Origin of the sequence: Streptomyces sclerotialus, assembly GCF_040907265.1 — a bacterium.
Lineage (GTDB): Bacteria > Actinomycetota > Actinomycetes > Streptomycetales > Streptomycetaceae > Streptomyces > Streptomyces sclerotialus.
Genome location: NZ_JBFOHP010000002.1, coordinates 1,206,382 through 1,321,724, shown reverse-complemented (window position 1 = coordinate 1,321,724; position 115,343 = coordinate 1,206,382). Strand labels below are relative to the sequence as shown.

Genomic DNA, 115,343 nt, shown 5'->3' with positions numbered 1-115,343 from the left:
GCGTGCTTAACACATGCAAGTCGAACGATGAAGCCGCTTCGGTGGTGGATTAGTGGCGAACGGGTGAGTAACACGTGGGCAATCTGCCCTGCACTCTGGGACAAGCCCTGGAAACGGGGTCTAATACCGGATACGACACGGGATCGCATGGTCTCCGTGTGGAAAGCTCCGGCGGTGCAGGATGAGCCCGCGGCCTATCAGCTTGTTGGTGGGGTAATGGCCTACCAAGGCGACGACGGGTAGCCGGCCTGAGAGGGCGACCGGCCACACTGGGACTGAGACACGGCCCAGACTCCTACGGGAGGCAGCAGTGGGGAATATTGCACAATGGGCGCAAGCCTGATGCAGCGACGCCGCGTGAGGGATGACGGCCTTCGGGTTGTAAACCTCTTTCAGCAGGGAAGAAGCGCAAGTGACGGTACCTGCAGAAGAAGCGCCGGCTAACTACGTGCCAGCAGCCGCGGTAATACGTAGGGCGCAAGCGTTGTCCGGAATTATTGGGCGTAAAGAGCTCGTAGGCGGCTTGTCGCGTCGGATGTGAAAGCCCGGGGCTTAACCCCGGGTCTGCATTCGATACGGGCAGGCTAGAGTTCGGTAGGGGAGATCGGAATTCCTGGTGTAGCGGTGAAATGCGCAGATATCAGGAGGAACACCGGTGGCGAAGGCGGATCTCTGGGCCGATACTGACGCTGAGGAGCGAAAGCGTGGGGAGCGAACAGGATTAGATACCCTGGTAGTCCACGCCGTAAACGTTGGGAACTAGGTGTGGGCGACATTCCACGTCGTCCGTGCCGCAGCTAACGCATTAAGTTCCCCGCCTGGGGAGTACGGCCGCAAGGCTAAAACTCAAAGGAATTGACGGGGGCCCGCACAAGCGGCGGAGCATGTGGCTTAATTCGACGCAACGCGAAGAACCTTACCAAGGCTTGACATACACCGGAAACGTCTGGAGACAGGCGCCCCCTTGTGGTCGGTGTACAGGTGGTGCATGGCTGTCGTCAGCTCGTGTCGTGAGATGTTGGGTTAAGTCCCGCAACGAGCGCAACCCTTGTTCTGTGTTGCCAGCATGCCCTTCGGGGTGATGGGGACTCACAGGAGACTGCCGGGGTCAACTCGGAGGAAGGTGGGGACGACGTCAAGTCATCATGCCCCTTATGTCTTGGGCTGCACACGTGCTACAATGGCCGGTACAATGAGCTGCGATACCGCGAGGTGGAGCGAATCTCAAAAAGCCGGTCTCAGTTCGGATTGGGGTCTGCAACTCGACCCCATGAAGTCGGAGTCGCTAGTAATCGCAGATCAGCATCGCTGCGGTGAATACGTTCCCGGGCCTTGTACACACCGCCCGTCACGTCACGAAAGTCGGTAACACCCGAAGCCGGTGGCCCAACCCCTTGTGGGAGGGAATCGTCGAAGGTGGGACTGGCGATTGGGACGAAGTCGTAACAAGGTAGCCGTACCGGAAGGTGCGGCTGGATCACCTCCTTTCTAAGGAGCATCTAGGTCCCGTAAGGGATCCAGAGCCACTACGTCGGCGAATGTTCGACGGTGGTTAGCTCATGGGTGGAACGTTGACTACTCGGCACACTCGGTCTGGTGACCGTCAGTACTGCTCTTCGGAGCGTGGAACGCAGTCGTCGGCTGGATGTGTCGGGCACGCTGTTGGGTGTCTGAGGGCACGGACGAGAGTTCGTTCCTTCGAAGACGCCGGCCCCAGTGAACTCGACCGGTAGCGGTTGGGGTGGTGGGTGGCTGGTCGTTGCTTGAGAACTGCACAGTGGACGCGAGCATCTGTGGCCAAGTTTTTAAGGGCGCACGGTGGATGCCTTGGCACCAGGAACCGATGAAGGACGTGGGAGGCCGCGATAGTCCCCGGGGAGTCGTCAACCAGGCTTTGATCCGGGGGTTTCCGAATGGGGAAACCCGGCAGTCGTCATGGGCTGTCACCCGCTGCTGAACACATAGGCAGTGTGGAGGGAACGCGGGGAAGTGAAACATCTCAGTACCCGCAGGAAGAGAAAACAACAGTGATTCCGGGAGTAGTGGCGAGCGAAACCGGATGAGGCCAAACCGTATTGGTGTGATACCCGGCAGGGGTTGCCAGTGCGGGGTTGTGGGATCTCTTGTCTGCAGTCTGCCGGCTGTGGGACGAGTCAGAAACCGTTGATGTAGGCGAAGGACATGCGAAAGGTCCGGCGTAGAGGGTAAGACCCCCGTAGCCGAAACATTGACGGCTCGTTGGAGAGACACCCAAGTAGCACGGGGCCCGAGAAATCCCGTGTGAATCTGGCGGGACCACCCGTTAAGCCTAAATATTCCCTGGTGACCGATAGCGGATAGTACCGTGAGGGAATGGTGAAAAGTACCGCGGGAGCGGAGTGAAATAGTACCTGAAACCGTGTGCCTACAAGCCGTGGGAGCGTCGCATACAGCTTGCTGTATGTCGTGACTGCGTGCCTTTTGAAGAATGAGCCTGCGAGTTTGCGGTATGTTGCGAGGTTAACCCGTGTGGGGAAGCCGTAGCGAAAGCGAGTCCGAAGAGGGCGATTCAGTAGCATGCTCAAGACCCGAAGCGGAGTGATCTAGCCATGGGCAGGTTGAAGCGGAGGTAAGACTTCGTGGAGGACCGAACCCACCAGGGTTGAAAACCTGGGGGATGACCTGTGGTTAGGGGTGAAAGGCCAATCAAACTCCGTGATAGCTGGTTCTCCCCGAAATGCATTTAGGTGCAGCGTCGTGTGTTTCTTGCCGGAGGTAGAGCACTGGATAGGCGATGGGCCCTACCGGGTTACTGACCTTAGCCAAACTCCGAATGCCGGTAAGTGAGAGCGCGGCAGTGAGACTGTGGGGGATAAGCTCCATGGTCGAGAGGGAAACAGCCCAGAGCATCGACTAAGGCCCCTAAGCGTGTGCTAAGTGGGAAAGGATGTGGAGTCGCAGAGACAACCAGGAGGTTGGCTTAGAAGCAGCCACCCTTGAAAGAGTGCGTAATAGCTCACTGGTCAAGTGATTCCGCGCCGACAATGTAGCGGGGCTCAAGCACACCGCCGAAGTCGTGTCATTGCAGTAATACTCCTAACGGAGGCTGTGATGGGTAGGGGAGCGTCGTGTGCCGGGTGAAGCAGCCGTGGAAACGAGTTGTGGACGGTTCACGAGTGAGAATGCAGGCATGAGTAGCGATTCACACGTGAGAAACGTGTGCGCCGATTGACTAAGGGTTCCTGGGTCAAGCTGATCTGCCCAGGGTAAGTCGGGACCTAAGGCGAGGCCGACAGGCGTAGTCGATGGACAACCGGTTGATATTCCGGTACCCGCTTTGAAGCGCCAAACATCGAATCAGGCGATGCTAAGTCCGTGAAGCCGCCCTGAGCTCTTCGGAGCGTAGGGGAGTGGTGGAGCCGACGAACCAGACTTGTAGTAGGTGAGTGATGGGGTGACGCAGGAAGGTAGTCCAGCCCGGGCGGTGGTTGTCCCGGGGTAAGGGTGTAGCCCGTGCGGTAGGCAAATCCGTCGCACGTTGAAGGGTGAGACCTGATGCCGAGCCGATTGTGGTGAAGTGGATGATCCTATGCTGTCGAGAAAAGCCTCTAGCGAGTTTCATGGCGGCCCGTACCCTAAACCGACTCAGGTGGTCAGGTAGAGAATACCGAGGCGTTCGGGTGAACTATGGTTAAGGAACTCGGCAAAATGCCCCCGTAACTTCGGGAGAAGGGGGGCCATTGCTGGTGATGAGGTTTTCCCTCTGAGCTGGTGGTGGCCGCAGAGACCAGCGAGAAGCGACTGTTTACTAAAAACACAGGTCCGTGCGAAGCCGTAAGGCGATGTATACGGACTGACGCCTGCCCGGTGCTGGAACGTTAAGGGGACCGGTTAGCTTGGTTTCGACCAGGCGAAGCTGAGAACTTAAGCGCCAGTAAACGGCGGTGGTAACTATAACCATCCTAAGGTAGCGAAATTCCTTGTCGGGTAAGTTCCGACCTGCACGAATGGCGTAACGACTTCTCGACTGTCTCAACCATAGGCCCGGTGAAATTGCACTACGAGTAAAGATGCTCGTTTCGCGCAGCAGGACGGAAAGACCCCGGGACCTTTACTATAGCTTGATATTGGTGTTCGGTTCGGCTTGTGTAGGATAGGTGGGAGACTGTGAAGCCGTGACGCCAGTCATGGTGGAGTCATTGTTGAAATACCACTCTGGTCGTGCTGGATGTCTAACCTGGGTCCGTGATCCGGATCAGGGACAGTGTCTGGTGGGTAGTTTAACTGGGGCGGTTGCCTCCCAAAGGGTAACGGAGGCGCCCAAAGGTTCCCTCAGCCTGGTTGGCAATCAGGTGTTGAGTGTAAGTGCACAAGGGAGCTTGACTGTGAGACTGACGGGTCGAGCAGGGACGAAAGTCGGGACTAGTGATCCGGCGGTGGCTTGTGGAAGCGCCGTCGCTCAACGGATAAAAGGTACCCCGGGGATAACAGGCTGATCTTCCCCAAGAGTCCATATCGACGGGATGGTTTGGCACCTCGATGTCGGCTCGTCGCATCCTGGGGCTGGAGTCGGTCCCAAGGGTTGGGCTGTTCGCCCATTAAAGCGGTACGCGAGCTGGGTTTAGAACGTCGTGAGACAGTTCGGTCCCTATCCGCTGTGCGCGTAGGAGTATTGAGAAGGGCTGTCCCTAGTACGAGAGGACCGGGACGGACGAACCTCTGGTGTGCCAGTTGTCCTGCCAAGGGCATGGCTGGTTGGCTACGTTCGGGAGGGATAACCGCTGAAAGCATCTAAGCGGGAAGCCTGCTTCGAGATGAGTGCTCCCACCTCCTTGAGAGGGTAAGGCTCCCAGTAGACGACTGGGTTGATAGGCCAGATATGGAAGCCCGGTAACGGGTGGAGTTGACTGGTACTAATAGGCCGAGGGCTTGTCCTCAGTTGCTCGCGTCCACTGTGTTTGTTCTGAAGTAACGAACTCGCCTTTGTCGGCTGGAGTTGTTATCTTCATAGTGTTTCGGTGGTCATAGCGTTAGGGAAACGCCCGGTTACATTTCGAACCCGGAAGCTAAGCCTTTCAGCGCCGATGGTACTGCAGGGGGGATCCTGTGGGAGAGTAGGACGCCGCCGAACAATTCTTCAGCTCCGGTCCTTGAACCTTGTGGTTCAGGGACCGGAGCTTTTTTGTTTTCCCATGCTTCCCACTGCCGGCGCCGGCCGTTTGTTTTCGGACACGGCAGGTGTGCCTGTCCGGCCTGCTGGTGGCCGATACGGGGCCCGCGGTACAGGGGGACGAACCGGGCAGGTAAAGTCATGGGGCATCATCGCTACGTTTCCACAGGAGGCCCACGGGTGGAGGTTCAGGAGACGCGGATCCAGACCGATCGCGTCCTCACCATCCCCAACATTCTGAGCATGGCTCGCCTGATCGGCGTACCCGTGTTCCTGTGGCTGATCCTGTGGCCGGAATTCGGCGGTCCGAAGGCCGACGGCTGGGCGCTGCTCGTCCTGGCGCTGAGCGGCGTCAGCGACTATCTGGACGGTAAGCTCGCCCGCCGCTGGAACCAGATCAGCAGCCTGGGCCGGATCCTCGACCCGGCGGCCGACCGGCTGTACATACTGTCCACGCTGGTGGGGCTGACCTGGCGGGAGATCCTTCCGCTCTGGATGACCATCGCGCTGCTCGCCCGCGAGCTGATGCTGCTGGTGGCGGTGGTGTGGCTGAGCCGGCACCGGTACGGGCCGCCGCAGGTGAACTTCTTGGGCAAGGCGGCCACGTTCAACCTGATGTATGCGTTCCCGTTGCTGCTTCTCAGTGACGGAAGTGGCTGGCTACATACACTCGCTGCTATTTTCGGATGGGCGTTCGCCGGATGGGGTACAACGCTCTACTGGTGGGCAGGAATCCTCTACGTGGTTCAGGTCCGTCGCATCATCAAGGCGGACACCACAGCCGACTGAGCTCGCCTTAACCGCCAGACGTGTGAGGGCCGGGCGCCCAACTCAAGGTAAGTGGGCTATCCGGAAGGGTGAAGTCGGCAAGATCGTCGTCTCTTAGAGGAGGACGCTTCCGACATGAAGGCCGTTGTGATGGCGGGCGGCGAAGGCACGCGCCTTCGGCCCATGACTTCGAGCATGCCCAAGCCGCTGCTCCCGGTGGCAAACAGGCCGATCATGGAGCACGTGCTGCGGCTGTTGAAACGGCATGGCCTCAGTGAGACCGTAGTGACGGTGCAATTCCTGGCCTCGCTGGTGCGCAACTACTTCGGCGACGGTGAAGAGCTCGGGATGGAGCTCACCTATGCCAATGAGGAAAAGCCGCTCGGTACCGCGGGCAGCGTCAAGAACGCCGAGGAGGCGCTCAAGGACGATGCTTTCCTGGTGATCTCCGGTGACGCTCTCACCGACTTCGACCTCACCGACCTGATCCGTTTTCACAAGGAGAAGGGCGCCCTCGTCACCGTCTGCCTGACGCGGGTCCCCAACCCTCTTGAGTTCGGTATCACGATTGTCGACGAGGACGGTCAGGTCGAGCGGTTCCTGGAAAAGCCGACCTGGGGCCAGGTTTTCTCCGACACCGTGAACACGGGCATCTACGTGATGGAGCCCGAGGTCTTCGACTACGTCGAACCCGACGTTCCGGTGGACTGGTCCGGCGATGTCTTCCCCCAGCTCATGAAGGAAGGCAAGCCCATCTACGGCTACGTCGCCGAGGGCTACTGGGAGGACGTCGGTACGCACGAAAGTTATGTGAAGGCGCAGGCGGACGTCCTCGAAGGAAAAGTCGATGTCGATATCGACGGCTTCGAGATGTCGCCGGGTGTGTGGGTCGCGGAGGGCGCCGAGGTTCACCCGGACGCCGTATTGCGGGGCCCGCTCTACATCGGCGACTACGCGAAGGTCGAAGCCGGCGTGGAACTGCGTGAGCACACCGTCGTCGGCTCGAATGTCGTCGTGAAGAGTGGCGCCTTCCTGCACAAGGCCGTGGTGCACGACAACGTGTACATCGGGGAGCAGTGCAATCTCCGTGGCTGCGTCATCGGGAAGAACACCGATGTGATGCGGGCGGCCCGGATCGAGGACGGCGCCGTCATCGGCGACGAGTGCCTCATCGGTGAGGAATCGATTGTTCAGGGCAACGTCCGCGTCTATCCCTTCAAGACGATCGAAGCGGGCGCGTTCGTCAACACCTCGGTGATCTGGGAGTCCCGCGGTCAGGCGCATCTCTTCGGCGCCCGTGGCGTTTCCGGAATTCTGAACGTGGAGATCACGCCTGAGCTGGCGGTACGGCTCGCGGGTGCGTACGCGACGACTCTGAAGAAGGGTTCGTCCGTCACCACGGCACGCGATCATTCACGTGGTGCGCGGGCGCTGAAGCGTGCGGTGATCTCGGCCCTGCAGGCGAGCGCCATCGACGTACGCGACCTCGAGAACGTGCCGCTGCCGGTGGCCCGTCAGCAGACGGCCAGGGGCAGCGCCGGCGGAATCATGGTCCGTACGACGCCGGGCGTGCCGGACTCCGTGGACATCATGTTCTTCGACGAGCGGGGCGCGGACCTCTCGCAGGCCGGGCAGCGCAAGCTCGACCGCGTGTACGCCCGTCAGGAGTACCGTCGCGCGTTCCCCGGTGAGATCGGTGACCTGCACTTCCCGTCCAGCGTCTTCGACTCGTACACCGGCTCGCTGTTGCGGTCCGTGGACACCACGGGGATCGCGGAAGCCGGTCTCAAGGTGGTCGTGGACGCTTCGAACGGCAGCGCGGGTCTGGTGCTGCCGAGTCTGCTGGGCCGGCTCGGAGTGGACTCGCTGACCATCAATCCGGGACTCGACGAGTCGCGGCCCACCGAGACCGAGGACGCACGGCGTTCCGGCCTCGTACGGCTGGGCGAGATCGTGGCGTCGGCGAGGGCGGCCTTCGGGGTGCGTTTCGACCCGGTGGGTGAGCGGCTGTCCCTCGTCGACGAGCAGGGGCGGATCATCGAGGACGACCGCGCGCTGCTGGTCATGCTGGACCTGGTGGCGGCCGAGCGGCGCAGTGGCCGGGTGGCCCTGCCCGTGACCACCACCCGTATCGCCGAGCAGGTGGCGGCGTACCACGGCACGCAGGTGGAGTGGACGACGACCTCACCCGACGACCTCACCCGGGTGGGCAGGGCGGACGACACCATCTTCGGCGGCGACGGGCGGGGTGGTTTCATCGTCCCCGAGTTCGCCAGCGTGTTCGATGGTTCGGCCGCGTTCGTCCGGCTCATCGGCCTGGTCGCCCGTACGCAGCTCACGCTGAGCCAGATTGACGCGCGTATCCCGCGTGCCCACGTGCTCAAGCGCGACCTGGCGACCCCGTGGGCGGTCAAGGGCCTCGTCATGCGGCACGTCGTCGAGGCGGCCGGCGACCGCTCGGTGGACACCACCGACGGTGTGCGGGTCGTGGAGGCCGACGGGCGGTGGGTGCTGGTGCTGCCCGACCCGGCCGAGGCGGTCACGCACCTGTGGGCGGAGGGCCCGGATGACGCCTCCGCTCAGCAGCTCCTGGACGAGTGGTCGTCCGTCGTGGACAGCGCGGGCCGCTGACCTCGGGCCCCACCGGCGCGTCCCGATTCGGCGCGCCGGTGGGGCCATTGGGAGACTGCGCCGCCGACGTGCGACGATGTGCGGCATGTCGCAGCAGCACCCCGAACGGAGCAGCCCCGGAAAAGCTCCGCGCCCCGATGCCTCCATGTCGCTGCTGACCAATGTCATGGAGCACAGCCTCGACGACGGGTACGCCGAGGCGGCGGCCCGTAAGGCGGCCGAGGACGGTGGCCTGCCGCGTACGCTGCGGGCCAAGTTGGGCCTCGCGGCCGGGCTGGTCCTGGCCGCGGTGGTCGTCACGGTGGGGGCCGCCCAGGCGCGGATATCAGCACCGACCATGGCGAAGGAGCGCGAGGAGCTCATCGCCCGGATCGACCAGGGCACCGACAAGGCGGACCAGCTGCAGCAGCATGTCGACTCCCTCCGTGACGACGTCGGGGACATGCAGCGCAAGGCGCTCAGGAAGAGTGACAACGAGCGGGCCGACCTGCTGGCCTTGCTGTCCGGTTCCACGCAGGTCACAGGGCCTGGCGTGAAGCTGGTCGTGGACGATGCCAAGGAGGCGGAGACCGGCGGCGGCGGTCCCCGTGAGAGCTCCGGTTTCTCCGACACCGGGCGGGTGCGCGACCGGGACATGCAACGGGTCGTCAACGGCCTGTGGGAGTCCGGTGCCGAGGCCATCTCCGTCAACGGGCAGCGCCTCACCTCCCTCTCGGCGATCAGGGCAGCGGGAGACGCCATACTGGTCGACAACAAACCGCTGGCACCTCCGTATACGGTGCTGGCGGTGGGGGACGGGCAGCGGCTCAGCACCGCCTTCCAGGACAGTGCCGACGGCCAGTACCTGCATGTGCTGCAGCAGAACTACGGCGTCCGCACCAGGATTTCCACCGAGGGTGAGCTCACGCTGCCGCCCGCGCCGAGTTTGATCGTACGTACCGCACAGCCGAAGACCGGTGCCGCGCAGCCGGACGGCACCGACACAGGGAAGGGCACATCGTGATCGCCGTACTGGGCCTCATCGTGGGAGTCGTGGTCGGACTTGTGGTCCGTCCCGTGGTGCCGACGGTGGTCGAGCCCTACCTGCCGATCGCTGTCGTCGCGGCGCTGGACGCCGTGTTCGGCGGTCTGAGGGCGATGCTGGACGGCATCTTCGACGACAAGGTCTTCGTCGTCTCCTTCCTGTCCAACGTGGTCGTCGCCGCACTCATCGTCTTCCTCGGGGACAAACTGGGCGTCGGCGCCCAACTCTCCACCGGTGTCGTCGTCGTGCTCGGTATCCGCATCTTCTCCAACGCCGCCGCGATTCGCCGGCACGTGTTCAGGGCGTGAGGCCGATGGCATCCGACGACCACGACGAGACCCCGGAGCGCGACGCGTTCTCGGGGAACGAGGGGACATCCGACAGCACCCCGTCCCCGGAGGGCGGCGCGCCTTCGAAGGGGGACGCTGCCCCGAAGGGCGGTGCGACCCCGAAGGACGGTGCTGCCCCGGAGGGCAGTGCTGCGAAGGATGAAGAGCCGTCCGGCCACGAAGGGGCGGCGTCCGCGGCGCCTGAAGGTGAGCGGCCGGAGGGCGGCGAGGCGGCTGCCGGTGCGCAGAAACGTCCCGTGACGCCCCGAAGCGGTGAGCAGTCCGACGACCGCGGTGCCGACGAACGCCGTGATGTCCCGGAGCGCCGCGAAACGCCCAAGGCGCCCGACAAGCCCGTGTCGTCCGAGAGTGGGGCGGCTGCCGGTACGTCTGAGAAGTCCGTGGCGGAAGAGGCGGACGGGAAGCCGGTCCCGCCCGGCCGGGCGACCACGCGCGGCTCCGGGGAGGGCGGTACGAGGCGCCCTGGGCCGGGCCGCCTCCAGGGACCGCTGCAGGGGCCCGCTCAGGGGCGCCCGCAGCGCCCCGTACACGGTCAGGGACACCCCCAGGGGCGTCCGCAAGGCGGTCCGCAGGGGCGTCAGCAGGGACCCGGGCAGGGCGGCCCGCACGGCCCCCACGGCCCGGTACGCGGCCGTCCGCAGGGCGGTCCCGCTCAGGGGCCCGTACGAGGCCGTCCGCAGGGGCCCGGCGGCCGTCCTGGGCCTGCGGGGCGGCTGCCCATGCCGCCCGAGGGGCAGGGGGCCGGCGGCGCTCCTCAGGGGCCGCAGGGCGGCCGTCCGGGTGGCGCGTCGGCCGGCCCACAGGGGCACCGCCACGCGGTCGCAGCCGGTTCCGGAGCGGGGCACCACGGGGCCGTACCGCCCGGCCCGCCCCCGGGAGGCGGAGAGCCGTCCGGGGCCCGGCCGGAGCCGGAGGGCGCGCCCCAGCTCACCGGACGGGAGCGGCTGAAGGCCGGTCTGTGGCCGCCGCGGGTGAACCGGGCTCAATTGATTGCCGCCGTACTGCTGTTCATTCTCGGGCTGGGGCTCGCGATTCAGGTACGTTCCACCAGTGACAGCAGTGCGCTGCGCGGAGCGCGCCAGGAGGACCTGGTGCGCATCCTTGACGAGCTCGACGACCGCTCGCAGCGCCTGGAGGACGAGCAACGGCGGTTGGAAGGCCAGAAGACCGAGCTGGAGAGCAGCTCGGACCAGGCCGAGGAGGCCCGTAAGCAGACGGTGGAAAAAGAACAGCAGCTCGGGGTGCTGGCCGGTACGGTGGCGGCCGAGGGGCCCGGCATCGCGCTCACGATCGACGACCCGTCGCGTTCCGTCGAGGCCGACAAGCTCCTGGACACGATCCAGGAGCTGCGCGCGGCCGGTGCGGAGGCCATTCAGGTCAACGACGTCCGCGTCGTGGCGAACACCTACGTCTCGGACGTGCGGGGCGGCGTGGAGATCGACGGGAAGCGGGTCGTCCAACCCTTCCGCTTCAAGGTCATCGGCAAGCCCGAGGACCTGGAGCCGGCCCTGAACATCCCGGGCGGAGTCGTTCAGACATTGGAGAAGGAGCAGGCCACGGTGTCTGTGACCCGTCAGGACAAGATCGTCGTCGACGCCTTGCGCAAGGCGGAACGGCCCGATTACGCGCGGTCGTCGTCGCAGTGAGGCGGGAACGTATGGCGAGGCGTGCGACGGGGCATGAGGTAGCCGGGGGTCGGCGCACCGCACAAGTGGTGCGTGGTGGAAACTGTGTGAAGGCCCCGGACGTTGAATGGACGTCCGGATCGGCCGGTGTGTGCATCGAGGGTTCGTCCTGCCCCACGGGCGGGTCTGTTTCGTTCAAGGGGAATCGCCCGTGAGTTTTTTTGCGAAGCTGTTCGGCAAGAGTGACCGCAAGGACGGCGGCAACGCCTCTGCGCGGCACGCCGCGCCACGGCAGTCAGGTGAGCCGGCGTCCAATGAGGAGCGTCCGCTCTTCCGTGACGAGGTGACCGGCCCGGCCGGTGGCACTTCCGGTGGTCAGCGGGCAGGTTCTGTTGACCCTGCCGCGTCCGCCCCCATAGGTTTCCAGGAACCATCAGCCGCTACGGGTGGAGGGTCCGCCTTGCCGGTTTGTACGAGGTGCGGGCACCGCAATGCCGAGGCGAGCCGGTTCTGCTCCAACTGCGGTGCGCCGCTGCGCGCCGGGGGGCAGGCCGAGCGTCCTTCCGAGACGACCTCGACCATCTCCATCTCGGGGATCGAGGCGTATGACGCGGAGACGACGGGGCAGACCCCGATGCCTTCGCTGTCCCCCGAGGCCCAGGCCGCCGTGGACGCGCTGCCGCTCGGCTCCGCGCTCCTCGTCGTGCGCCGGGGCCCCAACTCCGGCAGCCGCTTCCTGCTGGACAGTGACCTGACCACGGCGGGGCGTCATCCGCAGAGTGACATCTTCCTGGACGACGTGACGGTCTCCCGCAGCCATGTGGAGTTCCGCCGCGGCCAGGACGGCGGCTTCACCGTCACCGACGTCGGCAGCCTGAACGGCACCTACGTCAACCGTGAGCGGATCGACTCCGTCCCGCTCGCCAACGGCGACGAGGTGCAGATCGGCAAGTTCCGCCTGGTCTTCTACGCGAGCCAGCGGGGCGTCGGCATCTGACCCGCCAGGGAAGGCACATGCACCACACACCGTCGGGCGGTGCCGGGTCCACCGGCACCGCCGCCGCGGCCGGCGAGCTGGTGAGCATCGGTACGGTGCTCAACCTGCTGCGCGACGAATTCCCCGAGGTCACGATCTCCAAGATCCGTTTCCTGGAGTCCGAGGGGCTGGTCGAGCCGCAGCGTACGCCGTCCGGGTACCGCAAGTTCAGCACGGAGGACGTGGAGCGGCTGGCGGACGTGCTGCGCATGCAGCGCGACCACTACCTGCCGCTGAAGGTCATCCGTGAGCACCTGGACGCCGTGGCGCGCGGTGAGGACGTGCAGCTCCCGGCGCCTGCCACGGCGCCCAGGGAGCTGCTGGACGGTGTGCAGGAGCCGTCCGGTGAGCATCCGACGGCCGCCCGGATCGGCCGCGACGAGCTGCTGGCCGCCACTGAGGTGGACGAGTCCGAGCTCGCGGACTGGGAGGCGTACGGACTGCTCGCCCCGGCGTCCGACGGCGGGTACGACATCGAAGCCGTGACGGTCGCCAAGCTCGTCGCCGAGCTGGGCCGTTTCGGCCTGGAAGCGCGCCATCTGCGGGCGGTGAAGGCCGCCGCGGAGCGCGAGGCGGGCCTGATCGAGCAGGTCGTGGCGCCGTTGAAGCGGCACCGCAACCCGCAGACCAGGGCCCATGCGGAGGCCACGGCCAGGGAGCTGGCCACGCTCTCCGTACGACTGCATGCGGCCTTGGTCCAGGCCGCTCTCCACGTCCGGCTGCCGTGACCTTGGGTGCGGTCACCCCCGCCGAGGGGGTGCCCGACTATCCAAACCGGCCGGGCACGTCCTAGGGTTGCTGTGTGAACGAGCTCGACGTCGTGGGTGTCCGGGTGGAAATGCCTTCCAACCAACCGATCGTGCTGTTGCGCGAGGTGGGAGGCGACCGCTACCTGCCCATTTGGATCGGGCCCGGCGAGGCGACCGCCATCGCCTTCGCCCAGCAGGGCATGGCCCCTGCCAGGCCGCTGACGCATGACCTCTTCAAGGACGTGCTGGAGGCGGTGGGCCAGGAGCTGTCCCAGGTGCGCATCACGGACCTGCGGGAAGGTGTCTTCTACGCCGAGCTGGTCTTCGCCAGCGGCGTGGAGGTCAGCGCCCGCCCGTCCGACGCCATAGCGCTGGCGCTCCGCACGGGTACTCCGATCTACGGGACCGACGGGGTGTTGGACGACGCCGGCATCGCGATCCCGGACGAGCAGGAGGACGAGGTGGAGAAGTTCCGCGAGTTCCTCGACCAGATCTCGCCCGAGGACTTCGGGACCAACAGCCAGTAGGGCAGGTGCGGACTCGCCGCCGCCAGGTGGCGTGCGGGGGCGCACGAGAGCAGATCCGGCGCACAACCCACCAGACATTCCCCGCATAAAGTCACGTGAAACCACTCGTAGGGTGATTATCACTCGGCGTGGCGAGCGCGGCGATCGTTGACGCACCCCGAGTGACTGCATACCGTCGATGAGGCAGGTCCCGTCCGGGACGTGGAGGACGGAGGTCGGCGTGGCAATCACCGGCGACGGTACGGCGGCGGGAGGGGCTTTGCCGCTTCACACTGGCGCGGCGAACCGTGCCCCGATGAACCGTGCCCCGGCGCAGTCCACCGGGAAGCCGGTGGACCGCGGTGCCGAGACCATCGGGTACCGAGGCCCGACGGCATGTGCCGCAGCGGGCATCACCTACCGGCAGCTGGACTACTGGGCGCGTACGGGCCTGGTGGAGCCCAGCGTGCGGCCCGCGTACGGCTCGGGCACCCAGCGGCTCTACAGCTTCCGGGACGTCGTCGTCCTGAAGATCGTCAAGCGGCTGCTCGACACCGGCGTCTCGCTGCAGAACATCCGCACGGCGGTGCAGCACCTCGCCTCGCGCGAGCTGTCCGACCTGGCGCAGATGACCCTGATGAGCGACGGCGCGACGGTGTACGAGTGCACCTCTCCGGATGAGGTCGTCGACCTGCTCCAGGGCGGTCAGGGGGTCTTCGGCATCGCCGTCGGCGTGGTCTGGCGGGACGTGGAGGCCGGGCTCTCGCAGCTGCACGGAGAGCGCGTGGACACCGGCGAGACCCTCGTCGGACACAACCCCCACGACGAGCTGGCACGCCGCCGCAACCGCGCGGTCTGAGCGACCCGGGCCCGTCGAGGAACGGGCCCGGGGCAGGACACCCGGAGGCTTTCCGCCAGGCAGGCGAGGCCTCGGAGCGGTTCGTCGCAGGCTCTCTGAGCGCTTCGTCGCAGGCTCCGCGGCCCGCCGGGCGGCCGATTGTCAGTGGCGTACGGCACCATCAGTGACGTGAGACGTGCGCCGACGATCCTGCATCTGGACATGGATGCGTTCTTCGCGGCCGCCGAGCAGGCGGCCAAGCCCAGCCTGCGGGGGAAGCCCGTGGTGGTGGGCGGCATCGGCACGCGCGGGGTCGTCTCCACGGCCTCGTACGAAGCCCGCGTCTTCGGGGTCCGCTCGGCGATGCCCACCGCCCAGGCCCGCCGGCTCTGCCCCAACGCCGCGTATCTCGCGCCGCGCTTCCACGTGTACCGCGAGGTCAGCGACAAGGTCATGGCGCTGCTGCACGAGCTGTCGCCCCTGGTGGAGCCGCTGAGCCTGGACGAGGCGTTCGTGGACCTGGAGGCCGGCGGGGTCGCCGACGACCCCGAGTCGGCCCGCGCGGTGGGGGAGCAGCTGCGCCGCGACATCCGCGCGGTGACGGGACTGACCGGCTCGGTGGGCCTCGCGGGCGCCAAGATGCTCGCGAAGATCGCGTCCGAGCAGGCCAAGCCCGACGGCCTGGTGCTGATCGAGCCGGGCACCGAGCGCGAGCTGCTCGGTCCGATGACCGTGCGGACGCTGCCCGGCGTCGGCCCGGCCACGGCCGAGGCGCTGCGTAAGGCGGGGATCCACACGGTGGCGGAGACCGCCGAGGCGGGCGAGGCGGAGCTGGTGCGGCTCCTGGGGCGGGCGCACGGCGCGGGGCTGTACGCCATGGCGCTCGGGCAGGACGACCGGCCGGTGGTCGCGGAGCGGGACGCCAAGTCGATCTCCGTCGAGGACACCTTCGAGGTGGACCTCACCGACCGCACGCGGGTGCGCGCCGAGGTGATGCGGCTGGCGGACCGGTGCGTGCAGCGGCTGCGGGCGGCGGGGCGCTCGGGCCGTACGGTCGTGCTGAAGGTGCGTAACTACGATTTCTCCACGCTGACCAGGTCCGAGACCCAGCGCGGGCCGACGGACGACCCCGCGGTGGTGCGGGAGGCGGCCGGGCGGCTGCTGGAGCTGATCGACACGACGGGCGGGGTGCGGCTGCTCGGCGTGGGTGTGAGCGGCCTCGCCGACTTCACGCAGGAGGACCTCTTCGCGCAGGCGGCGACGGAGCGGGCGGCCGAGGAGGCCCGGCTGGCCGAGGAGGCGAAGGCGGCAGCCGGTACGCACGGGAACAGCGCGGCGCAAGAGCCTGAGGAGGCCGCTGAGCGCCCCAGGAGGTGGGTGCCGGGCCTGGACGTGGTCCATGCCGAGTACGGCCCCGGATGGGTCCAGGGAAGTGGCCTGGGGCGGGTCACCGTACGGTTCGAGCAGCCCTGGTCCGCGCCGGGGCGGGTGAAGACGTTCCTGGTGGACGATCCGGAGCTGGCGCCGGGGGAGCCGCTGCCCCTGGTGGGCGGCGGCCCGGACGGCGCGGCCGCGGGTGACCTGCCGGCCTCGGCGGACCGAGTAGCGGCCGTGGCGGACCGTGTACCGGCCGCGGCCGGCGGCGGTGCGACCCCGGGCGGTGGGGATCCCTCGTCGGCAGGTGAGGAAGCGACCCCGGGCGGTGGGGAGCCCTCGTCGGCAGGTGAGGGAGCGGTCTCGGCGGGCGGTGAAGCCCCCTCGGAGGGCAACGGCGGCGCAGCGCCCTCGCCGATATCCGGGGATTCGCCTCAGTCTGCTGTTCAGTCCTCCGGCGAGCCCGCTATCCGCCCGAAGTCCCGGTCGGCGGAGCCGGTGGCCGGACCGCCGGTGTCGTCGCCGGCGAGTGCCGTGTCGGTGGCGGAGATATCCAGCCGGTAGTGGTGGTAGAGCTGGAGTTCCTGCTCGGGGGAGAGGTGCCGGCCCACACCGAAGTCCGGCGCGTCCTTGATCAGCTTCCGCTCGTACGGCACGTGCAGCGCGTCCTCGACCAGCCGGCTCGGTTCCAGGGGCACGAACGCGTCCCGGCTGAAGAGGCCCGTGCGGATCGCCGCCCACTCCGGCTCGCCGGTCGCGTCGTCCAGGTACACCTCGTCGATGGTGCCGATCTTGGTGCCGTGCCGGTCGAACGCCTTGCGGCCGATCAGACTGCGGGGATCGATATCGGTCTGCACGGTTCCTCCTACTTACCGGAACTGCCCTGTGCACCCTACGAAACGGCACATTCCCCACCCTGGCCACTCGAGGGATGCCGAGCAGTCACGCTGGTAGGCTGGTCAGCGATCGATGACCCCGTGCGGGAGAGTTCTCCGTCCCCCGGGCCGGAGGCGCCGAAGGAGCAACTCCTCCCCGGAATCTCTCAGGCACCTGTACCGCGCGGACGAGATCACTCTGGAAAGCAGGGCGGGCCACGGACCAGCGCAGTACCGGAGCCCCTCCTCACCGACGGTGAAAACCGGGCGCTGCGTACGTTCCGGTGAAGCTCTCAGGTTGAGATGACAGAGGGGGAGGCCGTCCGGGCACCCGCGCCGTGGTGCCCCTCGTAGGTCCCAGAGACCAGGAGGCCCCCGCAGATGACCACCCACCGCACTTCGCTGACCGAGCTGGAACGCGGCACCCCCTTCGAGCACCGCCACATCGGCCCCGATCAGGCGGCCCAGGCCAAGATGCTCGCCCACATCGGCTTCGGCTCGCTGGACGAACTCACCGCGGCCGCCGTCCCCGACGTGATCAAGAGCGCGGAGGCGCTGGACCTGCCCCGAGGCCGTACCGAAGCGGACGTCCTGGACGAGCTGCGGGGCCTCGCGGACCGCAACCGCGTGCTCTCCTCCATGATCGGCCTGGGCTACTACGGCACCTTCACCCCGCCGGTCATCCTGCGCAACGTCATGGAGAACCCCGCCTGGTACACCGCGTACACCCCGTACCAGCCGGAGATCTCGCAGGGCCGCCTGGAGGCGCTGCTCAACTTCCAGACCATGGTCGCCGACCTCACCGGCCTGCCCACCTCCGGCGCCTCCCTGCTGGACGAGGGCACCGCCGCCGCCGAGGCCATGGCCCTCTCCCGCCGCGTCGGCAAGGTCAAGAAGGGCGTCTTCCTCGTCGACGCCGACTGTCTGCCGCAGACCGTCGCCGTCATAGAGACCCGCGCCGAGCCCACCGGCGTCGAGGTTGTCGTCGCCGACCTGAGCGACGGCATCCCCGCCGAGATCGCCGAGCGCGGCGTCTTCGGCGTGCTGCTGCAGTACCCCGGCGCGTCCGGCGCGGTCCGCGACCCTCGCGCCGTCATCGAACAAGCTCACGAACTTGGCGCGATCGTGACCATCGCCGCCGACCTGCTCGCCCTGACGCTGCTCACCTCGCCCGGCGAGCTGGGCGCCGACATCGCCGTCGGCACCACCCAGCGCTTCGGCGTCCCGATGGGCTTCGGCGGCCCGCACGCCGGCTACATGGCCGTCCGCGAGAAGTTCGCCCGCAGCCTCCCCGGCCGCCTCGTCGGCGTCTCCGTCGACGCCGACGGCAACAAGGCCTACCGCCTGGCCCTCCAGACCCGCGAGCAGCACATCCGCCGCGAGAAGGCCACCAGCAACATCTGCACCGCGCAGGTCCTCCTCGCCGTCATGGCCGGCATGTACGCCGTCTACCACGGCCCCGAGGGCCTGGCCGCCATCGCCCGCCGTACCCACCGCTACGCCACCGTCCTCGCCGAGGGCCTGCGCGCCGGCGGCGTCGAGGTCGTGCACGGTACGTACTTCGACACGCTCACCGCACGGGTTCCCGGCCGCGCCGCCGAGGTCGTCGCCGCCGCCCGCGAGGCCGGCGTCAACCTCCGCCACGTCGACGCCGACCTGGTCGGCATCGCCTGCGACGAGACCACCGGCCGCGCCCAGCTCACCGCCGTACTCGGCGCCTTCGGCGTCCAGGGCGACATCGAGCAGCTGGACGCGGCCGCCGCCGACGCGCTGCCCGAGTCCCTGCTGCGCACCGACGACTACCTCGCCCACCCGGTCTTTCACCAGCACCGCTCCGAGACCGCGATGCTGCGCTACCTGCGCACCCTCGCCGACCGCGACTACGCGCTGGACCGCGGCATGATCCCGCTCGGCTCCTGCACGATGAAGCTGAACGCCACCACCGAGATGGAGCCGGTGACCTGGCCGCAGTTCGGCCAGCTGCACCCCTTCGCGCCGGTGGACCAGGCCCAGGGCTACCTCACCCTCATCCAGGAGCTGGAGGAGCGCCTCGCCGTCGTCACCGGCTACGACAAGGTCTCCCTGCAGCCCAACGCCGGTTCGCAGGGCGAGCTCGCGGGCCTGCTGGCGGTCCGTGCGTATCACCGCGCCAACGGCGACGAGCAGCGCACCGTCTGCCTCATCCCGTCCTCCGCGCACGGCACCAACGCCGCCAGCGCCGTGATGGCCGGCATGAAGGTCGTCGTCGTCAAGACCGGCGAGGACGGCGAGGTCGACGCCGACGACCTGCACGCCAAGATCGAGCAGTACCGCGACGAGCTGGCCGTCCTGATGGTGACCTACCCGTCCACGCACGGTGTGTTCGAGGAGCACATCACCCAGATCTGCGCGGCCGTGCACGACGCGGGCGGCCAGGTCTACGTCGACGGCGCCAACCTCAACGCGCTGGTCGGCGTCGCCGAGCCGGGCAAGTTCGGCGGCGACGTCTCGCACCTGAACCTGCACAAGACCTTCTGCATCCCGCACGGCGGCGGCGGTCCCGGCGTCGGCCCGGTCGGCGTGCGCGCGCACCTCGCGCCGTACCTCCCCAACCACCCGCTGCAGCCCACCGCGGGCCCCGAGACCGGCGTCGGCCCGATCTCCGCGGCCCCCTGGGGCTCGGCCGGCATCCTGCCGATCTCCTGGGCGTACGTCCGCCTCATGGGCGGCGAGGGCCTCAAGCGCGCCACCCAGGTCGCGGTGCTCTCCGCCAACTACATCGCCAAGCGCCTGGAGCCGCACTACCCGGTGCTCTACACCGGTCCCGGCGGCCTCGTCGCGCACGAGTGCATCATCGACGTACGGCCGCTGACCAAGGCCACCGGCGTCAGCATCGACGACGTCGCCAAGCGCCTGATCGACTACGGCTTCCACGCGCCGACGATGTCCTTCCCCGTGGCCGGCACGCTCATGATCGAGCCGACCGAGAGCGAGGACCTCGCCGAACTGGACCGTTTCTGCGAAGCGATGATCGCCATCCGCGCGGAGATCGAGAAGGTCGGCACGGGGGAGTGGGACAAGGACGACAACCCGCTGCGCAACGCCCCGCACACCGCGGCCTCCCTCACCGGCGAGTGGACCCACCCCTACACCCGTGAGGAAGCCGTCCACCCGGCCGGCGTGGACGCCACCGCCAAGTACTGGCCGCCGGTCCGCCGTATCGACGGTGCCTTCGGCGACCGCAACCTCGTGTGCTCCTGCCCGCCCCTGGAGGACTACGACGGCTGACGGCCGTCCGGCGCCCGTGGCCGTACGGCGCGGGCGCCCGCACACAAAAGGGCCCTCGGCGGTATCCGCCGGGGGCCCTGCGCGTTCCCGCTCACCGCATCAGGCTGCGGTGACGACCTGCCCGGTGCCCATCGACCGGTGCGGGTCGATGACCTGCCCGTCCGGCAGGAGCTCACCGGTGTCCTCGAAGAGGAGGACGCCGTTGCACAACAGGCTCCAGCCCTGCTCCGGGTGGTGCGCCACGAGATGGGCGGCCTCCCGGTCGGCGGACTCTGCTGACGGACACGGTGGCTGGTGCTGGCACATGGATGCTGTCTTTCGCTGCGGTGTGGTGGTGGACGTCTTCCTGCGGCGCGAAGTGGTGTTCATAGCCGCTTCCCCCGTTCGGTAGTTCGCTCCCAGTGTTGCCCTACGGACGTGATTCCGCAGGGATTTCGCAGCAGCCGTACTTACTCGGTAAGGACGCATCACCCATGAGGGCGGTTGCCGCTTCCTGGACGGCACCTATGGGTGGTCCCGCGTGGTCATTCCGGGCTAGTCCCTTGGCGGAACGGCGCGTTCGGGACGGCATCGGGCAGCCGTGCGCCCGCGTACGGGCACCCGCACGGAAGCCCGGCGTAGCGCCCCGGGCGCCCGCGGACAGCAGTGCGCCCCGCGGCGAGGAGACCGCGGGGCGCACCCCGGCAATGCGATACCTGCCCGGCGGACGGCGCTTCGAGGGGCGCCGCGTACCGGGAGCCTAGGCCGGCGAGCCGAGGAGGGGCGCCGGCGTGATGCGGAGCGTGAGACGGGACAGGAGATCGGCGACACGGTGCGGCCGGTGGGCGGCGATGCCGGGCGGTGCCGGAGCCAGTGGGACCAGCAGGTCCCCGGGCTGCGGGCAGCCTTCGGCACCGTCCGCCGTGGCGTCCTCGTGCAGCCACAGCGTGAGCATGTAGAGCTCCGGTACGGACAGCAGCCGTGGCTGATACTCGGCAGGCACGGATTCGGCCTGGTGCAGGGCCCGTTCGATCGCGGACACGTACGGTCCCTCACCGAAGTGCGAGAACGCCCAGCCGTCCGGCGTGAGCATGGCATCCGCCGTGGCCAGCGCGCGCTCGCCACCACGAATCAGGAATCGCCAGCCGGTCAGCCGGGTACGCGGGGTGCCGCGACGGGAGACGTCGTCGAGTACATGGACGGGCAGGGGACGTTCGGGACGCAGGGGTCCCTGGTGGACACGGAGGGCGGGAGTCGGGGCCTCACGTACGGCGGTAGGAGAACCGAGGGCGGTGAGGACGCTGCGCAGGGCGGGAGCAGGAGCAGGGGGTACATGCAGCGGCATGGTGGGTCGCCTCTCACTTGGGAGACACGGTGGTGCTGGGCAAGTGCGGACGGCGCTGTCAGCAGGCGGGAGCAGAGCGTGGCCGACCAGGCCATGGCCCGGCGGGGGTGTCAGCCGCTGTGCCTCAGCCTCGGAAATGCCCCGCTAGCTGGGCGCCAACTCTCTGCCTCGTTCACGGAGTTTATACGACAGGTGTTCAGTGCTTGATTCGGCTACCGCTGGCGGAGATTTTTGGCAAGTCGCATTACGGCCCGTTTTCCACGGTGTTTTAGATGCAATTATGCACCCCGTCGGTCCGCGGGCCTCGGATTACTCCGACGGCGCGGTCGGCCGGATGTCATCGTGCTTTGGAACAGGGCCAATGCGCGGGGCCCGAGCCCCCGCCGTATGCCCTCGGAATGTGCCATTCGGTCCGACCTCCCCAGCCTATCGGGGGCACCCGGCCCCCCGAGGCGTTATCGAACCGATTGCCGGGCATCATCGACCGCACGGACCCGCGGCCGCGGGTCGGCCACGTCAGGAGGGGCGCTCCGATGGGGGAGAAGGTCACTGCCGGTGGAATTGATTCCGGCGACCGGCAGCGTTATCGAAGAAGGCTGAACGAGTGCCTGGAGGGATTGGCGAGGCTACTGGCCGAGAAGCGGTTCGACCGCCCCAAGAACCTCATGGGCCTAGAGATAGAATTGAACCTCGCCAGCCCCGACGGCATGCCCAGGATGATGAACTCCGAGGTACTGGAACGCATCGCCAGCCGCGATTTCCAGACCGAGCTCGCCCAGTTCAACCTGGAAGTCAATATCCTGCCGCACCGCCTCTCCGGGCGCGTGCTCGACCAACTCGCCGAAGAACTGCGCACCGGCCTCGCCTACGCCGACCGCAAGGCCCGCGAGGTCGCAGCCCGCATCGTGATGATCGGCATCCTGCCCACCCTCACCGCCGACGACCTGGTCTCCGCCAACCTCTCCGAGGCGGACCGCTACACCCTCCTCAACGACGAGATGCGGGCCGCCCGCGGCGAGGACTTCGAACTCGACATCGAAGGAGTGGAGCGGCTCACCGCCACCTCACCCTCCATCGCCCCCGAAGCCGCCTGCACCTCCGTACAGCTCCACCTCCAGGTCACCCCCGGACGCTTCGCCGCCGTATGGAACGCCGCACAGGCACTCACCGCCGTCCAGATCGCCGTCGGCGCCAACTCGCCCTTCCTCTTCGGCCGCGAACTCTGGCGCGAAACCCGGCCACCCGTCTTCCAGCAGTCCACCGACACCCGCCCACCCGAACTCCAGGCCCAGGGCGTCCGCCCCCGCACCTGGTTCGGCGAACGCTGGATCGAATCGGCCCACGACCTCTTCGAGGAGAACGTCCGCTACTTCCCCCCGCTGCTCCCCATGTGCGGCGAGGAGGACCCCCTCGCCGTACTGGAGAAGGGCGGCATACCGGAACTCTCCGAACTCGTCCTGCACAACGGCACGGTCTACCGCTGGAACCGCCCCGTCTACGCCGTCACCGAAGGCGTCCCCCACCTCCGCGTCGAGAACCGCGTACTGCCCGCAGGGCCCACCGTCACCGACGTGATCGCCAACGCCGCCTTCTACTACGGCCTCGTACGGGCCCTCGCCGACGAACCCCGGCCCGTATGGACCCGGCTGCCGTTCGCCGCAGCCGCCGAGAACTTCGAAACCGCCTGCCGCTACGGCATCGACGCCGCCCTCCAGTGGCCCCGCCCCGGCCGCTCCGGCAGCATCGCCCAGATCCCTGCAGCACGCCTCGTACTCCAGGAACTGCTGCCCATGGCCGCCGCGGGACTCGACGGTTGGGGCGTGGCCCCCGCCGACCGCGACCACTACCTGGGCGTCATCGAGGCCCGCTGCCGCCGCCGCGTCAACGGCGCCTCCTGGCAGGCCGCGGCCTACCACCGCGCCCTGCAGAGCGGCCTGGCCCGCGACGAAGCCCTGGCCGCCATGACCCGGCGCTACAGCGACCTGATGCACGAAGGCCGGCCGGTGCACGAATGGCCGCTGGAGGGGGTTGTGTAAACACCGGAGGAGGCCCGCCCCCACGTGCGATGACTCCGGGACCTTCGGGCAAGCTGTGACCTCCACTGCGGTGCCACGTGGAGGTCACAGCTCGGCACGGCCTGTCGAGCGCGACCCGCGTACCGGCTTCCGAGACCCTGGCGGGGCAGTGGAGGCGTACCGGCACGATCGCGGAACTGGAGGCAGGCGTGCAGTCCGAAGTGCACCCCGTGGCTGATTCACTCCCCGGCGAAGGCCCGTCAGGCGGCCTCACGCGCAGCACACTGAGAAGCGAGACACTGATCGTCCTCGCGCTCTCCCTCGGAGCCAGCGCGGTGTCGGCACTCATCAGCTTCGTGGGCGCACTCACCAAACCCGGCGGCCTGAAAGACCAGGCGGCGAACCTCAACAGTTCGCAGGCGCCCGGCCGCCCCTGGCTGGACCTGGCATGGCAGCTCTTCGGGATCGCCACCGCGCTGGTCCCCGTAGTGCTCGTCGCCCACCTGCTCCTCAGAGAGCGCGCGGGCGGCCTGCGCGCCCTCGGGCTCGACCGCCGGCGCCCCGGCTTCGACCTCGGATGGGGACTCGTGGTCGCGGCCGGCATCGGAGGCAGCGGCCTGCTGCTCTACCTCGGCGCGCGGGCGGCCGGCGCCAACCTCACCGTCGTCCCCGAATCACTGCCCGACGTCTGGTGGAAATTCCCGGTACTGATCGCCTCCGCCCTGCAGAACTCCGTCGTGGAAGAAGTGATCGTCCTCGGCTACCTGCTGCGCCGCCTCGGCCAGTTGGGCTGGTCACCGACGGCCGCACTCCTCACCAGCTCACTCCTCCGCGGCTCGTACCACCTGTACCAGGGCATCGGCGGCTTCATCGGCAACGTCGTGATGGGCGCAATCTTCGTACTTATCTACCGCCGCTGTGGACGAACCGCTCCCCTCATCGTCGCCCATGCCACCATCGACCTAGTCGCATTCACCGGCTACGCCCTCCTGGCGGGGAGGGTGGGGTGGCTGCCAACGGGGTGAGGGGAGGGGGTGGGGGGTGGGGGCTCCGAAGGAGTGAAGGGCTGCAGGCGGTGCATCCCGTCGCCCCCTGCCCCGCCCCCGCCCCTACGCCTGCCCCACCCCTCCACCCGCGCCGCCCCCCGTCAGGACCAATTCGTCCCCGTCGCCTCCGCCACTACCGTCCCGGCCGGGCCGCTTCCGTCAGTTCACCGTCGATGACCGTGATCGCGCTGCCGGTCAGTAGCGTGCGGTCGCCGCGCAGCGCGGTGCGTACGAAGCCGGTACGGGCGGAGCCCTGCAGGCCGGTCAGCTCGTCGCGGCCCAGCCGCTCCGACCAGAACGGCGCGAGCGCCGTGTGCGCGCTGCCCGTCACCGGGTCCTCGTCGATCCCCACGCCAGGGAAGAAGCACCGCGTGGCGAAGTCGTAACCACCGTCCGGAGCTTCGGCGCGCGCTGTGGCGATCACACCGCGGTCCCCGTACCGCGACAGCGCCGCGAGGTCGGGCGACAGTTCACGCACGGTCCGCTCGTCCGCCACCTCCACGAGCAGATCCCCCACCTGCGGACCCGTCTCGTACGTCGACACCGGTTCGGTACCGAGCGCCGCGGCCAGCCCCTCCGGTACCGGAACGGCGGTGAGTGGCGCGGTCGGGAAATCCATGCTGATCGAGCCGCCGTCGGAAGCCGTCGTGGTGAGCACCCCGCTGCGGGTCGCGAATCGGACCGTGCCAGTCGCGGTTCCCGTGGAGTGCAGGACGTGCGCGGTGGCGAGGGTGGCGTGGCCGCACATGTCGACCTCGGTGGCGGGAGTGAGCCACCGCAGCGCCCAGTCGGCGTCGTCGCTGTCCGGCAGCGGCAGGGCGAATGCGGTCTCCGAGAGGTTGACCTGGGCGGCGACCTGCTGCAGCCAGGTCTGATCGGGGTACGACGGGCCGTCCAGCAGGACGACTCCCGCCGGGTTGCCGCCGAAGGGGTGGTCGGTGAAGGCATTGACGATACGGATCTTCATGGCGTGAGCGTAAGCAGCCGGATTCCTCACCTGCGAGAGCCAATCGCTGAGAATTGGACCTTTCTTTCTCTCATTGGACCGCCGTGCGGTGAGAGTGACCCTAAGGCGGCGGCTGGTAGGAGCCACAGTGTGAGCCGTCCGGACGGCCTCACCGTCAGTCCTTGCCTACCGAACGCTTCCGATATATCGTTGAGGCATCGTGACAGATCAACGATGGGAGTGACGTAAAGATGCGTTCACATGGACACGAGCACTGGGGACCCGGCCGCCATGGCGGCGGCCGCGGTGAGTACGAGGGGCGGCGTGCCGCCTTCGGTCCGTTCGGACCGCCCTTCGGCGGGCCTCCGTTCGGTGGTGGCCGAGGACGGGGCGGCCCGCGTGGCCGGGCGCGGCGTGGTGACGTGCGTGCCTCGATCCTGGCGCTGCTCAAGGACCGTCCGATGCACGGTTACGAGATGATCCAGGAGATCGCCGAGCGCAGCGGCGGCGCGTGGAAGCCGAGCCCCGGCTCGGTCTACCCGACCCTGCAGCTGCTGGAGGACGAGGGGCTGATCGCCAGCCGGAGCGAGGGCGGCAAGAAGCTGTTCGAGCTCACCGACGAAGGCCGTACGGAGGCGAGTAGTGGCTCGGACGCTCCCTGGGAGGACGCCGGTCGCGGTGTCGACTGGGAGGCGATGAGCGAGATCCGCAAGGCCGGCGGCGGTCTGGTCGAGGCGTTCCGGCAGGTGTGGGCGACCGGTACGCCCGAGCAGCGTGAAAAGGCGATCGCGGTGGTCAACCGGGCTCGCAAGGACCTCTACCTGATCCTCGCCGAGGATGAGTGAGCGAAGTGGCGAAGGGGTGAGGGCTGAGGCGAGGGTCGTGGTCGATGTGACAGTCGGCCACGGCCCTCGCGCGTTCACTCGCGTGTTCGAGTGGCGGCGGGAGTGGTGGGGGATGGGGAATGCTGATGGCCCGTCAGGCCCTACGCGTATCTCGCATACCTCACGTATCTCGAGTATCCCGCGTATCTCGCACGTCTCGCGTGTCTTGCGGGGCGTACCGGCGGCGCACTCGGGGCGTGCCGGTGTGCTTCAGCGGTGCGTACGCGAACCTGGCCCCCCGCTCACGTGCCGGGCATATCCTCCGTAGGGATGAGATTTCCTTCCCTGGCGCCCAACCACGGTGGGATGCGCAAATGCTCCCTCCCGGGGATGTTCCGGTAGCAAGAGGCTGGTGGGGTGGGTTACGTGCAAAACCGTACTGCGTACAACAGCGGAGCGGGTCCGTCCCCGGAGGATCTCGACGCCTGTCTGACTGTCGAGCTCGCGTCGGTGCTCTCAGCTGCCCGCAGGCGGGCCACGCGCGACGGCGACCGGCAGGTGGACACCGCCCACCTCCTGCACGGTCTGCTCGAATCCGATCCCGCCGTACGTGAGGTGGTCGATCCCGAAGGCGGCAAGACCGCACGGCTTCTCGGCTATCTCGTCCAGCGCAGCATCGGTTACGGACTGCAGTGGCACGGCACCGTCGAGGACTCGGGCGCCGTGCCGGTGGTGGCCGAGGGCGGAGTTCCGGGCTGGTCGCCGGCCGCGGCGGCCGCCATGGACGGCGCGCTGGACCGTGCGCACGCTCGTTACGCCGTACGCGCCGAGTGCCTCGATCTCCTGGCCGCACTCGTCGACGACTCCGAGTGCCGCGCCGTCGAGGTGCTGCGTCGTGCCGCTGTCGACACGTCGCTGCTCGCGGCGCGACTCGACCTGCAGACCCAGGACGTGGTGGCGGACGAGTTGTAGCTCCGCGCTCTATCGTCCCTGATTCCCCTGATTCCTGATTCCTCTGATTGCCCTGAGGCCCTCTGGCGTCGGCTCCGTGAAGTCGGCCCCTGACGCTGCCGGCGCTCCGTGATCGGCGGTATGCCTCGGTTGCCACGGGAATTGAGCGGAGTACGCCGATGGGTATGGCACTCCTGCCGCACACAGTTCCGTGCCGCGACAGGGGTCTCGGTAATGACGCTGCTGACCTCCCCTGCCATGATGTCCCGATGCACGCGACTTCGGGGACGCAATCGAGCCAGAGTGGCCGGGCGAGAGGCTTCGGTCTCGGACTTGCCCTCCTGTCGGCGTTGGCCTTCGGCGGATCGGGCGTGGTCGCGAAACCGCTGATCGCTGCTGGCCTGGAACCTCTGCACGTCACGTGGTTGCGGAGCGCCGGCGCCGCGCTCGTCATGCTGCCCGTCGCCTGGCGTCATCGTGCTCTGCTGCTCCGCCGCCCCGCGTTGCTCGCGGGCTTCGGGCTGCTCGCCGTCGCGGGCGTCCAGGCCTGCTACTTCGCCGCGCTGTCCCGCATTCCGGTCGGTGTCGCGCTGCTCATCGAGTACCTCGCACCTGCGCTGGTCCTGGGCTGGGTGCGGTTCGTCCAGCGTCGGCCCGTCAGCCGCGCCGCGGCCGTCGGGGCCGTCCTCGCCGTCGGCGGCCTCGCCTGCGTCGTCGAGGTGTGGGCCGGGCTGAGCTTCGACGTGTTCGGGCTGGCGCTCGCGCTGGGTGCGGCCTGCTGCCAGGTGGGGTACTTCGTCCTCTCCGACCACGGTGGCGACGACGAGGAAGCCACCCACCCGCTCGGCGTGATCGCGTACGGACTGCTCTTCGGCGCTCTTCTGCTGACCCTGGTCGCGCGCCCCTGGCACATGGACTGGTCGGTGCTCGGCGGCAGCGCGGACATGAACGGTACGGCCGTCCCCGCCGTGCTGCTCCTCGCCTGGCTCGTGCTGATGGCGACGGTGCTCGCCTACCTCACCGGTGTGATCTCCATCCGCCGGCTGTCCCCTCAGGTCGCGGGCGTCGTCGCGTGTCTCGAGGCGGTGATCGCGACCGTACTGGCCTGGGTGCTGCTCGGCGAGCACCTGTCCGCGCCGCAGATCATCGGCGGCGCGGTGGTACTGATCGGCGCGTTCATCGCGCAGTCCAGTACGCCCAAGGCACCTCGGGACGTGGCGTCGCAGCACGGGGACGGGACGCACACGGAATCCGCGTTGCCGGCCGGCTCCACCGGAACGTAGGGCGACGGCGGCGGGCGCCGCAGCTCAGCTACGGCAGTCGCCCCCTTCGGCCCCGGCGGGCGTGTGTTTCGGCCGCCGGGCCGGCACCGCCATGTCCACCGAGCCTGCGTCGTCATGTCCGTCCCGCCTGCCGCGGTTTCGCGTCAGGTCCGGACGGGCGGCATGCGGCGCAACTGGTGGGAGCGGGCCGCTGCGTCTCCGGGGCCGTCGCGCTCGGCCAGTCGGCGGGCGATGCGTTCCTGCACCTCCCTGCTCTTCTTTCCGGCGTACTTGAACTTGGCGCGGGCCTCCGTCACCTCAAGGCGCAGCGCACGGATGCCCGACAGCATGCGCCCGTACGGTGGGCCGTCGGCGGTGACCGGTGCCGAGCCGCCCTCGGGCTGGAAGTGCGCCATCTGGCGTCGCAGCAGCTCGGCCTTCTCCTCCGGGTCGTCCACGACATGGGCTGTGCAGCGGAGCTGGACCGCGGCGTAGAAGCTCGTGGGTACGCCGTGCTCGGGCGGCGTGCCCTCCGCGGCCTGCCAGGGGCCGGGTATGAAGGTGTAGTCGTCGACGACGCTGAGGAGTACGGACGGGTCGGCCTCCAGCGCGCGCCACAGTGGGTTCGGGCGGGCGAAGTGGGTGACGGCCTCGTGTCTGTCCGCGTCGTACGCGAAGTGCAGCGGCTGCACCCAGGGCGGATCGCCTGCCAGGCCGTTGCCCGCGAGCTGGCCGAAGTCGTGTCCGGCCAGCCAGCTCTGCCACTCGGTGTCGTCGGACGGCGCCTCCCAGGGGTGGATGAGCATGACGGGCCTCAGAGGTTCTGGATGTAGGCGGGCACGGCGATGCCGGGGGCCAGGTCGTCGGACGGTACGGGCGTGCCGTACGTGGGCGTCACCGGGACGACGCCGGTCCAGTGGGGGAGTGAGAGGTCCTCGGGCTCGTCGTTCGGTCCGCCGGTACGGATCTTGGCGGAGACCTCCGTCAGATCGAGCCGGATGACGGCCGTGGCGGCCAGCTCCTTGGCGTTACCGGGGCGGGAGTCGGCGGCGCGGCCGGGCAGGACGTGGTCCACCAGCGCGTCGAGCGCGGCGTTCTTCTCCTCCGGGTCGGTGACCTGGTAGGCGGTGCCGTGGACCACGACGCTGCGGTAGTTGATGGAGTGGTGGAAGGCGGAGCGGGCGAGGACCAGGCCGTCGACGTGGGTGACGGTCACGCACACCGCCAGGCCCGGGTCCGTCCCGCCGGCCATCCGCAGCGGCCGCGAGCCGGTGGAGCCGTGGAGGTAGAGGCGGCTGCCGACCCTGCCGTAGAGGGTGGGGAGCACGACCGGGGCGCCGTCGCGCACGAAGCCCAGGTGGCAGAGGTAGCCGGAGTCGAGGATGGCGTGGACGGTGTCGTGGTCGTAGGCGGCGCGATCGGCGGACCGGGTCGGAACCGTGCGCTCGCTCGGGGCGTAGGCGGCGGCGGGGGACTCGGCACCGGCTTCGGTCGTTGTGGGAGAAACGGGCTGAGGCATCTTGCGAACTCCATTGCACTAGTGCATAATCAAGTTTGTGCTAGGAGAGTATCGGATCGAAGGGCGGCGCGCATCGGATATTGCCGCCAGCGTCGAGCGAGCCATCGGTGCGGGCGAGCTCCTACCCGGCGAAGTCCTGCCGCCCATGCGGGAGTTGGCCGTCTATCTAGAGGTGAATCCGAATACGGTCGCGTCCGCCTATCGGACACTGCGTGACCGCGGAGTGGTCGAAACCGCGGGGCGGCGCGGCACTCGCGTGCGGTCCCGGCCGACCAGTACGCCGCGTGAGGCGCTGCGGGTCGACGTGCCGCCGGGTGTGCGCGACGTGTCCGACGGCAACCCCGACCCCCGACTGCTCCCGGAGCTCGGGCCGGCGCTCGCCGCGGCGGCCGATCGCGCCACCGCCCGGCCGACGCTGTACGGCGCGCCGCTGATGGACGAGGAGCTGGCGGGCCGGGCGCGGGCCGCTTTCGACGCCGACGGGGTCCCGGCCGGCCCGGTCGCCGTCACCTCCGGCTCGCTCGACGCCATCGAGCGTGTCCTCGCCGCGCACTTGCGGCCCGGTGATGCGGTGGCGGTCGAGGACCCGGGCTGGGGGAGCCTGCTGGACCTCATCCCGGCGCTGGGGCTCCGCCCCGTTCCGGTGGGAGTGGACGAGGAGGGGCCACTGCCGACGGAGTTGGAGCGCGCGCTGGCGCTGGGCGTGCGGGCGGCGATCGTCACCGACCGGGCGCAGAATCCGACCGGAGCGGCGGTGAGCGCGTCGCGCGCCGAGGAGTTGCGATCGCTGCTGGCCGACAATCCGACCGTGCTGCTGGTCGAGGACGACCACGGCCACCACATCGTCGAGGCCCCGCTGCATCCGCTGGCGGGGGTGACCGACCACTGGGTGCTCGTCCGGTCGACGGCCAAGGCGTACGGTCCGGACCTGCGGCTGGCGGTCCTCACCGGCGACACCGTCACGGTGGACCGGGTGAGCGGACGGCAGCGACTGGGCCCCGGCTGGGTCAGCCACCTCCTGCAGGACGCGGTGATCCACCTCTGGCGGACCGAAGCCGTGGACCCGAGCAAGGTCGCGAAGTCGTACGGGCGACGCCGCGACGACCTGATACGGGCGCTGGCCGAGCGGGGTGTCGAGGCGCAGGGCCGGAGCGGGATGAACGTCTGGGTGCCGGTTCCTGAGGAGACGGGCGCCGTGTCGCGGCTGCTGCACGCCGGCTGGGCGGTGGCGCCCGGAGCCCGGTTCCGTATGGACTCCCCACCCGGCATACGCATCACGGTGTCCAACCTCTCCCGCGAGGACATCGAGCCACTCGCCACCGCCGTGGCCGCGGCCTGCCGGCCGGGAGAGGCCCGCCGCTACGGCTGACCGCTGCGCGGCAGCGCGGCAGCGCGGCGGGTCTGCGGAGGGGTGCGGCCGACGCGGAGGGGTGGAGAGGCCACGAGGCGGGATGCGGCCGTCGTGGCGGGGCGGACCGACGAGGCCGGGTGGGGAGGTCGACGCGGTGGGGTGCGGCCGGCCCGGCGGGATGCGGCCGGCCCGGCGGGATGCGGCCGTCGCGGCGGGGCGCGACCGGCGAGGCCGGGGTGGGCTGGTCTTGCGGTTCGGTCAAGAGCGGGAACGGGGGCGGGTTTGGGTCAGGGCGGCGCCGGCCAGGACGATCAGCGCGCCGACGGGAGTGTTCCAGCTGAGGTGTTCGCCCAGGAGGGCGACGCCGGCGGCGGTGGCGATGACCGGGACGAAGTACGTGACCATCTGCGCGGTGGTGGGGCCGACCTCGGCCACCAGACCGTACTGGAGGAGGAAGGCGAAACCGGTGCCGAGGGCGCCGAGGGCGACGACGGCCAACAGGGGGACGAGGGGGAACGAAGACGGGAGGGTGGTGAAGAGCGGGGTCACGACGGCGAGTTGCACCGTGGCCAGGAGCAGCTGGGCGCTGGACATGGAGAGGCTGGAGTTCTTGCTGCCCGCGAGGGTGCGGCGGACGTAGATCCAGCCGATCGGGTAGCAGAGCGAGGCGCCCAGCGCCATGAGCGTTCCCCGCGGGTCCGTGCCGGAGAAGCCCTGCCAGGCCCCGAGGACGGTCAGTACGCCGAGGAAGCCGAGGCCCAGCCCCGCGACGCGGCGGCGGGTGGGGCGGTCCTCGGACAGTGCCACGACGGACAGGGCCATGCCCCACAGCGGGGAGGTGGCGTTGCAGATGCCGGCCAGGGTGGAGGGGATGGTCAGCTCGGAGTACGCGAAGAGGGAGAACGGCAGGGCATTGAGGAAGAGGGCAGCCACCGCGAGGTGAGCCCAGGTGCGTGTGCCGCGGGGCAGGCGCTCGCGCTTGGCCACGAGTACGGCGGCCAGTACGGCCGTGCCGAAGATCATCCGGCCGAGCGTGACCTGCAGCGGGGCGTATCCGTGGGTGCCGACCTTGATGAACAGGAAGCTGAATCCCCAGATCAGTGCCAGTACGGCGAAGCGGATGCGCCAGTCGACGGGGGAGCGGGGTGCGTTCGTGGTGTCGCTTCCGCTCGGGCGAAGTGACCCTGAGGCAGAGGCAGAGGCAGAGGCAGAGGCAGAGGCAGAGGCAGAGGCAGGGGCAGAGGTAGAGGTATGGGTGGTGGGTGTGGTGGCGGGTGGCGTGGAGGCGGGGCGGGACGAGGAAGAGGAGGCGGCGGCGGTGCTCATGGCGTCAACGATCGCGTGCGATTATCGCGTAGCACAAGTGAGATTTCGTGGGCAGTATCGCTTAGCATTGCTTATATGTTGAACCTGGAGCGGCTGCGGACGCTCAGCGCCGTGGCGCGGCACGGTTCGGTGAGCGCGGCGGCCGAAGGGCTGCACGTCACCACCTCGGCCGTCTCGCAGCAACTGGCCAAGCTGGAGCGGGAAACAGGGCAGCAGCTGCTGGCCAAGAACGGGCGGGGCGTACGGCTGACCGACGCGGGCCGGCTGCTCGCCGACCACGCGGCGCGCATCCTCTCGCAGGTCGAACTGGCCGAGGCCGAGCTGGAGGCACACCGCGGGCAGGCGGTGGGGGAGCTGCGGATGGGGGCGTTCCCCACGGCGGCGCGTGGGCTGTTCCCCGATGCCCTTGCCGCGCTGGTCGTCGATCACCCGCAGCTGAGGGCGCGGCTGTGGGAGATGGAGCCGGGGGACTCCGTGCGGGCGGTGGTGCGTGGCGACATCGACGTGGGCGTCGTACTGGACTGGTACAACCGGCCGTTGTCGATGCCCGAGGGGCTGGCGAAGGCGCCGCTGCTGGACGACCCGGCGGATGTCGCCATGCCATCGGACCATCAGTTGGCGGGGCGGCGGACGGTGGAGCTGGAGGACTTCGCGGACGATGCGTGGATCTCGTGGCCGCAGGGGGAGTTCTGCCATGACTGGCTGATGTTCACGCTGCGCAGCAAAGGGATCGAACCGCGGATCGCGCACATGGCGGAGGAGCACGGTACGCAGCTGGCGCTGATCGCGAGGGGCCTCGGTGTGGCGGTGGCGCCGCGGCTGGGGCGGGGCCCGGTGCCGGAGGGCGTCAGGGTGGTTCCCGTACGCCATCCGATGCGGCGGCATGTCTACGCGATCTGGCGCGCGGACGCGGACCGCCGCCCGTCGATCCGCGCGGCGGTCGCGGTGTTGCGTCAGGTGGGACGAGCGCTGGAGGAGTGACCCTGCCGGTCGGGCCCTCTCCCTCCCTCCCCTGCGAGCGGCGCCGGGGCGTGGTGGTCGGTGGGCCGGTGCCGCGTCGTGGGGAGGGGAAAGGGAAAGAGGGGCGTTCAGTTGGCTGGGACGATGCCTCGGATGAGGCCCAGGGACATCAGGTCCTGGGGGCGGAGACGGAGTTGGTCGGCGGTGCGGGGGACGTCGGCGGGGGTGCGTTTGAGGATGGCGGTGGCCAGTTCGGGGGCGATGACGGAGAAGTAGCTGTCCGGGGTCGCCCACAGGCGGCCCGGCGCGGCCAGCGCGAGCGCTCCGCCCGAGCCGCCCTCGCCGATGAGCAGCGAGGTCAGCGGCGTGCGGGCGGCGGCCATCGCGGTGAAGAGGTCCGCGATGGCGGCACCGGCACCGGCCCGTTCGGCCGCCGCGTCGTTGGCCGCGCCCGGAGTGTCCACCAGCGTCAGGACCGGGATGCCGAGCCGGTCGGCGAGGCGTACGAGCCGGGCCGCCGTACGGAAGCCGGCCGGGCGGGTGGCCGTACCGCACTGTGCCGCGTACGCGACCGTGCGGCCGGCCCGGTGGCCGAACCCGCAGCGCATGCCGCCGTCCACGCCCCCGCAGCGGTCGCCGCTGAGCTCCTCGCGCCAGTCGAAGTACGTGGCCAGGTACGCCTCGGCGCGAGGGCGTGCGGGAGCGCGGGTCCGCCGCACCGCGTTCCAGCCCGATTCCGGCAGGTCGTCCGCGCCCTGGGCGGCCGGTACGGGGGCCGCCTCCTCGTCCGTGGTCGTCAGTAACCTCAGCCAGCGGGCGAGCGTGCCGCGCAGCCGCTCGGGCGGGACGACCGCGTCGACATGCCCGGTGGCCAGCTGGCCTTCGGCGGTGTACGCGGCCGGATCGGCGTCGGCGGGCCGTACGCGGGAACCGGCGAAGCCGACCTGTGCGCCCGGCAGCGCGAGGACGACGTCCGCACCCGCGCCGAGGGTTGCCCACCCGCCACCGGTCGTCGGGTCGCGCAGGACGGCGACCTGCGGCAGGCCGGCGGCGCGGGTGAGCGCGGACTGCCCGGCGATGCGCTGCAGCTGGGTGAGGGCGAGCATGCCCTCCTGCATGCGGCTGCCGCCGGTGGCGATCAGGGAGACGACGGGAAGACGGAGTGCGCGGGCCCTGGTGTACGCGGCTTCCAGGCGGTCGCCGGTGCGCCGGCCCAGGGAGCCGCCGAGGTAGCGGAACTCGAAGGAGATCACTACGGCGGGGGTACCGCCGAAGTCGGCGGTACCGCAGACGACGGACTCGCGTTCGCCGGTCGACTCCGCGGCGCGTGCCCGCGCGGCGCCGTAACCGTCCCAGTGGAGGGGGCCGTCGTCCGTCTCACCCGTCTCATCCGTCTCACCCGTCTCGTCCGCCCCCACCGGGACGGTCACGGCTGTCTCCCCTGTCTCCCCTGTCGCCGCTGCCGCCCCTGCGGCCACCGTCGCTTCTGAGCCCGGTTCCGAGCCCGGTTCTGAGCCCGGTTCCGAGCCCGGTTCCGAGCCCGGGAGTGGGCGGAAGGTGCCCTCGTCCGTTACGCGGGCGAGTACCTCTCGCGCGGAGAGCCGGGGCTCGTCCGGAGGCGTTCCGGGCGGGGACCCGTCGTTCGTGGGCGGGCCGCTGCCGGAGGGCGAAGCCGTACCGCTGGTGTCGGCGTCGTCCGCGTCGTCCGCGTGGTCACGCATGGAGGCCCCGCTTGAGGATCTTGCCCATGTCGTTGCGCGGCAGGGCGTCGAGGAAGTGGACGACGCGGGGGCGCTTGTGCGGCGCCAGCTGGGCGGCGACGTGGTCGATGAGTTCCTGGGCCGACGGTGCGGCGCCGCCGTTCTCGTCCGGCGCGGGGACGATCCACGCCACGATCCGCTCGCCGAGGTCCTCGTCCGGCTCGCCCGTGACCGCGGCCTCCGCGACGCCGGGGTGCTCCAGCAGCGCGTTCTCGATCTCGCCCGCGCCGATCTTGTAGCCGCCGCTCTTGATCAGGTCGGTGGCCTTGCGCCCGACGATCCGGTACCGCCCGGCCGCATCCCGGGTGGCCATGTCGCCCGTACGGAACCACCCGCCGTCGAACGCCTCGGCCGTCGCGTCCGGCCGGTTCAGGTACTCGACGAAGAGGTTCGGGCCGCGGACCTGGATCTCGCCGACCGTCTCGCCGTCACTCGCCCCGATGACCGTGCCGGACTCGTCGACCAGCCGCGCCTGTACGCCGGGCAGCGGTACGCCGACCGTTCCGGGCGCTGAGGTGTCGTCGGCGCGGACGGCGGTGTTCATCAGGGTCTCGGTCATGCCGTACCGCTCGACGACCCGTGCGCCGGTCGCCGCCGTGATCTTCTGGTGGTCCGTGAGCGGCAGCGCGGCCGAACCGGAGACCAGCAGCCGCGCACCGCCCAGCGCCTTGGCGAGCGCCGGGTCGGAGCCCGCCTCGGCGGCCAGCCGGTGGTACATCGTCGGCACGCCGAACAGCATCGTGCCCGCGCCGGCCAGTTCGCGCGCCACGCCCTCGGTGGAGAAGCGGCCGAGGTGGTGCACGGTGCCGCCGCGGCGCAGCGGTCCGAGGATGCCCAGGATCAGACCGTGGACGTGGAACAGCGGCAGGCCGTGTACGAGCACGTCGTCCGCGGTCCACTGCCATGCCTCCGCCAGCGCGTCGAGTGTGGCGGCGATGGCGCGGCGGGGGATGACCACGCCCTTGGGGCGGCCCGTCGTACCGGAGGTGTAAACGATCACTGCGGGGGCCTCGGCGCCCGGCTCCGGCGGCAGCTCGACCGCCGTGTCCGCCGCAGGCGTCGTGCTCGCCCCAGCTGTCGTACTCGCCTGAGCCGTCGCGTGCGCCTCGATCGCAGTCTCGGCCGTTGCGCCGCCCTCGATTCCCTCGTACGGGTCGATGTCGATACGGGTCATCGTGGCCAGGGGGCCGGGGAGTTCGGCGTCCGGTTCGGCCAGGACGAGGGTGGGCGCGCTGTCGGACACGATGTGTGCCAGCTCGCTCTCGCCGATCTTGGGGTTGACCGGTACGGCCGGCACTCCCGCGAGCAGCGCCGCGACCACCGCGACCGACGTCTCCAGGGTGGGTGTCGCCCAGACCGCGACCCGCCGCTCGGCACCGATCCGCTCCGCGAGCGTGCCGGCGGCCGCGGCGAGCTCCCCGTAGGTCAGCGCGCGGTCCTGGAAGCGCAGTGCGGTACGGGATGACGCCGTACGCAACGCCGGGAAAAGCTCGTTCACCGATACTCCTTCGTTCTCTTGCTGTGTGCGTACCCATTGCTGGATACCGGAGGCCCCCAGGGAGCCCGGGGACCCCGAGGTCCCGGGGCCCTTGAAGCCCGGGGACCCTGAGTTCCCAAGGCCCTTGGAACTCGGGGAACCCGAAGTCCCGGGGCCCTTGGAACCCGGGGAACCCGAAGTCCCGGGGCCCTTGGAACCCGGGGCACGTGGATCTCTGCCCGGAAGACCCGGGGACGATGACCAGGGATGACCACTACAGACGTAGACGACCGCCGGCGTCCACCGATGCCGACCGCCGCAGCCCACCCGAGCCCGCCGGCGTCCACCGGTGTCGACCGGCAGCGGCCGGCTCAGCCGAAGCCCGGTACCACCAGGGCCAGCCAGGCCAGTGCCGGTACGACCGCGACCACGAGGGCTCCGTACACCATCAACTGCCGGAAGAAACCGTCCCGGTCGACATTCTTGGCGTTCGCCAGCACCAGTGCGCCGTTCGTCGAGAACGGGCTCACGTCGACCACGGTGGCGGAGACCGCGAGCGCCGCGATCATCCCCACGGCACCGATCGAACCCTGTGCCAGGAACGGTACGGCCAGCGGGATCAGCGCCCCGATGATGCCGACGGAGGAGGCGAACGCGGAGACCAGCGCGCCGATGTAACACAGCAGCAGCGCGGCCAGCAGCGGGATGCCGATCCCGCCTACGGCGTGGCCCGCCCACTCGATGGTGCCCATCTCGTCCAGGACGCCGACATAGGTGAGGACGCCGCAGATCAGCAGCACGGTGGGCCAGGTGATCTCCGATACGGCGGCCTTGCTGTCCTGCGGCCGTACGGCACTGAGGGCGACGGCGAGGGTGATCGCCGTCAGACCGGCGTCCAGGTCCAGCACGAGCACCGCCACGACCAGGGCCAGCAGGGCGAGGAGGGTCGCGATACGGGGCGCGGTGAGGGGGAGGGCGTCGGCCGCGGTTCCGGGTGAGGTGACACCACTCGTACGGGTGCCGACGCCCGTAGGCGTTGTGCTTTCGCCGCGGTCGTGGTCACCCGCGAGCGTGGGGCTGCCCGCGTGGTTTCCGTCACCTGCGAGCGTGGTGTCTCTCGTCCGACTGCCGGCACCCGTGGCGGTGGTGCCTCCGGTACGGTTCGCGTCACTCGTCCGGGGGAGTTTCAGGCCGCCGAGGACGACGAACAGGACCGCCGCGATGACGAGGTTGGCGACCAGGCTGGCGGCGAAGAGGGCGAGCGGGCTGCCGGGGAGGTCCTCGCGGGCGACGATGCCGTTGACGGTCGATCCGTAGATGCTGATCGGCGAGAAGCCGCCGGCCTGCGCGCCGTGCACCACCAAGGCGCCCATGAGCAGCGGACTGATGCGGTACCGCGCCGCGAAGCCGAGCGCGAGCGGGGCGACGATCGCCACCGCCGCCGGGCTGACCGCGCCGATCGCGGTGAGCGCGCCGGTGACCGCGAACATCACCCACGGGATCAGTGCGACCCGGCCGCCGACCAGGCGTACCGAGGCGTGCACCAGCCAGTCGGTGGTGCCGTTGGCGCGGGCGATCGCGAAGAGGTATGTCACGCCGACCAGGACGACGAACAGGTCGCCCGGGAAGCCGGCGAAGATCTCGTCGGCGTCCATCCCGGCGACCAGTGTGCCCACGCCGAAGGCGGCGGCGAACGCCAGCGCGCCCATGTTGACGGACCGGGTGGTGGCCAGCACGAAGACCACAGCGAGCACGAGGATCGAGATCACTTCGGGCGACATCTGCGGCTCCGTTCGTTGCGGATCTGAAGACAGAAGACATGGGCAACGCGCCTCGCGCCGATCACGTGGGACCGCGCACACCGCGCACACCGCGCACGCCGCGCACGCCACGCACACCGCCCACACCACGCACACCGCCCACACCGCGCACACCACGTGGCCCGTGCGGACGCGGCACCAAGTGGCGCGCCGGGCAGGCGCACCCTCTGCGGTGCACTGGCCCAGTGGCCAATTGGCTGAGCCACTTTGATGGCCAGCAGCGAGGTGCGTCAATACTCTTGGCACCAGGGGCGAAACGAGGGGGCGACCGGATGTCCGAGGCACTGCGGCCGATGACCAGGCCACGGCTCTACGAGCAGGTGGTCGAGCGGCTGCGCCAGTACGCCGCCGAAGGCGGGCTCGGCGCGGGCGACCGCCTGCCGCCGGAGCGCGAACTGGCTCAGCGGCTCGGGGTCAGCCGGGCATCGGTGAAGCAGGCCGTCGTGGTGCTGGAAGTACAGGGCCTGGTCGAGGTCCGGCACGGCGGCGGCACCTATCTGGTGCGCGACACCCTGGACGCCGCCGAGCCGGTCGAGCGGCTGGTCGAGCGCCGCCGTCGGCTGCCGGACGTACTGGAGGCGCGCGAGGCCATGGAGACCAAGCTCGCCGAACTGGCCGCCCGCCGCCGTACGGACGCCGATCTCGACGCGCTCGACGACGCCCTCGCCCACATGGCGGCGGAGGTCGCGGACGGCGGTCCCGGCGTCGAGGGCGACCGCCGCTTCCACGCCGCCGTCACCGCCGCCGCGCACAGCGCGCTGCTCGCCGACTTCATGCGGTCCATCGCGGAGCAGATCACCGAGAGCCGTAACGAATCGCTGCGCCAGCCCGGCCGCCCCAAGCGATCGCTCGCTCAGCACCGGCGGATCCTGGAAGCCATCCGGGAGGGCGACCCGAGGACCGCGGCGTCGGCCATGCGCCGGCACCTCCGTACGGTCGCCGAGGTCCGGCTGCTGACCTGGACACCGGAGGACGAGGAGGAGGGGAAGGAGGGGAAGGACGGGCAGGACGGGCAGGACGGGCAGGAAGGGCAGGAAGGGTAGGGCAGGAGGGAGGTCGGCGTGCGTCGCCTCCTGCAGCCGGCGCCCGGTCTCGGAGGGGCGGCCCTCACCTCGGGATCTTGCGGAAGTCCCAGGACGCCACCGCGTCCGGTGTGAGCCGCAGCCAGGCGTGCCGGCCGTCGTGCGGCATGGTCTCCATGCCGAAGTACTTCGCCGCGAAGAGCCGTTCGGGGCCGACCAGTTCCGGGCAGGACTCGCCGTGGCGCGGTGCCTCGCCGACGAACGTCACGCTGCCCGACAGTTCCGCGCCGCGCAGCTCGCCGTACTCATGGCCGTCGTCGACCACGACCGCCACCCGTGGGTTCTTCACGAGCTGCGCCCAGCGCTTGCTGCGCGTGAGGGAGTACAGCCACAGCGACGTGCCGTCCCACACGAACCACAGTGCGCCGACGTGCGGCGCGCCGTCCGGGCCGACCGTGGCGATCCGGCAGGTCCGCTGCCGGGTGAGGAAGGCGTCCAGCTCCTCCGGGCTCATCATGATCCGGCGTCCTCTGCGCTGGCCTGCCGCCGCTGTCGCCATCCGCAGCCACCCCTTCCGTGGTCTTCCGCAGTCTCTTCCCTGGTCTTCCCTGGTCTTCCGTGGTCTTCCGTGGTCGGCCGTGGTCCGTGCGCCCGGCCGCTCCCTGGTCACCTGATCGGGTGTCAGGAATCATGAGCCCTCCGCCCCGCGGACGCAATGGACACCCCTGCGTTCGCATGCCTTGCCCAGCCCCCAGCGGCACCGGCTTCCAGGAGGTACCCATGGCCACGAACACCACGGACACCCCGGGCACGCAGGCCGCCCAGCTCGTCGAGCAGCTCGCCCCCGCGACCACCGCGCTGCTCACCGTCGAGTGCCAGAACGGCGTCGTCGGCCCGGACAGCGCGCTGCCCGAGCTGGCCGAGGCGGCCCGTGCCTCCGGTGCGCTCGCCGAGGTGGCCCGGCTGACCGCCGCCGCGCACGAGGCCGGTGTCCAGGTGCTGCACGCGGTCGCCGAGCGCCGGCCCGACGGCCGCGGCGCCAGTCGCAACGCCCGGCTGTTCCGCGCCACCGGACAGCTGCCCGTACAGCAGCTCACCGGGTCGGCCGCGGTACGGATCGCCGACCCGGTACCGGTGTCCGAGGAGGACCTGGTCGTGCGCCGGCTGCACGGGCTGTCGCCGATCGCCGGTACGGAGGTGGACGCGCTGCTGCGCAACCTCGGCGTCCGCAACCTCGTGATCGTCGGGGTCTCGGCGAACGTGGCGATACCGAACGCGGTCTTCGACGCGGTCGACCTCGGTTACACCGCGGTGGTACCGGCCGACGCCATCGCCGGGGTGCCCGCGGAGTACACCCCGGCGATGGTGCGCAACACCCTTGCCCTCGTCGCCACCGTCACCTCCACGGACGCGGTGCTCACCTGCTGGAAGCGGGCGCGTCAGGGAGCGTGAGCAGGGTGGTGGGCCGGTCCGCCCGGTCAGGCCAGTTCGATCTCGCCGCCCTCGACCTTCAGGTGCTTCACCGGCAGGCTCCTGGTGGCCGGGCCGTGCCGTACGCTGCCGTCCGCGATGGCGAACTTGCTCCCGTGACACGGGCAGTTGATCGTGCCGTCGCTGACGTCGCCCACGACGCAGCCCGCGTGCACGCAGACCGCCGAGAACCCCTTGAACTCACCCTTGGCGGGCTGGGTCACCACGACCTTCTGCGCCTTGAACACCCTGCCCCCGCCGGTGGGGATCTCCGACGTCTTGGCCAGCGGCTTTCCGGCCCCGCCGGCCCCGCCGGCTCCGCCTCCGCCGCCTCCGCCGCCCCCGCACGCGGCGAGCGCCGCGGTCAGTCCGGCGGCGCCGGCCGCGGCGACGACCGTGCGCCGGGTGCTGCCGGCACGTTCCGGTGTGGGTGAACTCATGGTGCCTCCACAGGCCCGGCCCCGGTCGGGGCCGGGACGGGTCCTGGGACCGGTGCTGCGCACCGGTCCCGCGCGGGTGTCCCTTCGCCCTTGTGAAGTTTCCATACGCACCGGGAGCCTCCGGCGTTCAGCGGCTCGGCCGTAAGGGTGGTATCGCGACGACGGGTGGTACCGCGACGACGGGTGGTGCCGCGACGACGGGTGGTACCGCGACGACGGGTGGTGACGGCGTACCGGCGGACCGGCTCCGCCACCAGCAGGCGCGCGGCCCCGGGCGCCTACGGCACGTACTCGTCCGGCGTCGGCAGCACCCGTTCCGCGACCTTCAGCACATTGCGCAGGGCCGCTGATTCGTCGTCCGCGCGCCAGGCGAGGGCGATCGGCAGCGGGGCCACCTCGCCGGACAGCGGACGGAAGGCCACATGTTCCAGGCGGATGTGGCGCGCCGACTCGACGACGAGCGCGACGCCCACCCCGGCGCCGACCAGGCCGAGGAGGTGGTAGGAGTCCGGCGCCTCCTGGATGACGCGGGGCGAGAAGCCCGCGCCGTGGCAGGCGTGCACCGTCGCGTCGCGCACCGCCGAGCCGCGCGCCGCGGGGAAGGACACGAAGTGCTCCTGCGCCAGCTCGGCGATGTCGACCACCTCGCGCGCGGCCAGGCGGTGGGAGTCCGGCAGCGCCACGATCAGCCGTTCGACGCGGACGACGCGGGAGAGGAGACCGCGGCGTACGGGGAGCGCGACGAAGCCGAGGTCCAGGGTGCCGTCGGTGATCCGGCCGAGCGCCTCGCCGGAGTGGACCTGGCCCTGCAAGGACAGCTCGATGCCGGGGAATTCGGAGGTGACCGCGCGGGTCAGCGGGGGCAGCGCCGCGTAACTGCCGGCGTCCGCGTACCCCACGGTGACCCGGCCCGCCTCGCCGAGGCTGACCGCCTGCACCGTGCGGCGTGCGGCGGAGGCGTCGGCGAGGAGGCTGCGGGCCGGCTCCAGCAGGGCCTGGCCGGCCGCGGTCAGCCGCACCGAGCGGGTGGTGCGGTCGAAGAGGGTGGCGCCCAGGTCCCGCTCCAGCAGCCGGATCTGCTGGCTGAGCGGGGACTGGGCGATGTGCAGGCGTTCCGCGGCCCGGCCGAAGTGCAGTTCCTCGGCGACGGCCACGAACCCTGAGAGATGGCGCAGTTCCACGCGCCGCACCTTCTCAGGGTGCGCGACCGCCGCTCAAGCGGGGGGTACGGACGCCCGACCGGGCGGCCGGGTTCCGGCGGTGTTCCGGCCAGACCCGGCGCGCACCGCGTACGCCCGCTCGTCCCAGGCGGTCACCCGCGGCCGCCGCAGGCGGTACGCGCGCCGGGTGCCGGGCCCGCGCCGGTGCCGAGGGCGTCCAGGAGGAAGTCGCGCTGGAAGAGGAGGAGGTTCTCGTTCACCCGGTCGTCGGCGGGGGCGTGGGTCGCGCCGGACAGCGGCAGGACCGTGTGCGGCCGGCCCGCGGCGAGCAGTTCGGCCGAGAAGCGCAGCATGTTGGCGGGTGCGACGTTGTCGTCCGCGAGGCCGTGGATCAGCATCAGCGGGCGGCGCAGCAGATGGCCGCGGCCGGTCAGCGAGGACCGGTCGTAGTTCTGCGGCTCCTTGTCGGGGTGGCCGAGGAAACGCTCCTTCCAGTACGTGTCGTACAGCCGCTGGTCGGTCGGTGCCGCGCCCGCCACCGCCGCGTGGAAGACGTCCGGGCGAAGCAGCACCGAGGCGGCGGCCAGGAAGCCGCCGAAGGACCAGCCGCGGATGGCCACCCGGGCCAGATCGAGGTCCGGGATCTGTGCGGCGGCCGCGTGCAGTGCGGCCACCTGGTCCTCCAGGGCCGGTGTCAGCTGGTCGCCGTGGATCTCCTTCTCCCACGCGGGGCCGCGGCCCGGTGTACCGCGCCCGTCGGCGACCAGCACGGCGAAGCCCTGTTCGGCGAACCACTGCGAAACACAGGCCGTCCAGTCACGGGCGGCGACCGCCAGCCGCATGCCGGGCCCGCCGTACGAGTCGAGCAGGACGGGCAGCGGGCCCGTGCCCGGCTGGTACCAGGACGGGAGGTACAGTGCGGCGCGCAACTCCCGCTCGCCGAGCAGGAGATGGCGTGGTCGCGGGGTGACGGCCGGGGGCTCAGTGAGGCAGGTGAGGACGGTGGCGGCGGGCGGCCCGCCGGCCGGGGAGGCCGTCCACGGCAGTCGGCGGACCTCGGCGTACGGCCCCTCCGGCGTCAGCCCGTGGAGGACGGCCGTGCCCCCGCGGACCACGGCGCTGTGGGTGCCCGGCCCGTCGCTCAGCCGTACCGGACCGTCCTCCTCCGGGTCGTGGCACCACACGTGGGTCTCCACGGGGTCGTCGCAGGCGGTGAAGTAGACGCGCTCGCCCTCCGTGCCGAGCACCTGGTGCACCTGGAGGCCGGCGGGCGTGACCACCTCGCCGCCGACCGTGAGGTGCCGGGTGTCCGCCGTGTCACGGGTGATCACCAGCGCGCCGGAGGCGGTCCTGGCGGGCGTGCCGGGTACCAGCTCCACCCAGGCGGGGTCGGTCCGTTCGTCGAGGAGCGAGGTGGCTCCGGTGTCCGGGTCGACGGCGAGTGTGTGCAGCGTCCGCTGGTCCCGGCACTGCACCCCTATGAGCGGCCCGTGCGCGTCCCAGCCGACGGTGGCCAGGTACTCGAACGCGGCCCGGTCCCACGCCACTTCCGTGCGGCTGCCGTCCAGCCCGTACACCCACAGGCTCACGTCGGCGTTGGCCGTGCCCGCCACGGGGTAGCGGACGGCGCGCGGCGGCCGGTCCGGGTGGGCCGGGTCGCTGATCCAGCGCAGCTGCACCGGCGTGGTGTCCACGCGCGCGACGAGCAGCCGCGCGCCGTCCGGCGCCCACCAGTGGCCGCGCGGCCGTCCCATGGACTCCGCCGCGCTGTACTCGGGGAGCCCGTAGCTGATCTCGGGGCCCTCGGGGGCGGCCAGTTGCCGGTCCCGGTACCCGGCGTCCGTACCGGCGGGGCCGTCCGGCACCGTCACGACGTGCAGCGAGCGGCCCGTCACGTAGGCGATGTGCCGCCCGCCGGGGGAGGGGCGCGGGTCGACCACGGGACCCGCTGCCGGTACCGGGAAGGGCGCCCCGCCGTCCGTGCGTACCGCCCACAGTGCGCCGCCGAGCGCGAAGACCGCGAGGCGCGCCGCGGTGTCCGTCGCGTACGCCACGACACCGGAGGAGCGTTCGCGGGCCCGTTCCCGGCGCAGCCGCTCCTCCTCCGGCACCTCCTCGCCGCTGCCCACGAGCGCCGCCGGATCGGCCAGCAGCTGTTCGCGGCCGTCCGCCAGCTGCCAGAGCCTGCCCACCGGGTCCCGGCCGCTGCCGGTACGGGTGAACAGGACGCGCTGTCCGTCGGGGGAGAGGGTGAAGTTCCGTGGCCGGCCGAGGGAGAAGCGGCGGGTGCGGGCGAATTGGCGGGGGAACGCGGCGGAGGCGTCGGAGGAAGAAGAGTCCATGAAGGAGTCCTATCGGTGCCGCGGCGGTCGGCGACAGTGAATATCGGGGCGGCGGCGGGGACCGGTTCTCTTGCGACCGGCCGTCGGCAAGCGGTTCGGCAAACCTTCGGCAAGCATTGACAAGTTTGCGCAACGCCTGCTGACATGATCACGCGTCGGCGGTGCCCCGTCCGGCCGTCCCCGCGAGCAAGGCAGCCATGTCTCCGATGTCTCCGACCCTGACCGACGTCGCCCGCCACGCCGAAGTGGCCCTGTCCACGGCGTCCCGGGCGTTCAGCGATCCCGGCCGGCTGCGCCCGGAGACCTTGCGCAAGGTGCTGGCCGCCGCACAGGAGCTGGGGTACCGGCCGGCCGCGCCCCGGGCGTCCGAGGCGTCCGCCGGGCGCGCGGACACCACCGTCGCGGTGGTCGTACCGGACATCGCCAACCCGGTCTTCGGCGCGTTCGTCAAGGCGGCCCAGAACGCGCGCGTGCCGCAGCGGCAGACGGTCGTCCTCGCCGACACCGACTTCGATCCGGACCGCGAGCGGGCGCTGCTGACCCGCCTGCGTGACCAGGCCGACGGCCTGGTGGTGTGCTCGCCGCGGCTGCCCGCCGACGAGGTGCTCACGCTGTGCGGCCGTACTCCGGCCGTCCTGGTCAACCGCGAGACCACCGGGACGGACTGCGTGCTCGCCGAGGCGGAGGACGGCCTGCGGCAGGCCGTCGAGCACCTCGCGGCGCTCGGCCACCGGCGGCTCGCCCACGTCCCGGGCACCCGGCACTCCTGGTCCAGCGCCCGGCGGGCGGAACTCGTCCGCGCGCAGGCCGCACGCGTCGGCCTGGAGGTCGAGCTGCTGGGCCGGCAGTCCGAGACCGTGGCCGGCGGCACCGCGGCGGCGGCCGGCGTGATCGCCTCCGGCGCGTCCGCGGTGATCACCCACAACGACCTGATGGCGCTCGGCGTGATCACAGGCGCCCGGGCCCTGGGCGTCCGCGTCCCCGAGGAGCTCAGCGTCGTCGGCATCGACGACATCCCGTTCGCCGCCGTCGCGCACCCGGCTCTCACCAGCATCGCCGTCCCGATGGACCGGGCCGGGACGCTCAGCGTCGACCTGCTGGCCCGTGCCGTCGCCGGCGACCGGCAGACGCCCCGGGTGCTGCGGCTGCCCACCCAGCTCGTCGTCCGCGGTTCGACGGGACCGGCCCCCGCCGGTTCCGCGCAGCGCAGCGCGAAGCACACCGCGACGCGCACTGCGAAGCACCCCGAGAAGCACCCCGGGAAACACACCGAGAAGCACACCGAGGAGCCCGTATGAAGTGCGCAGTGCGGAAGCCGGAAGGGGCCACGGTCCGGTGAGCGGCGTCGACAGCATCACCGCCGTCGAGACCGTGCTCACCAGCCCGGGACGCAACTACGTCATCCTCAAGATCACCACCCGGGAGGGCCTCGTCGGCTGGTCCGACGCCACCCTCAACGGCCGCGAACTCGCCGTCGCCGCCTACCTGCGGGACCACATCGCCCCGCTGCTCATCGGCCGCGACCCGGCCCGCATCGAGGACACCTGGCAGTACCTCTACCGCGGCGCCTACTGGCGGCGCGGCCCGGTCACCATGACCGCCGTCGGTGCCGTCGACATCGCCCTCTGGGACATCAAGGGCAAGGCCACCGGCCAGCCCGTCTACCAGCTGCTCGGCGGCGCGGTCCGCGACCGGGTGCTCACCTACACCCACGCCACCGGCTGGGACGTCCCGCAGCTGCTGGACTCGCTCGACGCGCAGCGCGAGCGCGGCTTCCGTGCCGTCCGCGCCCAGTTCGGCGTGCCCGGCCTCGACCTCGTCTACGGAGTGAGCAAGGACGGCACGGGATACGAACCCGCGGGGCGCGGCGCCGCACCGGTCGAAGAGGTCTGGGACGCCGACGCCTACCTGCGGCACGCCCCCGCCGCGCTCGCGGCGGCCCGCGCCCACGTGGGCCCCGAACTGAAGCTGCTGCACGACGCGCACCACCGCCTCTCCCCCGGCCAGGCGGCCCGCCTCGGCCGCGCCGTCGAGGACGTCGGTCTGTACTGGCTGGAGGACGTCACCCCGGCCGAGAACCAGGAAGTACTGCGCCACGTACGGCAGCACACCACGGTGCCGCTGGCGATCGGCGAGGTCTTCCACACCGTCTGGGAGTGCCAGACGCTGATCACCGAGCAGCTGATCGACTTCGTGCGGACCTGCGTCACGCACGCCGGCGGCATCAGCCACCTGCGGCGGATCGCGGCACTCGCCGAGGTCTGGCAGATCCAGCTGGGCCCGCACGGCCCGTCCGACGTCTCCCCGGCCGCGCTCGGCGCCTCGCTCCACGTCGGGCTGGCCACCCCGAACTTCGCGATCCAGGAGTACATGGGGTACGCGCCGGAGGTCCACGAGGTCTTCCGGCACGCCTGGAGCTACGCCGACGGACACCTGCACCCGGGCGACGCACCCGGCATCGGCGTCGAGGTCGACGAAGCCCTCGCCGCCCGCTTCCCCTACGAACCCGCCTACCTGCCCGTGGCCCGGCGCCGCGACGGCTCCATGACGGACTGGTGACATGACCCGCACCGCACTTCCCCGCCTCGGTTCCACGACCGTCCCCCGCAGCGCCCTGCTCAACCCCCGGACACCCGCCGAGACCGGCATCGTGCACCTCGGACTCGGCAACTTCCACCGCGCCCACCAGGCCGTCCACACGGCCGCCGCGCTCGCGCACAGCGACGGCCCCTGGGGCATCCTCGGCGTCGCGAACCGCTCGGCCGGCGTCGCCGACGCACTGCGCGCACAGGACCACCGGTACGCCGTGGTGGAGATCGCCCCCACCCGGACCCGGGTCACCGTCCCCGCCGTCCACATCGGCACCCTCGTCGCGGACCGGCAGCCGGACGCGGTACTCGACGCCATCGCGGCGCCCGCCACCGCACTGCTCACGCTGACCGTCACCGAACACGGCTACACCTACTCGCCGCGCACCCACGGCCTGGACCTGGACCACCCCGGCGTCCAGGCGGACCTGCGCGGCGACGCGCCGCCGGTCACCACCATCGGGCGGATCGTCCGCGGCCTGCAGCGGCGGCAGCGTGCGCACGCCGCCCCGATCACCGTCCTGAGCTGCGACAACCTGGTGAGCAACGGCGCGCAGACCGGCCGCCTCGTGCGCGAGTTCGCGCACGCCCTGCCCGCCGCCGAACGCGACGAGCTGGCCGGCTGGCTGGACGCCGCGGTGGCGTTCCCCGACTCCATGGTCGACCGGATCGTCCCGGCCACCACCGACACCTACCGCGAAGCGGTCGCCGCGCACCTAGGCGTCCGGGACGCCGTACCGGTACCGGCCGAGCCGTTCAGCATGTGGGTACTGGAGGACCGCTTCGCCGCGGGCCGCCCCGCCTGGGAGCACGGCGGCGCGCTCTTCACCGACGACGTCGAGCCGTACGAACTGCTCAAGCTCCGGCTGCTCAACGGCACCCACTCGCTGATCGCCTACCTCGGCGCGCTGGACGGCCGGGACACCGTCCCCGCATCGGTCGCCCGGCCGTACGTCGCCGAGGCGGCCCGGCACGTGCTGTACGAGGAGTACCTGCCGACGCTGACCGTCCCCGCCGCCGTCGACGCGGACGCCTACATCGCGCAGCTCTTCGAGCGGTGGGCCAACAGCGCGCTGGGCCACCGCACCCGCCAGGTCGGCTCCGACGGTTCGGTGAAGCTCCGTCAGCGCGTGCCGGAGCCCGCCCTCTTCCATCTGCGGGCCGGGCGGATGCCGCACCATCTCGCGCTCACCGTGGCCGCGTACCTGTGCTGCGTGGCGCCCCCGGCGGGCCTCACCCCGGGGCTGCACGCCGACGCCATGCGTGACCCGGCGCGCGTCTCGCTCGCCGGGGCCGCGGGCCGCACGTCCGGCACCCGTTCCTTCGTCGACGCCGTGCTGGACGGCGGGCTGCTCGGCGCGGACCTGGCCGGCCACCCGGAGTTCGCCGCCCGCGTCGCGGAACTCGTCGACGTGCTCACCCGCCACGGCGTCGCCGCGGCGGTGGCCGACGCCGCCCGCGCCGCGGAAGCCGCCTGACGTCCGGACGGGCCGGTACCGCCTCGGTCCCTTCATGGGCGTCTCCTGGCCCCTGGGCTATGAATCGATTCATAGCCCAGGGGCCGGTCCGTTCCCGCTTCCGTCTCCGATTCTGTCCAATCCGTTGACCCCGCCGCCATCCGTCCTTACCTTGTGGCGGCAAGCGCTTTCTTTAACGATTCAACTCTGAGCGGTGTGTCGGGTCACGACACGAGGCGGAGGACGACTGTGCGTGCCAGTGGGAGAGTTGACCGGCGCAGCCTGCTCAAGATCACGGGCGGCTCGGTCGCCGCCCTCGGTCTGACGGCGGCAGGCTGCGGCACCGGCGGGGGATCGGCGGACGGTACCGTCACGATCCGGTACGCGTGGTGGGGCGCCGACGACCGGGCCAAGCGGATCAACCGGAGCATCGAGCTCTTCGAGAAAAAGCACCCCAAGATCAAGGTCAAGACCGACTTCCAGGACTACGTGGCGTTCTGGGAGAAGTTCCAGACCCAGGCGGCCGGCGGCAACCCGCCGGACGTGTTCCAGTGCGCCATCGCCTTCCTGCGGAAGTACGACAAGCGGGGCGTGCTGCTCGACCTCAAGCAGCAGGCCGATGCGGGCAACCTCAAGATGACGGGCTTCCGCTCGGGCCTGGAGAAGGTCGGCGAGGTCGACGGCAAGCTGCTCGGCGTGCCGGTCGGCTCCAACACGATGTCCCTCGTCATCGACGAGAAGGTCTTCGAGAAGGCCGGCATCACGCCGAAGCAGGGCTGGACCTGGGACGAGTACTTCGCCGCGCTGAAGAAGATCCGCGACACCCAGCACCGCGCCGGTGACAGCGGCTACTTCGGCGTCATGTACCTCTACGACCTCTACCTGCGGCAGCAGGGCAAGGCGTTCTTCACCGAGAAGGGCCTGGGCTTCGACGAGACCGACCTGCGGGAGTGGTGGGCCGACGGCTACGACGCGGTGCGCTCAGGCCTGGTCGCCGACCCCAAGAAGGTCGTCCAGATCGCGCCCAAGTCGGCGGTCTCCGACGGCATCGCGGGCTCGGAGTTCACCTGGGACAACTTCTCCGTACGGTACGACTCGGAGGGGAACAGCACCTACGGGCTCGCGCCCGTCCCGACCACCGACGGCAAGAAGACCGGGCAGTACCTCTCGTCCCTGATGCTGAGCGCCTCGGCCCGCACCAAGTACCCGCAGCAGGTGGCGCAGTTCATCAACTTCATGGTGCACGATCCCGAGGTCGGAAAGATCATGGGGTACGACCGCGGCATCCTCGCGACGGAGGCGCAGTACCAGGCCTTCGAGCCGACCGACCCGGTGAACAAGGCGATCGCCGCGTACGAGGAGAAGACCGCGGCGGCCGGAGTCTTCGGGCCGGTCACCCCGCACCCCGCGGGCGCCGACACCGTCGAGGCCGCCTTCCTGCGGATCGGGACGGACCTCGGCGTGGGGAAGACCGAGCCCGCCGACGCCGTGCGGCAGTTCTTCTCCGAGGCGAAGTCCGCCCTGGCCGGCTGAGGGGAAGCGCAGTGACGCTCGTCAAGGCTCCACCCGGCCGCGTGCGGACGCGGCACCCCGCGGCCCCGGCCGCCCTGCGGCGGCGCGACCGCCGCGACAACCTCGCGGGCTACCTCTTCATGTCCCCCTGGATCGCGGGGTTCCTCCTGCTCACCGCGGGACCGATGATCGCCTCGCTCTACTTCGCGTTCACCGACTACAACCTCTTCAACACCCCGTCGTGGATCGGCCTGGACAACTTCACGCAGATGTTCGCCGACCCGCGGTGGCGCAAGTCGGTCGAGGTCACCGCCGAGTACGTGGTCATCGGCACGCCGCTGAAGCTGCTGCTCGCGCTCGGCGTGGCGCTGCTGCTCGCCCGGAACGGGCGGGGGCAGGGCTTCTACCGGGCCGCCTTCTACGCCCCCTCGCTCATCGGCGCGAGCGTCACCGTCGGCTTCGTCTGGCGCGCGCTCTTCTCCGACGACGCGATCGTCGACCGCGCGCAGTCCTTCCTCGGCCTGCACGTGGGCGGCTGGGTCGGCGACCCGGAGTGGGTGCTCTACAGTCTGGCGGCGCTCACCGTGTGGCAGTTCGGCGCCCCCATGGTCATCTTCCTGGCCGGGCTCAAGCAGGTGCCGCGTGAGCTGTACGAGGCGGCGGCGGTGGACGGCGCGGGACCGCTGCGGCGGTTCTGGAGCGTCACCCTGCCGATGATCTCGCCGGTGCTGTTCTTCAACGTCCTGCTGGAGACCATCCACGCCTTCCAGATCTTCGGCTCGGCGTACGTGGTCTCCAACGCCACCTGCGGCCCGGCCGACTCGGCCCTTGTCTACACCTGTTACCTGTACCAGAAGGGCTTCAAGGAGGCTCAGATGGGATTCGCCTCCGCGATGGCCTGGATGCTGCTGCTCGCCGTGGCACTGGTGACGGCGGTGCTGTTCTGGTCCCAGAAGCGGTGGGTCCACTACGAGGAGGCAGCCCGGTGAGCGCCATCGGTACGTCCCGCCGGCGCGCCGGCATCGCCTGGCACCTCGGTGCCCTGACGGTCCTCGCGGTCGTCCTCTATCCGGTGGTGTGGGTCATCGGTGCCGCGTTCAAGCCCAGCGCCGAGATCGTCGGCAGCCTGGAGCTGTTCCCGGTCCGTCCCGTCCTGGACAACTTCCGCGGTCTGGCGGACGGGATCGCGGACATCCCGATCGCCACGTTCTTCGGCAACTCACTGTTCTACGCGGTGGGTTCCGTCGTCGGTGTGCTCATCTCGGCGTCGCTGACGGCGTACGCGTTCGCCAAGATCCGGTTCGCCGGGCGGAAGCTGATGTTCACGCTGATGATCGGCACGCTGCTGCTGCCGTACCACGTGCTGCTGATCCCGCAGTACGTGATGTTCCAGAAGCTCGAACTGATCAACACCTATGTGCCGCTGCTGATCGGGAAGTACCTGGCCACTGAGGCGTTCTTCGTCTTCCTGATGGTCCAGTTCATGCGCAACCTGCCGCGCGAACTGGACGAGGCGGCCCGCCTCGACGGCTGCGGGCACCTGCGGATCTACTGGTCCGTCGTGCTGCCGCTGTGCCGCCCGGCCCTCATCACCAGCGCGATCTTCACGTTCATCAACGCCTGGAACGACTTCATGGGCCCGCTGATCTACCTCAACGAGCCGGGCAAGTACACCGTCTCGCTCGGGATGATGATGTTCCGGGACCAGGAGGGCGTGGCCAACTACGGCGGCATGATCGCGATGGCGCTGGTGGCGCTGCTGCCCGTGCTGGCCTTCTTCCTCGCCTTCCAGCGGTATCTGATCGACGGCATGGCGACGTCCGGACTGAAGGGCTGACCATGACGGAGTCCCGTTTCCGGGAGCGGTTCGGGCTCTTCGCCGAGATGCTGCTGACCGGGGTGTGGATCGGCCTGGCCGCGGTGCCGCTGGTCACCTACCCGGCGGCGTTCGCGGCGGGCGCCCGTCACCTGCGGCGGTACACGAGCCATCAGCCGTCCGGCTTCCGGCAGTTCGCGGCCGACGCACGGGCTGCCGCCCGCAAGGGCTGGGTGGTCGGTGCCGGCGGCTGGTCGGCCTGCTGGCTGATCCGGCTGGACCTGGAGGCGGTACGCAACGGCCTGCCCGGGGGTCCGCTGGTGGGCGTGGCCGGCGTCCTCGCGCTGTGCGGGGCCGCCGTGACGGGCCTGCGGGCGGCCGCGGCCTGGGAACCCGGTGCGTCCTGGCGGGTGCTGCTCACCGCCGCGGGCCGGCGCACGGTCCTCGACCCGGCCGGGTCCTTCCTTCTGGTGTGCGGGATGGCCGTGGTCGCCGTCTCGGCCTGGTTCAGCCCGCCGCTGGCCGTCCCGGTGCTCGGCGCACTCGCCGCGGCGGCGCTCGCCGTGGAGGAACGGTACGGGCGGCGTCGGACCCCGGCGGGCCGCACCGCCACCGCTGTCGACCCTTCGGTCACCCCCTAGCGAACGGAAAGGCACAACGATGTCTCCGATCCCCCGCAGAGCGATCCTGAAGGCGGCCGCCGTCGCCGGTGCCGCCGCCCAGTTCAGCTGGGCCCTCGGCAGTGTCCCGGCAGCCGCCGCCGACGGGCCCGGCAAGCGGGCCGCCGGCGGCCCCGTCGAGCTGACCTGGCTGGAGGACGGCGGCCTCGGCGCGGCGCCGGGCTCGACCGTCGGCGTGCCCTGGCCCAAGGGCGCGTACGAGGCGGACCAGACGTTCACGCTCACCGACGGCGGCGGCAAGGCCGTGCCCGTACAGACCTGGCCGCTGGCGTACTGGCCCGACGGCTCCCTGAAGTGGACCGCGCACGCCGTGGGACCGCAGTCCGCCGCGGAGAAGTACACGATCGAGGCCGGTACCCCCGCGGCGCCCGCGGAGAAGGTCACCGCAGCGCGCAAGGGCGGCACCGTCGACGTCTCCACGGGTGTGATCACGGCCCGGATCGGCACGAGCGGCGCCACGCTCGTGAAGTCCGTCCGCCGGGGCGCCACCGAGATCGCCAAGGACGGCCGGCTGGTCCTGCTGCGCCAGGGCGAGATCGGGGACGGCGACCAGGGCACCGAGAAGTACGAGCGCTTCGAGAGCGCGATCGGCGACGTGACGGTCGAGCAGGACGGGCCGGTCCGGGCGGTCGTCCGGATCGACGGCAAGCACCGCCGCGGCAACCGGTCCTGGCTCCCGTTCTCCGTCCGGCTGTACTTCTACGCGGGCGCCGAGTCGTTCCGCATGGTCCACACGATCACGTACGACGGGAAGCAGGAGCCCGGCAAGGCGAGCGGGGACTTCATCCGCGGGCTCGGCGTGCGCTTCACCGTGCCGATGCGCGACGCGGCGTACGACCGGCACATCCGCATCGGCGGCGACGGCACCGGCCTGCTGCGCGAGGCGGTCAAGGGCATCACCGGGCTGCGCCGCGACCCGGGCGCCGCCGTGCAGACCGCCCAGTTCGAGGGGAAGAAGCTGCCCGACCCGGCCACCTGGGACCAGCGGGTCACCAGCCGGCTGCACCTCATCCCCGAGTGGGGCGACTACACCCTCTCCCAGCTCTCCGCCGACGGCTTCACCCTCCGCAAGCGCACCAAGAAGGGCCACGGCTGGATCCCGGCCGGCGGCGGGCGCCGGGCCTCGGGATTCGGTTACGTGGGCGGGGCGAGCGGCGGACTCTCCTTCGGGCTGCGCGACTTCTGGGAGAAGCACCCGGCCGGACTCGACATCCGCGGCGCGCAGACCGAGGAGGCCGAGGTCACCCTCTGGCTGTGGTCGCCCGAGGCCCAGCCCATGGACCTGCGCTTCTACCACGACGGCATGGGCCAGGACACCTACGCCGAACAGCTCGAAGGCCTCAACATCACCTACGAGGACTACGAGCCGGAGTTCGGCACGCCGTACGGCATCGCCCGCACCAGCGAGCTCCTCTTCTGGGCGCACGACGCCACCCCCGCCGCCGACACGCTCGCGCGGCAGGTCGAAGCCGTCCGCACGCCGCCCCAACTGAGCGCTCCGCCGCGGCAGTTCATCACCGCCGGGGTGTTCGGACCCGGCCTCTACGCCGAGCCGGACCGCTCCACCCCCGCCAAGGCGAAGATCGAGGACCACCTCGACTTCCTCTTCACCTACTACCAGGACCAGGTGGAGCAGCGGCGCTGGTACGGCTTCTGGGACCACGGCGACGTGATGCACTCCTACGACACGGCCCGCCACCAGTGGCGCTACGACGTCGGCGGATACGCCTGGGACAACTCCGAGCTCTCGCCCGACCTCTGGCTCTGGTACGCCTACCTGCGCTCCGGGCGTGCCGACATCTTCCGCTTCGCCGAGGCCATGACCCGGCACACCGGCGAGGTCGACGTCTACCACCTCGGCAAGTGGGCGGGCCTGGGCACCCGGCACGGTGTCCAGCACTACGCCGACAGCGCCAAGCAGCAGCGCATCGCCAACACCACCTACCGCCGCTTCTACTACTTCCTCACCGCCGACGAGCGGGTCGGCGACCTGATGCACGCCAACGTCGACTCCGACGAGACGTTCCTCGTCCTCGACCCGCAGCGCAAGGTACGCCCCGACCCCGACTACAAGCCCGACCGGCACGCCCTCTCCATCGGCTTCGGCACCGACTGGTCGGGCCTGGTGTCGGCCTGGCTGACGGAGTGGGAACGGCGCGGGCCCAAGTGGCGCAAGGCCAGGGCGCGGGTGCTCTCCACGATGGAGACGATCGCGGCCCAGCCCAACGGCTTCGTGCAGGGCAGCGGGCTGTACGACCTGGACACCGGGAAGTTCGCCGTCGCGGAGAAGCCGGCCGTGAGCGTCTCCCACCTCTCCGCGGTCTTCGGCCTCAACGAGCTGTGTGCCGAGCTGATCGACCTGGTCGACAACGAGAAGTTCGAGCAGGCCTACCTCGACTACTGCCGCTACTTCAACGCCACCAAGGCCGAGCAGAAGGCCCGCTACGGCACCGACTTCGGCAGCCTGATCCTCTTCCAGGGCCACTCGCGGCTCGACGCGTACGCGGCCCGCCGCACGGGGGACGAGAAGCTCGCCCAGCGCGCATGGGACAAGTTCCTCCGCTCCGACGGCTACACCGAGTCCGCACCGTGGAAGACGGAGAAGGTGTCGGGCCCTGCCGCCCTCGTCCCCGGCAGCGAGGCGGCCTGGGTCTCCACCAACGACACCGCCCTCTACGGCCTCGCCGCCATCGAGAACCTGGCGCTGCTGGGGGAGCCCAGATGAGCCGTGCGCGACGTACCGCGCTGTGCGCCCTGGTGGCGGCCCTCGCCGTCGGCGGCCTGACCGCCGCCCCGGCGCGGGCCGCCGCGCCCCACGGCCCCTGCACGACCGGAGCCGCCGGGATCAGCTGCCACTTCGACGTGCCGCCGGGCACGTACGACGTGTCGGTACTGCTCGGCGGCGGGGCGGCGGCGCGCACCTCCGTCACCGCCGAGACCCGCCGCGCGATGCTGCCGGAGACGGCCACCGCGGCGGGCCGTACGGTCCGCCGGTCCTTCACCGTCGACGTCCGCACGCCCGAGGGCGAGCCGGCCGGCGCCACCGGCAGCCCCGGCCTCGACCTCACCTTCGGCGGCGCGGCCCCGGCCCTCGCCGGCATCCGTGTCACCCCGGCCCCTGCCCGCTCGGCGCGCAAGGTCCTGCTCGTCGGCGACTCGACCGTCTGCGACCAGGCGGGCGCGCCGTACGCCGGGTGGGGCCAGCAGCTGCCGCAGTACCTGCGCCGGGGCGCCGTCGTCGCCAACCACGCCGACTCCGGCGAGAGCACCGTCTCCTACCTCGCCGACCCGCGGTTCTTCGACACCGTCGAGGCCCGCATCCACCGCGGCGACCTCGTCCTCGTCCAGCTCGCCCACAACGACAAGCAGACCGACGAGACCACCTACCGCACCCGTCTCACCGCCATGGTCGACCGCGTCCGCGCCCGTGGCGGCCGCCCCGTCCTGGTGACCCCGATCGTGCGCCGCTGGTTCAACGCCGACGGCACGCTGAACAACCCCACCGCGCTGCTGGTCAACGGCCTGGGCGTGGACCACCCCGCGGTGATCAGGAGCGTCGCCGCCGACCTCGGCGTACCGCTGATCGACCTCACCGCGCGGACCAAGCAGCTCGTCGAGTCGCTGGGCACGGAGGCCTCCAAGGCGCTGTACCTGACCGCCGAGGCGCGTGACAACACGCACACGTCGACGCACGGCGCCACGGTGTACGCGGCGCTCGTGCGGGACGCACTGCGGGCACAGCACCTGCTGCCGGACGACACCGTGCGGTGAGGGTGTCCGGTACGGCCTACGGCGTGGTGATCTGCGGGCGGGGCGCGGTCGCCATGCCGTTGCCGAGGAAGAAGCTCGGGTGCGGCGGCTGGTTGTAGCCGGAGTTCTGCCAGGCCAGGCCGGTGCGGTACATGGTGTCGTGCAGCAGGGTGGTGATTTTGGTGCTGGTCTCGTGCGGTGTGGAGTAGATCCGCAGGTTGCGGTTGTCGGAGGTGCGCCAGACGACCTCCTCGCGCCAGTCGCCGAGGATGTCGCCGGACAGCACCGGGGTCGCCTTGGTGCCGTTGTTGGCGGACACCGACGCGCCGGTCAGCAGGCGGGTCTCGCCGCCCGTGCCGTACTTGTCGATGCGGGTGCCGTCGAGGAGTTCCCGGGTGGTGTCACCGTCCCACCAGCTGAGGAAGTTCGCCGAGGACGGCTCACGGCCCTTGGCGGCGCCCGCCTCGTCCCGTACGGAGGTGTCGGACGCGGACCACACTTCGGCGCCGTCGTTGCCGGACCAGATGTCACCGGCCACGCCGCGCCCGTTGTCGCAGCAGGCGGCGAGCTTCCAGCGGACCGAGCCGTTCTTCGGGTCGAGGTACAGCTCGGCGGGCTGGCCGGTGGACTCGGAGACCTTGAAGTACTCCAGGCCCGCCGTGCCCGGGTCGAGGTCGCCGAGGTGCTGGGCGTCACCGTGCCCGGTCCTCGCGGTCCACAGCCCGCTGCCGTTGTCGTCCACCGTCATCGAGCCGTAGACGATCTCGTCCTTGCCGTCGCCGTCCACGTCGCCGACGGAGAGGCTGTGCGAGCCCTGTCCGTCGTAGCCCTTGCCCTTGTTGGTGGAGGAGTCGGTGTCGAAGGTCCAGCGGCGGGTGAAGGCGCCGTTCCGCCAGTCCCAGGCCGCGATCACACTGCGGGTGTAGTAGCCGCGCGCCATGATCAGCGAGGGCCGGGTGCCGTCCAGGTAGGCGGTCCCGGCGAGGAACCGGTCCACGCGGTTGCCGTAACTGTCGCCCCAGGAGGCGACGTTGCCGCGCGCGGGCACGTAGTCGGTGGTGCCCATCGCGGCGCCCGTCCGGCCGTTGAACATGGTCAGGTACTCCGGTCCGGACAGCACGTACCCACTGCTGTTGCGGTGGTCGGCGGAGGCGGTGCCGATCGCCTTCCCCTGTCCGTCGACGGTGCCGTCCGCCGTCTTCATGGCGACCTCGGCCTGGCCGTCGCCGTCGTAGTCGTACACCTGGAACTGGGTGTAGTGCGCGCCGGAGCGGATGTTGCGGCCCAGGTCGACGCGCCACAGCCGGGTGCCGTCGAGCCTGATGCCGTCCACGATCGTGTTGCCGGTGTAGCCGGACTGGGAGTTGTCCTTGGCGTTGGTGGGCTGCCACTTCAGGACGAAGTCCAGCGCGCCGTCCCCGTCCAGGTCGCCCACCGACGCGTCGTTGGCCTCGTAGGTGTACGCCACGCCGTCCGGTGTGGTGCCGCCCGCCGGCGGTGTGATCGGTACGTCCTTGTAGCCGGCGCGGAACTGCACGGCGTGCACGGAGTCGCCCTGCTCCACGCCGTTCACGACCGCGCGGACGGTGTAGTCGGCCTGCTCGGGCGCACCGGCGTGGAAGTAGTTCGTCGAGCCGGTGACGGGGGAGGAGTTGACCTTCGTGCCGGCCCGGTAGACGTTGAAGGAGACGTTGTCCGGGTCGGTGCCCAGCCAGCGCCAGCTGACCAGGTTGCCGTTGCCGGTGTGGACGCTGACCACGCCGCGGTCGAGCTGCTCGGCCTGCCGGGCGGGCGCCGCGGACGCGGTGTCCGGCAGCGCGGCGAGCCCCGCGGCGGCGAGCGTGCCGGCCACCACGGCGGTGACCAGGGCGCGCCGGCGGTCGCTCCGTGGTCTGTGCCGGTGGCGGTGGCCGGGAAGGGGCGGCTGCTGCATGGTGCCTCCTGCGGTGGCTGGGGGGTGTGGGAGTGTTCCCGTGTGCTCCGGTGGGAGCCGGGCGCAGAAGGGTTGCCGCCCAACGGCCGTTCCGGGCCGCTGTTTTCGGCCATCCGTGGTCTGCGGTGTCACCACTCCGGTCCGTCCCGTCCCGGCCGTTGCCCGGCGTCGCGCATGCCTCTAGCCTGTGTTCGCGATTCCGCTTAGTGACCGACATCTCGAACAGGGGAGACGTGGGTGAACGGTCGGGCAAGGACTGACCTCCGCGGCGATCCAGGCGCGGGACAGGTGACCTGGGCGGTGGAGCAGCCGACGGGGCGCCCCGACGCCGCCGTGGAGTTCCGCGCGTTCTTCGAGCGGTACTACGCCGAACTCGCCCGGCTCGCACGGCTGCTGACCGGTGACACCGAAGGCGCCGACGATCTGGCGGCGGACGCGCTGGTCGCGCTCTGGCACCGCTGGGACCGGGTACGCGCCGCCGACCACCCCGCCGCGTACGCCCGGGGAGTCGTCGCCAACCTGGCCCGCAGCCACATCCGCAGCGCGATCCGCGAACGCCGCCGGATCGCCCTCTTCTGGGCGCAGTGCTCCGAGCACGCCGACGCGCCGGACGTGCCCGCCGTCGTCGACGTGCAGCAGGCACTGCGCACCCTGCCGTTCCGCAAGCGGGCCTGTGTCGTGCTGCGGCACGCATTCGACCTGTCCGAACGGGAAACCGCGCTCGCCCTCGGCATCTCGGTCGGTACGGTGAAGAGCCAGACCTCCAAGGGGATGGCGCAGCTGGAACGGCTGCTGGGGGCCCGCGCCGCCGGGGAACTCGTCGCCAGGAGGACGTGATGGACCAGCTGGGCCGACAGCTGCGGCAGGCCGCCGCGGCCCACCGCCCGGACCGGGAGCGGATGCTGGCCCGGGTCGAGCGCGGTATGGCAACGCCCGGGGAGCGGGCCCCGCAGCGCTCCGGCCGGACGGCGCCGTGGCTGCGGATCGCGGGCGCGACAGCGGCCGTCGCCGGGGTGCTGGCGGCCGGCGGCTACGGCGTGTCCGCGATGCTGCCCGACCGCGGGGGCGAAGCCCTGCACGTCGCTCCGCCCGCACACACCGCTCAGCCCTCGCACACCGCTCCGCCCTCGCACGGTGCCTCGCCCGGTACGTCCGGGCGCGGCGGCCCGCCGCCCGCCCTCCGCACCGAGGACGGCCCGCTGTGGAGCGACGGCTCCGTGGACCCGCACAGCAACGATTACTGGGCCCAGAGCAATGTCACCGTCCAGACGGCGAAGCGGCTGACCTCGCTCACCGTGGAGCTGCGCGTCGCGCGTACCGAAGGCGTGCGGCCGACCGGCGCGTGGCGCACACTGCCCGCACGCGACTTCACCTTCACCACCGGGACCGAGGGCGGCTTTCTCGTCTACCGCTGGACGCTGAAGGACGGCCGTACGGTGCCCGCCGGCCGGCATGTCTTCGCGGGGCAGTACGACCACGCGCCCGGCGGCCGGGACGCCGCCGCCGACAGCTACGCGGCCACCGCGCGGTACGGCGGGGAACGGGCATCGGTGCACGGCGACTTCGCGCCGCGCCGCGACTGAGACAGGCCGGGAGGAAAAACTTCCCGGCTTCCGGCAACCCCTTCCGCCTCCGGTGGCGACAGCACGGCGTAGGTCTCACCCCCACCGAAGGAAACGGGACATGACATCAGCACAGCGGCCCGCCGGCCGCCACCGCAGGACCATCGGCCGCCGCAGGGCGGTGCTCGGCGGCGTCGCCGCGGCCGGGCTGACCGGCGCGGCGCTCCTCACGACGACGCTGACGGGTACGGCGAACGCCGCCGCGGACTGGCCGACGCCCGGCGGCAGCCAGGCCGTCAGCAAGACCATCGAGGTCTCCGGCACGTACGACGGGGGGCTCAAGCGCTTCTACGGCAGCGGTGACCTGGGCGGTGACGGCCAGGACGAGGGCCAGGACCCGATCTTCAAGCTGAAGGACGGGGCCGTGCTCAAGAACGTCGTCATCGGCTCGCCGGCCGCCGACGGCGTGCACTGCTCGGGCTCCTGCACGCTGCAGAACGTCTGGTGGGAGGATGTCGGCGAGGACGCCGCCTCCTTCAAGGGCACCTCCTCCGGCGCGACCTACACGGTCACCGGCGGCGGCGCGAAGAAGGCCGACGACAAGGTCTTCCAGTTCAACGGCGCGGGCAAGCTGAACATCAGCGGCTTCCAGGTCTCCGACTTCGGCAAGCTCGTCCGCAGCTGCGGCAACTGCTCGACCCAGTACAAGCGCACCATCAGCGTCAGCAACGTGGACGTGACGGCCCCGGGCAAGTCCCTGGTCGGCATCAACACCAACTACGGCGACACCGCGACGCTGAAGAGCATCCGGATCCACGGCGACAGCAGCAAGAAGATCAAGCCGTGCGTGCGCTACACGGGCAACGACGACGGTGACGAGCCGGTCGAGACGGGCAGCGGCCCGGACGGCACGTACTGCCGCTACTCGACGTCCGACATCTCGTACAACTGACCCTCGTAGCAGGGCAGTAGGCCGCGGGGCGGCCGCTCTCTCCCCGTTCTCTGTCAGAAGCGTTGACGAACCCCTTGGGGCGCTCTAGCTTCATCGCGTCGTACTTCATACGTCATATATGAGACGTGATGCGCGAGATATGAGAGCTGAGAGCGGCCGCCCATGACTTTCGCCCCCGCCCCGATCCCTTCCCGCACGCAGTACGTGCTCGAAGCGATCAAACACCGCATCCTCACCGGGCAGTTGAGCCCGGGACAGTCGCTGGTCGAAACCGAACTCGCGGCCCAGTACGGGGTGTCCAAGACGCCCGTACGCGAAGCGCTGAAGACCCTCGCGGGCACCGGCCTCGTGATCATGAGCCAGTACAAGGGCGCCACCGTGCGCATGGTCGACGCGGCCATGGCACGCGAGGTCTACGACGTGCGGCTGCTGCTGGAGCCGGAGGCGGTCCGCCGCACCGTACGCGGCGCCGCCTCCGTCGAGGCCGCCCGTACGGCGCTGACCCGGGCCGCCGAGGCCGCCGACCCGGCCGACCGGTCGCTCGCCAACCGCGACTTCCACCGCGCGCTCTACCTGCCCTGCGGCAACCCGCTGCTGGCCCGGATGCTCGACGAGGTCCGTGACCAGGCAGCGCTCGTGTCGACCGTCGCCTGGGCCGCCGTGCCCTCCTGGGAGCGGGAGGCCGCCGAGCACGAGGAGATCCTCCGGCTGGCCATGGACGGCGACGCCGACGGTGCGGCCCGCGCGGTCCACGCCCACATCGCCTCCTTCGTCGAGCGGGCCTTCCCCGCGACGGACGAGACCCCCGCCGGAGAAGGAGCGCAGGCATGACAGCGACCGCATTCGAGGCCCACCGTGCGGCGCTCGCCGACGTCGTGGCCATTCCGGTCACCCCCTTCACGGCGACCGGCGCCCTCGACACCGAAGCCCACCGCGCCCTGCTCCGCCGGCTGCTCGACGGCGGCGTCCGCACCCTCACACCGAACGGCAACACCGGCGAGTTCTACGCCCTCACCCCCGACGAACGCCGCGCCGTCACCGAGCTGACCGTCGAGGAGGCGGCGGGCCGGGCCACCGTCCTGGCCGGGATCGGCCACGACGTGCCGACCGCCGTGGCCTCGGCGCGGCACGCCCGCGACGCCGGTGCCCAGCTGGTGATGGTGCACCAGCCCGTCCACCCCTACGTCTCGGAGGACGGCTGGGTCGACTACCACCGGGCGATCGCCGAGGCCGTACCCGAGCTGGGCGTCGTTCCCTACCTCCGCAACGCGGCCCTGTGCGGCGGCCGGCTCGCCGAACTCGCCGACGCCTGCCCCAACGTCATCGGTGTGAAGTACGCCGTCCCGGACGCGGCACACTTCGCCGCCTTCGCGCGGGACGCAGGGCTCGACCGCTTCGTGTGGGTCGCGGGCCTCGCCGAGCCGTACGCCCCCTCGTACTTCTCGGCCGGTGCCACCGGCTTCACCTCCGGGCTGGTGAACGTCGCACCGGCCGTGTCGCTGAACATGCTCGAAGCCCTCCGGAGCGGCGACTACCCGGCCGCCATGAAGATCTGGGAGCAGATCCGCCGCTTCGAGGAGCTGCGCGGCGCGAACGGCTCCGCCAACAACGTGACCGTGGTCAAGGAGGCGCTGGCCTCGCTCGGCCTGTGCCGCCGCGACGTCCGCCCGCCGAGCAGGCCGCTGCCCGAGGGCGAGCGCGCCGAGGTCGCCGCCATCGCCGCCGGGTGGTCGGTATGAGACGCCCGGAGGAGCTCAGAAGCCACCAGTGGTACGGCACCGAAGGCCTGCGCTCCTTCAGCCACCGCGCCCGCACCCGGCAGCTCGGCTACCTGCCCGAGGAGCACCTCGGCAAGCCCGTCATCGCGATCCTCAACACCTGGTCCGACATCAACCCCTGCCACCAGCACCTGCGTGACCGCGCGCAGGCCGTCAAGCGCGGGGTGTGGCAGGCCGGCGGCTTCCCGCTGGAGTTCCCGGTCGCCACGCTCAGCGAGACCTTCCAGAAGCCCACGCCGATGCTGTACCGCAACATGCTGGCGATGGAGACCGAGGAGCTGCTGCGCTCGTACCCGGTGGACGGCGCGGTGCTGCTCGGCGGCTGCGACAAGTCCACGCCCGCGCTGCTGATGGGCGCCGCCAGCGCCGACCTGCCCACCGTCTTCGTGCCTGCCGGGCCGATGCTCCCCGGGCACTGGCGCGGCGAGACGCTCGGCTCCGGAACCGACATGTGGAAGTACTGGGACGACAAGCGTGCCGGGATCATCGGCGACTGCGAGCTGGCCGAGCTGGAGAGCGGGCTCGCCCGCTCGCCGGGCCACTGCATGACCATGGGCACCGCGTCCACGCTGACCGCGGCCGCCGAGGCGCTGGGCGTCACCGTGCCCGGCGCCTCCTCGATCCCGGCCGTCGACTCCGGGCACGACCGGATGGCCGCGGCGTCCGGCCTCCGGATCGTCGACCTGGTCCGCCGGGACTTACGGCTGTCGCATCTGCTGACCGCCGAGGCCTTCGCGGACGCGGTCACCACCGTCCTCGGGCTCGGCGGCTCGACCAACGCCGTGATCCATCTGATCGCGATGGCCGGGCGGGCCGGTGTCCGGCTCACCCTGGACGACTTCGACCGTCTCGCCCGCGAGGTGCCGGTGCTCGCCAACGTCCGCCCCGGCGGCGGCCCGTACCTGATGGAGGACTTCCATTTCGCCGGCGGCCTGCCCGGCTTCCTCTCCCGGATCACCGACCTGCTCCACCTGGACCGGCCCACCGTCGCCCACCCGAGCATGCGGGAACAGCTCGCCGGTGCCCGGGTGCACAACGACGACGTCATCCGCACCCGCGCCAACCCGGTCGCGGCCGAAGGCGGCGTGGCGGTGCTGCGCGGCAACCTCTGCCCGGACGGCGCGGTCATCAAGCACATCGCCGCCGAGCCGCACCTGCTGAAGCACACCGGCCCCGCCGTCGTCTTCGACGACTACCGGGCGATGCAGCGCACGATCAACGACCCGGCGCTCGGCATCACCGCCGACCACGTGCTCGTGCTGCGCAACGCCGGGCCCAAGGGCGGCCCCGGCATGCCCGAGTACGGGATGCTGCCGATCCCCGACCACCTCCTCAAGCAGGGCGTCCGGGACATGGTACGGATCTCCGACGCCCGGATGAGCGGCACCAGTTACGGCACCTGCGTGCTCCACGTGGCGCCGGAGTCCTACGTCGGCGGGCCGCTCGCGCTGGTCCGCACCGGCGACCTGATCAGCCTTGACGTCGCGGCGCGCGTTCTGCGCCTGGACGTGTCCGACGAGGAGCTGGCACGGCGCCGCGCCGCGTGGAGCCCGCCGCCGGAGCGGTACGAGCGCGGCTACGGCGCGTTGTACGCCGAGCAGATCACCCAGGCCGACACCGGCTGTGACTTCGCTTTCCTGGCTCGCCCCGGCACGGTGCCCGACCCGTACGCGGGCTGAGCCGCGCCCGGCGCCCGCTCCTGACACCTTCCGCTCGGCACACCGTCACGGTCGACATCTCGAACACTGTCCTGCTTTCCGGTTCCCCAGAACGGAGAAGAGTCATGGCCCAAGCCGCAGCCGTGGCCGAGTCACCCCCCAAGAGCCGCCACGGAACCGGGGCGCCGCCGCCCGGCCGCCGCCGCGGCACCGGAACCAATCCCCGGCGGCTCCCGTACCTGCTGATCGCGCCCGCCGCGCTGCTGATGCTGGGCTTCATCGCCTACCCCGTGCTCAGCGTCTTCTGGACCGCCCTCCAGCACTCCAACCCCACCAAGCCGTGGCGGAACGGCTTCGCCGGACTGGACAACTTCACCGAGATCTTCACCGACGACACCCTCTTCTGGGGCACCCTGACCTTCAGCCTCAAGTGGGTCGTCGTCGAGGTCGGCCTCCAGCTGCTGTTCGGACTGGCCCTCGCGCTGATCGTCAACCAGACCTTCGCCGGCCGGGCGCTCGCCCGCGCGCTGGTCTTCTCACCCTGGGCCGTCTCCGGCGTCCTCACCTCGGCGATCTGGGTACTGCTCTACAACTCCCAGACCGGCATCAGCCGTTACCTCGCCGACGCGGGCATCGGGGAGTACGGCACCTCCTGGATCTCCGACACCGCCACCGTCTTCCCGGCCGTGGTCGTCGCCGACCTCTGGCGCGGGGTGCCGTTCTTCGCCATCCTCATCCTCGCCGACCTCCAGTCCGTCTCCAAGGACCTCTACGAGGCGGCCGAGGTGGACGGCGCGAGCAGGTTCCGGCAGTTCTTCCACATCACCCTGCCGCACCTGAAGGACGCCATCATCCTCTCCACACTGCTGCGCGCGGTGTGGGAGTTCAACAACGTCGACCTGCTCTACACACTGACCGGCGGCGGCCCGGCGGGGGAGACCACCACCCTGCCGCTCTACATCGCCAACACCTCGGTCGACGCGCACAACTTCGGCTACGCGTCCGCACTGACCACCGTCGCCTTCGTCATCCTGCTCTTCTGCTCACTCGTCTACCTGCGGCTCAGCAAATTCGGAGGTGACGACAAGTGACCACACTGTCCCTCACCAGGAAACGGCGCGCCTGGGACCAGGCACCCCGCTGGCAGATCCACCTGCCGCTCGCCCTCTACCTCCTCTTCACGCTCGTCCCCTTCTACTGGATCCTGCTCTTCGCGCTCCGCCCGGCCGGCTCCACCTCCCTGGTGCCCTGGCCGATCACCTTCGAGCACTTCGCGAAGGTGTGGACCGAGCGCAGCTTCGCGACGTACTTCCAGAACAGCGTGCTCATCGGCATCGCCACCCTCGTACTGACCACGCTCGTCGCACTGGCCGGCGGCTACGCGCTCGCCCGCTTCGACTTCCGGGCCAAGAAGGGCTTCATGCTGGCCCTGCTGTGCTCCCAGTTCGTGCCCGGAGCGCTGCTGCTGGTGCCGCTGTTCCAGATCTTCGCCGAGCTGCGGATGATCAACTCGCTGGGCAGTGTCATCCTCGCGGAGACCGTCTTCCAGCTCCCGCTGTCCATGATCCTGATCAGCGGCTTCATCAAGAACGTGCCGTACGCGCTGGAGGAGGCCGCCTGGGTCGACGGCTGCGGCCGCCTCGAGGCCTTCCGCGTCGTCGTCCTGCCGCTGCTGCGGCCCGGCCTGGTCGCCGTAGGCTCCTTCGCCTTCGTGCACGCGTGGAACCACTTCCTCTTCGCGCTGATGTTCCTCAGCAACCAGGAGAAGCAGACCATCCCCGTCGGCCTGAACACCCTGATGGGCGCGGACAGCGTCGACCTCGGAGCGCTCGCCGCCGGCGGTGTCATCGCGGCCGTACCCGTTGTGATCGTCTTCGCGTACATCCAGAAGTGGCTGATCACCGGCTTCAGCGCGGGGGCGGTGAAGGGATGAGCGCCGCAGCCGCGCGACAGCCGCTGCCGGTCGTCCTCGTCGGCGCACGCGGCCACGGCCGCTGGCACCTCGCCAACCTCCGCCGGCTGACCGGCGCGGGCCTGGTCCGCCTCGCCGGTGTCTGCGACCTGACCCCGCTGACCGCCGCCGAACTCGACGGCTTCGGCCCCGTCGCGCAGTCCGACGACTTCGAGACGCTGCTCGCCGTCACGGAGGCCCGCGTCGCCGTCCTCTGCACGCCCATCCCCACCCACGCCGATCTGGCGCTGACCGCGGCACGGCACGGCGTCCACCTGCTCGTCGAGAAGCCGCCGGCGCCCTCGTACGCCGAGTTCCGGCGGATGGCGGACGGCCTCGCCGAGGCGGGCGTGGCCTGCACCATCGGCTTCCAGTCGCTCGGCTCGCACGCCCTCCCGGCCGTCCGCGCCCTGCTGGCCGACGGCGTGATCGGCGAGCCCACCGGCATCGGCGCCGCCGGAGCATGGGTGCGCGACGAGGCGTACTTCCGCCGCGCCCCCTGGGCCGGGCACCGCAGGCTCGACGGCACCGACGTCCTGGACGGCGTCCTCACCAACCCGCTCGCGCACGCCGTCGCCACCGCCCTCGCGCTGGCCGGCAGCACCGCGGCCGAGGACGTCGCGCGCGTGGAGACCGAACTCTTCCGCGCCCACGCCATCGAGTCCGACGACACCTCCTGCGTCCGCGTCACCACCGGAAACGGCAGCCGCGTCACGGTCGCCGCGACCCTGTGCGCCGAGACGGCCGGCGAGCCCTACGCCGTCGTGCACGGCAGCCGCGGCCGGATCACCTTCTGGTACAAGCAGGACCGCGTCCTGGTACAACGCGACGGCCACGCCCCCGAGGAGACCGTGCACGGCCGCACCGACCTGCTCGAAAACCTCGTCGCCCACCTCACCGACGGCACCCCGCTGCTCGTACCGCCCCCCGCCACCGGCGCCTTCATGCACGTCCTCGAAGCGGTGCGGAGCGCCCCCGACCCGGTGGCCCTCCCGCCGGACGCCTGGCACACCGCACCCGGCACCGGCACCACCGACGCCCGGAACTCCCTCCGCCGCGTCGTCCCCGGCATCGACGGCCTGGTGGCCGCCAGCGCCGACACCCTGTCCCTCTACTCCGAACTCGGCGCCCCCTGGGCGCTCCCGCAGGAGGTGCGCTCCGGATGACCGCGCCCCGCACGACCCCGCCCCTCACCCTGTGCTGCGCCGGACGTTCCGTCGCCCGGTACACCTACCGCCCCGGCCTCGCCGCCCGGCTCGCCCCGCGCCCGTACCTGCACCCCGTGACGACCCTGCGCGGCACCCCCGTCACCGAGCTGATGCCCGCCGACCACCCGCACCACCTCGGGGTGGGTGTCGCGGTGCCCGACGTGGCGGGCCACAACTTCTGGGGCGGCCGGACCTACGTACGCGACCGTGGTCCGACCGAGCTGGACAACCACGGCGTGCAGCGCCACACCGCCTTCAACCTCAGCGATCCGGACGGCTTCGTGGAGGAGCTGAGCTGGAGCGTGGGGGAGGACGAGCTCTTACGTGAACGCCGCACCGTGGCGGTCACCGAACTGACCGACACCGCCTGGGCGCTGGACTTCACCTTCTCCCTCACCAACACCACCCCCGGAACGGTCTCCCTCGGCAGCCCGGCGACCAACGGCCGCCCCGGCGCCGCCTACGGCGGCTTCTTCTGGCGCGCGCCCAAAGAGGCCGAGGCGCCCGAGGTGTTCACCCCCGACACCGAAGGAGAGGACGCCGTGCACGAGAGCCACGCCGACTGGCTCGCGCTCAGCGGTGCGGGATGGACGCTGGTCTTCGCCGGCGCCACCGAACCCACCCGCCGCGACCCCTGGTTCGTCCGTACCGCCGACTACCCCGGCGTCGGCTCCTCGCTGGCGTACGGCGAGCGGCTGCCGGTGCCCGCGGGCGACACCGTCGTACGCCGGATCGTCACCATAGTCGCCGACGGCCGGCCGGACCGCGGCGAGGCGGCGGCGCTGGTCCGGAAGGCGGTGACGGCATGACCGCCGCCGACCGCACCCCGGCCGCCGCCGACCGGCACGCCGCCTGGCTCTCCGCCGACCGCGGCGACGGCACCTACCGCAACCCCGTCCTCGCCGCCGACTGGTCCGACCCCGACCTCGTCCGCGTCGGTGACGACTACTACCTCACCGCCTCCAGCTTCGGCCGCGCCCCGGGCCTGCCGCTGCTGCACTCCCGCGACCTGGTCAACTGGACACTGGCCGGACACGCCCTGGAACGGCTGGAACCGGCGGAGGCGTTCACCGTGCCGCGCCACGACTGCGGCGTGTGGGCGCCCTCGATCCGGCACCACGACGACCGGTTCTGGATCTTCTGGGGCGACCCGGACCACGGCATCTTCCAGGTCAACGCCGAGGACGTACGCGGGCCGTGGACCCGGCCGCACCTCCTCAAGGCAGGCAAGGGGCTGATCGACCCCTGCCCCCTGTGGGACGAGGAGACCGGCGAGGCCTACCTCGTGCACGCCTGGGCGAAGTCGCGCTCCGGCATCAAGAACCGGCTCACCGGCCACCGCATGCGGCCCGACGCCACCGGCCTGCTCGACGAGGGCACCACGCTCGTCGACGCCGACCGCATCCCCGGCTGGTTCACCCTCGAAGGCCCCAAGCTCTACCGGCACGACGGCTGGTTCTGGATCCTCGCACCCGCCGGGAGCGTGACGACCGGCTGGCAGGGCGCCTTCCGCTCGCGCGGCTTCTTCGGCCCGTACGAGGAGCGCGTCGTCCTCGCCCAGGGCGACACCGACGTCAACGGACCGCACCAGGGCGGCTGGGTACGCACCCCGGCCGGCGAGGACTGGTTCGTGCACTTCCAGGAGCTGGGCGCGTACGGGCGTCTCGTACACCTCCAGCCGATGCGCTGGGACGCGGCGGGGTGGCCGGTCATGGGGGAGGACGGCAGCCCGGTACGGGAGCACCGCAAACCGGCCCTCCCGCCGCAGGCGCCCGCCGCACCGGTCATGGACGACGACTTCCCCGGCGGGCGGTACGGCCGCCAGTGGCAGTGGACCGCCAACCCCGCGGAGGGGTGGACACAGCACCACTCCGGCGACGGGCTGCGGATCGCCTGCGTCCGCTCCGCCGACGCGCACGACCTGCGCCGCCTGCCGCACGTCCTCACCCAGCGGCTGCCCGCCCGGCCGGTCACCGTGGAGGTCGGACTGCGGCTGGACAGCACCGAGCCGGGCGCCAGGGCGGGGCTCGCCGTGCTCGGCGACGCGTTCAGCTGGATCGGGCTGGAGCGCGGCGCTGACGGCACTGTTCGGCTCGTCCACCGGTTCGCCGAGTCCGTCGCCGAGGCGGAACGGGACGCCGCGTACTCCGCTCCCGCGCCGGACGGCAGCGCCCGGCTGCGGATCACCGTCGGCCCGGAAGCCCGCTGCCGTTTCGCCGCCGACACCGGTGCCGGCTGGACCCCGTACGGGCAGGTCTTCGCCGCCCTGCCCTGGCGGTGGGTCGGTGCCCTGCTCGGCCTGTTCGCCACCGCACCCGCCGACCCGGACGGTACTGGCGCGGGACCGGCCGGTACCGCGCTCTGCACCCACTTCCGCATCGCCCCCGCCGCGACCGGCTGAGGCCGCCGCCACCCATCGCCTGTTGGGAGCCGTCATGCCGTACCTCCGTAGCAAGCGCTTACTGGCCAGAGTCCTGGCCGCCGCCACCGCACTGGGAGCGGCGCTGGCCCTCGGCCCGCACACTCCGGCCGGGGCCGCAGCGCCCCGGGACCAGCACACGTCCGTCCATGACCGGTGGGCCGACCGGCCGCACGGCTTCGCCTCCCTCGCCGGCGGCACCACCGGCGGCGCGGGCGGCAAGGTCGTCACCGTCCGCACGCAGGCCGAGCTGGCCGCGTACGCCGCAGCCGACGAGCCGTACATCATCCGCGTGGCAGCCGCCATCGAGGTCGCGCCGTTCGGCTCGGACATCGTCGTCGCCTCCGACAAGACGATCGTCGGCGTCGGCACCAGCGGCGAGATCGTCCACGGCGAGCTGCACCTGAACCCCGGTACGCACAACGTCATCATCCGCAACCTCACCATCCGCGACTCCTACGTGGAGGGCGACTGGGACGGCAAGACCACGGACTTCGACGCCATCCAGATGGACTCCGTGCACCACGTCTGGATCGACCACAACCGCTTCACGCGCATGGGCGACGGACTGCTCGACGTCCGCAAGGACAGCCAGTACGTCACCGTCTCCTACAACCGTTTCGACACCCACAACAAGGCGTTCGGCATCGGCTGGACCGACAACGTCAAGACGCAGATCACCATCGACCACAACTGGTTCCGCGGCACCAAGCAGCGCAACCCGTCCGCCGACAACTGCGCCTACGCCCACCTCTACAACAACTACCTCTCCGCGCAGGTCGACGACGGCGACCCCGTGTGGACCTACGGCAACTGGGCGCGCGGCCGCACCGAGATGGTCATCGAGAACAGCTACTACGACGGCGTCCAGCACCCCTACCAGGCCGATGACACCGCGGAGCTGGTGCAGCGCGGCTCGGTGCTGAAGCACACCACGGGGCGGCACGACACCCGGGGCACCGCCTTCGACCCGCGCGACTTCTACCGCTACCGGCTCGACCCGGCGTCCGCCGTGCCCGCCCTGGTGAAGAAGTTCTCCGGACCGCAGAAGACCCTCGGCACCGACACCGTCCTCCACGTACCGGCGGACTACCCGACCGTGCAGGCCGCGGTGGACGCCGTACCGGCCGGCAACGACGGCGCGGTCACGCTGGCGCTGGCCCCCGGCACCTACCGCGAGCAGGTCCGCGTCCCGGCCACCAAGCCGTACCTCACCTTCCTCGGCACCGGCGACGACCGCGCCGACACCGTCATCGTGTACGACACGCCCAACGAGTACGGCGGCTCCTCCGGCAGCGCCACCGTGCTGCTCGCCGCGCACGACACCACCGCGCGCCACCTGACCTTCGTCAACGACTTCGACGAGGCCGCGCACGACCTGAAGAGCGAACAGGCCCTGGCGGTGAAGACGACCGGCGACCGCATCGTCTTCGAGGACACCGCCTTCAAGGGCAACCAGGACACCCTGATGACGGACAGCCCCGAGCTGGACGCCATCAGCCGGGTCTACGTCCGCGACGCGTACATCGAAGGCGACGTCGACTTCCTCTACGGACGCGCCACCACCGTCGTCGAGGACTCCGTCATCAAGGCGCTGAGCCGCGGCTCGGACACCAACAACGGCTACATCACCGCCCCGTCCACCTGGAAGAACAACCCGTACGGCTTCCTCGTCACCGGCTCCCGCATCGTCAGTGACGCGCCCGCCGGGACGTTCCACCTCGGCCGCCCCTGGCACCCGGGCGGCGAGCCGGACGCGATCGGCAAGGTCCTGATCCGCGACACCGAACTGCCCGCCGCGGTCAAGGCCTCGCCGTGGACCGACATGGGCGGCTTCTCCTGGCGTGACGCCCGCTTCAGCGAGTACCGGAACCACGGCCCGGGCGCGGCGGTCACCGCCGACCGGCCGCAGATGAGTGACGCCGACGCCGCCCGCCACGAGGTGGCCGACCACCTGAACGGCACGGACGGCTGGGCCCCGTACCGCCGCTGACAACCCACCCACCCGCGCAGACAGAAATGAGCCGACCATGACCATCTTCCGTAAGCCCGGCAGACCCCGCGGTACCGCGGCACTCGCCCTGACCGCCGTCCTCGCCCTCACCGCCACCGCCTGCGGCGACGACGGCAGCGGCGTCGCGGGCGAGGCCGGAGCCGAGGGATCCGGCAAGGGCACGATCACCTTCTGGGACAACAACGGCGGCGTCCGTACCGACATCTGGAAGGAGATCATCAAGGACTTCGAGAAGGCGAACCCCGACATCAAGGTCGACTACGTCGGGGTCGCCGCGACCGAGGCGCAGTCCAAGTACGACACCGCCATCCAGGGCGGCGGCCTCCCCGACGTCGGCGGCATCGGTGCCGCGATGCTCGCCGGCATCAGTGCACAGGGCGCGCTGGAGCCGCTCGACAAGCGCCTCGCGGACAGCTCGCTCGACGGCAAGCTGAACACGCGCATGGTGACGAGCGTCCGCTCGGCCGCGGGCGGCAAGCAGCTCTACACCGTGCCGATGCACGCCACCAACGGCGTGCTGTACTACCGCACCGACCTGTTCAAGGCCGCCGGCCTGCCCGCGCCCACCACCTGGTCGGCGTTCTACGAGGCCGCCGAGAAGCTCACCGACAAGGGCGGCAACAAGTTCGGCTACACCATCCGCGGCGGCGCGGGATCCATCGCGCAGGCGCTGGACGCCATGTACGGCCAGTCCGGTATCACCAGCTTCTGGAAGGAGGACGGCCTCCACACCACCGTCAACGACCCGAAGAACGTCGCGGCGCTGGAGAAGTACGTCGCGCTCTACAAGAAGAACACCCCGGCGGCCGACATCAACAACGACTTCACCAAGATGGTCGCCCAGTGGGACAGCGGCGAGATCGGCATGCTCAACCACAACATGGGCTCCTACCAGGACCACGTGAAGGCGCTCGGCACGAAGAAGTTCCGCGGCATACCGAACCCCACGCTGGACGACGGCACCCGGGTGATGGTGTCCAACCCGGTCGACGGGCTCGGCCTCTTCAAGTCCGGCAAGAACAAGGCCGCCGCCTGGAAGTTCATCGAGTTCGCGGCCTCGCACGAAGCCAACAGCAAGTGGAGCGAGTCGGCCGGCACCATCCCGTCCAACCTCGAAGCGGCGAAGGACGACTGGGTGCAGGAGTCCGAGACCACCCGGCTCGGCGCCGAAGCGCTGAACAGCGACAAGACGAAGATCGTCGACCTGCCGTACTACCTCCCCGACTGGAACACCCTCTCCAAGGCCGACAACGAACCCGCCTTCCAGAAGGTGCTGCTCGGCAGGACCACGCCGAAGGCGTTCCTGGACTCGCTCGCCGACCAGTTCGACGCGGCACAGGCCGAGTGGAAGCAGCAGGACAAGTGACACTCACCCGGCGCCGGGTGGCCGCGGCCCTCGCGGGGATCCCCCTCGCGCTCGCCGCGGCCCCGGCCGCCCTCGCCGCCTCAGGAGGCCGCCGCCGCATGCCCGCACTCCACCTCGCCGGCGACTCGACCGCCGCCCAGAAGTACGCCGACGCCGCACCCGAGACCGGCTGGGGCATGGCGCTGCCCTTCTTCCTGCACCCGGACGTGCCCGTCACCAACCACGCCGTCAACGGCCGCAGTGCCAAGAGCTTCATCGACGAGGGACGGCTGACCGCCGTCCTCGCCGTGCTGCGCCCCGGCGACCTCCTCCTCGTCCAGTTCGGCCACAACGACGAGAAGAAGGACGACCCCACCCGGTACACCGAGGCCTGGACCACGTACCAGGACCACCTGCGGCAGTACCTCGACGGGGCCCGTGACCGCGGCGCACGGCCCGTCCTGCTGACCTCCGTGGAACGCCGGCGCTTCGACGCCGGGGGCAACGCCCTGCCCACCCACGGCGAGTACCCCGCGGCGATGCGGGCCCTGGCCGCCGAGACGGACGTACCGCTGCTCGACATCCAGGAGCGGTCCCTCGCGCTGTGGCAGAAGCTCGGCCCCGAGGAGACCAGGACGTACTTCAACTGGACGGCGGACGAGCAGGACAACACCCACTTCAACCCGCCCGGCGCCATCGCCGTGGCCCGGCTGGTCGCGGCGGGGCTGGCCGAGGAGCGGCTGCTCGCCCCGCGCGGCGTACGCCGCCTCGACGACGAGATACCCACGTCCTGGATCACCTGGCCGGAAGGGAACGGCGCATGAGAACACGCGGCACGAGGAGACGTACCACCACCGCGGTCGCACTGGCGGGCTGCGCCGTGCTCGCGCTCACCGGCACCGGACCGGCCCACGCCACCCCGTCCGGCCGGGACGTCCTCCCCGCCCGCGACGGCTGGGCGTCCGCCGACGGCGGGACCACCGGCGGCGCGCGCGCCGACGCCGCGCACACCTACACGGTCACCACCTGGGACCAGCTGAGATCCGCCCTCGCCGACGACCCCGGCGCCCCGCGCATCATCAAGGTCAGGGGCATCCTGGACGCCACCGCCGCCGGCTGCGCGGCCTTCGAGGCCGACGGCTACGACTTCGACCGCTACCTCGCCGACTACGACCCCGCCGTATGGGGCCGCGACCGCCCCGTCAGCGGCGAACAGGAGGACCTGCGCGCCGCCTCGCAACGCAACCAGGCCGCGGCCGTCAAGGCGTACGTCCCCGCCGACACCACCCTCGTCGGCCTCGGCGCGCACGCCGGGATCACCGGCGGCAGTCTCCAGATCGAGAACACGGACAACGTCATCGTCCGCAACCTCACCGTCGAGAGCCCGCTGGACTGCTTCCCGCAGTGGGACCCCACGGACGGTGCGACCGGCGCCTGGAACTCCGAGTACGACAGCATGGCCGTCACCGGCTCCACCCACGTCTGGCTGGACCACAACACCTTCACCGACGGCGCGCACCCCGACAGCTCGCTGCCGTCGTACTACGGCGAGCTGTACCAGCGGCACGACGGCGAGCTCGACATCGTGCGCGGCGCCGACCTCGTCACCGCCTCCTGGAACGTCTTCACCGACCACGACAAGACCCTCATGATCGGCAACAGCGACAGCGCGGGCGCCACCGACCGCGGCAAGCTGCGCGTCACCCTGCACCACAACCTCTTCCGCGACGTGACCGAGCGCGCGCCCCGCGTCCGCTTCGGCAAGGTCGACGCGTACAACAACCACTACGTGGTGGGGGCGGGCACGGCGTACGCCTACAGCTTCGGCATCGGCATGGAATCCCGGCTGGTCGCCGAGAAGAACGCCGTCACCCTGCCGCCGGGCACCGGCGCCGGCCGGATCCTCAAGAAGTGGAAGGAGGCGCCGGTCACCGCGGAGGGCAACCGCGTCAACGGCCGCCCGGCCGACCTGATCGCCCTGCACAACGCGGAGTTCCCGGACCAGCAGCTGACGTCCGGCGCGGGCTGGACGCCCACCCTGCGGACCCGTGTCGACGACCCGCGGGCGGTCCCCGGCCTCGTCGGTCACAGGGCGGGCGCCGGCCGGCTGCGCTGACGGTGGCCGGGCGCGGCGGCCGGGCCGCCGCGCCCGCGCCAAGACCGGTGATTTCGCCGATGTGCGCGAGGCCGTACGGCACGAGAGTGACGGACGTCAGCGACCACAACCGAGAGGAACTCCGTCGTGCAGCAGCACAGCAGTGTGTCCGCCGGCACCCCGGACCGCCGTCAGCCGGGCCGGCTCAGAACCCGCCTGACGCGGTGGGGAATGGCCGGCCTCCTGGCAGCGGGCGGCCTGCTCGCCTCCCAGCCGATGGCGGCCCAGGCCGCGGACAACCCGTACGAGCGGGGCCCGGAGCCCACGGTCTCCAGCATCGAGGCGTCGCGCGGCCCGTACGCCGTCTCGCAGACCACCGTCTCCTCCCTGGGCGTCACCGGCTTCGGCGGCGGCACCATCTACTACCCGACCTCCACCGCCGACGGCACCTTCGGAGCCGTCGCCATCTCGCCCGGCTACACCGCCTACCAGTCGTCCATCGCCTGGCTCGGTCCGCGGCTGGCCTCCCAGGGCTTCGTGGTGTTCACCATCGACACGAACACCACGCTCGACCAGCCCGACAGCCGGGGCCGCCAGCTCCTCGCCGCGCTGGACTACCTCACCGAGCGCAGCTCGGTGCGCAACCGGATCGACAGCAGCCGCCTCGGCGTGATGGGCCACTCCATGGGCGGCGGCGGCACGCTGGAGGCCGCCAAGAGCCGTCCGTCCCTCCAGGCGGCGATCCCGCTGACCGGCTGGAACCTCGACAAGAGCTGGCCGGAGCTGACGACCCCGACCCTGGTCGTCGGCGCGGACGGCGACACGATCGCCCCGGTCGCGACCCACTCCGAGCCGTTCTACGAGAGCCTGTCCGGCTCACTGGACAAGGCGTACCTGGAGCTGAACGGCGCGTCGCACTTCACGCCGAACACCTCCAACACCACGATCGCCAAGTACAGCATCTCCTGGCTCAAGCGGTTCATCGACAACGACACCCGCTACGAGCAGTTCCTCTGCCCGCTGCCCCGGCCGAGCCTGACGATCGAGGAGTACCGCGGCAACTGCCCGCACACCTCCTGACCCCGGAGGCGGGCCGAGGTGCCGGTGAGGCCGGTGAGTTCGCCGGACGAAGGGGTTCCGTGAGCGTTTACACGCCAGTAACGTGGCGGACGTGACCGGACCGAAGACCGTGCGCAGTCCTCGCCGGATCCACGGCAGGGACACCGAACTCGCCGCCGCGCACACCCTGTCGAGCAGCCTGGAGCACGGCACAGGAGGCGCCCTGGTGTGCGCGGCGGGCCCCGGCCTCGGCCGCACCGCGTTCCTGGAACGCACCGTCCAGGACTTCCGGGCGGGCCGCGCCCTGCTGGTACGGGCCGCACCGGGAGACGCCACGCGGCCGTACGGAGGAATCCGCGCCCTCCTCCGTACGGCCGCCGAGGAATGGCCGGACGCCCGCACGGCGGAAGCCCCCGGCCCGGGACGCGAACGGGACGCCCTGTCCCGGCTGTTACGCACCGCGGGCGCCGGCCGCCCCCTCCTGCTCTGCGCCGACGACGTCCACCTGTGGGACGCGCCGACCCGCACGGAACTGGGCCGGGCCGCACACCACCTCCGCACCGCGACGGCCCCCGTCGGCCTGCTCCTCTCGGTCGCCGCCCACCGCGCGCACGACCACGCGCTCGCGGGCCTGCCCCGCGTGACCCTCGGCCCCCTCGACGGGCCCGCAGCGGCCGCACTCCTCGACGACCTCACCGAAGGCCGTGCAGCGCCGGCCGTACGGGAGGAACTGGCACGGGCGGCGGAAGGCAACCCCCGGCTGCTCGCCGAGCTCACCGCAGGCCTCACCCCGTCCCAGCTCTCCGGGCTCACGCCGCTGCCCCGGCCGCTCGCCGACCCCGCGACCCTGCTCCGCGCCCTGGGGGCCCGCCCGGCGGAGCTGCCGCCCGACACCCGCCGCCTCCTGCTGCTGGCCGCCGCCGCACAGGAACAGCACCCCGAAGGCCCCGGCGCCGACGCGGCACTCGTCCTGCGGGCCGCCGCGGCCGCCGGACTCGGAGCGGCGGCCCTGGCACCCGCGGAGACCGCGGGGCTGGTCCGCACCGCGGGGGAGCGCATCCACTTCGGCAGCGCACTGCTCCGCCGGGCCCTCTACGAAGCCGTGCCCCTCGCCCGGCGCCGGGCCGCGCACGCGCTGCTGGCATCGGCCGCCGAGGCCGACGGCGGCGGCCCGCCACGGCTGCCGCACCTGCTGCACCGCGCCCTGGCGGCCGACGGTCCCGACCCCGAACTCGCCGGCCGGCTGGCCGCGGCGGCCCGGACCGGCGGGCCCCACCTCACGCACGAGGAACGCTCGGTGGCGCTGGCCGTCTCGGCGCGTCTCACCGAGTACGGCACCGACCGGGCCACCCGGCTGACCGCTGCGGCCGACCACGCACGGCTCGCGGGCCGCCCCGGCCGCGCCCGCGACCTGCTCGCGCCGGTCCGCGCGCTGCCGGCCGCCGCGCCGGTCCGCGGCCACGCCGAACTGGTACACGGACTGCTGTCCCTGCGGGACGGCCCGGTCGCCGACGCCAGGGAAGAACTCCTCGTCGCGGCGGCCCTGCTCGGCCCGCACGACGCCACCGCCGCTCTCACCGCCCGCCTCGCCGCCACGGAGGCCGCCTGGGCGATGGGGGACGCCGCTGCGTACGTGGAAGCACTCGGCGGCGGACCGGAACGAACCGGCGCCCGCGGGGACGCGACCGCCGGCACTCCGGGACGCGGGGGCGACGCGGCCTCGGGCCCCTCCGGGCCCCTCCCCGAGGACTACCGCACCGGCATGGCCGCCGTGCTGAGCGGGCGGCTCGACGCGGGGATCGGGCCGCTGCGGCGGATGCTCGCCCGTACCGGGCGCGCCGAGGACCCCGAGGTGCTGTTGCGGGCCGGGGTCGCCGCGCTGGTCGTCGGCGACCTGGAGGCCGCCTGCCGGGTCAACGCGCGCGCCCTCGCGGCCGCACGCGCGCTGGGCCGCGCCACGCTGGTCCCGCAGGCCCTGGAGCACCTGGCCTACGGCGAGCTGCGGGCCGGCCGGCATCCGCGCGCCCGCGTCCACGCCGAGGAAGGGCTGCGGACCGCGCACCGCGCCGGACAGCGCAACATCGCGGCCCACCAGCACGCCATCCTGGCCCTGGTCGCCTCCGTCGAGGGCGACACCGACGCGCTGACCGCCCACGCCACGGCGGCCGCCGCCGTCGCGGGGCCGCACGGGCTGGTCCAGGTCGCCACGCTCACCCGCTGGGCGCTGGCCCGCGCCGACCTGGGCGCCGGCCGGGTCGACGAGGCAGCGGCCCGGCTCGGCCCGCTGGTCAGCCCCGGCCCCCGGCAGGGCCACTTCGCCGTACGCATGCTGGCCGTGCCCTGCTACGCCGAAGCGGCGGTACAGGCGGGTGAGACCGAAGCGGCCCGCGCCGCCGTCGAGGAGTTCGCCGTCTGGGCGGACCTCGGAGCCGACCCCGCCGCCCCCGCCCAACTGGCCCGCTGCCGCGCGCTGCTGGCCGGAACCGGCGGCGGCCGGGCAGCGGCGGCGGCCGACGCGTACTACGAGGAGGCCCGCGCGCGCCACGAGGACACCGTCAACGACTTCGAACGCGCCAGGACCCTGCTCCTGCACGGCAAGTGGCTTCGGCGCAGACGCCGCCCCGGCCCCGCCAGAGGCGTGCTGCGGGACGCGCTGGTCGCCTTCGAGGGGTGCGGCGCCCGCGCCTGGACCGAGCAGACCCGCGCCGAACTGCGCGCCACGGGCGACGCGCCCGCCACCGGGGAAGCGCCCGGCGCCGGACCGGCGGGTCCGCTCGCCGGTCTCACCCCGCAGCAGCTGCGCATCGCCCGCTGCGTGGCGGAGGGCGCCACCAACCGCGAGGTCGCCCTCCGGCTGTCCGTGAGCCCCCGGACCGTCGACCACCACCTGCGGAACGTCTTCGCGGTACTGGGCGTACGCTCCCGCCTGGAACTCGCCCGTCTCGTGGACCGCGCGGAGAAGTCCACCGCGCCCATGTGACCGGCCCCCGACGGACACGCCCTGGTCCGCGGGGCCCGCCGGCGCCTTCGCGAACGCGCCCGTGTCCTGCGTCACCCCGCTGCGGGTGTCGCTCGGGCCCCAGGCTGCTGCCGTGAGACGGACGGGGCCGGAGACGGACGGGGCCGCCTCCGGTCCACCGCGTCCGCTCAGGCCACCACGCGCCGGGCGAAGCGCAGCGACTCCGTGAAGACGTCTGCCACCTGGTCGTCGGCCGCCCCGTACCACCCGTGGTCGGCGCCCGGTACCCGCCGCAGCTCGGCCCGCGCGCCGGCGGCCTCCAGCGCCCCGGCGAGGGCCTCGCTGTGCGTGCACGACACCATCGTGTCCGCGTCGCCGTGCACGAGGAGGAAGGGCGGAGCACCGGCGTGCGCGTGGGCGACCGGACTGGCGTCCCGCGCCCGCTCCGGGCAGCCGGCCGGGGCCGCGCCGAGCAGCAGCGCTTCGGGCGTACGGGGATCGTGCGGGTCGAAGGCCCCGCGGGCCGCGGTCAGGTCGCTGGGCCCGTACCAGATGACGGCGCCGACGGGGGCCGGCACGGTGGGGCCGGGGGTGAGGGCGAGCAGGGAGGCGAGGTGGCCGCCGGCGGACTCGCCCCACACCACCGTCCGGCCGGTGTCGATGCCCAGCTCGGCGGAGCGGAGCGTGAGCCACCGCAGCGCGGCCCGCAGGTCGTCCAGCGGAGCGGGGAAGACGGCCTCGCCGCTGAGCCGGTAGTCGACGCAGGCGACCGCGAGGCCCGCCGCCGCGATGCGGGCGAACGGGCCCGGGTCCCAGTCCCGCGTCCGCGTCCCCATGTCGTCGCGCCGGCCGCGGCGCCAGGCGCCGCCGTGCACGAACAGCACCAGCGGGACGGGCCCGGGGACGCCCTCTTCGGGGAGCCAGGCATCGAGTTCCGGCGGACGGCTGCCCTCGGCCTCGGCGTAGGGCACCCCGCGCAGGACGCGCACGCCGGGCTCGGGGCGGGCCGCCGGCGGCAGCGGCGCGATGTCCGGGTGCGGCGCGGCGATCAGTTCCCGGACCGTCGGAGCGGTGCCCGTCACCGGGTCCGCCACTGGTGATCGGGGAGGAACCGTACGTCGTACTCCTGCGGCACCGTCCGGAACTTGTCCGGGGCGGGGACGACCGGCTCGCGCGGCAGGCCGAGTTGCTCGGCGGGCGCGCCGAGCGTTTCGAAGAACCGCTCGAAGGTGCCGCCGGGGCCGGCGGCGACGCCGACGACCTGGCTGTGGTGGCGCTCCATGCGGTAGGCGTGCCGGCAGTTCTTGGGCACGAAGCCGAAGTCGCCGGGGGTGAGCAGCTTCTCCTGCTGCTCGCCCTCGGTGTCCTCGACGAACAGCCGGACCGCGCCCTGGGTGATGTAGAAGACCTCGTGGGTGTCGGCGTGCACATGGGCCGGGATGAGGTCGCCCTTGGGGCCTTCGACGGTGAAGAAGTTGAAGGTGTTCTCGGTCTGCTCGCCGCCCGCGTACACGGTGATCAGGTCACCGAAGAGGTGTGCCCGGTCGCCCTCGCCCTTCTCGATGAAGTACGGCTTGCCGGGCTCGGCGGGGATGCGGGAGGCGCGCCGGTAGCGGGTGGCGTATTCGATGGTCATCGTCTCTCCTTGAACGGCGCCAAAGGTTGTCAGGCAGGCTGACAACCTCGATGTCAGGTAGACTGACATGGAAATCCGGTGTGTGGCAACCGGCCGCCCGGCGACGGTGTGGACGAGCGAGAGGAAAGGGAGGACGTGATGGCGGACACCCGGCGCAGCCTTCCGCAGCTGCTCGGCGACGCCCGGCGCTGGTTCGACGAGGGGCTGCTCGCGGCCATGGCGACGACCGGCGCGACACCGGTCTCCCTGCCTCAGCTCCAGCTCTTCGCCGTACTGGACGAGGCGGGCACCACGGTCTCCGAACTGGCCCGGCGCATGGGCGTCACCCGCCAGACCGCACACCAGGCCGTGCACGGCCTGGTCGCCGCCGGACTGCTGGAACAGACCGAGCACCCCACCTCCGCCCGGCAGCGCCTGATCCGGCGCACGCCGGAGGGCGCGCACGCGCACCAGCAGGCGGAACTGGTCCTCGAACGGCTGGAGGACCGGCTCGCCGAGCGCATCGGCCGGGAGGCGGCCGACGCCCTCCGCGCCGCCCTGGAAGCACCGTGGGGCGACCCGCCCGCACCGGGCCAGGCGTGAGCCGGCGACGATTCCGGCACCGGGCCCCGATATCGACTCCCGTACCGAGTCCGGTACGGCGTTGGGCCGAAGGCGGCGCGAAGCGGTTTTCGTTCGGTCAGTAGTCGCCAAGTAGCGACAAGCCGTGTGTCCACCCGAGCCGGGGTGCTGCGATGTTGTCTATCCCGAGGGAGCAGGCAACAGGACGCATCAGCCGAACCGAGGTGCCGATGATGCGGGGTGGGACGGTGGGGGCCGCCGGGGGCGGGCAGGGACTCTTCCGGGTGCTGCTGGAGGCGGCACCGGACGCCATGGTGATCGTGGACGAAGCGGGCGTCATCCAGCTGGTGAGCGCCCGGCTCGAAACGCTTTTCGGGTACGCGCGCGCGGAACTGCTCGGCCGGCCCGTCGAAATCCTCGTACCGGACCGGTTCCGCGGCCGGCACGCCGGACACCGGCGCGCCTACGCGGCCCAGCAGGAGGTCCGCGCCATGGGTGCCGGCCTCGAAGTGCACGGACTGCGCAAGGACGGCAGCCAGTTCCCCGTCGACATCAGCCTCAGCCCGCTGGCGACCCGCAACGGTCTGCTCATTTCCGCCACGGTCCGGGACATCAGCGAACGCAGATCAGCGGAGGCACGCATCAACGAACTCGCCGACCTCGTCGAGTCCTCGCACGACGCCATTCTCGCCAAGACCATCGACGGTCACATCACGTACTGGAACGCCGCAGCCGAGCGCCTGTACGGCTACACCGCCGAGGAGGTCATCGGCCGGCACGTGTCCCTGCTCGCCACGAAGAGCCGTAGGGGCGAGATCACCCAGATCCTGGACCGGCTGCGCCGCGGGGAGAAGATCGAACACTTCGAGACCATCCGGGTCACCAGGAACGGACGGCTGCTGGACGTCGACGTCACGATCTGGCCGACCCGCGCCGCGGACGGCACGGTCAACGGCGCCTGCGCCATCGCCCGGGACATCAGCGACCGCAAGCGGACCGAGGCCGAGCTCACCCGGCTCTACGAACAGCAGCGGGACATCGCGCTCACCCTCCAGCACAGCCTCATGGGCACCCCGCCCGAAGTGCCGGAGCTGCACACCGCCAGCCGCTACCTGCCCGCGACGCAGGGAGCCGGAGTGGGCGGTGACTGGTTCGACCTCGTACCCCTGGGCGCCGGCCGGGTCGGGGTGCTCATGGGCGACGTCATGGGCCGGGGGCTGGAAGCGGCCGCCGTCATGGGCCAGCTCCGCTCGGCGGCGAACGCCCTGGCCAGAACAGGCATGCCGCCGGTCCGGCTCATGCAGGTATTGGACACGGTCGTGACCGACCTCCCCGGGCAGCTGGTCACCTGCTGCTACCTGGTCATCAAGCCGGACACCCGGGAGCTGACGATCTGCTCGGCCGGGCACCTGCCCGTCCTGCTGGCCTCGCCCGGCGAGGGTGTCCGTACGCTGCCGGCCCCGGTCAGCGTGCCACTCGGCGTCGGGGGCATTCCGCACGAGCAGACCCGTATCACCGTCCCGCCCGGCTCCGTCCTCGCCCTCTACACCGACGGTCTGATCGAGACCCCGGGCAGCGACATCGAGCACCGGATCGCCGCGCTCCAGGAGGAGTTCGCCGCGGCCTTCGCCACGGACCCGGACCTGGAATCCGCCGCCGACCGGCTCCTCGCCGCGATGCTGCCGGGCGCCAAGCCGGACGATGACGATGCCACCCTGCTCCTGACCCGGCTCCCCGTCGCCCCGCTGGCCAGCGTGGACATCGCACTGCCCGCCACCCCCTCCGCGGTCTCCGACGGCCGGGCGTTCCTCACCGCGGCCCTGGCGCGCTGGGACCGTACCGAGGTGGCCGACGAGGCCTGCCTGCTCGTCTCCGAGATCCTCACCAACGCGATACGGCACGCGCAGGGCCCGCTCCGGCTGCGGCTGCGCATGAGCCGGTCCGATCTCACCGCGGAGGTCAGCGACCGGACTTCCCGCAGGCCCCAGCTCCGCCTCGCCAGGACCGACGAGGAGTCCGGGCGAGGCCTGTTCCTCGTCGACACCCTCGCCGACAGCTGGGGTACCCATCCCACGGACGAGGGGAAGATCATCTGGTTCACCCTCCGTCTCCCCGAACGCGCGCCGTCGCGTCACCGGCGCGTCACGCCCCCGTGACACGTCAGTCCGCCCGGTTCCCCTTCCGCATGCCCTGCTCCTCCTCCTGCGCGGCAGGGCCGTCCTGCCCGGTGAGCGCGGACAGCATCTGCCGGGTCTCGACCAGCAGCTCGCCGCTCACCGCGGCGGCGGGCCCGGTCTGGCCGCCGAAGGACTCGGCCATGCCGCCGTAGCGGCGCCAGGCCTCCTGCATGGCCTTCTGCCGCCGGTCCCGGGTCGTCGCCCCGTCCCCCGCCTCGTCGAACAGATCGGCTTCGGCCGCGCACACCTCCGCCGTCCAGTCGGCGAGATCCGCGTACCGGCCGAGGAAAGCGGGGTCGGGACGGGCCAGCGGGTTCTCCTCGTCGACCGACCGGGACAGGGTCCGGGCGATGACCGCCAGATGCTCGGCGATCTCGTGCCAGCGGCTGTCCTCCGACTCCGGGGGCGGGTGCGGGCCCGACCGGCGCAGATTCCACGCGGGGTTGAGGCGCAGGCTCTCGTTCGTCCACTGCCGCGCGTCGGCCAGCGAGCGCAGGATCGGCTGGAGGCGCCGGGCGCGGTCCCGCCACTCCTCGGCCTCGGCGGTTCCCCAGTCCTCGCGCAGCCCCTCGGACATGTGCCGCAGCAGGTCGGCGCTGTCCCGCGGCAGGCGCTGCAGCTGGTCGCGGACGTTACGCAGATGCACGGGCGGGAAGACGAGCGCGTTCACGGTGATGCCGATGACGGCCCCGATACACGTCTCCAGCAGCCGGTGGCCCACCTCGTTGAGCGAGTAGGCACCGTACGTGATCACGAACAGTGCCGTCGTCGACCCGTAGATGCCCTGCGCGCCGAAGCGCCGGTAAGTGCCCACCAGCGCCAGTACCGGCAAGGCGATGAGCATGGCGCCCAGGGTGCTGCCGTCGGCCAGGGCCATCGCCAGGGACGCCCACACCGCACCGACGACGATCACGGAGATCTGCTGCAGCCCCGAGCGCAGTGAACGGTAGACCGTCGCGTCGACCAGGGCGAGCGCCGTCCACGGCGCCATCAGCGCCAGCGGCGCCTTGAGCCACCAGCCGGCCAGCGCCCACGCGGCGATCGCCGCGCCGGCCATCTTCAGCGCCTGCACCATCGTGTCGCGCTCGGGGCCCGTACGACGCGCCGCGTACCGGACCGTACGTCCGACCGCGGCCGCCTCCCACCCCAGCCATCGCCACCCCGCGGCGACCCGCTCCCACATCACCCGAACCCCTCCTGCCGTACCTCGCACCGACCGCCGCCCTTGGACCCGTGGGGCGCGGCTCCTCACGGGTGCGCAATCGCCCGCTGAACAAACGGAGTGAACGGAGCAAAGGATGCGGTGGGTGTGTGCTGGGCCGGATGCCGTCCGGGTCTGCCGGCCGAGGCGGATCCGGGGGCCGTCCAGGTAAGATCTTTGGTCATGTCGATCCCCGATGAGCTGCTCGTCGACATCGCCGCAAGGGTGGAGTCGGAGCAGAGCAATCAGATGTCCCTCACCGTGGTCGTCCGAGGCGCCGTCATCACCGGACGGCTGGCCCCCGAAAAGGTGTGGCGACAGCGTGTGGCCGAGGTGCTGGAGGAGTCGGAGCGGCTGGGACAGTTCTCCGCCCTCTTCAGTTCGGACAGCCGGAACGGACGCCGAAACGGGCACTCGCCGGACGACGACGGAGCCCCCACTCACCTGCACTTCCACCTCGCGCGGATCCTGCAGGGCAGCGTCGGCATCCCCGAGACGGGCGGAATGTACCGCGTCGCCATCCAGGACGTGGGCGCCTGGACGGTGGGTGACTTCAGCTACTCCTGACCACGGGACGCCCGCGTCACCGTGCGGCCGTCGCTCCCGCTGACGCGGGGGTGGCGGCCGTACGTACCTCAGCAGGCTTGCACGTGCGCAGTGTTGCGGCGGTGTGACCCTGGACACCTCTCGGAGGACTGTGCTGTCATGCCCACGGCCGTTTCTTCCAACGTTGTACACGGCTCAGTCATGAGCTTCCCCCGTTCTCGGCAGAGGAGCAACCATGCGCACCAGACGCCTGGGAAGACAGCTGGCGTTACTGCTCACCGCGGCACTCGGCGTCACCGGCCTCACCTTGGCCCCGTCCGCCTCGGCCGCCGGCGAGCAGGCCGAACCCCATGGCCTCAAGGGCGAGTACTTCACCCAGTCGGCGCCCGGAGCCTTCGACTTCCACGAGCTCAAGGCCACCGGCTTCGACCCGCAGCTCGACTTCGACGACCTGGAGCCCCGGCTCCGGTCCGCCACCGGACAGTCCGACGACGTCAGCGTCCGCTGGACCGGCAAGGTCGTCCCGGAGCGGTCGGGCCCCACCACCTTCTCGGTCACCGGTGACAACGGCTTCCGGCTGTGGGTGGACGGGAAGCTCGCCATCGACCACTGGACCGACGACTGGGACAAGGAACAGACCTCCCAGCCGGTCGAGGTGACCGCAGGCAAGGCCTACGACATCAAGGTCGAGTACTTCGAGCACTACGGCGGGTCCAACCTCCACCTGCGCTGGACCGAGCCCGGTCAGGCCAAGGAGGCGATCCCCTCCTCGGCGTTCCGGCTGCCGGACGGCTACGAGTACAACGGCGCGCTGGCTTCCAGTGTCCTCAAGGACGGCCGGACGCTCCGCCTCGACTTCGCCCAGGCCCTCACCGCTCCGCCGGCCGGCCTCGCCGAGCACCTGCGGGCGGTCATCGGCGGCGCGAAGTGGCCGCTGGGCACGGTCACGCCCGACCCGGCGGACCCGACGGCGCTGCTGGTCGGGCTCGAGGAGCCGGTCGTCGGCAAGAAGGGCGGCGGCGCGCGTGGCCTCGCCGACGTCCACTACGACGGCAAGGGCGGCCTGAAGGGCACGGACGGCGAGGCCGTCGGCGCGTTCTGGTCGAGCGGCCCGAACCACTCCGAGTACGAGCTGCGCACCGAGTGGGCCGACGAGGTGGGCCCGGACAACGCCCTCCCCGAGTACCCGCGCCCCCAGCTCACCCGCGACACGTGGCAGAACCTCAACGGCAGCTGGCAGTTCCAGGCCGCCGAGGCCGGCGAGCAGCCCCCGGTCGGCAAGCGGCTCGACGAGAAGATCCTCGTGCCCTACCCGGTGGAGTCCCAGCTCTCCGGCATCGAGCGCCACGAGGACCGCATGTGGTACCGGCGTACCTTCACCGTCCCCAGGAACTGGCAGGTCGGCGACGGCAAGCGGCTGCGGCTGAACTTCGGCGCCGTCGACTGGCAGTCGGAGGTGTACGTCAACGGCAAGAAGGTCGCCGCGCACAAGGGCGGTTACGACAAGTTCAGCGCCGACATCACCGACGCGCTGAAGCCCGGCCGTACGCAGGAACTGATCGTCGGCGTCCACGACCCGACCGACGCGGCGGACGGCGAGAACCCGCCGGTCGGCAAGCAGCGGCTGGACCCCAGCGGCATCTGGTACACCCCGTCCTCCGGCATCTGGCAGACGGTGTGGATGGAGCCGGTCGCCGCCGACCACGCGGACTCCCTCAAGATCGTCCCGGACGTGAAGAACGGGCAGGTCACCGTCGAGCCCAAGGGCGTACGCGACGGGGTACGGGTCATGGCCACCGCGTACGCCGGCAAGAAGAAGGTCGCCGAGGCCACCGGCCGTACCGGGACACCGCTGAAGCTCAAGATCGCCAAGCCGCGCCTGTGGTCGCCGGACGACCCGTTCCTCTACGACCTGAAGGTCAAGGTCGGCATTGACCGCGTCGGCAGCTACTTCGGCATGCGCTCCATCGCCGTCGAGAAGGTCGACGGCACCCCGCGCACCGTGCTCAACGGCACGCCCACCTTCCTGATGGCCACGCTCGACCAGGGCTTCTGGCCCGACGGCCTGCACACGGCGCCGACCGACGAGGCCCTCGCGTACGACCTGAAGATGCACAAGGCGATGGGCTTCAACTCGGTGCGCAAGCACATCAAGGTCGAACCCGACCGCTGGTTCTACTGGGCCGACAAGCTGGGCCTGATGGTCTGGCAGGACATGCCCGCCATGACCGCGGGCGTGAACCCGGACGCGGAGTCCAGGGCCCAGTACGAGCGGGAGATGAAGGAGATGATCGACGAGCACATCAGCAGCCCGTCGGTCGTCATGTGGGTCACCTTCAACGAAGGCTGGGGCCAGTACGACATCGGCCGCGTCGCCGAACAGGCCAAGGCCTGGGACCCGACCCGGCTGGTGAACAACCAGTCGGGCCTCAACCTCGGTGCCGACGGCAACGCCGGCGACATCATGGACGAGCACGGCTACCCGAGCCCGGCCCTGCCGCCGCGCCCCGACGGCGAACGTGCCCTGGTCGCCGGCGAGTACGGCGGTCTCGGACTCGCCGTGCCGGGCCACGCCTGGTCGGTCCAGCAGTCCTACGTCGACGTCGACCCCACGACCTACACCGACGACTACCTGACCAAGCTCGACGAGGTGCGCACGCTGGCCTGCAAGGGCGGCAACGGCGCCGTCTACACCCAGATCTCGGACGTCGAGGGCGAGCTGAACGGCCTGCTGACGTACGACCGCAAGGTGGTCAAGCCCGACGTGCAGCGGCTGAAGGCGGCCCACGAGGCGCTGATCCACGACGCCTCACAGGCCGTGCCGGCCGGCTGCTCCGCATCCTGACCCGCCCGCTGAACCGCTGAACCGCTGAGCCGCTGAGCCGCTGTGGCCCCGCGTGCTCCGGCCCGTCCTCCGTACAGCAGAATCGGAGGGCGGGCCGGAGCCGGGCCGCCTCTTGCCACTTCTCGCCGGAAGGACAGTCGTGCGGGTCAGCCTCAAGGACGTCGCCGCGCGTGCGGGCGTGTCGATCAAGACCGTCTCCAACGTGGTGAACAACTACCGGCACGTCACTCCCGAGATGCGCGACCGCGTCCAGCGGGCCATCGACGAGCTGGGGTACCGGCCCAACCTGGCCGCGCGCCATCTGCGCAAGGGGCGTACGGGCATCATCGCCCTCGCCCTGCCCGAACTGGGCAACCCCTACTTCGCCGAGCTTGCCGCCGCCGTCATCGACGCCGCAGCCGAGCACGACTACATCGTGCTCCTGGACCACACCGGCGGCCGGCGCGCACAGGAGGTCCTGGTCAGCCAGGGATTCCGGGCCCGGGTGATCGACGGCCTCATCCTCAGCCCGATCGAACTGGAGGCGGAGGACCTCCTCGACCGGACGGAGAACGTCCCGCTCGTCCTCCTCGGCGAGCGCCACTACGACCTGCCGTACGACCACATCGCCGTCGACAACGTCGCGGCGGCCCGGCTGGCCGTCCGCCACCTGACGGGACGGGGGCGGCGCGAGGTGGCCTTCATCGGCGCCCGCCGCGGCAACAGCCGCCCGGCCGAACTCCGCGTACGGGGCTGGCGCGAGGAGCTGTCCGCGGCCGGGCTGCCCTGCGACGACGGCCTGGTCGCCACCACCGACGGCTGGGGCCACGCGGACGGCGCGGCGGCCATGCACCGCATCCTGGCGACCGGGCGGCGGCCCGACGCCGTGTTCGCGTACAACGACCCCGTGGCGATCGGCGCGATGCGCGCCCTGTCCGAGCACGGCCTGCGGGTGCCCGAGGACGTCGCCGTGGCCGGCTTCGACGACGTCGTGGAGGGCCGGTTCGGCACCGTCACCCTCACCTCCGTCTCCCCGGACAAGGAAGCCATCGCCCGCCTGGCGGTGGAGTCGGTCCTGGCGCGGCTGAACGGCGAGGCACCGGAGCCCCGGCGTATCTGGGCGGACTACCGGCTGATCGAGCGGGAGAGCACGGTGGGGCGCGCAGGCGCCCGCTGAGCGGGCCCGGCCGACTCCGGCGGCGCCGCCGGCCGGGTGTACGTGCCGCCGCGCAGCAGCAGGCCACGTGCGCCCGCAGGAATTCCAGCGGCAGGTCCCTGAGCGGCACGCCGTCCAGCTTCCGGCACGGAAAACATTACGGGATACCGGAGCCGGAAAAGGGTAATCCCTCTCAGGATTCGATGAATTGCGCGTGGGGGCGTTTCTCAGGATTTCCGGGGGAGCTGAATTCCTGATTGCGCGGAATTTATTGCGCCACTTACTCAGGATTCACCGAGATGAGGGACAGGGGGAAGCGCCCGGGAGCCTACTCCTCGGCGGTCTCCTTCGCGAGGAGGTCCGTCCGGGGGAGCGGCCGGTGCAGGGCCAGGAGGGCCTGGTCGTCCTGGACGGCGCCGCCGCTGTGCCGGCTGACGTCCCGGGCCAGGAAGTCCAGGACGGCCGACGGCTCGGCGGGGTGGCCCGTCTGGCGCAGGTAGGACTGGAGCATGCCGGGGACGCGGTCCGCCGGGTCGTAGAAGGTGCCGGCCGCGTCGCGTGCCTCGGTGACGCCGTCGGTGAAGCACAGCAGCATCGCCCCGGGCGGGAAGTCGTACGACTCCACCGGAGACTTCCAGGTCCCCAGCGCGGTGATGCCCAGCGGTGGTGCTTCCTCCGTGGGCTCCAGGGCGCGCGCCTGCCCGTTGGCGTACAGCAGCAGGGGGGCGGGGTGGCCGCGGTTGACCAGGTGTACGCGGTCCAGGTGCTTGCTGAACTGGACGATCAGGGCGGTGGTGAACCCCTCCGTCCGGTCCAGGCCCTCCCGGCGCTGTCCCTCCCGCAGCAGGGCCTCCTCCATGCACTGCACCACGGCGGGGAGGTCGGGTGAGTGGTCGGCGGCGTAGCGGAAGGCCCCGATGTCGATGCTGACCGCGGTGACGGCGGACAGTCCCTTGCCGCGTACGTCGCCGACCATGGCGCGGACGCCGAACGGGGTGTCCTGTACCACGAACAGATCGCCGCCGATCAGCGCCATGTCCTCGGCCGGGACGTAGCGGGCGGCGATCCGCAGGTCACCCAGCCGGCTCGGCGGCCTGGGCAGCACGGCCCGCTGGGCGACCTCCGCGGCGTACCGCGCGCGGCTGGCGCTGACGTGCTGGGAGTGCAGGGAACGGTTCAGTCCGATGGCCAGTGCGGTGACGGCCGCGAGGGTCACCTGGTTGGCGACGCCCCGCTGCCAGCCGAAGGTGCCGTCCTCATAGGCGAGTACCGCGTGCACGGCCATCGCCGCGAGGCCGGTGCCCAGGATGCCGGACGGCCGGAGCAGCGTCACCGCCGTCACCGGTGCCACGGTCAGCAGGGGGGCGGACGACACGGGAGGCGGCGTCAGCAGCTCCACCACCGCGGCGAGAACGATCACCACGGCGGGGATCCACCGACGCGTACGTGACCACATCGCGAAGTCCCTCACCAGGCCATTTTGCCCTCCCGGCGCGGCCGGGGCAGCTCACGGCGCGGCGGCGGACAGGTCACCGTATGCTTACTTTCGGTAACACGTGAGGGCGGGGGGAACCGCATTTCCTGGACCTGTCATGAGAAAGGCCCGTGATGCCGCTTCACGCAGCGCTCGCCTCGAAGCTGTACCTGCTGGAGGATTTGCCCGGCCGGTCCGACGGCCCGTTGACGCGGGAGCAGGAAGCGCGGCTTTCCGCATTCCTCGACGAGCGCGGCGAACCACCGCCGGCGGCCGTGTCGCCCCTCGCGATTCCCGGGCGGCACGGAAATGTCCCGGCACGGGTCTATTCCCCCCTCGGACCCGCGCCGGCCACCGGCCGGTGTTTCGTCTGGGTGCACGGCGGCGGCTGGATGTTCGGCGACCTCGACATGGCCGAGGCCGACTGGACGGCCCGCGAGGTCGTGTCACGGACCGGCGCGACCGTGGTCAGCGTCGACTACCGCAAGGCCGTCGACGGCGTCACCTTCCCGGTCCCTCTGGACGACGTCGTGGACGCGCTCGCCTGGGTCCGGGACCACCGGTACGAGGCCGGGACGGGCGCCGGGCCGCTCTCCGTCGGCGGGGCCAGCGCCGGGGCGAACCTCGCCGCCGGCGCCGTCCTCCGGCTGCGGGACGAGGAGGCGTGGCTCCCCGCCCACGTGGTCCTCGCCTATCCGGCCGTGCACGCTGTCCTGCCGGCCCCCTCCCCGGACCTCACCGGGCTGATGGCCGGCCTGCCACGGGCCGTGCGGCTGCTCGACAGGTACGGGCCCGTCTTCGAGAACTACCTCGGCGGCCCGCCCGGCACCGCCGACGGATACGCGGCGCCCGCACTGGCGGACCTCGGCGGATTCCCTCCCACCACCGTCCTGAACGCGGAGTACGACGATCTCCGGCCGTCCGGCGAGGCCTTCACGGCCGCCCTGGCCACAGCCGGTGCCGACGTCAGCCAGGTGCTCGTACGGGGCACCCTGCACGGCTTCCTGTCCCGGCCCGGCACCGAGGAACCGACGGCCCACGCACTCGACGTCATGGCGCACCACCTGACGCCGGGCAGCCCCCGTGAGGCCGGCCCGGCCGCCGGGCTCCGGAACCCGCGGGCGCGCCACCGACGGAAGATCATTCCAGCCCCGTGATCTGCGTCCGTGAGGTCAGCCCCAGCTTGTTCAGGATGTGCTCCACGTGCGCGTCCGCCGTCCGTTTGGAGACGACGAGCCGCTCCGCGATCTCCCGGTTGGTCAGCCCCTCCGCGACCAGCGCGGCCACCTGCCGCTCCCGGTTGGTGAGCCCGCCCGGCCGCGCGGCGCCCGTGCGGTCCCGTGTCCGCGGCACCGCGGCAGCGGGCGCGTCCGGCGACTCCGGCGCGTCGCCCGCCGTGGAGGCTTCCAGCGCGGCGCCGGCCGCGGGACCGGGGAGCATGTCGGTGTCCTGGATCGCGTGCGCCCCCGATTCCGCGAGGTCCAGCGCCGCTCCCCGCGCGTGATGGTCCTCGTACCCGGCCGAGCCCAGTGCCGTACGCGTCGTGGTGGCGGCCGTGTCGTGTTCCGCGAGCAGGGGCGGCGCGTTGAACAGCCGGGCACCGCCGATCCGCACCCAGACCGTGTCGGCGGCCCCCAGGAGCCAGGCCGCCCGCTCGAACCGCCCCGACCGGGCCGCGGACCAGGCCAGCAGTTCCAGGGCGACGGCGGCACCGAGCCGGTCGTCCACCTTCAGCTTCAGGGCCAGCGCCTCGCGGCCGAGCCGGTCGCGCTCGTCGGCCCGGGAGGCGTCGTGCGACATCCACAGCGCCAACTGGCGGTAGAGCAGGCAGTAACTGCGGGACCAGCACTCGCCGGGGGCCGACTCCAGCGCCCGCAGTCCTTCCCCGGAGACCTCCCACGCGTGGTCGACTTCGCCGACGTGCGCCGAGGCGAACGTCTGGATGAAGCACGTGATGGCCAGCCCGTCGGTGTCGCCCAGCTCCCGGAAGCCACGGCGGGCCGTGTCGAAGTCGCGGTGCGCCTCCTCCAGCCGCCCGTAGAGCATCAGCAGACAGCCGCGGAACTCCGTCGCGTACACCGCGCCGCGCCGGTCACCGATCCGCTCCGCCATCGCCAGTGACTCCAGGACGTGCGGCTCGGCCTCGGCGTGCTGCCCCAGTACCGTCAGGATCCAGGCGAGGCGGTGCAGTGCCTCGACCCGCTCCGGGCAGTCGTGCACCACCTTGGCCAGGCCGTTCGCCAGCCAGCGTGCCCCCTCCCGCAGCCGCCCGGACGTGATCCAGTGCGTCCACAGCCGGGCGGCCAGGTCCAGCCCGCGCAACGCCAGTTCCGGGACATCGGTGCCGGTGCCGTACTCCAGGGCGACCCGGAAGTCCTGCAGCCGGTGGGTGAGGGCCGTCAGCTGCTCCGCCTGCCGGTCGCTGTGGAAGGACCGGTCGACGCGGGCCGCGAACGCCGCGAAGCAGTCGAAGTGCGCGCGGCGGTACACGTCCTCCTCCCCGCTGGCGGCCAGCCGCTCCGCGCCGTACTCGCGCAGGGTGTCCAGCAGCCGGTAGCACGCCCGGTCCGACTCGACGCGCAGCACCACCGACTTGTCGACCAGGCCGATGAGCTGCTCCAGCACATCCTCGGCGGGCAGCTCACCACCTCCGCACACGATCTCGGCGGCCTCGGCGTCGAAATCCCCGGCGAACACCGACAGCCGCCGCCACAGCACCCGCTCCTCCGGCGTGCACAGGTCGTGGCTCCAGTCGATCGCGTCCCGCAGCGTCCGGTGCCGGGGCACCGCCCCGCGGCGGCCGCCGGTCAGTGCCTGGAACCGGTGCTCCAGCCGGGCGGCCAGCTCGCCCAGCGGCAGTACCCGTAGCCGTACCACGGCCAGTTCGATCGCCAGTGGCATCCCGTCCAGCCGGCGGCAGACGGAGGTCACGTCCGCACGGTTCGCGTCGGTGACGGCGAATCCGGGCACGACGGCGGCGGCCCGCTCGGCGAACAGCTGCACCGCCTCGTGATCGGTGGGCAGCGGGGTGATCGGGTAGACGAACTCGCCCGGCACGTCCAGCGGCTGGCGGCTGGTGACCAGCACCGTGACACCGGGAGCCATCCGCAGCAGCAGATCCACGAGCATCGCGCAGGCGTCGAGCAAATGCTCGCAGGTGTCGAGGACGAGCAGCAGCCGCTTGGCCGCGAGGTACCCGACGAGGAGCCCGACCGGGTCGCGTTCGCCCTGTTCGGAGAGGCCGAGCGCCGCCGCCACCGTGTGCGGCAGCAGGACCGGGTCGCGCAGCGAGGACAGTTCGACGAAGCACGCGCGGTCGGGGAAGTCCGGCAGTGCGGCGCGGGCGGCCCGCAGCGCGAGCCGCGTCTTGCCCACGCCGCCGGGGCCGACGAGCGACACCAGCCGTCCTCTGCCGAACAGCTCGCCGATGTCCCGTAGTTCCTGGTCGCGCCCGATGAATCCGGTGACTTCGAGGGGCAGTCCGCCGATCTGCTCCCCGACGTATGACAGCACCATCCTGTGCTCGCCCTCTGCCTGCTGTGCGCCCGAATGGGAGCTCCTACGCTACGCGCGGTCGCTCGGCAGACGGGCGGGGTGATGGAGCGAGTCCACCTTAGCGATCCGCTGACGTGCGGCGCGGGCATACGGCGGATCGCGCGGTGATCACGTATCGCGCAGCATCCGGGCCAGACAGCGCTGCAGGAACTCCCGTTCCTCACCGAGCCGGTCCAGCCACTGCCGTCCGTGTGCACGGACGGACCACGGCATCCGGAACGCGGCGGCCTGCTGCTCCTGCTGGAGCAGGGAGTGCCGGTCCAGCCCGTGGAGCGCCGTGACCAGCGCATCGGCGGGCAGCCGCTCGTCGGCGCACACCGCCAGCGCGTCCGCCGGCGTGAAGGGACCGGGAAAGACGGTGCAGCGTGCCCAGAGCAGCCGTTCCTCCGGTGTGCACAACTGGTGTGTGCGCAGCAGTGAGGCGCGCAGTGTGCGCTGTCGCGCGGGCAGGCCGGGCGCGGCCAGATCGAGGACGGTGTCCGAACGGGAGACGAGGGAGAGCACCTCTTCGGGTGAATGGCGGGCGAGCTGTCCCGCGGCGATGTGCACGGCGAGCGGAAGGCCGTCCAGGAAGCCGCAGATGTACTGGACGGTTTCCGGGGCCGGCGGCTCGGCCACGCCGGCCTGCCGGGCGCCCGCCTCGAAGAGCCGGGCCGCCTCATCGCGCGTGAGCGAGCGCAGCGGATAGCGGGCAGGGGTGTTCAGGCGCGTACGGCCCGCGGCCAGTACGTGCAACTCCGGGCATCTGCGAACGAGTTCGGTCAGGACCTCGGTGCAGGCCTGGGCCAGGTGCTCGCAATGGTCCACCACCAGCAGCACCCGCATGTCGTCCAACGCGTCGGCCAGCGCCTCGATGTGCGGCCGGCCGGGGAGTTCCTTTCGCAGGAGGGCAGCGGCCAGCTGCCGCACCAGCAGCTCCGGATCGTCCAGCCGGATCAGGTCGGCCAGCCCCACGGCCTCCCACTGCCCGGGGACCAACCGGCGCGTCAGTTCCGTGACGAGCGCGGTCTTGCCCACCCCACCGGGCCCCGAGACGGTGACCAGCCGCTCGGTACGCAGTAGGTACGGCAACTCGGACAGGACCTCGTCCCGGCCGATCAGGCCGACGGCTTCCTGATTGTCCGTCCCCATCATGGCTTCCTCCCGCCGTGTGACGCGCGGACCGTCGGTGTCCGCAAGCGCGACCAATCTGCGCCGGGCGGCCGGAACGCGCATCGGTAACCCAGGACAGTTCGGTATACGTCGGTACACCCACTTCCTTCCGGGGCCGGCGCGCGTCAGCGGGGTCGCCTGCCGCCTGCTGCCTGCCTCCGGCGCCGCGGCGGGGCTGTCGCGGAGTCTTGACGCGTCCAGGCATCCTCCCTACCTTCCTGTTCGAAGTCACGCGCATAGTTCGGTATTTCGAACATCATGTCCGGGTGTCCCCGGGCGCGAAACACACTCGAGCTGAGGAGAACCGCGTGCGCCACCCCGTGCGAAGATCTGCGTTCCTCGCCCTCCCCGCCGCCGCCCTGCTGGCGCTGATGCCGTCCACCGCCTCCGCCTACCCCGGCCCCGGCAAGGTCACCGGCGATGTCGTCGTCCACGACCCGACCATGATCCGGGCGGCGGACGGCCGGTACCTGCTCTACTCCACCCACGGTCTCCTGGAGTCCCGCACCTCCACCGACCGCATCGCCTTCAGCCGCACCGGCAACGCCTTCACCTCGACGCCGAGCTGGTGGTCGCGCTACTCGTCGGCGAACGACCCGTGGGCACCCGACATCTCGTACCACGGCGGCAAGTACCTCATGTACTACGCCGTTTCGAGCTTCGGCTCCAACAACTCCGCCATCGGCCTCGCCACCTCACCGACCGGGCTGCCGGGCAGCTGGAGCGACCAGGGCATCGTCCATTCCTCGACGTCGAGCAGCGACTACAACGCGATCGACCCGGACCTGTTCGTCGACGGCGACGGCAAGTGGTGGCTGGCGTTCGGCTCCTGGTGGAGCGGGATCAAGATGATCCGCCTCGACCCCGGCACCGGCAAGCAGTACGCGGGCGACACCACCCGCTACCCGCTCGCCACGCGTACCGGCGGCACGAAGGCGGTGGAGGGCCCCACCGTCGTCAAACGCAACGGCTACTACTACCTCTTCGCCTCGTACGACACGTGCTGCAACGGCACCGGCTCCACGTACAAGATCAAGGTCGGCCGGGCCACCAGCCCCACCGGTCCGTACTACGACCGCAACGGCGTCGCCATGACCCGGGACGGCGGCACCGTGGTCATGGCGTCGCAGGGCTCGGTGATCGGGCCCGGCGGGCAGGACGTGCTGCCCGACGTCGACGGCGACCTGCTCGTCTACCACTACTACGACGCCAACGACAACGGCACGCCCAAGCTCGGCGTCAACCTGCTGAACTGGGCCGGCGGCTGGCCCACCGCGTACTGACACAGCGGGCCGGGCCGCCGGCGGGCGGGCGTCAGGACCGGGACGCCGCGGTCCCGGCCCGGTCCCTGTCCTCCGCGTCCGCGTCGAAGCCGACCGGCTCCCAGCGCTTCACGAGAAGGGCGGTCAGGCCGAGGACGGGCGCGGCGAGGATGACCCAGTAGACGTCCGTGCCCAGGCCGCTGCTGAGGACGGGGAAGAAGAACAGCGTCAGCGTCGAGCCGAGCCGCAGTACGGCCTGGTTGAAACCGATGCTGACGCCGCGCATCGAGGTGGGGAAGCCCAGCGAGGCGTAGCTCATGATGTGCGCGCCGGGGCCGAAGCCCTGGGCGAACATGAAGGCACCGAGCATCAGGATCGCCGCCGTGACGACCGCCGTCCCGGACGGCTGCCCGATGAGGCCGAGTACCGCGATGGCGACGAGCTGGATCGCGAAGCCCAGCGACATCATCGGCCAGGCGCCCTTCGTCGACGCCCAGCGGATGCCGAGCAGACCACCGGTCAGGGCGAAGCCGAGGTTGAGGGCGAAGGACGACGCGATCGTGGTCAGCGGACCCTGCGTCATCAGCGTCGCGATGATGATCGGCAGCCCGAACGCGACCGCGTTGTAGCCGAAGGTCTCGGCCAGCCCGACGGTCACCGACTGGATCGTGCGCGTGCGGTACGGCGGCGTGAACAGGCGCGCGTACGAGGCCAGGCCGGGCCGCGGCGGACGGGGCGCCTTCGCGGGTACGTCGTCGGCGACGCGCGCGTCCACGCCGTACGACTGCCGCAGGATCTTCGCCGCGCCCTCCAGGTCACCCTGGTCGGCGGCCCAGGTGGGGGACTCGTTCATGTAGCGCCGGCGCAGCAGCAGCACGAGCAGTGCGGGCACCGCGCCGAAGCCGACGGTGAACCGCCACAGCCAGCCGAGCTGAGCGTCCGGCAGGAGGAAGTACAGCAGCATGATCACGAGGTAGCAGCCGCTGGTCGCCGCGTACCAGGCGGGTGACCAGGCGGCCGTGCGCGAGCCCTTGCTGCCCTTGCCCCGCAGCCGGGAGAACTCGGCGAGGAACGCGATGGCGACCGGGATGTCCATGCCGACGCCGATGCCCATCACGAACCGCGCGGCGATCAGCGTCCACGCGTCCTGTGCCACCGCGCACACCAGCGCGGTGACGACGAAGAAGAGCATGTTGGCCATGAAGACCCGGTAGCGGCCGATGCGGTCCACCAGCCAGCCGCCGAGGAGGGCACCCAGCAGGGAACCGACGCTGATCGAGGAGGTGACCAGCCCGGCCATGGCGGAGCTGAGGCCGAACTGCTCCGTGATGTCGGGCAGCCCGTACGCGAGGGAGCTCAGGTCGTACGCGTCGAGGAAGATGCCGCCGAGCGCGATGATCACGATCATCTTGGCGTGCCGGCCGCGTGCGGTACCCGAATTGACCAGGTCGGAGACGTCGGCCGCCGAACGGATCAGCACCGTGCCGGACGCCGTCTCCGAAGACGTGGTGGCGGGCGGGGGAGAGGTGGAGCTCACGGGCGCCTTCCGGTGGTGCAGGGGCGTTCCGCGGAATCGTAGGCATCATCCGGTATGGGTTCGCACAAGTGTCCGCATTGCGGTCACTGTTGCGGACGCGGAGCAGGGCGAGCTCAGCCCACGCGGACCGCGTAGCCGCCGAGGGACGGCTCCAGCAGGCCGAAGGCCTCGCGGGCGGCTTCCACGGCCCGGCGGTCGGCCTCGGCCTGCGGGGTCTCCTCGCGCATCAGGGAGCGTACGAGGCGGAACAGCACCCGGTGGGCGCCGGCCAGCTGGGCCGCCGCCAGCCGCGGTGCGAGGTCGTCGGGTGCGGCGCCGGTCTCCGCGGCGAGGGTCGCCGCGAGCCGTTCCTCGCGCTGCTCCTCGATCTCGCGCTCACGGGCCCGCAGCCGTGCGCTGTCGTGCACCATCCGCGCGAAGCCGGGGGAGGAGTGGCCGGTGAGGACCGGATAGGTGCCGTCGAGCGCGTCGACGTAGGCGCGGTGCAGCGCGTGGTGGGCGGACTCGCCCGTCCGCCGCTCGCGCACCACCTGCGCGAGGCTGTCTGCGACCAGTTCGTGCGCGTCGAAGACCAGGTCCTCCTTGAGCGGGAAGTAATTGGTGACGGTCATCTTCGAGACGCCGGTGGCCTCCGCGATGTCGCTGATGGTCACGTGGTCGAAGCCGCGCTCGATGAAGAGCAGCGTAGCGACATGCGACAGCCGCTCGCGCGTCTCCTGCTTCTTGCGTTCCCTCAGGCCCGTGCCTGTCGCCGCCCGTGCTGCTCCCTGCTGCATACGTCCCATGTTACGCCCACCTTTAGGTGCGACCGATTTTTATGTTTGACATAAAACATGGTCCGACCTAAATTCTCTTCCGTTCAGCCCGGCCCGCTCCCGCCTGGAGGTTCCTTGAAGCGCCCGGCCGTCGCCCGTACCGCCGCTCGGCCCGCAGCGCCCGCCGATCCCGCGGACCGTCTCGATCCCGAGCTGCTGCGGATCGGCTGGGTTCTGATCCTCGGCGCCGTACTGGCCCAGCTCGACACCACGATCGTGAACGTCGGCGTCGGCTCCATGGCCGGCGGACTGGGCGCCTCACTCACCGCGATCCAGTGGGTGAGCACCGGTTACCTGCTGGCCGTCGCCCTGGTGGCACCGCTCTCCGGCTGGCTGATCCAGCGCTTCGGAGCCAAGCGGATGTGGCTCGCCTCGGTCGCCGTGTTCGTCGCCGCCTCCGCCCTGGCGGGACTCGCCTGGTCGCCCGGGTCGCTCATCGGCTTCCGAATCCTGCAAGGGCTCGGCGGCGGACTGATGCAGCCCATCGGACAGGCGATCGTCGCCCGCCTCGCGGGCCCCCGGCGGATCGGCAGGCTGGTCGGCGTCCTCACCATGCCGGTCTCCCTCGCGCCGGTCCTCGGCCCGGTGGTCGGCGGCCTGATCGTGCACGGCGCGGGATGGCGCTGGCTGTTCTACGTCAACGTCCCCGTCGGGCTGACCGCCCTGATCCTCGCCGCCCGCATCGTGCCCGGTGACGACGGCGAACGGCAGACCGGGCTGCGGCCCGACGGACTGGGCCTGGCCCTGCTGCCGCCCGGCCTCGCCGCCCTCGTCCACGCCCTCGCCCAGGCCGGCGGCGGCCTCGACCCGCTGCAGACCGGGCTGCTGATCGGCGGCTTCCTGCTGCTGACCGGGTACGTCGTGCACGCACTGCGCACCGACCGCACCCCGCTGATCGACCTCAAGCTGTTCGCCGGGCGGGGCTTCACCCTCGCGAGCGTGAACACCTTCCTGCTCGGGGCCGCGCTCTACAGCTCGATGCTGCTGCTGCCGCTCTACTTCGTCGAGGTGCGCGGCATGAGCGCCCTGGAGGCCGCCCTGATGCTGGCCCCGCAGGCCCTCGGCACCGCCGTCATCACCCCACTCGCCGGCAAGGTCACCGACGCGTACGGCCCCCGCGCCGTCGTCGTCGCCGGCATCCTGCTGACCATCGTCGGCACCGTGCCGTTCGTGCTGACGGACGGTGTGTCAGGAACATTCGTGCTCGTCGGCGCCCTGTTCGTCAGGGGAGTGGGACTCGGCGCGATCACCCCGCCCAACGTCGCCGCCACCTACACCTCCGTACAGCGCAGCCAGGTGCCCGCCGCCACCAGCGCCCGTACCGTCCTCAACCGCATCGGCGGCTCGCTCGGCACCGCCGTGCTCGCCGTCATCCTCCAGGCCTCCCTGTCCGGCGCCGCCGACGGCCCCGCGGGTGTGCGGGACGCCTACGCCCAGACCTTCTGGTGGGCCCTCGCCTTCAGCGCCCTCACCCTCGTCCCCGCCGCGATGTACCCCAAGCACGCACCCGGCAAGGGCTGACCCCCAACGCCCCGCCGCGTCCCCTCGTACCGCCGTACCTCAGTACCCCAGGAGAACCGGATGACCGCCACCGTCCGCCCGCCCCGAACCGGCCTGCGCCTGATGACCGTCCACGCCCACCCCGACGACGAGTCCAGCAAGGGCGCCGCGACCCTCGTCAAGTACGCCCGCGAAGGTGCCCAGATCCTCGTGTGCACCATGACCGGCGGCGAGCGCGGCGACGTCCTCAACCCCCGGCTCGACCGCCCCGAGGTCCGCGCCGAACTCCCCGAACGCCGCCGCAGGGAAATGGCGCGCGCCCGCGAGATCCTCGGCGTCGACCAGCAGTTCCTCGGCTTCGTCGACTCGGGGACGGCCCAGGACGGCGAGGAACTGCCCGACGGGTGCTTCGCCCGCCGGCCGCTGGAGGTCGCCGCGCGCCCCCTGGTGGCGGCCGTACGCGCCTTCCGCCCGCACGTCGTGGTCACCTACGACGAGAACGGCGGCTACCCGCACCCCGACCACATCAAGACCCACCAGGTCACCGTCGAGGCCTTCGAGGCCGCCGCCGACCCGGAGCGCTACCCCGGCACCGGCGACCCGTGGCAGCCGCTGAAGCTGTACTACACCTGCGCCTTCAACAAGGAGTACTTCGAGGCCATCGACGCCGCCATGACCGGCGCCGGACTCGACTCCCCGGCCCGCGCCCTCCTCGACGACTGGCCGGACGCCTGGCCCACCTGGGAGATGACCACCCGCGTCGAGTGTGCCGAGTACTTCCCCGTCCGGCGCGCGGCCCTGCTCGCACACGAGTCCCAGGTCGACCCCGACGGCCCCGAACTCGCCTGCCCGATGGACCTGGAGGCCGCCGCCTGGCCCACCGAGGACTACCACCTGGTCTCCTCGCACGTACCCACCGAACTGCCCGAGGACGACCTGTTCCAGGGCGTCTCCGCCGACCCCCGCTGAGTTCGGAGGCCGAACAGCGCCTGGGCACTCTTGCCGCCGACAGTCATCGTGTAGTCCGCTGACCCCATGAGGAACCTGAGGCACAGGAGTATTGCCGCTCTGGTCGCCGCCCTGGTCGCGGGGACACTGTCCGCAGGCGCGCCGAGTCCGCGGGCGCAGGCCGCTGACGCCGGTCACGGTGGTGCGCCACCGGCCGGTTCGGCGCCGGGGCCGGGGATCGACCTCGACACGGTGACCATTCCGGAACTGCAGGCACGCATGGCAGGCGGTTCGCTGACCTCGTCGGCGCTGACGGCCGCGTATCTGTGGCGGATCAGGACCGTCGACCCCAAGGTCGATGCGGTGCTGCGTACCGACCCGACGGCGCTGCGCCAGGCGGCCGCCAGCGACGCCAGGCACCGGCGGGGTGCGACCCGTGGCCCGCTCGACGGCATCCCCGTGCTGCTCAAGGACAACGTGAACACCCGCGACATGCCGACGACGGCCGGATCGCAGGCGCTGGCCGGCAGCCCGCCCGGCACCGACGCGGCGCTGGTGACCCGGCTGCGGAAAGCGGGCGCGGTGATCCTCGGCAAGACCAATCTCTCCGAGTGGGCGAACTTCCGTGCCGCGAAACCGACTTCGGGCTGGTCGGCGGTGGGCGGGCAGACCAACAACCCGTACGTACTGGACCGCAACCCGTGCGGGTCCTCCTCCGGTTCGGGCGCCGCGCTCGCCGCCTCGCTGGCGCAGGTGGCGATCGGTACCGAGACGGACGGCTCCATCGTGTGCCCCGCCGGGATGAACGGGGTGGTCGGGCACAAGCCCAGCCTCGGCCTCGTCAGCCAGGACGGCGTGGTGCCGATCTCGGCGGAGCAGGACACCGCCGGCCCCATGGCGCGCAACGTCACCGACGCCGCGCTCACCTTCTCGGTGCTCAGCGGTGGTGACACCGCCCGCTCCGCCGTCGCCGCCGACCTCCAGGAGGACTCGGCCCGCCCCGGTGCTCTGCGGGGTAAACGGATCGGTCTGTGGCGGCTGCCCTCGCTCGGGCCGGAGGTGGACGCCTTGATGTCCCGCACCGCGAAGAAGCTGCGCACGGCGGGGGCCGAGGTCGTCGAGGTGACGCCGCCGTACCAGAAGCGGCTCGCCGCACTCGAATTCCCGGCGCTGCTCAGCGAATTCCACCGGGACATCGACGCCTACCTCGCCACCCGCGACGGCCCCCGGAACCTCGCCGGGCTCATCGAGTTCCACCGCACCCACCCGGCGGAGCGGACCTGCTTCGCCGGCCAGGAACTGTTCGAGCAGGCGCTGACCTCGCCGCCCACCACCGACCCCGAGTACCGGGCCATGCGCGCCGAGCTGAAGGACCTCTCCCGGCGCTCCCTCGACGAGACCATGGCCGCCCACCGGCTGGACGCCATCGCCGCACCGACGAACCCGCCCGCCTGGACGACCGACTGCGCACGGGGCGACAACGACGTGATCCCGTCCTCCACCCCCGCGGCCGTCGCCGGGTACCCGTCGTTGTCGGTACCGGCCGGATTCGTGGGCGAACTCCCGGTCGGCCTGCTCCTGATGACGGGTGACCACCGGGACGCCGAACTGCTGTCGCTCGGTGCCGCGGTGGAACACCGGCTGGCCGCCTGGCGGGCCCCGCGCTACCTGCCCTCGGTGGGCTCCGGCCCCACCGGGTGAGCGGGCCGGGGACGGTCTCCCGGAAAACGGCTGCCGCGGGGCGACAATCGTCCTGTGGACTCAGCCGGCTCCGCGCAGCCGGAGGGCCGGTGTGCCGTGCGTACGGGCGTGGCGGCAGGCGTCACCGTCGCCGTGCTGGCCGTCGTCAATGCGGTGAACAACCGGTGGGCGCCGTCGTTCGGGTTGCTGACCGCCGTGGCGGTCAGCGCCCTGCTGCTGGGTGTGCTGTTCGCCGCCGGGGGCACCTGGGCGGACGCGGGCCTGGACCCTGCCGCACTCGGGCGGGGTGCGCGGTGGGCGGTGGTCCTGATCGGGCTGGTCGCTGCGGTCTGTGCGGTGGGGGCACTGCTGCCGGTGGCGCACGGCCTGTTCGCGGACGAGCGGTACAGCAGGCTGACCGGTGGGCAGGTGGCGTGGCGGGTACTGGTCACGGTGCCCGTCGGCACGGTGCTGCTGGAGGAGGTCGCCTTCCGGGGCGTCCTGTACGGCTCGGTCTGCCGCGCGCGTGGCGCGGTCCGGGCGACCGCCGTGTCGAGCTCGCTGTTCGGGCTGTGGCACATCCTGCCGTCGCTGCACCTGGCGACCGACAAGCCCGTACTGACACCGGTGTTCGGCGATTCGGCTCTCGGTGCAGCGCTGGCCGTGGCGGGCACGGTGCTGTTCACGGGGGCGGCGGGCGTCCTGCTGTGCGAGCTGCGGCGCCGCAGCGGCAGCCTGCTGGCGCCCATGGGGCTGCACTGGGCGGTCAACGCGCTGGGCTACCTGACCGGCTACCTGCTGCGGTGACCCGGGCCCGGCATGCCCTCGCCGCCGGCAGGCGCTCACTCACTCACTCCACCGCTCACTCCACCGCCGCGATGACCTTCTTCAGCTCTCGCACGTCCTCGGCGGTGATGCCCGCCGGCCGCATGACGGTGTGCCAGCCGTCGACGTATTCGGTCGTGTACGTGTGCCCGTGGCCGGCCGGCACGTCGGTGGAGAACGGCAGATCGGCGGTGACCTGCCAGAACGTCACGAAGGGAATCCAGACCATGTCCGGCAGGACGTCGTCCCCGGCCGACCGGCCGATCCAGTCCGGTTTGTCGAGGACGAGATGCGGGGTCCACCGGACGATCGGATCGGACGGGTGCATCAGATAGAGGACGCGGCTGCCTTCCCAGGGCCGGTCCGCCGGCGGGATCGCCGCGGCCGGGTCGTTCGTGAAGCGGACGGTCCGCCCGTCCTTGTAGACCGGCTGCTCCTCCGGACTGCCGGCGTCACGGTGGTCGCTGAACTCCCGGAACAGCGTGTTGAAGTGGGGAGGCCCGGTGAACATCGTGCCCGACGTGCGGTTCCGCAGGTCGTACTCCCCGCTGAAGGCGGTCTCCCCGCCGAACGAGCCCAGGCTCTCCCCGGCGACGAACAGCCGGGGGCGCGAGTCAGCGGGCAGCTTCGACCAGTCGTCGTACACGGCGTCGAAGAGGGCGCGGCCCGCCTCGCGGGCCTTGCTCTGGTCGACCAGGTAGGAGATCCAGGACGGGAGGTAGGAGTACTGGATCGCCACGGTTGCCGAGTCGCCGCCGCTGAGGTACTCGAAGGAGTCCACCGCGGCGGGATCGACCCAGCCGCTCCCCGTCGTCGTCACCACGAGCAGGTTCTTGCGCGCGAAGCCGCCCTGGCGGCTCAGTTCCGCCACCGCCCGGGCGGCGCGGGCCTCCGTGTCGTCGGCCGACGCCAGTCCGGCGTACGAGCGCACCGGCACCGGCGCCGGACGGCCGGTGAACTCCCCGATGGCGTCCGCCGACGGCCCGGTGCCGACGAATCCGCGTCCCTGCCGCCCCAGCGAGTCCCATGCCGTGAGCGAGCCCGGACCGCCCGAGCGCAGGCTCGTCGTGGGCCGCTGCGCCCCCTCCGGGGTGGTCGTGTCGCGGGCCGAGAACGCCTTGTCGGCCACGCTGACGAACCCGTCGAGCAGCAGGCCGGTGAGGAGCAGCCAGGCGAGACCGGCAACGACGGTCCAGCCGACCGCGGTCGCCGCGCGCGGCCCGATCCAGCGCCTGAGCAGGCCCACCAGCAAGCGGTACAGGCCGCGCAGGCCGCGCCCGGCCGGCAGGACGATGCAGAAGACCAGGACCGCGACGAGGGGGGAGAGCACGACGAGCGGGATGTTGTGTTCCGTGACGCCCATCAGCCGGCGGAGCTCGTGCTGCCAGTACTGCCCGAAACCGAAGAACAGGCCGAACAGGACGGCCGCGCTGATCCCCAGGACGAGCCAGGACCGGGGCCGCGGAGGCCGCGGCCCGCGATCGGCGAAGGCACGCCACACGTACGCGGCGAGTACCCCGAGCCCGTAGCCGATGGCCGCGGTGATGCCGCAGACGATGCCTTGCAGGATGCCGCCGCGCGGCAGCAGCGAGGGTGTGAAGGAGAGGCAGGCCAGGACGAGCGCGCCCCAGCAGCCGGGAAGTGTGAGATACAGCAGCTTCCGTTGTTTCCCGGATCCCACCACCCTGGCCGCCTCTCACTCACCGGGAGGTCCCGCCCGGGGGACCTCCGAGGGACTCGCTACATCGTCGGCCTGGTGGTGCGGGCCGGATCGCTCGCCGCGGTCCTGCGGATGTAGTCGTCGAACGCCTCCCGCTGGGCCTCCGCCTGGGCCACTTTGCGACGGCCCATGCCCCGGCCCCGGACGCCGACGTAGACCAGGACGCCGAGGAACGGCAGCACGAGGACGAAGATGATCCAGCCTGTCTTCGCCCATCCGTTCAGGCCGTCGTCCCGGAAGACGTCCGCGAGGACGTGGAACAGCAGCATGAACCACATCACCCACAGGAAGAGCAGGAACGTGGTCCAGAAAACTCCCAGGATCGGATAGTCGTAGGCGAGGGTCACGGAACCGTTCATGGTCTTCTTCCTCCGTTCGCCGTCCAGGCGTACGAACCGGGCCGTGCGTCACCGTTCCGCTGCCGGTTCGAGTGCGAAGACGTGGGTGTGCCAGGCGGGCAGGTCGACGAAGAGGCCGGGACCGGTCAGTTCGCTGCCGGGACGTTCGTACCGGGTGCCGTCCAGCAGGTCCGTCAGCCGGCAGGTGGTCCTGCCGAGGTCGGGCCACGGCAGGCGGATCCTGGCCTGGGAGCCGTGTGCGGAGAGGTTGACGACGATGAGGAACGTGCCCGCCGTGCCCCGCCAGCCCCAGGCGAGCAGGTCGTGGTGGGTCGGGTTGTCGGGCCAGCCCTCGGAGCGCAGCAGTTCCCAGTGCCCCGTGCGCATGCCGCTGCGGTGCACGGCGGCCAGCAGCCGCTCGTGGAAGGCCCGCAGCCCGGCGTCGGGCGGTTCGTGGGGGCGCCGGGTGAGGAAGACGGGCAGGCGCGTCCGGCGCCCGGTGAACTGGCCTTCGTGCCACAGCGTCGCGCCGGGCAGTGTGGCGATGGCGACGGCTGCCGCACGTTCCTCGGCGGCGTCCAGCACCGAAGCGGCCCGTGGCTCGTCGTGGTTCTCCAGGAACCGTACGAGGCGCCGCTGGTAGCTCACGTCCGCCTGGAGGTGCCGGAACACCGAGACCGCCCGCTCGTGCAGCAGCCGGTCGTACAGCCGCTTGTCGTAGCAGTGGTCGAAGCCCTGCTGCTGCAGGTCCCATTCGAGGTCCCAGTACGCCTCCGCGATGAAGGTCATGTCCGGCCGCTGCCGCCGGACCGAGGTCAGGACCGCGGGCCAGAACTCGGTGTCCGGCGGCGGACCGGCGCGGTGCCCCCAGGTCCGCGCGAAGACGTCGTTCATCATCAGCATCGCCATGTCGCAGCGCACCCCGTCGCACATCCCGCCGATGCGCGTCAGCGTGTCGGCCGTGGCCTCCCGCGTGCCGGGCCGGAAGGCGTTCAGCTGCACCACGTCCGGCCAGGGCGGGAAGAAGGGGTCGCGGCCACGGGCGAAGACATGGCCGCCCGACGCGAGGTAGGCCGCCGGGTCGCGGCGCAGGTCGTCGGCGGTGCCGCGGACGAAGTACTCGGGATGCTCGCTCAGCAGCGGACTGTCCGGCGCGACGTGGTTGGGCACGTAGTCCAGCAGCAGGCCGATGCCGCGGCCGGCGAGCTCGGTACGGGCCGAAGCGAGCCCGGCGGGACCGCCCAGCGCCGCGTCGACGGTGTAGCGGCGTACGCAGTACGGGGAGCCGGCGATGTCGTCGTCCCGGACGTCCGGCAGTGCCTCGGCGAAGGAACGGCGCAGCGCGGGGTCGCGCAGCGCGATGTCGCGGCCCACGTCGCTGCGTTCCCACACCCCCATGAGCCAGACGGCATCGATGCCGTGCGGGGTGATCCGGTCCCAGGCGTCCTTCGGGACGCCGTCGAGACCCACCGCGCGCCCGACACGCTGCTGCACCTCGCGCAGCCACACGTGGGTGTTGATCTCATGGATGACGGGTTGTGCCGGAAGCCGGCTCATCGCGTTCCCTCCCCTCCTGGCCCGGACGTCTCCCGCGCCGCGGGCCCGGCGCGGAACTGCTCGGGCGTGAGGGTGCCGAAGAGCATCATCAGCGGGGCCACCAGGCCCGTCCAGCCGGTCTGGTGCGCCGCGCCGATGCCCGCGCCGTTGTCACCGTGGAAGTACTCGTGGAAGGAGAGCAGATCGCGCCAGTGCGGGTCGTCCTGGAACTTCCGCTGGCCGCCGTACACGGGCCGGCGCCCGCTCCCGTCACGCAGGAAGAGGCGGCTGAGACGGGTGGAGAGCTCGCTCGCGACCTGGTACAGGTTCATCCGGACGCCGGAGCCGGTGGGGCACTCCACGGTGAGGTCGTCACCGTGGAACGCGTAGAGGTTGAGCAGCCCGCGGATGATGAGGGCGTTGGTGGGGAACCACACCGGCCCGCGCCAGTTGGAGTTGCCGCCGAACATCCCGGAGTCGGACTCGGCGGGCAGGTAGCCGACACGGTGCTCGGTGCCGTCGGCCCGGAAGGTGTACGGGTGGCCGGCGTGGTACCGCGAGAGCGCCCTGATGCCGTACGGGCTGAGGAACTCGTCCTCGGACAGCAGCCGTGCCAGGACGCGGACCAGCCGCTTCTCGTCGACGACGGACAGCAGCCGCGGGCCGCCCTCGGCCCCCGCCAGCGCCTCGGCGAGGCCGGGCGCCAGGGAGGGGTGGCGGTCGACGAAGCGGCGCAACCGGTCGCCCAGGCCGTGCACACCGGCCAGCTGACCGGGCCGCAGCACGGTCGCCGCGCAGAGCGGCAGCAGCCCCACCGTCGAGCGGACCTTCAGACGCGTCGCCCGCCCGTCCGGCAGCCGGAGCACGTCGTAGAAGAAGCCGTCCTCCTCGTCCCACAGTCCGTCCCCGCCGGTGTGGTCCATGGCGGCCGCGATCCACAGGAAGTGTTCCGCGAACTTGAGCACGTGGTCCTCGTAACCGGTGGGGTCGTGCCGGACGAGTTCCAGCGCGATCTGCAGCATGGTCTGGCAGTACAGCGCCATCCACGCGGTCCCGTCGGCCTGCTCCAGGTGGCCGCCGGTGGGCAGCTGCGCGCTGCGGTCGAACACACCGATGTTGTCCAGGCCGAGGAAGCCGCCCTGGAAGAGGTTGCGGCCGCTGGGGTCCTTACGGTTGACCCACCAGGTGAAGTTGGTCAGCAGCTTCTGGAAGACACGGTCCAGGAAGGCCCGGTCGGCGTTGCCCGTGCGCAGCTCTTCCAGCGTGTAGATGAAGTACGCCGCCCAGGCGTGGACGGGCGGATTGACGTCACCGAAGTTCCACTCGTACGCGGGAATCTGGCCGTTGGGGTGCAAGTAGGTGTCCCGCAGCAGCAGTTCCAGCTGCTCCTTGGCGAAGGCCAGGTCGACCACCGACAGCGCGACGGTGTGGAAGGCCAGGTCCCACGCGGCGAACCAGGGGTACTCCCACGTGTCCGGCATGGAGACGATGTCGTCGCACGCCATGTGGAACCACGCGCCGTTGCGTACCGCCCGGCCCGGCGCCGTCCAGGGGTCGAGGCCGTGCTCGGCCAGCCAGTTCTCCACGTCGAAGGAGTAGTACTGCTTCGACCACAGCATCCCGGCCAGTGCCTGGCGCAGCACCCGCGCCTCGTCCTCGCTCGCGCCGTCCGGCGTCAGTTCGCGGTAGAAGGCGTCGGCCTCGGCCTGCCGGTCGCGGAACACGGTGTCGAAGTCGCGGGCCAGGGGCATCGAGGAGCCGGCCGGGGCGAGGCGGAGCCGGACGGATCCGGCGCCGCCGGCCGGGACCGTCAGTGTGTAGTGTGCGGCGGCCTTGGTGCCCTCCTGCGCGGGATTGACCGCGGCCTTCTCGCCGTCGACCACACAGCGGCCGATGCCGTCCTTCACGTACGGCGAGGCGTTGGGCGTACCGGACAGCCGCTCGGTGTTGGTGTCGTTCTCGGTGAACAGCAGGGGCACCCGCCCACCGCACCGCAGGTCGTAACTGCCCAGCGTCGGGTGGTCGGCCCGGAGCGCGGTGGTGCCCGCCGGACCGCGGATCGAGTAGAGCCGTGGTGCGGCGGCGCGTCCGCCGTCCTCCCAGGACCAGGTGTTGCGGAACCACAGGGTCGGCAGGAGGTGCAGGGTGGCCTCGTCGGGGCCGCGGTTCTCGGCGGTGATCCGGATCAGTACGTCCTCGGGTGACGCCTTGGCGTACTCGACGGTGACGTCGAAGTAGCGGTCGTCGTCGAACACCCCGGTGTCCAGCAGCTCGTACTCGAATTCGTGCCGGCCGCGGTTCCGGTTGGTGGTCACCAGGTCGTTGTACGGGAACGCGGCCTGCGGGTACTTGTACAGGTACTTCAGGTACGAGTGGCTGGGCGTGCTGTCGAGGTAGAAGTAGTACTCCTTGACGTCCTCGCCGTGGTTGCCCTCGCCGTTCGTCAGTCCGAAGGCCCGCTCCTTGAGGATCGGATCGCGTCCGTTCCACAACGCGAGCGCGAAACACAGCCGCTGCTTCTCGTCGCAGATGCCGCCCAGGCCGTCCTCCCCCCACCGGTAGGCGCGGGAGCGCGCGTGGTCGTGGGGGAAGGCGGACCAGGCGTCACCGCCGGGGCTGTAGTCCTCGCGGACGGTGCCCCACTGCCGTTCGCCGAGGTAGGGGCCCCACAGCTTCTCCCGGCCGCGTGCGTCACCGGCCGGACCGGCACGCCCGGCCTTCGTCGAAGTGGTCATCAGTACGCTCCGGACCGGCGTGGCTACTTCCCGTGGAGGGCGGCGATGAGTTCTTCCTCACGCTCCTTGCTGAGTGAGGTGTGCAGGACCGTGGGGTGGAAGGGCCGCAGTGCCTCCCGCACCCGGTCCGGAGTGGACCGCCGTACGAGCGCGAAGACCGCGGCGCGGCCGGGCTCCAGCGCTCCCGCCGTCTCCTTGACGAAGGCGTCGTTCAGGCCGACGTCCCTGAGTTTGCCCGCGACGGCACCGGTCGCGGCGCCCGCCGCCGCGCCGAACACCGGCATCAGGAAGAGCATGCCGAACAGCGTGCCCCACAAGGCGCCCATGGCCGCGCCGGTCGCGGTGGTGTTGTGGGTCTGCTGGACGTGCACCTTGCCGTCCTGGCTGCACCAGGCCAGCGCCGCGTCCTCCAGGTCCAGAAGCTCTTCACGGGAGAGCTGGGTGCTGAGCCGCATGACGGCTTCGGCCTGCTCCTTGTCGGAGAAGCCGAGCACGACGAGTTCGGTCATCGGAACCTCCCGGTGCATTGCCGTCCCCCGCGGGACTGACTCCATTCCGCAGCCACTCCCGCCGGACCGCATCACCCGAAGAGGGTGACTCGGGAGTCCGGGCGGTGGGCAGGGCGAGCGGAGGGGCGGGACAAGCGGCCGGCAGGCCGTACGGTCGCCCGCTTCCGGAGGAGTGCGGATATGTTGCGGCAGGAGCCGGCTCGCTGGTGTCCGCCTCATGTTGCGCACTTCCGACACGCGTTCGGACCCGCCGCCGCATGACCCGCCCCTCCTCCCGCAGCGGCCGTCCTGCAGGCCCTGCGCCACCGCAGCCGCCGGGCGTCCGGCACCGCGGGGCCCGGCATGACGACGACGGCCCTACGACGTCTGCTCCTGCTGCGGCACGCCGAAGCGGCCCGTCCTCCTGGTACGCCGGACCACGAACGGCCGCTCTCCCCGCGCGGCCGGCGTGACGCGACGGCCGCCGGCCGGCTGCTGACCGAGGCGGACCGGCTGCCCGGCCTCGTGTGGCGTTCCACGTCCCGCCGCACCCGGGAGACCTGGGAACTGGCGGCGGCGGGTCCGGGGAGCCTGTGCTCGGTGCGGTACGAACCGCGTCTCCACCGTCCGCCGCTCCCGGACCTGCTGGCGATGGTGCGGGAAGCACCCGCGCACATCGGGACGCTGCTGCTGGTCGGGCACAACCCGAGTCCGCGGGACGCGATCCTGGCGACGGCCGGGGACGGTGTCGGCAGCGAACTCCGGACGGTGCAGGACAAGTTCCCCACTGCCGCGATCGCCCTGCTGACCTGGGGCGGCAGGTGGCAGGAAATCGACTCGGGCACCACCCTCCTGACGGGAACGGCGGTGGCCCGCGGGCCCCGCTGAGACGTGTCGTGAGCGGTGATGTGTGGTGTGTTGTCCCTGCGGTCCCTGTCATCCATGCTGTCCTCGGAGAAAGGGGTTCTGATGACTGCGGAGACCGCACCGCCGGCCCGTGGGCGGGTGGGAGTCATGCTTCCTCGCGACCTGCCCGTCACCGAGGTCCTGCCGTTCGCGCGCCGGGCGGAGGAGCTCGGCTTCGGCGAGTTGTGGGTGGTGGAGGACCTCGGCTTCCGTGGCGGCATCGCCCAGGCGGGCGCGTTGCTGGCCGCCACGGACCGCATCACCGTCGGCATCGGCATCATGCCCGCCGGCGCCCGCAACGCGGCGTTCGCGGCGATGGAACTGGCCACCCTTGCCCAGCTGTTTCCTGGCCGGCTGATCGCGGGCATCGGACACGGAATGCCGGAGTGGATGCGTCAGGTCGGCGCCTGGCCGGCCAGCCCGCTCACCCTCATCCAGGAGTACGCCACCGCGGTGCGTACGCTGCTGCGCGGCGAGCCGGGCCCCGTGAACGGCCGGTACGTGCGGACCGAAGGCGTCGTCATCGGCGAGCGCCCCGACGTGGTCCCGCCCGTCGTACTCGGCGTGCGGGGGCCCAGATCCCTCGCTGTCGCGGGGCAGGCCGCTGACGGAGTACTGCTGGCCGAGCCTGCGCCGCCCGCGTACCTCACCACTGCCCTCGGCCACCTGGGCCCGGACACCACAGGTGCCGGCGGGCGCGAGGTGATCAGCTACGACGTCGCCGTGGTCGACGACGACGCGGATGCCGCCGTGGAACGTGCGCGGGCGGGCCTGACGGCGGTCGGGGAGCCTGACTGGGCACCCCACATCGGCGCGATGCCGTTCGCCGACGACCTCGCGCGCCACCGCAAGGAGTGCGCGGGGCCGGAGGAGTTCGCCGCGACCATGCCGAAGGAGTGGGTGGCCGAACTGGCCCTCGCCGGCACCCCCCGAGCAGGTACGCACGGCCGTCGCAGCCCGGTACCGGGCAGGATCGACCAGCGTCGTCCTCAGCCCCGTCGACCCGGACAGGACGGCCGCCCTCACCCAACTCGCCTGCGTCCTCGACGACCACGGCTGAGCCAGGCCCGGGCGCCCGCACGCCTGCCCGGTCGGACACCCGGAGGCGAACACGAGAAGGGGGAGCAGGTCCGGCCCTACGGGGGAGCCCGGCCGGGCCTGCTCCCTGTCCTGACGTGCCGTCAACCGAGGGCGCGGCCGACGGCGCACCGCCATCCGGAAGGACCTCGGTGCCGCTCACCGGATGAGGCGCGCGGGTCCGGCGGCGGTGTGCAGGAGGTACTCCAGCGGCCCGCGTCGGAACAGCCGGGTCCACACGACCGCCAGCAGCATCGTGACCGCGAAGAACAGGAAGAGTTCCGTCCAGGAGCCCGGCAGGTCCTCCCGCCACACGGCCCGGATGACCAGGATGTGCAGCACGTACGCGGACAGGGACACCATGCCGACCGCGGTGACCGGTGTGGCCAGGCGGCGGACCCGCGGCAGCCGGTCGACGGCGAAGAGACAGCCGGCCAGCACGGCGAGGGCGACGCCGGTCGCACCGACGATCGACGGAGTGGTCTGGCTGTGCGGCGCGGCGACCAGCAGCCACTCGCGGAAGTTGTCGGTGGGTTCACCGACCGACTCCGACCACCAGGCCGAGGACGGGGAGTCGCCGTCCGTGTTCGCGGCGACCGCTGCATGCACGCCGGGAACCAGGTGCAGGGCCAGCCAGGAGAACCCGTGACCGAGCACGGCCAGGGCGACACCGGTCAGGGCCAGCCGTGCGCGCACCGCGGTGTCGGAGAGATCGAGCCGGGCCACCGCCATTCCCGCCAGCAGGAACGGTATCCAGGTCAGGACGGGATACGGGCCGGTGAACAGCAGGTCCAGGACGCCGTCCGAATCGGTGATCCGGGCCAGCGGATCGGCGGCGATCACGGTGTCGGACCAGCTGCCGCCGTCGATGGCGAGCTTGACCAGGTACAGGACCTGGGGCAGCACCAGGGCGCCGGCGGCGGCCGCGACCGCCAGGGACGCGGCACGCAGCCGGTACAGCGGCAGGACGAAGACGAAGAGCAGCGCGTAGTAGGCGAGGATCACATCGACCTGGGTGCCGAGCGCGACCAGGGCCGTACCGCACACGAAGAGCACGGCGGCCCGGATCAGGACTCTGCCCACAGCCTGTCGTCCCGCGCGTCCCGTGCGGGGTTCCGAGCGGCCGGTCATGAGGACCAGTGTGAATCCGGCGAGCAGGGCGAAGAGCGCCGACGAACGGCCGTAAGCGGCCTCCACCAACGGCGCCGGCGGTCCGGCGGCGGATGGTTCGGGGCCGGCGTGGACGGTGAACATGCCCAGCACCGCGAGGCCGCGGGCCAGGTCGACACCGACCAGCCTGCGGGTGGCCGGTGCTGCGGCTCGTGGGGACGGTTGGGCCGGCGCGGTGACGGTGCCACCGGCCGGCGAGGTTTTGTACGCCATTGTTCCAACGTGGCCGTGTCAGTTGAAACAGGAAATGCTCCACCGGTCTTCGGCTGGATGCGGCACACCTCGGCACTGTTGCGGTGCCCGGAGAGGCGAGTGGTATCGGGTGGGGTCTCCCTGAGCCCGCACGTTCCCGTCCTGTGCGCCGGCGGAGAAGCGAACCGGCCAGGGAGCTGCTCGGAAGGGACGTGTCAGGGGCTTGTCGAACCGTCAACGGCCTGTGGCGAGTTCCGGGCCCTTGGCAGGTGTGGTGGAGGCTGCCGACGGCGCATCCGGATCGCGCGCGGGCCACAGCCGTAGTGCCAGGAGCCCGGCCGCCGTTGCCGTCGCGCCGAGCGCGAGGACGGCCGACTGCAGTCCGGCCG

88 protein-coding genes, 3 rRNA genes, 2 pseudogenes and 1 riboswitch (2 of these 94 only partly in view) are annotated in these 115,343 nt (G+C 71.2%); of the genes and pseudogenes, 63 read left to right on the top strand and 30 right to left on the bottom strand.

The window, feature by feature from the left end:
- The 14 genes and pseudogenes from AAC944_RS05920 to AAC944_RS05855 all read left to right on the top strand — a co-directional run.
- A 16S ribosomal RNA gene (locus AAC944_RS05920) occupies positions 1–1,488 on the top strand (it extends 41 nt beyond the left edge of the window).
- 307 nt (positions 1,489–1,795) lie between these two features.
- Positions 1,796–4,916, top strand: a 23S ribosomal RNA gene (locus AAC944_RS05915).
- Positions 4,917–4,993: 77 nt separating this feature from the next.
- Positions 4,994–5,110: ribosomal RNA gene (gene rrf / locus AAC944_RS05910) — 5S ribosomal RNA — on the top strand.
- Together the 16S, 23S and 5S rRNA genes form the textbook arrangement of a ribosomal RNA operon.
- 219 nt (positions 5,111–5,329) lie before the next feature.
- Positions 5,330–5,938: a cardiolipin synthase ClsA gene (gene clsA, locus AAC944_RS05905; RefSeq protein WP_030625292.1), complete on the top strand. Its 609-nt coding sequence runs from the start codon at positions 5,330–5,332 to the stop codon at positions 5,936–5,938.
- Between the two features lie 114 nt (positions 5,939–6,052).
- On the top strand, positions 6,053–8,548 hold the full coding sequence (locus tag AAC944_RS05900; protein WP_030625295.1) for a sugar phosphate nucleotidyltransferase: 2,496 nt from the start codon (positions 6,053–6,055) through the stop codon (positions 8,546–8,548).
- Positions 8,549–8,624: 76 nt separating this feature from the next.
- The gene (locus AAC944_RS05895) at positions 8,625–9,551 is read left to right on the top strand and encodes a DUF881 domain-containing protein (protein ID WP_196943394.1); all 927 of its coding nucleotides are present in this window, start codon (positions 8,625–8,627) and stop codon (positions 9,549–9,551) included.
- The gene (locus AAC944_RS05890) at positions 9,548–9,880 is read left to right on the top strand and encodes a small basic family protein (protein WP_003984969.1); all 333 of its coding nucleotides are present in this window, start codon (positions 9,548–9,550) and stop codon (positions 9,878–9,880) included. Before AAC944_RS05895 ends, AAC944_RS05890 begins: the two co-directional genes overlap by 4 nt.
- 761 nt (positions 9,881–10,641) lie before the next feature.
- Entirely contained in the window at positions 10,642–11,568 is a 927-nt protein-coding gene (locus tag AAC944_RS05885) for a DUF881 domain-containing protein (RefSeq protein WP_078889018.1), read from the top strand.
- A gap of 106 nt (positions 11,569–11,674) precedes the next feature.
- Positions 11,675–12,076, top strand: a pseudogene (locus tag AAC944_RS05880) (zinc ribbon domain-containing protein); the annotation flags it as partial.
- A 105-nt stretch (positions 12,077–12,181) separates the two neighbouring features.
- A complete protein-coding gene (locus AAC944_RS05875) occupies positions 12,182–12,544 on the top strand; it encodes an FHA domain-containing protein (RefSeq protein ID WP_368397242.1) in 363 nt (120 codons plus the stop codon).
- Positions 12,545–12,561: 17 nt separating this feature from the next.
- The gene (gene ftsR, locus AAC944_RS05870; RefSeq protein WP_030625304.1) at positions 12,562–13,311 is read left to right on the top strand and encodes a transcriptional regulator FtsR; all 750 of its coding nucleotides are present in this window, start codon (positions 12,562–12,564) and stop codon (positions 13,309–13,311) included.
- A 74-nt stretch (positions 13,312–13,385) separates the two neighbouring features.
- Positions 13,386–13,859, top strand: coding sequence for a bifunctional nuclease family protein (locus AAC944_RS05865; RefSeq protein WP_030263902.1), 474 nt, complete (start codon positions 13,386–13,388; stop codon positions 13,857–13,859).
- 220 nt (positions 13,860–14,079) lie between these two features.
- On the top strand, positions 14,080–14,697 hold the full coding sequence (locus tag AAC944_RS05860; RefSeq protein WP_030625307.1) for a MerR family transcriptional regulator: 618 nt from the start codon (positions 14,080–14,082) through the stop codon (positions 14,695–14,697).
- A 168-nt stretch (positions 14,698–14,865) separates the two neighbouring features.
- On the top strand, positions 14,866–16,614 hold the full coding sequence (locus AAC944_RS05855; RefSeq protein WP_078889021.1) for a DNA polymerase IV: 1,749 nt from the start codon (positions 14,866–14,868) through the stop codon (positions 16,612–16,614).
- On the opposite strand, the gene AAC944_RS05850 is transcribed toward AAC944_RS05855, so the two are convergent.
- The gene (locus AAC944_RS05850) at positions 16,497–16,907 is read right to left on the bottom strand and encodes a PRC-barrel domain-containing protein (protein ID WP_030625313.1); all 411 of its coding nucleotides are present in this window, start codon (positions 16,905–16,907) and stop codon (positions 16,497–16,499) included. The genes AAC944_RS05855 and AAC944_RS05850 overlap by 118 nt on opposite strands.
- Before the next feature lie 113 nt (positions 16,908–17,020).
- A riboswitch (glycine riboswitch) is annotated at positions 17,021–17,118 on the top strand.
- 188 nt (positions 17,119–17,306) lie between these two features.
- On the opposite strand from AAC944_RS05850, the gene gcvP reads away from it, so the two are divergent.
- Positions 17,307–20,192 carry an aminomethyl-transferring glycine dehydrogenase gene (gcvP, locus tag AAC944_RS05845; protein ID WP_030625316.1) on the top strand — a complete coding sequence of 962 codons (2,886 nt, stop codon included), beginning with the start codon at positions 17,307–17,309 and terminating at the stop codon, positions 20,190–20,192.
- Between the two features lie 99 nt (positions 20,193–20,291).
- On the opposite strand, the gene AAC944_RS05840 is transcribed toward gcvP, so the two are convergent.
- Together AAC944_RS05840 and AAC944_RS05835 are read right to left on the bottom strand one after the other, a co-directional pair.
- Complete coding sequence (locus AAC944_RS05840) at positions 20,292–20,498, bottom strand: DUF5999 family protein (RefSeq protein WP_030625319.1); 207 nt, start codon at positions 20,496–20,498, stop codon at positions 20,292–20,294.
- 433 nt (positions 20,499–20,931) lie between these two features.
- Positions 20,932–21,516 carry a hypothetical protein gene (locus AAC944_RS05835; RefSeq protein WP_030625322.1) on the bottom strand — a complete coding sequence of 195 codons (585 nt, stop codon included), beginning with the start codon at positions 21,514–21,516 and terminating at the stop codon, positions 20,932–20,934.
- Between the two features lie 533 nt (positions 21,517–22,049).
- On the opposite strand from AAC944_RS05835, the gene AAC944_RS05830 reads away from it, so the two are divergent.
- Positions 22,050–23,552 (top strand): glutamate-cysteine ligase family protein, encoded by a 1,503-nt coding sequence (locus AAC944_RS05830; protein WP_030625325.1) that lies wholly within the window; start codon positions 22,050–22,052, stop codon positions 23,550–23,552.
- Between the two features lie 209 nt (positions 23,553–23,761).
- Entirely contained in the window at positions 23,762–24,556 is a 795-nt protein-coding gene (locus AAC944_RS05825) for a CPBP family intramembrane glutamic endopeptidase (RefSeq protein WP_030625327.1), read from the top strand.
- A 154-nt stretch (positions 24,557–24,710) separates the two neighbouring features.
- Here AAC944_RS05825 and AAC944_RS05820 read toward each other — a convergent pair whose 3' ends face one another.
- Positions 24,711–25,544: a PhzF family phenazine biosynthesis protein gene (locus AAC944_RS05820; protein ID WP_030611119.1), complete on the bottom strand. Its 834-nt coding sequence runs from the start codon at positions 25,542–25,544 to the stop codon at positions 24,711–24,713.
- A 230-nt stretch (positions 25,545–25,774) separates the two neighbouring features.
- Between AAC944_RS05820 and AAC944_RS05815 the strand changes: the two genes are divergently transcribed.
- The 3 genes from AAC944_RS05815 (at position 25,775) to AAC944_RS05805 (ending at position 28,581) form a co-directional block, all read left to right on the top strand.
- Positions 25,775–26,368 (top strand): PadR family transcriptional regulator, encoded by a 594-nt coding sequence (locus AAC944_RS05815; RefSeq protein ID WP_078888407.1) that lies wholly within the window; start codon positions 25,775–25,777, stop codon positions 26,366–26,368.
- 405 nt (positions 26,369–26,773) lie between these two features.
- Complete coding sequence (locus AAC944_RS05810) at positions 26,774–27,319, top strand: Clp protease N-terminal domain-containing protein (protein ID WP_030611123.1); 546 nt, start codon at positions 26,774–26,776, stop codon at positions 27,317–27,319.
- A gap of 248 nt (positions 27,320–27,567) precedes the next feature.
- On the top strand, positions 27,568–28,581 hold the full coding sequence (locus tag AAC944_RS05805; RefSeq protein WP_078888408.1) for an EamA family transporter: 1,014 nt from the start codon (positions 27,568–27,570) through the stop codon (positions 28,579–28,581).
- Between the two features lie 143 nt (positions 28,582–28,724).
- Here the strand turns inward: AAC944_RS05805 and AAC944_RS05800 are convergent, their stop codons facing one another.
- Positions 28,725–29,366: an FMN-binding negative transcriptional regulator gene (locus AAC944_RS05800; RefSeq protein WP_030611128.1), complete on the bottom strand. Its 642-nt coding sequence runs from the start codon at positions 29,364–29,366 to the stop codon at positions 28,725–28,727.
- A gap of 8 nt (positions 29,367–29,374) precedes the next feature.
- Positions 29,375–30,079, bottom strand: a complete 705-nt coding sequence (locus tag AAC944_RS05795; RefSeq protein ID WP_037771697.1) for a pyridoxamine 5'-phosphate oxidase family protein — start codon at positions 30,077–30,079, stop codon at positions 29,375–29,377.
- A 37-nt stretch (positions 30,080–30,116) separates the two neighbouring features.
- Here AAC944_RS05795 and AAC944_RS05790 point away from each other — a divergent pair, with 37 nt between their 5' ends.
- The gene (locus tag AAC944_RS05790; RefSeq protein ID WP_030611134.1) at positions 30,117–31,448 is read left to right on the top strand and encodes an aminotransferase class I/II-fold pyridoxal phosphate-dependent enzyme; all 1,332 of its coding nucleotides are present in this window, start codon (positions 30,117–30,119) and stop codon (positions 31,446–31,448) included.
- 240 nt (positions 31,449–31,688) lie between these two features.
- On the opposite strand, the gene AAC944_RS05785 is transcribed toward AAC944_RS05790, so the two are convergent.
- Complete coding sequence (locus tag AAC944_RS05785; RefSeq protein ID WP_030611138.1) at positions 31,689–32,756, bottom strand: DMT family transporter; 1,068 nt, start codon at positions 32,754–32,756, stop codon at positions 31,689–31,691.
- A 75-nt stretch (positions 32,757–32,831) separates the two neighbouring features.
- Here AAC944_RS05785 and AAC944_RS05780 point away from each other — a divergent pair, with 75 nt between their 5' ends.
- A complete protein-coding gene (locus tag AAC944_RS05780) occupies positions 32,832–33,737 on the top strand; it encodes a LysR family transcriptional regulator (protein WP_030611140.1) in 906 nt (301 codons plus the stop codon).
- Between the two features lie 107 nt (positions 33,738–33,844).
- Here AAC944_RS05780 and AAC944_RS05775 read toward each other — a convergent pair whose 3' ends face one another.
- The 3 genes from AAC944_RS05775 to AAC944_RS05765 all read right to left on the bottom strand — a co-directional run bounded on the left by AAC944_RS05775 (position 33,845) and on the right by AAC944_RS05765 (position 38,734).
- Complete coding sequence (locus AAC944_RS05775; protein WP_051871540.1) at positions 33,845–35,146, bottom strand: carboxyl transferase domain-containing protein; 1,302 nt, start codon at positions 35,144–35,146, stop codon at positions 33,845–33,847.
- 283 nt (positions 35,147–35,429) lie between these two features.
- Positions 35,430–36,974: an acyl-CoA synthetase gene (locus AAC944_RS05770; protein WP_030611145.1), complete on the bottom strand. Its 1,545-nt coding sequence runs from the start codon at positions 36,972–36,974 to the stop codon at positions 35,430–35,432.
- A gap of 350 nt (positions 36,975–37,324) precedes the next feature.
- The gene (locus AAC944_RS05765) at positions 37,325–38,734 is read right to left on the bottom strand and encodes an SLC13 family permease (protein WP_030611148.1); all 1,410 of its coding nucleotides are present in this window, start codon (positions 38,732–38,734) and stop codon (positions 37,325–37,327) included.
- 311 nt (positions 38,735–39,045) lie between these two features.
- Here AAC944_RS05765 and AAC944_RS05760 point away from each other — a divergent pair, with 311 nt between their 5' ends.
- Positions 39,046–39,816 carry a FadR/GntR family transcriptional regulator gene (locus AAC944_RS05760; RefSeq protein WP_051871541.1) on the top strand — a complete coding sequence of 257 codons (771 nt, stop codon included), beginning with the start codon at positions 39,046–39,048 and terminating at the stop codon, positions 39,814–39,816.
- A gap of 64 nt (positions 39,817–39,880) precedes the next feature.
- Here AAC944_RS05760 and AAC944_RS05755 read toward each other — a convergent pair whose 3' ends face one another.
- Entirely contained in the window at positions 39,881–40,312 is a 432-nt protein-coding gene (locus AAC944_RS05755; protein WP_368396918.1) for a pyridoxamine 5'-phosphate oxidase family protein, read from the bottom strand.
- A 263-nt stretch (positions 40,313–40,575) separates the two neighbouring features.
- On the opposite strand from AAC944_RS05755, the gene AAC944_RS05750 reads away from it, so the two are divergent.
- Positions 40,576–41,247: a cysteine hydrolase family protein gene (locus AAC944_RS05750; protein ID WP_030611157.1), complete on the top strand. Its 672-nt coding sequence runs from the start codon at positions 40,576–40,578 to the stop codon at positions 41,245–41,247.
- A gap of 26 nt (positions 41,248–41,273) precedes the next feature.
- On the opposite strand, the gene AAC944_RS05745 is transcribed toward AAC944_RS05750, so the two are convergent.
- From AAC944_RS05745 to AAC944_RS05735, 3 genes are all read right to left on the bottom strand, one after another.
- Positions 41,274–41,705 carry a Rieske (2Fe-2S) protein gene (locus AAC944_RS05745; protein WP_030611160.1) on the bottom strand — a complete coding sequence of 144 codons (432 nt, stop codon included), beginning with the start codon at positions 41,703–41,705 and terminating at the stop codon, positions 41,274–41,276.
- Positions 41,706–41,983: 278 nt separating this feature from the next.
- Entirely contained in the window at positions 41,984–42,886 is a 903-nt protein-coding gene (locus AAC944_RS05740; protein ID WP_030611163.1) for a LysR family transcriptional regulator, read from the bottom strand.
- A 131-nt stretch (positions 42,887–43,017) separates the two neighbouring features.
- Positions 43,018–45,207, bottom strand: coding sequence for a S9 family peptidase (locus AAC944_RS05735; RefSeq protein ID WP_051871542.1), 2,190 nt, complete (start codon positions 45,205–45,207; stop codon positions 43,018–43,020).
- A gap of 197 nt (positions 45,208–45,404) precedes the next feature.
- On the opposite strand from AAC944_RS05735, the gene AAC944_RS05730 reads away from it, so the two are divergent.
- The 9 genes from AAC944_RS05730 to AAC944_RS05690 all read left to right on the top strand — a co-directional run bounded on the left by AAC944_RS05730 (position 45,405) and on the right by AAC944_RS05690 (position 57,031).
- Positions 45,405–46,505, top strand: coding sequence for a LacI family DNA-binding transcriptional regulator (locus tag AAC944_RS05730; protein WP_368396915.1), 1,101 nt, complete (start codon positions 45,405–45,407; stop codon positions 46,503–46,505).
- A gap of 37 nt (positions 46,506–46,542) precedes the next feature.
- Positions 46,543–47,766 carry a D-mannonate dehydratase ManD gene (manD, locus tag AAC944_RS05725; protein ID WP_030611172.1) on the top strand — a complete coding sequence of 408 codons (1,224 nt, stop codon included), beginning with the start codon at positions 46,543–46,545 and terminating at the stop codon, positions 47,764–47,766.
- A gap of 1 nt (position 47,767) precedes the next feature.
- Positions 47,768–49,273 carry a mannitol dehydrogenase family protein gene (locus tag AAC944_RS05720; protein WP_037771699.1) on the top strand — a complete coding sequence of 502 codons (1,506 nt, stop codon included), beginning with the start codon at positions 47,768–47,770 and terminating at the stop codon, positions 49,271–49,273.
- 228 nt (positions 49,274–49,501) lie between these two features.
- The gene (locus AAC944_RS05715; protein ID WP_030611177.1) at positions 49,502–50,785 is read left to right on the top strand and encodes an extracellular solute-binding protein; all 1,284 of its coding nucleotides are present in this window, start codon (positions 49,502–49,504) and stop codon (positions 50,783–50,785) included.
- Between the two features lie 11 nt (positions 50,786–50,796).
- Complete coding sequence (locus AAC944_RS05710; protein ID WP_030611178.1) at positions 50,797–51,753, top strand: carbohydrate ABC transporter permease; 957 nt, start codon at positions 50,797–50,799, stop codon at positions 51,751–51,753.
- A complete protein-coding gene (locus AAC944_RS05705; RefSeq protein ID WP_368396914.1) occupies positions 51,750–52,601 on the top strand; it encodes a carbohydrate ABC transporter permease in 852 nt (283 codons plus the stop codon). Before AAC944_RS05710 ends, AAC944_RS05705 begins: the two co-directional genes overlap by 4 nt.
- A 2-nt stretch (positions 52,602–52,603) precedes the next feature.
- Positions 52,604–53,221: a hypothetical protein gene (locus tag AAC944_RS05700; RefSeq protein ID WP_051871544.1), complete on the top strand. Its 618-nt coding sequence runs from the start codon at positions 52,604–52,606 to the stop codon at positions 53,219–53,221.
- 19 nt (positions 53,222–53,240) lie between these two features.
- Entirely contained in the window at positions 53,241–55,985 is a 2,745-nt protein-coding gene (locus tag AAC944_RS05695; protein ID WP_030611198.1) for an exo-rhamnogalacturonan lyase family protein, read from the top strand.
- On the top strand, positions 55,982–57,031 hold the full coding sequence (locus AAC944_RS05690) for a rhamnogalacturonan acetylesterase (protein ID WP_037771702.1): 1,050 nt from the start codon (positions 55,982–55,984) through the stop codon (positions 57,029–57,031). Before AAC944_RS05695 ends, AAC944_RS05690 begins: the two co-directional genes overlap by 4 nt.
- A gap of 16 nt (positions 57,032–57,047) precedes the next feature.
- Here AAC944_RS05690 and AAC944_RS05685 read toward each other — a convergent pair whose 3' ends face one another.
- A complete protein-coding gene (locus AAC944_RS05685) occupies positions 57,048–58,943 on the bottom strand; it encodes a rhamnogalacturonan lyase (protein WP_030611204.1) in 1,896 nt (631 codons plus the stop codon).
- Between the two features lie 300 nt (positions 58,944–59,243).
- On the opposite strand from AAC944_RS05685, the gene AAC944_RS05680 reads away from it, so the two are divergent.
- From AAC944_RS05680 to AAC944_RS05600, 17 genes are all read left to right on the top strand, one after another.
- Positions 59,244–59,780: a SigE family RNA polymerase sigma factor gene (locus tag AAC944_RS05680; protein ID WP_030611206.1), complete on the top strand. Its 537-nt coding sequence runs from the start codon at positions 59,244–59,246 to the stop codon at positions 59,778–59,780.
- Complete coding sequence (locus tag AAC944_RS05675) at positions 59,780–60,526, top strand: hypothetical protein (RefSeq protein WP_030611209.1); 747 nt, start codon at positions 59,780–59,782, stop codon at positions 60,524–60,526. Before AAC944_RS05680 ends, AAC944_RS05675 begins: the two co-directional genes overlap by 1 nt.
- A 100-nt stretch (positions 60,527–60,626) precedes the next feature.
- Positions 60,627–61,457, top strand: a complete 831-nt coding sequence (locus AAC944_RS05670; RefSeq protein WP_030611212.1) for a pectate lyase — start codon at positions 60,627–60,629, stop codon at positions 61,455–61,457.
- A gap of 162 nt (positions 61,458–61,619) precedes the next feature.
- Positions 61,620–62,288, top strand: coding sequence for a GntR family transcriptional regulator (locus AAC944_RS05665; protein ID WP_030611215.1), 669 nt, complete (start codon positions 61,620–61,622; stop codon positions 62,286–62,288).
- Complete coding sequence (locus tag AAC944_RS05660; RefSeq protein ID WP_030611218.1) at positions 62,285–63,196, top strand: dihydrodipicolinate synthase family protein; 912 nt, start codon at positions 62,285–62,287, stop codon at positions 63,194–63,196. Before AAC944_RS05665 ends, AAC944_RS05660 begins: the two co-directional genes overlap by 4 nt.
- Complete coding sequence (gene araD, locus AAC944_RS05655) at positions 63,193–64,914, top strand: L-arabinonate dehydratase (protein ID WP_030611220.1); 1,722 nt, start codon at positions 63,193–63,195, stop codon at positions 64,912–64,914. Before AAC944_RS05660 ends, araD begins: the two co-directional genes overlap by 4 nt.
- Positions 64,915–65,018: 104 nt before the next feature.
- Positions 65,019–65,984, top strand: coding sequence for a carbohydrate ABC transporter permease (locus tag AAC944_RS05650; protein WP_030611223.1), 966 nt, complete (start codon positions 65,019–65,021; stop codon positions 65,982–65,984).
- Entirely contained in the window at positions 65,981–66,826 is an 846-nt protein-coding gene (locus AAC944_RS05645) for a carbohydrate ABC transporter permease (protein ID WP_051871545.1), read from the top strand. The genes AAC944_RS05650 and AAC944_RS05645 overlap by 4 nt, the downstream gene beginning before the upstream one ends.
- A complete protein-coding gene (locus AAC944_RS05640; protein WP_030611227.1) occupies positions 66,823–68,010 on the top strand; it encodes a Gfo/Idh/MocA family protein in 1,188 nt (395 codons plus the stop codon). Before AAC944_RS05645 ends, AAC944_RS05640 begins: the two co-directional genes overlap by 4 nt.
- Entirely contained in the window at positions 68,007–68,861 is an 855-nt protein-coding gene (locus AAC944_RS05635) for a DUF6807 domain-containing protein (RefSeq protein WP_030611231.1), read from the top strand. Before AAC944_RS05640 ends, AAC944_RS05635 begins: the two co-directional genes overlap by 4 nt.
- Positions 68,858–70,453, top strand: a complete 1,596-nt coding sequence (locus tag AAC944_RS05630) for a glycoside hydrolase family 43 protein (protein WP_030611234.1) — start codon at positions 68,858–68,860, stop codon at positions 70,451–70,453. The genes AAC944_RS05635 and AAC944_RS05630 overlap by 4 nt, the downstream gene beginning before the upstream one ends.
- A gap of 34 nt (positions 70,454–70,487) precedes the next feature.
- Positions 70,488–72,464: a pectinesterase family protein gene (locus AAC944_RS05625; protein WP_030611237.1), complete on the top strand. Its 1,977-nt coding sequence runs from the start codon at positions 70,488–70,490 to the stop codon at positions 72,462–72,464.
- Positions 72,465–72,501: 37 nt separating this feature from the next.
- The gene (locus AAC944_RS05620; protein WP_030611240.1) at positions 72,502–73,851 is read left to right on the top strand and encodes an ABC transporter substrate-binding protein; all 1,350 of its coding nucleotides are present in this window, start codon (positions 72,502–72,504) and stop codon (positions 73,849–73,851) included.
- On the top strand, positions 73,848–74,654 hold the full coding sequence (locus tag AAC944_RS05615; protein ID WP_030611243.1) for a rhamnogalacturonan acetylesterase: 807 nt from the start codon (positions 73,848–73,850) through the stop codon (positions 74,652–74,654). The genes AAC944_RS05620 and AAC944_RS05615 overlap by 4 nt, the downstream gene beginning before the upstream one ends.
- Positions 74,651–75,946: a pectate lyase family protein gene (locus tag AAC944_RS05610; RefSeq protein WP_051871546.1), complete on the top strand. Its 1,296-nt coding sequence runs from the start codon at positions 74,651–74,653 to the stop codon at positions 75,944–75,946. Before AAC944_RS05615 ends, AAC944_RS05610 begins: the two co-directional genes overlap by 4 nt.
- A gap of 126 nt (positions 75,947–76,072) precedes the next feature.
- Entirely contained in the window at positions 76,073–77,005 is a 933-nt protein-coding gene (gene bdeA / locus AAC944_RS05605; RefSeq protein WP_030611248.1) for a bis(hydroxyethyl) terephthalate hydrolase, read from the top strand.
- 91 nt (positions 77,006–77,096) lie between these two features.
- On the top strand, positions 77,097–79,964 hold the full coding sequence (locus AAC944_RS05600) for a LuxR C-terminal-related transcriptional regulator (protein ID WP_368396911.1): 2,868 nt from the start codon (positions 77,097–77,099) through the stop codon (positions 79,962–79,964).
- A gap of 167 nt (positions 79,965–80,131) precedes the next feature.
- Here AAC944_RS05600 and AAC944_RS05595 read toward each other — a convergent pair whose 3' ends face one another.
- A complete protein-coding gene (locus tag AAC944_RS05595) occupies positions 80,132–81,025 on the bottom strand; it encodes an alpha/beta hydrolase fold domain-containing protein (RefSeq protein ID WP_030611252.1) in 894 nt (297 codons plus the stop codon).
- Complete coding sequence (locus AAC944_RS05590) at positions 81,022–81,579, bottom strand: quercetin 2,3-dioxygenase (RefSeq protein ID WP_030611254.1); 558 nt, start codon at positions 81,577–81,579, stop codon at positions 81,022–81,024. The genes AAC944_RS05595 and AAC944_RS05590 overlap by 4 nt, the downstream gene beginning before the upstream one ends.
- A gap of 138 nt (positions 81,580–81,717) precedes the next feature.
- Between AAC944_RS05590 and AAC944_RS05585 the strand changes: the two genes are divergently transcribed.
- Both AAC944_RS05585 and AAC944_RS05580 read left to right on the top strand, forming a co-directional pair.
- Entirely contained in the window at positions 81,718–82,161 is a 444-nt protein-coding gene (locus tag AAC944_RS05585) for a MarR family winged helix-turn-helix transcriptional regulator (RefSeq protein ID WP_030611256.1), read from the top strand.
- A gap of 212 nt (positions 82,162–82,373) precedes the next feature.
- Positions 82,374–84,296: a PAS domain S-box protein gene (locus AAC944_RS05580; protein WP_078888432.1), complete on the top strand. Its 1,923-nt coding sequence runs from the start codon at positions 82,374–82,376 to the stop codon at positions 84,294–84,296.
- A 4-nt stretch (positions 84,297–84,300) separates the two neighbouring features.
- On the opposite strand, the gene AAC944_RS05575 is transcribed toward AAC944_RS05580, so the two are convergent.
- Positions 84,301–85,500 (bottom strand): FUSC family protein, encoded by a 1,200-nt coding sequence (locus AAC944_RS05575; protein ID WP_063759897.1) that lies wholly within the window; start codon positions 85,498–85,500, stop codon positions 84,301–84,303.
- Between the two features lie 201 nt (positions 85,501–85,701).
- Between AAC944_RS05575 and AAC944_RS05570 the strand changes: the two genes are divergently transcribed.
- The 3 genes from AAC944_RS05570 to AAC944_RS05560 all read left to right on the top strand — a co-directional run bounded on the left by AAC944_RS05570 (position 85,702) and on the right by AAC944_RS05560 (position 90,065).
- A complete protein-coding gene (locus AAC944_RS05570) occupies positions 85,702–86,085 on the top strand; it encodes a GvpU-like protein (protein ID WP_030611262.1) in 384 nt (127 codons plus the stop codon).
- Between the two features lie 214 nt (positions 86,086–86,299).
- On the top strand, positions 86,300–88,909 hold the full coding sequence (locus AAC944_RS05565) for a glycoside hydrolase family 2 (protein WP_030611265.1): 2,610 nt from the start codon (positions 86,300–86,302) through the stop codon (positions 88,907–88,909).
- 139 nt (positions 88,910–89,048) lie between these two features.
- Positions 89,049–90,065, top strand: a complete 1,017-nt coding sequence (locus AAC944_RS05560) for a LacI family DNA-binding transcriptional regulator (protein ID WP_030611268.1) — start codon at positions 89,049–89,051, stop codon at positions 90,063–90,065.
- A gap of 307 nt (positions 90,066–90,372) precedes the next feature.
- On the opposite strand, the gene AAC944_RS05555 is transcribed toward AAC944_RS05560, so the two are convergent.
- Positions 90,373–91,500 (bottom strand): PP2C family protein-serine/threonine phosphatase, encoded by a 1,128-nt coding sequence (locus AAC944_RS05555; protein ID WP_030611271.1) that lies wholly within the window; start codon positions 91,498–91,500, stop codon positions 90,373–90,375.
- A gap of 152 nt (positions 91,501–91,652) precedes the next feature.
- On the opposite strand from AAC944_RS05555, the gene AAC944_RS05550 reads away from it, so the two are divergent.
- Positions 91,653–92,675 carry an alpha/beta hydrolase gene (locus tag AAC944_RS05550; RefSeq protein WP_051871547.1) on the top strand — a complete coding sequence of 341 codons (1,023 nt, stop codon included), beginning with the start codon at positions 91,653–91,655 and terminating at the stop codon, positions 92,673–92,675.
- Here the strand turns inward: AAC944_RS05550 and AAC944_RS05545 are convergent.
- Entirely contained in the window at positions 92,659–95,034 is a 2,376-nt protein-coding gene (locus AAC944_RS05545) for an ATP-binding protein (protein WP_030611277.1), read from the bottom strand. The two genes, AAC944_RS05550 and AAC944_RS05545, sit on opposite strands and share 17 nt — an antisense overlap.
- Before the next feature lie 147 nt (positions 95,035–95,181).
- Entirely contained in the window at positions 95,182–96,204 is a 1,023-nt protein-coding gene (locus tag AAC944_RS05540; RefSeq protein WP_051871548.1) for an ATP-binding protein, read from the bottom strand.
- Positions 96,205–96,596: 392 nt separating this feature from the next.
- Here AAC944_RS05540 and AAC944_RS05535 point away from each other — a divergent pair, with 392 nt between their 5' ends.
- Positions 96,597–97,508, top strand: coding sequence for an arabinan endo-1,5-alpha-L-arabinosidase (locus AAC944_RS05535; RefSeq protein ID WP_107054104.1), 912 nt, complete (start codon positions 96,597–96,599; stop codon positions 97,506–97,508).
- Positions 97,509–97,539: 31 nt separating this feature from the next.
- Here AAC944_RS05535 and AAC944_RS05530 read toward each other — a convergent pair whose 3' ends face one another.
- The gene (locus AAC944_RS05530; protein ID WP_030611287.1) at positions 97,540–99,024 is read right to left on the bottom strand and encodes an MFS transporter; all 1,485 of its coding nucleotides are present in this window, start codon (positions 99,022–99,024) and stop codon (positions 97,540–97,542) included.
- Positions 99,025–99,137: 113 nt separating this feature from the next.
- Positions 99,138–99,800, bottom strand: a complete 663-nt coding sequence (locus tag AAC944_RS05525; RefSeq protein WP_030611290.1) for a TetR/AcrR family transcriptional regulator — start codon at positions 99,798–99,800, stop codon at positions 99,138–99,140.
- 114 nt (positions 99,801–99,914) lie between these two features.
- Here AAC944_RS05525 and AAC944_RS05520 point away from each other — a divergent pair, with 114 nt between their 5' ends.
- From AAC944_RS05520 to AAC944_RS05505, 4 genes are all read left to right on the top strand, one after another.
- Positions 99,915–101,360 (top strand): MDR family MFS transporter, encoded by a 1,446-nt coding sequence (locus AAC944_RS05520; protein ID WP_368396908.1) that lies wholly within the window; start codon positions 99,915–99,917, stop codon positions 101,358–101,360.
- A gap of 60 nt (positions 101,361–101,420) precedes the next feature.
- The gene (gene mca / locus AAC944_RS05515; protein WP_368396907.1) at positions 101,421–102,308 is read left to right on the top strand and encodes a mycothiol conjugate amidase Mca; all 888 of its coding nucleotides are present in this window, start codon (positions 101,421–101,423) and stop codon (positions 102,306–102,308) included.
- A gap of 75 nt (positions 102,309–102,383) precedes the next feature.
- Positions 102,384–103,988, top strand: a complete 1,605-nt coding sequence (locus tag AAC944_RS05510; RefSeq protein WP_078888433.1) for an amidase family protein — start codon at positions 102,384–102,386, stop codon at positions 103,986–103,988.
- A gap of 54 nt (positions 103,989–104,042) precedes the next feature.
- Entirely contained in the window at positions 104,043–104,774 is a 732-nt protein-coding gene (locus AAC944_RS05505) for a CPBP family intramembrane glutamic endopeptidase (RefSeq protein ID WP_368396905.1), read from the top strand.
- A 55-nt stretch (positions 104,775–104,829) separates the two neighbouring features.
- Here AAC944_RS05505 and AAC944_RS05500 read toward each other — a convergent pair whose 3' ends face one another.
- The 5 genes from AAC944_RS05500 to AAC944_RS05480 are packed head-to-tail and all read right to left on the bottom strand — an operon-like array spanning position 104,830 to position 111,630.
- Positions 104,830–106,476 carry an alpha/beta hydrolase gene (locus AAC944_RS05500; protein ID WP_196942873.1) on the bottom strand — a complete coding sequence of 549 codons (1,647 nt, stop codon included), beginning with the start codon at positions 106,474–106,476 and terminating at the stop codon, positions 104,830–104,832.
- Between the two features lie 56 nt (positions 106,477–106,532).
- Positions 106,533–106,871 (bottom strand): PLDc N-terminal domain-containing protein, encoded by a 339-nt coding sequence (locus AAC944_RS05495; RefSeq protein ID WP_051871549.1) that lies wholly within the window; start codon positions 106,869–106,871, stop codon positions 106,533–106,535.
- Positions 106,872–106,919: 48 nt separating this feature from the next.
- Complete coding sequence (locus AAC944_RS05490) at positions 106,920–108,407, bottom strand: alpha-amylase family protein (protein ID WP_030611307.1); 1,488 nt, start codon at positions 108,405–108,407, stop codon at positions 106,920–106,922.
- Positions 108,404–111,121 carry an MGH1-like glycoside hydrolase domain-containing protein gene (locus AAC944_RS05485; RefSeq protein WP_037771704.1) on the bottom strand — a complete coding sequence of 906 codons (2,718 nt, stop codon included), beginning with the start codon at positions 111,119–111,121 and terminating at the stop codon, positions 108,404–108,406. Before AAC944_RS05485 ends, AAC944_RS05490 begins: the two co-directional genes overlap by 4 nt.
- 23 nt (positions 111,122–111,144) lie before the next feature.
- Positions 111,145–111,630 carry a DUF1269 domain-containing protein gene (locus tag AAC944_RS05480; RefSeq protein ID WP_030611313.1) on the bottom strand — a complete coding sequence of 162 codons (486 nt, stop codon included), beginning with the start codon at positions 111,628–111,630 and terminating at the stop codon, positions 111,145–111,147.
- Between the two features lie 342 nt (positions 111,631–111,972).
- Between AAC944_RS05480 and AAC944_RS05475 the strand changes: the two genes are divergently transcribed.
- Together AAC944_RS05475 and AAC944_RS05470 are read left to right on the top strand one after the other, a co-directional pair.
- On the top strand, positions 111,973–112,497 hold the full coding sequence (locus AAC944_RS05475) for a SixA phosphatase family protein (protein ID WP_030611317.1): 525 nt from the start codon (positions 111,973–111,975) through the stop codon (positions 112,495–112,497).
- Positions 112,498–112,515: 18 nt separating this feature from the next.
- Positions 112,516–113,388: pseudogene (locus AAC944_RS05470) on the top strand (LLM class flavin-dependent oxidoreductase); the annotation flags it as partial.
- A gap of 363 nt (positions 113,389–113,751) precedes the next feature.
- Here the strand turns inward: AAC944_RS05470 and AAC944_RS05465 are convergent.
- Both AAC944_RS05465 and AAC944_RS05460 read right to left on the bottom strand, forming a co-directional pair.
- Positions 113,752–114,975, bottom strand: a complete 1,224-nt coding sequence (locus AAC944_RS05465) for a DUF418 domain-containing protein (protein WP_030611323.1) — start codon at positions 114,973–114,975, stop codon at positions 113,752–113,754.
- Between the two features lie 213 nt (positions 114,976–115,188).
- Positions 115,189–115,343, bottom strand: partial view of an MFS transporter gene (locus AAC944_RS05460; RefSeq protein WP_078888410.1) — the end only. 1,114 nt of this gene lie beyond the right edge of the window; only the last 155 of its 1,269 coding nucleotides appear in the window; the start codon falls outside the window, past its right edge; its stop codon occupies positions 115,189–115,191.

Bases quoted from the DNA above. Each gene is read 5' to 3' on its own strand.
- AAC944_RS05900 (WP_030625295.1), top strand. From the start codon at position 6,053: ATGAAGGCCGTTGTGATGGCGGGCGGCGAAGGCACGCGCCTTCGGCCC.
- AAC944_RS05895 (WP_196943394.1), top strand. From the start codon at position 8,625: ATGTGCGGCATGTCGCAGCAGCACCCCGAACGGAGCAGCCCCGGAAAA.
- AAC944_RS05885 (WP_078889018.1), top strand. From the start codon at position 10,642: ATGCCGCCCGAGGGGCAGGGGGCCGGCGGCGCTCCTCAGGGGCCGCAG.
- AAC944_RS05875 (WP_368397242.1), top strand. From the start codon at position 12,182: ATGCCTTCGCTGTCCCCCGAGGCCCAGGCCGCCGTGGACGCGCTGCCG.
- ftsR (WP_030625304.1), top strand. From the start codon at position 12,562: ATGCACCACACACCGTCGGGCGGTGCCGGGTCCACCGGCACCGCCGCC.
- gcvP (WP_030625316.1), top strand. From the start codon at position 17,307: ATGACCACCCACCGCACTTCGCTGACCGAGCTGGAACGCGGCACCCCC.
- AAC944_RS05840 (WP_030625319.1), bottom strand. From the start codon at position 20,498: ATGTGCCAGCACCAGCCACCGTGTCCGTCAGCAGAGTCCGCCGACCGG.
- AAC944_RS05835 (WP_030625322.1), bottom strand. From the start codon at position 21,516: ATGCCGCTGCATGTACCCCCTGCTCCTGCTCCCGCCCTGCGCAGCGTC.
- AAC944_RS05830 (WP_030625325.1), top strand. From the start codon at position 22,050: ATGGGGGAGAAGGTCACTGCCGGTGGAATTGATTCCGGCGACCGGCAG.
- AAC944_RS05820 (WP_030611119.1), bottom strand. From the start codon at position 25,544: ATGAAGATCCGTATCGTCAATGCCTTCACCGACCACCCCTTCGGCGGC.
- AAC944_RS05815 (WP_078888407.1), top strand. From the start codon at position 25,775: ATGCGTTCACATGGACACGAGCACTGGGGACCCGGCCGCCATGGCGGC.
- AAC944_RS05805 (WP_078888408.1), top strand. From the start codon at position 27,568: ATGCACGCGACTTCGGGGACGCAATCGAGCCAGAGTGGCCGGGCGAGA.
- AAC944_RS05800 (WP_030611128.1), bottom strand. From the start codon at position 29,366: ATGCTCATCCACCCCTGGGAGGCGCCGTCCGACGACACCGAGTGGCAG.
- AAC944_RS05795 (WP_037771697.1), bottom strand. From the start codon at position 30,079: ATGCCTCAGCCCGTTTCTCCCACAACGACCGAAGCCGGTGCCGAGTCC.
- AAC944_RS05785 (WP_030611138.1), bottom strand. From the start codon at position 32,756: ATGAGCACCGCCGCCGCCTCCTCTTCCTCGTCCCGCCCCGCCTCCACG.
- AAC944_RS05780 (WP_030611140.1), top strand. From the start codon at position 32,832: ATGTTGAACCTGGAGCGGCTGCGGACGCTCAGCGCCGTGGCGCGGCAC.
- AAC944_RS05765 (WP_030611148.1), bottom strand. From the start codon at position 38,734: ATGTCGCCCGAAGTGATCTCGATCCTCGTGCTCGCTGTGGTCTTCGTG.
- AAC944_RS05760 (WP_051871541.1), top strand. From the start codon at position 39,046: ATGTCCGAGGCACTGCGGCCGATGACCAGGCCACGGCTCTACGAGCAG.
- AAC944_RS05755 (WP_368396918.1), bottom strand. From the start codon at position 40,312: ATGATGAGCCCGGAGGAGCTGGACGCCTTCCTCACCCGGCAGCGGACC.
- AAC944_RS05750 (WP_030611157.1), top strand. From the start codon at position 40,576: ATGGCCACGAACACCACGGACACCCCGGGCACGCAGGCCGCCCAGCTC.
- AAC944_RS05745 (WP_030611160.1), bottom strand. From the start codon at position 41,705: ATGAGTTCACCCACACCGGAACGTGCCGGCAGCACCCGGCGCACGGTC.
- AAC944_RS05735 (WP_051871542.1), bottom strand. From the start codon at position 45,207: ATGGACTCTTCTTCCTCCGACGCCTCCGCCGCGTTCCCCCGCCAATTC.
- AAC944_RS05730 (WP_368396915.1), top strand. From the start codon at position 45,405: ATGTCTCCGATGTCTCCGACCCTGACCGACGTCGCCCGCCACGCCGAA.
- AAC944_RS05720 (WP_037771699.1), top strand. From the start codon at position 47,768: ATGACCCGCACCGCACTTCCCCGCCTCGGTTCCACGACCGTCCCCCGC.
- AAC944_RS05700 (WP_051871544.1), top strand. From the start codon at position 52,604: ATGACGGAGTCCCGTTTCCGGGAGCGGTTCGGGCTCTTCGCCGAGATG.
- AAC944_RS05695 (WP_030611198.1), top strand. From the start codon at position 53,241: ATGTCTCCGATCCCCCGCAGAGCGATCCTGAAGGCGGCCGCCGTCGCC.
- AAC944_RS05690 (WP_037771702.1), top strand. From the start codon at position 55,982: ATGAGCCGTGCGCGACGTACCGCGCTGTGCGCCCTGGTGGCGGCCCTC.
- AAC944_RS05685 (WP_030611204.1), bottom strand. From the start codon at position 58,943: ATGCAGCAGCCGCCCCTTCCCGGCCACCGCCACCGGCACAGACCACGG.
- AAC944_RS05675 (WP_030611209.1), top strand. From the start codon at position 59,780: ATGGACCAGCTGGGCCGACAGCTGCGGCAGGCCGCCGCGGCCCACCGC.
- AAC944_RS05670 (WP_030611212.1), top strand. From the start codon at position 60,627: ATGACATCAGCACAGCGGCCCGCCGGCCGCCACCGCAGGACCATCGGC.
- AAC944_RS05665 (WP_030611215.1), top strand. From the start codon at position 61,620: ATGACTTTCGCCCCCGCCCCGATCCCTTCCCGCACGCAGTACGTGCTC.
- AAC944_RS05660 (WP_030611218.1), top strand. From the start codon at position 62,285: ATGACAGCGACCGCATTCGAGGCCCACCGTGCGGCGCTCGCCGACGTC.
- araD (WP_030611220.1), top strand. From the start codon at position 63,193: ATGAGACGCCCGGAGGAGCTCAGAAGCCACCAGTGGTACGGCACCGAA.
- AAC944_RS05650 (WP_030611223.1), top strand. From the start codon at position 65,019: ATGGCCCAAGCCGCAGCCGTGGCCGAGTCACCCCCCAAGAGCCGCCAC.
- AAC944_RS05640 (WP_030611227.1), top strand. From the start codon at position 66,823: ATGAGCGCCGCAGCCGCGCGACAGCCGCTGCCGGTCGTCCTCGTCGGC.
- AAC944_RS05635 (WP_030611231.1), top strand. From the start codon at position 68,007: ATGACCGCGCCCCGCACGACCCCGCCCCTCACCCTGTGCTGCGCCGGA.
- AAC944_RS05630 (WP_030611234.1), top strand. From the start codon at position 68,858: ATGACCGCCGCCGACCGCACCCCGGCCGCCGCCGACCGGCACGCCGCC.
- AAC944_RS05625 (WP_030611237.1), top strand. From the start codon at position 70,488: ATGCCGTACCTCCGTAGCAAGCGCTTACTGGCCAGAGTCCTGGCCGCC.
- AAC944_RS05620 (WP_030611240.1), top strand. From the start codon at position 72,502: ATGACCATCTTCCGTAAGCCCGGCAGACCCCGCGGTACCGCGGCACTC.
- AAC944_RS05610 (WP_051871546.1), top strand. From the start codon at position 74,651: ATGAGAACACGCGGCACGAGGAGACGTACCACCACCGCGGTCGCACTG.
- AAC944_RS05590 (WP_030611254.1), bottom strand. From the start codon at position 81,579: ATGACCATCGAATACGCCACCCGCTACCGGCGCGCCTCCCGCATCCCC.
- AAC944_RS05585 (WP_030611256.1), top strand. From the start codon at position 81,718: ATGGCGGACACCCGGCGCAGCCTTCCGCAGCTGCTCGGCGACGCCCGG.
- AAC944_RS05580 (WP_078888432.1), top strand. From the start codon at position 82,374: ATGCGGGGTGGGACGGTGGGGGCCGCCGGGGGCGGGCAGGGACTCTTC.
- AAC944_RS05575 (WP_063759897.1), bottom strand. From the start codon at position 85,500: ATGTGGGAGCGGGTCGCCGCGGGGTGGCGATGGCTGGGGTGGGAGGCG.
- AAC944_RS05570 (WP_030611262.1), top strand. From the start codon at position 85,702: ATGTCGATCCCCGATGAGCTGCTCGTCGACATCGCCGCAAGGGTGGAG.
- AAC944_RS05565 (WP_030611265.1), top strand. From the start codon at position 86,300: ATGCGCACCAGACGCCTGGGAAGACAGCTGGCGTTACTGCTCACCGCG.
- AAC944_RS05555 (WP_030611271.1), bottom strand. From the start codon at position 91,500: ATGTGGTCACGTACGCGTCGGTGGATCCCCGCCGTGGTGATCGTTCTC.
- AAC944_RS05550 (WP_051871547.1), top strand. From the start codon at position 91,653: ATGCCGCTTCACGCAGCGCTCGCCTCGAAGCTGTACCTGCTGGAGGAT.
- AAC944_RS05545 (WP_030611277.1), bottom strand. From the start codon at position 95,034: ATGGTGCTGTCATACGTCGGGGAGCAGATCGGCGGACTGCCCCTCGAA.
- AAC944_RS05540 (WP_051871548.1), bottom strand. From the start codon at position 96,204: ATGGGGACGGACAATCAGGAAGCCGTCGGCCTGATCGGCCGGGACGAG.
- AAC944_RS05535 (WP_107054104.1), top strand. From the start codon at position 96,597: ATGCCGTCCACCGCCTCCGCCTACCCCGGCCCCGGCAAGGTCACCGGC.
- AAC944_RS05525 (WP_030611290.1), bottom strand. From the start codon at position 99,800: ATGCAGCAGGGAGCAGCACGGGCGGCGACAGGCACGGGCCTGAGGGAA.
- mca (WP_368396907.1), top strand. From the start codon at position 101,421: ATGACCGCCACCGTCCGCCCGCCCCGAACCGGCCTGCGCCTGATGACC.
- AAC944_RS05495 (WP_051871549.1), bottom strand. From the start codon at position 106,871: ATGAACGGTTCCGTGACCCTCGCCTACGACTATCCGATCCTGGGAGTT.
- AAC944_RS05490 (WP_030611307.1), bottom strand. From the start codon at position 108,407: ATGAGCCGGCTTCCGGCACAACCCGTCATCCATGAGATCAACACCCAC.
- AAC944_RS05485 (WP_037771704.1), bottom strand. From the start codon at position 111,121: ATGACCACTTCGACGAAGGCCGGGCGTGCCGGTCCGGCCGGTGACGCA.
- AAC944_RS05480 (WP_030611313.1), bottom strand. From the start codon at position 111,630: ATGACCGAACTCGTCGTGCTCGGCTTCTCCGACAAGGAGCAGGCCGAA.
- AAC944_RS05475 (WP_030611317.1), top strand. From the start codon at position 111,973: ATGACGACGACGGCCCTACGACGTCTGCTCCTGCTGCGGCACGCCGAA.
- AAC944_RS05465 (WP_030611323.1), bottom strand. From the start codon at position 114,975: ATGGCGTACAAAACCTCGCCGGCCGGTGGCACCGTCACCGCGCCGGCC.